This is a genomic window from Plantactinospora sp. CA-294935, from assembly GCF_050936445.1.
Taxonomy (GTDB): Bacteria; Actinomycetota; Actinomycetes; order Mycobacteriales; family Micromonosporaceae; genus Plantactinospora.
Window position 1 is genome coordinate 4,000,344 of sequence record NZ_JBNJMU010000001.1, and the last position, 115,343, is coordinate 4,115,686.

Annotated in this window: 93 protein-coding genes, 2 tRNA genes and 1 pseudogene (1 of these 96 only partly in view); 54 read left to right on the forward strand and 42 right to left on the reverse strand. The window is 71.7% G+C overall.

Translation table 11 applies throughout. From position 1 onward, the window contains the following. The first annotated feature begins 511 nt into the window (after positions 1 to 511). Complete coding sequence (locus ACQEVC_RS17950) at positions 512 to 931, forward strand: hypothetical protein (RefSeq protein WP_432878757.1); 420 nt, start codon at positions 512 to 514, stop codon at positions 929 to 931. A 296-nt stretch (positions 932 to 1,227) separates the two neighbouring features. Here the strand turns inward: ACQEVC_RS17950 and ACQEVC_RS17955 are convergent, their stop codons facing one another. Both ACQEVC_RS17955 and ACQEVC_RS17960 read right to left on the reverse strand, forming a co-directional pair. Further along, on the reverse strand, positions 1,228 to 2,763 hold the full coding sequence (locus tag ACQEVC_RS17955) for a hypothetical protein (protein WP_432878759.1): 1,536 nt from the start codon (positions 2,761 to 2,763) through the stop codon (positions 1,228 to 1,230). Positions 2,764 to 2,778: 15 nt separating this feature from the next. Continuing rightward, the gene (locus ACQEVC_RS17960) at positions 2,779 to 4,305 is read right to left on the reverse strand and encodes an alkaline phosphatase D family protein (RefSeq protein WP_432878761.1); all 1,527 of its coding nucleotides are present in this window, start codon (positions 4,303 to 4,305) and stop codon (positions 2,779 to 2,781) included. Between the two features lie 421 nt (positions 4,306 to 4,726). On the opposite strand from ACQEVC_RS17960, the gene ACQEVC_RS17965 reads away from it, so the two are divergent. The 3 genes from ACQEVC_RS17965 to ACQEVC_RS17975 all read left to right on the forward strand — a co-directional run bounded on the left by ACQEVC_RS17965 (position 4,727) and on the right by ACQEVC_RS17975 (position 7,758). Further along, positions 4,727 to 5,197: a MarR family winged helix-turn-helix transcriptional regulator gene (locus ACQEVC_RS17965; RefSeq protein WP_432878763.1), complete on the forward strand. Its 471-nt coding sequence runs from the start codon at positions 4,727 to 4,729 to the stop codon at positions 5,195 to 5,197. Positions 5,198 to 5,445: 248 nt separating this feature from the next. Further along, entirely contained in the window at positions 5,446 to 6,141 is a 696-nt protein-coding gene (locus tag ACQEVC_RS17970; protein ID WP_432878766.1) for an SDR family NAD(P)-dependent oxidoreductase, read from the forward strand. A gap of 9 nt (positions 6,142 to 6,150) precedes the next feature. Then, entirely contained in the window at positions 6,151 to 7,758 is a 1,608-nt protein-coding gene (locus ACQEVC_RS17975) for an MFS transporter (RefSeq protein WP_432878769.1), read from the forward strand. A gap of 34 nt (positions 7,759 to 7,792) precedes the next feature. Here the strand turns inward: ACQEVC_RS17975 and ACQEVC_RS17980 are convergent, their stop codons facing one another. Both ACQEVC_RS17980 and ACQEVC_RS17985 read right to left on the reverse strand, forming a co-directional pair. Further along, positions 7,793 to 9,280, reverse strand: a complete 1,488-nt coding sequence (locus tag ACQEVC_RS17980; protein WP_432878771.1) for a cation:proton antiporter domain-containing protein — start codon at positions 9,278 to 9,280, stop codon at positions 7,793 to 7,795. A 137-nt stretch (positions 9,281 to 9,417) separates the two neighbouring features. Then, positions 9,418 to 9,642, reverse strand: coding sequence for a potassium transporter TrkA (locus ACQEVC_RS17985; protein ID WP_107263243.1), 225 nt, complete (start codon positions 9,640 to 9,642; stop codon positions 9,418 to 9,420). A gap of 155 nt (positions 9,643 to 9,797) precedes the next feature. On the opposite strand from ACQEVC_RS17985, the gene ACQEVC_RS17990 reads away from it, so the two are divergent. From ACQEVC_RS17990 to ACQEVC_RS18095, 22 genes are all read left to right on the forward strand, one after another. Next, positions 9,798 to 10,637 (forward strand): siderophore-interacting protein, encoded by an 840-nt coding sequence (locus ACQEVC_RS17990; protein WP_432878774.1) that lies wholly within the window; start codon positions 9,798 to 9,800, stop codon positions 10,635 to 10,637. Positions 10,638 to 10,716: 79 nt separating this feature from the next. Further along, positions 10,717 to 12,600 (forward strand): DNA primase, encoded by a 1,884-nt coding sequence (gene dnaG, locus ACQEVC_RS17995; protein WP_432878777.1) that lies wholly within the window; start codon positions 10,717 to 10,719, stop codon positions 12,598 to 12,600. A 3-nt stretch (positions 12,601 to 12,603) separates the two neighbouring features. Continuing rightward, positions 12,604 to 13,140, forward strand: coding sequence for a hypothetical protein (locus ACQEVC_RS18000; RefSeq protein ID WP_432878780.1), 537 nt, complete (start codon positions 12,604 to 12,606; stop codon positions 13,138 to 13,140). A 508-nt stretch (positions 13,141 to 13,648) separates the two neighbouring features. Next, complete coding sequence (locus tag ACQEVC_RS18005; RefSeq protein ID WP_432878782.1) at positions 13,649 to 14,581, forward strand: ABC transporter ATP-binding protein; 933 nt, start codon at positions 13,649 to 13,651, stop codon at positions 14,579 to 14,581. Between the two features lie 10 nt (positions 14,582 to 14,591). After that, a complete protein-coding gene (locus ACQEVC_RS18010; RefSeq protein ID WP_432891493.1) occupies positions 14,592 to 15,395 on the forward strand; it encodes an ABC transporter permease in 804 nt (267 codons plus the stop codon). 59 nt (positions 15,396 to 15,454) lie between these two features. Then, positions 15,455 to 16,264, forward strand: a complete 810-nt coding sequence (locus tag ACQEVC_RS18015) for an ABC transporter permease (RefSeq protein WP_432878785.1) — start codon at positions 15,455 to 15,457, stop codon at positions 16,262 to 16,264. A 141-nt stretch (positions 16,265 to 16,405) separates the two neighbouring features. After that, positions 16,406 to 17,356, forward strand: a complete 951-nt coding sequence (locus ACQEVC_RS18020; RefSeq protein ID WP_432878788.1) for a YihY/virulence factor BrkB family protein — start codon at positions 16,406 to 16,408, stop codon at positions 17,354 to 17,356. 180 nt (positions 17,357 to 17,536) lie between these two features. Next, positions 17,537 to 18,715 (forward strand): ROK family transcriptional regulator, encoded by a 1,179-nt coding sequence (locus tag ACQEVC_RS18025; RefSeq protein ID WP_432878790.1) that lies wholly within the window; start codon positions 17,537 to 17,539, stop codon positions 18,713 to 18,715. 73 nt (positions 18,716 to 18,788) lie between these two features. Continuing rightward, complete coding sequence (locus ACQEVC_RS18030; protein WP_432878793.1) at positions 18,789 to 20,450, forward strand: sugar ABC transporter ATP-binding protein; 1,662 nt, start codon at positions 18,789 to 18,791, stop codon at positions 20,448 to 20,450. Continuing rightward, positions 20,447 to 21,577: an ABC transporter permease gene (locus ACQEVC_RS18035; RefSeq protein ID WP_432878795.1), complete on the forward strand. Its 1,131-nt coding sequence runs from the start codon at positions 20,447 to 20,449 to the stop codon at positions 21,575 to 21,577. The genes ACQEVC_RS18030 and ACQEVC_RS18035 overlap by 4 nt, the downstream gene beginning before the upstream one ends. Before the next feature lie 112 nt (positions 21,578 to 21,689). Next, a complete protein-coding gene (locus tag ACQEVC_RS18040) occupies positions 21,690 to 22,772 on the forward strand; it encodes a substrate-binding domain-containing protein (RefSeq protein ID WP_432878798.1) in 1,083 nt (360 codons plus the stop codon). Between the two features lie 54 nt (positions 22,773 to 22,826). Further along, positions 22,827 to 24,002, forward strand: a complete 1,176-nt coding sequence (locus tag ACQEVC_RS18045; protein ID WP_432891496.1) for a Gfo/Idh/MocA family protein — start codon at positions 22,827 to 22,829, stop codon at positions 24,000 to 24,002. Positions 24,003 to 24,877: 875 nt separating this feature from the next. Next, on the forward strand, positions 24,878 to 26,047 hold the full coding sequence (locus ACQEVC_RS18050) for an inositol-3-phosphate synthase (protein WP_432878800.1): 1,170 nt from the start codon (positions 24,878 to 24,880) through the stop codon (positions 26,045 to 26,047). After that, positions 26,031 to 26,918, forward strand: coding sequence for an SCO3242 family prenyltransferase (locus ACQEVC_RS18055; RefSeq protein WP_432878803.1), 888 nt, complete (start codon positions 26,031 to 26,033; stop codon positions 26,916 to 26,918). The genes ACQEVC_RS18050 and ACQEVC_RS18055 overlap by 17 nt, the downstream gene beginning before the upstream one ends. Further along, complete coding sequence (locus tag ACQEVC_RS18060; RefSeq protein WP_432878805.1) at positions 26,915 to 27,964, forward strand: sugar phosphate isomerase/epimerase family protein; 1,050 nt, start codon at positions 26,915 to 26,917, stop codon at positions 27,962 to 27,964. Before ACQEVC_RS18055 ends, ACQEVC_RS18060 begins: the two co-directional genes overlap by 4 nt. 80 nt (positions 27,965 to 28,044) lie before the next feature. After that, positions 28,045 to 28,713, forward strand: a complete 669-nt coding sequence (locus ACQEVC_RS18065; protein ID WP_432878808.1) for an EboA domain-containing protein — start codon at positions 28,045 to 28,047, stop codon at positions 28,711 to 28,713. After that, the gene (locus ACQEVC_RS18070; protein ID WP_432878811.1) at positions 28,710 to 29,588 is read left to right on the forward strand and encodes a TatD family hydrolase; all 879 of its coding nucleotides are present in this window, start codon (positions 28,710 to 28,712) and stop codon (positions 29,586 to 29,588) included. The genes ACQEVC_RS18065 and ACQEVC_RS18070 overlap by 4 nt, the downstream gene beginning before the upstream one ends. Beyond that, positions 29,588 to 30,829 carry a metabolite traffic protein EboE gene (gene eboE, locus ACQEVC_RS18075; RefSeq protein ID WP_432878813.1) on the forward strand — a complete coding sequence of 414 codons (1,242 nt, stop codon included), beginning with the start codon at positions 29,588 to 29,590 and terminating at the stop codon, positions 30,827 to 30,829. Before ACQEVC_RS18070 ends, eboE begins: the two co-directional genes overlap by 1 nt. Further along, complete coding sequence (locus ACQEVC_RS18080) at positions 30,822 to 32,255, forward strand: alkaline phosphatase family protein (protein ID WP_432878816.1); 1,434 nt, start codon at positions 30,822 to 30,824, stop codon at positions 32,253 to 32,255. The genes eboE and ACQEVC_RS18080 overlap by 8 nt, the downstream gene beginning before the upstream one ends. Further along, positions 32,252 to 33,319, forward strand: coding sequence for a polyprenyl synthetase family protein (locus tag ACQEVC_RS18085; protein ID WP_318398661.1), 1,068 nt, complete (start codon positions 32,252 to 32,254; stop codon positions 33,317 to 33,319). Before ACQEVC_RS18080 ends, ACQEVC_RS18085 begins: the two co-directional genes overlap by 4 nt. A gap of 348 nt (positions 33,320 to 33,667) precedes the next feature. After that, positions 33,668 to 36,562: a PQQ-dependent sugar dehydrogenase gene (locus tag ACQEVC_RS18090; protein WP_432878819.1), complete on the forward strand. Its 2,895-nt coding sequence runs from the start codon at positions 33,668 to 33,670 to the stop codon at positions 36,560 to 36,562. A gap of 116 nt (positions 36,563 to 36,678) precedes the next feature. Next, positions 36,679 to 38,832 carry a ThuA domain-containing protein gene (locus ACQEVC_RS18095; RefSeq protein ID WP_432891499.1) on the forward strand — a complete coding sequence of 718 codons (2,154 nt, stop codon included), beginning with the start codon at positions 36,679 to 36,681 and terminating at the stop codon, positions 38,830 to 38,832. 1 nt (position 38,833) lies between these two features. Here ACQEVC_RS18095 and ACQEVC_RS18100 read toward each other — a convergent pair whose 3' ends face one another. Continuing rightward, on the reverse strand, positions 38,834 to 40,027 hold the full coding sequence (locus ACQEVC_RS18100; protein WP_432878822.1) for an RNA-guided endonuclease InsQ/TnpB family protein: 1,194 nt from the start codon (positions 40,025 to 40,027) through the stop codon (positions 38,834 to 38,836). 571 nt (positions 40,028 to 40,598) lie between these two features. On the opposite strand from ACQEVC_RS18100, the gene ACQEVC_RS18105 reads away from it, so the two are divergent. After that, positions 40,599 to 41,606, forward strand: coding sequence for a sugar phosphate isomerase/epimerase family protein (locus tag ACQEVC_RS18105; RefSeq protein ID WP_432878824.1), 1,008 nt, complete (start codon positions 40,599 to 40,601; stop codon positions 41,604 to 41,606). A gap of 146 nt (positions 41,607 to 41,752) precedes the next feature. On the opposite strand, the gene ACQEVC_RS18110 is transcribed toward ACQEVC_RS18105, so the two are convergent. Beyond that, complete coding sequence (locus ACQEVC_RS18110) at positions 41,753 to 42,133, reverse strand: hypothetical protein (protein ID WP_432878827.1); 381 nt, start codon at positions 42,131 to 42,133, stop codon at positions 41,753 to 41,755. Positions 42,134 to 42,392: 259 nt separating this feature from the next. Between ACQEVC_RS18110 and ACQEVC_RS18115 the strand changes: the two genes are divergently transcribed. The 6 genes from ACQEVC_RS18115 to ACQEVC_RS18140 all read left to right on the forward strand — a co-directional run bounded on the left by ACQEVC_RS18115 (position 42,393) and on the right by ACQEVC_RS18140 (position 53,148). Then, positions 42,393 to 42,465, forward strand: a tRNA-Asn gene (locus tag ACQEVC_RS18115). Positions 42,466 to 42,743: 278 nt separating this feature from the next. Continuing rightward, positions 42,744 to 44,885 carry an MMPL family transporter gene (locus ACQEVC_RS18120; protein WP_432878830.1) on the forward strand — a complete coding sequence of 714 codons (2,142 nt, stop codon included), beginning with the start codon at positions 42,744 to 42,746 and terminating at the stop codon, positions 44,883 to 44,885. Positions 44,886 to 44,899: 14 nt separating this feature from the next. Then, positions 44,900 to 46,399, forward strand: a complete 1,500-nt coding sequence (locus ACQEVC_RS18125; RefSeq protein WP_432891502.1) for an FAD-dependent oxidoreductase — start codon at positions 44,900 to 44,902, stop codon at positions 46,397 to 46,399. A 276-nt stretch (positions 46,400 to 46,675) separates the two neighbouring features. Next, positions 46,676 to 46,749 (forward strand) — tRNA-Ile (locus ACQEVC_RS18130). Positions 46,750 to 47,118: 369 nt separating this feature from the next. Beyond that, positions 47,119 to 51,429, forward strand: coding sequence for a S8 family serine peptidase (locus tag ACQEVC_RS18135; protein WP_432878833.1), 4,311 nt, complete (start codon positions 47,119 to 47,121; stop codon positions 51,427 to 51,429). A gap of 360 nt (positions 51,430 to 51,789) precedes the next feature. Continuing rightward, positions 51,790 to 53,148, forward strand: coding sequence for a DUF2786 domain-containing protein (locus ACQEVC_RS18140; RefSeq protein ID WP_432878835.1), 1,359 nt, complete (start codon positions 51,790 to 51,792; stop codon positions 53,146 to 53,148). A 442-nt stretch (positions 53,149 to 53,590) separates the two neighbouring features. On the opposite strand, the gene ACQEVC_RS18145 is transcribed toward ACQEVC_RS18140, so the two are convergent. From ACQEVC_RS18145 to ACQEVC_RS18165, 5 genes are all read right to left on the reverse strand, one after another. Beyond that, on the reverse strand, positions 53,591 to 53,962 hold the full coding sequence (locus ACQEVC_RS18145; RefSeq protein ID WP_432878838.1) for a hypothetical protein: 372 nt from the start codon (positions 53,960 to 53,962) through the stop codon (positions 53,591 to 53,593). A 139-nt stretch (positions 53,963 to 54,101) separates the two neighbouring features. Then, complete coding sequence (locus tag ACQEVC_RS18150; RefSeq protein ID WP_432878840.1) at positions 54,102 to 54,320, reverse strand: hypothetical protein; 219 nt, start codon at positions 54,318 to 54,320, stop codon at positions 54,102 to 54,104. A gap of 28 nt (positions 54,321 to 54,348) precedes the next feature. Then, positions 54,349 to 55,056 carry a hypothetical protein gene (locus ACQEVC_RS18155; protein ID WP_432878842.1) on the reverse strand — a complete coding sequence of 236 codons (708 nt, stop codon included), beginning with the start codon at positions 55,054 to 55,056 and terminating at the stop codon, positions 54,349 to 54,351. A 500-nt stretch (positions 55,057 to 55,556) separates the two neighbouring features. Continuing rightward, on the reverse strand, positions 55,557 to 56,123 hold the full coding sequence (locus ACQEVC_RS18160) for a hypothetical protein (RefSeq protein WP_432878843.1): 567 nt from the start codon (positions 56,121 to 56,123) through the stop codon (positions 55,557 to 55,559). A gap of 364 nt (positions 56,124 to 56,487) precedes the next feature. Continuing rightward, on the reverse strand, positions 56,488 to 57,759 hold the full coding sequence (locus tag ACQEVC_RS18165) for a hypothetical protein (protein ID WP_432878845.1): 1,272 nt from the start codon (positions 57,757 to 57,759) through the stop codon (positions 56,488 to 56,490). Positions 57,760 to 58,012: 253 nt separating this feature from the next. On the opposite strand from ACQEVC_RS18165, the gene ACQEVC_RS18170 reads away from it, so the two are divergent. Continuing rightward, positions 58,013 to 58,606, forward strand: coding sequence for a transposase family protein (locus ACQEVC_RS18170; RefSeq protein WP_432878848.1), 594 nt, complete (start codon positions 58,013 to 58,015; stop codon positions 58,604 to 58,606). Positions 58,607 to 58,762: 156 nt separating this feature from the next. Here the strand turns inward: ACQEVC_RS18170 and ACQEVC_RS18175 are convergent, their stop codons facing one another. Then, entirely contained in the window at positions 58,763 to 59,179 is a 417-nt protein-coding gene (locus ACQEVC_RS18175; protein ID WP_432878850.1) for a hypothetical protein, read from the reverse strand. 184 nt (positions 59,180 to 59,363) lie between these two features. Between ACQEVC_RS18175 and ACQEVC_RS18180 the strand changes: the two are divergent. The 4 genes and pseudogenes from ACQEVC_RS18180 (at position 59,364) to ACQEVC_RS18195 (ending at position 62,937) form a co-directional block, all read left to right on the forward strand. Next, positions 59,364 to 59,929: pseudogene (locus ACQEVC_RS18180) on the forward strand (Uma2 family endonuclease). Between the two features lie 480 nt (positions 59,930 to 60,409). Continuing rightward, entirely contained in the window at positions 60,410 to 60,721 is a 312-nt protein-coding gene (locus ACQEVC_RS18185; protein WP_432878853.1) for a calcium-binding protein, read from the forward strand. Between the two features lie 23 nt (positions 60,722 to 60,744). Then, a complete protein-coding gene (locus ACQEVC_RS18190) occupies positions 60,745 to 61,857 on the forward strand; it encodes a hypothetical protein (RefSeq protein ID WP_432878856.1) in 1,113 nt (370 codons plus the stop codon). Between the two features lie 366 nt (positions 61,858 to 62,223). Continuing rightward, positions 62,224 to 62,937 carry a peptidylprolyl isomerase gene (locus ACQEVC_RS18195; protein ID WP_432878859.1) on the forward strand — a complete coding sequence of 238 codons (714 nt, stop codon included), beginning with the start codon at positions 62,224 to 62,226 and terminating at the stop codon, positions 62,935 to 62,937. A gap of 173 nt (positions 62,938 to 63,110) precedes the next feature. On the opposite strand, the gene ACQEVC_RS18200 is transcribed toward ACQEVC_RS18195, so the two are convergent. Genes ACQEVC_RS18200 through ACQEVC_RS18215 form a run of 4 tightly spaced genes read right to left on the reverse strand, consistent with a single transcriptional unit; the run spans position 63,111 to position 70,165 of the window. Further along, complete coding sequence (locus tag ACQEVC_RS18200; protein ID WP_432878862.1) at positions 63,111 to 66,296, reverse strand: helicase HerA domain-containing protein; 3,186 nt, start codon at positions 66,294 to 66,296, stop codon at positions 63,111 to 63,113. After that, positions 66,296 to 66,949 carry a hypothetical protein gene (locus tag ACQEVC_RS18205; RefSeq protein WP_432878865.1) on the reverse strand — a complete coding sequence of 218 codons (654 nt, stop codon included), beginning with the start codon at positions 66,947 to 66,949 and terminating at the stop codon, positions 66,296 to 66,298. Before ACQEVC_RS18205 ends, ACQEVC_RS18200 begins: the two co-directional genes overlap by 1 nt. Continuing rightward, positions 66,936 to 67,940: an endonuclease domain-containing protein gene (locus ACQEVC_RS18210; RefSeq protein WP_432878867.1), complete on the reverse strand. Its 1,005-nt coding sequence runs from the start codon at positions 67,938 to 67,940 to the stop codon at positions 66,936 to 66,938. The genes ACQEVC_RS18205 and ACQEVC_RS18210 overlap by 14 nt, the downstream gene beginning before the upstream one ends. Continuing rightward, positions 67,937 to 70,165, reverse strand: a complete 2,229-nt coding sequence (locus ACQEVC_RS18215) for a helix-turn-helix domain-containing protein (RefSeq protein WP_432891504.1) — start codon at positions 70,163 to 70,165, stop codon at positions 67,937 to 67,939. The genes ACQEVC_RS18210 and ACQEVC_RS18215 overlap by 4 nt, the downstream gene beginning before the upstream one ends. A 129-nt stretch (positions 70,166 to 70,294) precedes the next feature. Here ACQEVC_RS18215 and ACQEVC_RS18220 point away from each other — a divergent pair, with 129 nt between their 5' ends. The 3 genes from ACQEVC_RS18220 (at position 70,295) to katG (ending at position 73,660) form a co-directional block, all read left to right on the forward strand. After that, on the forward strand, positions 70,295 to 70,435 hold the full coding sequence (locus ACQEVC_RS18220) for a hypothetical protein (protein WP_432878870.1): 141 nt from the start codon (positions 70,295 to 70,297) through the stop codon (positions 70,433 to 70,435). 554 nt (positions 70,436 to 70,989) lie between these two features. After that, a complete protein-coding gene (locus tag ACQEVC_RS18225) occupies positions 70,990 to 71,394 on the forward strand; it encodes a Fur family transcriptional regulator (protein WP_432891506.1) in 405 nt (134 codons plus the stop codon). 34 nt (positions 71,395 to 71,428) lie between these two features. Continuing rightward, entirely contained in the window at positions 71,429 to 73,660 is a 2,232-nt protein-coding gene (katG, locus tag ACQEVC_RS18230) for a catalase/peroxidase HPI (RefSeq protein ID WP_432878873.1), read from the forward strand. Positions 73,661 to 73,780: 120 nt separating this feature from the next. Here the strand turns inward: katG and ACQEVC_RS18235 are convergent, their stop codons facing one another. After that, positions 73,781 to 75,193, reverse strand: a complete 1,413-nt coding sequence (locus ACQEVC_RS18235) for an LPXTG cell wall anchor domain-containing protein (RefSeq protein WP_432878875.1) — start codon at positions 75,191 to 75,193, stop codon at positions 73,781 to 73,783. A gap of 399 nt (positions 75,194 to 75,592) precedes the next feature. On the opposite strand from ACQEVC_RS18235, the gene ACQEVC_RS18240 reads away from it, so the two are divergent. Continuing rightward, positions 75,593 to 76,276: a DUF305 domain-containing protein gene (locus tag ACQEVC_RS18240; protein ID WP_432878877.1), complete on the forward strand. Its 684-nt coding sequence runs from the start codon at positions 75,593 to 75,595 to the stop codon at positions 76,274 to 76,276. Between the two features lie 268 nt (positions 76,277 to 76,544). Here ACQEVC_RS18240 and ACQEVC_RS18245 read toward each other — a convergent pair whose 3' ends face one another. From ACQEVC_RS18245 to ACQEVC_RS18265, 5 genes are all read right to left on the reverse strand, one after another. After that, positions 76,545 to 78,563, reverse strand: coding sequence for an LVIVD repeat-containing protein (locus ACQEVC_RS18245; protein ID WP_432878880.1), 2,019 nt, complete (start codon positions 78,561 to 78,563; stop codon positions 76,545 to 76,547). Positions 78,564 to 78,825: 262 nt separating this feature from the next. Beyond that, positions 78,826 to 79,815, reverse strand: coding sequence for a helix-turn-helix domain-containing protein (locus ACQEVC_RS18250; RefSeq protein WP_432878883.1), 990 nt, complete (start codon positions 79,813 to 79,815; stop codon positions 78,826 to 78,828). Between the two features lie 120 nt (positions 79,816 to 79,935). After that, entirely contained in the window at positions 79,936 to 80,823 is an 888-nt protein-coding gene (locus tag ACQEVC_RS18255) for a hypothetical protein (RefSeq protein ID WP_432878886.1), read from the reverse strand. 228 nt (positions 80,824 to 81,051) lie between these two features. Then, positions 81,052 to 81,438, reverse strand: a complete 387-nt coding sequence (locus tag ACQEVC_RS18260; RefSeq protein WP_432891509.1) for a VOC family protein — start codon at positions 81,436 to 81,438, stop codon at positions 81,052 to 81,054. Between the two features lie 5 nt (positions 81,439 to 81,443). Continuing rightward, the gene (locus ACQEVC_RS18265; RefSeq protein ID WP_432878888.1) at positions 81,444 to 81,806 is read right to left on the reverse strand and encodes a DUF1801 domain-containing protein; all 363 of its coding nucleotides are present in this window, start codon (positions 81,804 to 81,806) and stop codon (positions 81,444 to 81,446) included. A gap of 158 nt (positions 81,807 to 81,964) precedes the next feature. Between ACQEVC_RS18265 and ACQEVC_RS18270 the strand changes: the two genes are divergently transcribed. Further along, a complete protein-coding gene (locus ACQEVC_RS18270) occupies positions 81,965 to 82,873 on the forward strand; it encodes a LysR family transcriptional regulator (protein ID WP_432891512.1) in 909 nt (302 codons plus the stop codon). A 328-nt stretch (positions 82,874 to 83,201) separates the two neighbouring features. Here the strand turns inward: ACQEVC_RS18270 and ACQEVC_RS18275 are convergent, their stop codons facing one another. Both ACQEVC_RS18275 and ACQEVC_RS18280 read right to left on the reverse strand, forming a co-directional pair. After that, on the reverse strand, positions 83,202 to 84,623 hold the full coding sequence (locus ACQEVC_RS18275) for a YibE/F family protein (protein WP_432878891.1): 1,422 nt from the start codon (positions 84,621 to 84,623) through the stop codon (positions 83,202 to 83,204). A 162-nt stretch (positions 84,624 to 84,785) separates the two neighbouring features. Continuing rightward, entirely contained in the window at positions 84,786 to 85,670 is an 885-nt protein-coding gene (locus tag ACQEVC_RS18280; RefSeq protein WP_432878893.1) for a TetR/AcrR family transcriptional regulator, read from the reverse strand. A 189-nt stretch (positions 85,671 to 85,859) separates the two neighbouring features. On the opposite strand from ACQEVC_RS18280, the gene ACQEVC_RS18285 reads away from it, so the two are divergent. Then, positions 85,860 to 86,789, forward strand: a complete 930-nt coding sequence (locus ACQEVC_RS18285; RefSeq protein ID WP_432878896.1) for a DUF72 domain-containing protein — start codon at positions 85,860 to 85,862, stop codon at positions 86,787 to 86,789. Between the two features lie 9 nt (positions 86,790 to 86,798). On the opposite strand, the gene ACQEVC_RS18290 is transcribed toward ACQEVC_RS18285, so the two are convergent. Beyond that, positions 86,799 to 87,815, reverse strand: a complete 1,017-nt coding sequence (locus ACQEVC_RS18290; protein ID WP_432878899.1) for a threonine/serine dehydratase — start codon at positions 87,813 to 87,815, stop codon at positions 86,799 to 86,801. Between the two features lie 131 nt (positions 87,816 to 87,946). Between ACQEVC_RS18290 and ACQEVC_RS18295 the strand changes: the two genes are divergently transcribed. Next, entirely contained in the window at positions 87,947 to 88,576 is a 630-nt protein-coding gene (locus ACQEVC_RS18295; protein ID WP_432878900.1) for an MBL fold metallo-hydrolase, read from the forward strand. 28 nt (positions 88,577 to 88,604) lie between these two features. On the opposite strand, the gene ACQEVC_RS18300 is transcribed toward ACQEVC_RS18295, so the two are convergent. Genes ACQEVC_RS18300 through ACQEVC_RS18310 form a run of 3 tightly spaced genes read right to left on the reverse strand, consistent with a single transcriptional unit; the run spans position 88,605 to position 91,042 of the window. After that, entirely contained in the window at positions 88,605 to 89,207 is a 603-nt protein-coding gene (locus ACQEVC_RS18300; RefSeq protein ID WP_432878901.1) for a hypothetical protein, read from the reverse strand. A 57-nt stretch (positions 89,208 to 89,264) separates the two neighbouring features. Then, on the reverse strand, positions 89,265 to 89,921 hold the full coding sequence (locus ACQEVC_RS18305) for a response regulator transcription factor (RefSeq protein WP_432878906.1): 657 nt from the start codon (positions 89,919 to 89,921) through the stop codon (positions 89,265 to 89,267). Continuing rightward, positions 89,918 to 91,042, reverse strand: coding sequence for a sensor histidine kinase (locus ACQEVC_RS18310; protein ID WP_432878915.1), 1,125 nt, complete (start codon positions 91,040 to 91,042; stop codon positions 89,918 to 89,920). The genes ACQEVC_RS18305 and ACQEVC_RS18310 overlap by 4 nt, the downstream gene beginning before the upstream one ends. Positions 91,043 to 91,293: 251 nt before the next feature. On the opposite strand from ACQEVC_RS18310, the gene mptB reads away from it, so the two are divergent. The 3 genes from mptB to ACQEVC_RS18325 are packed head-to-tail and all read left to right on the forward strand — an operon-like array spanning position 91,294 to position 94,552. Next, positions 91,294 to 92,763: a polyprenol phosphomannose-dependent alpha 1,6 mannosyltransferase MptB gene (gene mptB / locus ACQEVC_RS18315; RefSeq protein WP_432878916.1), complete on the forward strand. Its 1,470-nt coding sequence runs from the start codon at positions 91,294 to 91,296 to the stop codon at positions 92,761 to 92,763. Continuing rightward, positions 92,760 to 94,166: a glycosyltransferase 87 family protein gene (locus ACQEVC_RS18320; RefSeq protein ID WP_432878918.1), complete on the forward strand. Its 1,407-nt coding sequence runs from the start codon at positions 92,760 to 92,762 to the stop codon at positions 94,164 to 94,166. Before mptB ends, ACQEVC_RS18320 begins: the two co-directional genes overlap by 4 nt. Continuing rightward, the gene (locus ACQEVC_RS18325) at positions 94,073 to 94,552 is read left to right on the forward strand and encodes a hypothetical protein (protein ID WP_432878921.1); all 480 of its coding nucleotides are present in this window, start codon (positions 94,073 to 94,075) and stop codon (positions 94,550 to 94,552) included. Before ACQEVC_RS18320 ends, ACQEVC_RS18325 begins: the two co-directional genes overlap by 94 nt. 214 nt (positions 94,553 to 94,766) lie before the next feature. Here ACQEVC_RS18325 and ACQEVC_RS18330 read toward each other — a convergent pair whose 3' ends face one another. Beyond that, positions 94,767 to 95,462 (reverse strand): C39 family peptidase, encoded by a 696-nt coding sequence (locus ACQEVC_RS18330; RefSeq protein ID WP_432875700.1) that lies wholly within the window; start codon positions 95,460 to 95,462, stop codon positions 94,767 to 94,769. A gap of 688 nt (positions 95,463 to 96,150) precedes the next feature. Between ACQEVC_RS18330 and ACQEVC_RS18335 the strand changes: the two genes are divergently transcribed. Then, complete coding sequence (locus ACQEVC_RS18335) at positions 96,151 to 97,239, forward strand: S-(hydroxymethyl)mycothiol dehydrogenase (RefSeq protein ID WP_432878926.1); 1,089 nt, start codon at positions 96,151 to 96,153, stop codon at positions 97,237 to 97,239. Then, positions 97,239 to 97,868, forward strand: coding sequence for an MBL fold metallo-hydrolase (locus ACQEVC_RS18340; RefSeq protein ID WP_432878927.1), 630 nt, complete (start codon positions 97,239 to 97,241; stop codon positions 97,866 to 97,868). Before ACQEVC_RS18335 ends, ACQEVC_RS18340 begins: the two co-directional genes overlap by 1 nt. Before the next feature lie 202 nt (positions 97,869 to 98,070). On the opposite strand, the gene ACQEVC_RS18345 is transcribed toward ACQEVC_RS18340, so the two are convergent. The 3 genes from ACQEVC_RS18345 to ACQEVC_RS18355 all read right to left on the reverse strand — a co-directional run bounded on the left by ACQEVC_RS18345 (position 98,071) and on the right by ACQEVC_RS18355 (position 100,333). After that, entirely contained in the window at positions 98,071 to 99,357 is a 1,287-nt protein-coding gene (locus ACQEVC_RS18345; RefSeq protein WP_432878930.1) for an SLC13 family permease, read from the reverse strand. A 91-nt stretch (positions 99,358 to 99,448) separates the two neighbouring features. Next, the gene (locus ACQEVC_RS18350) at positions 99,449 to 99,907 is read right to left on the reverse strand and encodes a CBS domain-containing protein (RefSeq protein ID WP_432878933.1); all 459 of its coding nucleotides are present in this window, start codon (positions 99,905 to 99,907) and stop codon (positions 99,449 to 99,451) included. Between the two features lie 153 nt (positions 99,908 to 100,060). After that, positions 100,061 to 100,333: a hypothetical protein gene (locus tag ACQEVC_RS18355; protein WP_318394158.1), complete on the reverse strand. Its 273-nt coding sequence runs from the start codon at positions 100,331 to 100,333 to the stop codon at positions 100,061 to 100,063. 287 nt (positions 100,334 to 100,620) lie between these two features. Here ACQEVC_RS18355 and ACQEVC_RS18360 point away from each other — a divergent pair, with 287 nt between their 5' ends. Together ACQEVC_RS18360 and ACQEVC_RS18365 are read left to right on the forward strand one after the other, a co-directional pair. Further along, entirely contained in the window at positions 100,621 to 101,673 is a 1,053-nt protein-coding gene (locus tag ACQEVC_RS18360; protein ID WP_432878936.1) for a histidine kinase, read from the forward strand. Positions 101,674 to 101,675: 2 nt separating this feature from the next. Further along, positions 101,676 to 102,332: a response regulator transcription factor gene (locus ACQEVC_RS18365; protein ID WP_318394590.1), complete on the forward strand. Its 657-nt coding sequence runs from the start codon at positions 101,676 to 101,678 to the stop codon at positions 102,330 to 102,332. 30 nt (positions 102,333 to 102,362) lie between these two features. On the opposite strand, the gene ACQEVC_RS18370 is transcribed toward ACQEVC_RS18365, so the two are convergent. Continuing rightward, positions 102,363 to 104,045 (reverse strand): copper resistance CopC/CopD family protein, encoded by a 1,683-nt coding sequence (locus ACQEVC_RS18370; protein ID WP_432878940.1) that lies wholly within the window; start codon positions 104,043 to 104,045, stop codon positions 102,363 to 102,365. Positions 104,046 to 104,165: 120 nt separating this feature from the next. Here ACQEVC_RS18370 and ACQEVC_RS18375 point away from each other — a divergent pair, with 120 nt between their 5' ends. After that, positions 104,166 to 106,205 carry a prolyl oligopeptidase family serine peptidase gene (locus ACQEVC_RS18375; RefSeq protein WP_432878943.1) on the forward strand — a complete coding sequence of 680 codons (2,040 nt, stop codon included), beginning with the start codon at positions 104,166 to 104,168 and terminating at the stop codon, positions 106,203 to 106,205. Between the two features lie 68 nt (positions 106,206 to 106,273). Here ACQEVC_RS18375 and ACQEVC_RS18380 read toward each other — a convergent pair whose 3' ends face one another. The 5 genes from ACQEVC_RS18380 to ACQEVC_RS18400 all read right to left on the reverse strand — a co-directional run bounded on the left by ACQEVC_RS18380 (position 106,274) and on the right by ACQEVC_RS18400 (position 111,550). Then, a complete protein-coding gene (locus ACQEVC_RS18380) occupies positions 106,274 to 107,239 on the reverse strand; it encodes a TIGR04222 domain-containing membrane protein (protein ID WP_432878946.1) in 966 nt (321 codons plus the stop codon). A 73-nt stretch (positions 107,240 to 107,312) separates the two neighbouring features. Then, entirely contained in the window at positions 107,313 to 109,742 is a 2,430-nt protein-coding gene (locus ACQEVC_RS18385; protein WP_432878949.1) for a hypothetical protein, read from the reverse strand. Beyond that, a complete protein-coding gene (locus ACQEVC_RS18390; RefSeq protein ID WP_432878952.1) occupies positions 109,739 to 110,071 on the reverse strand; it encodes a PadR family transcriptional regulator in 333 nt (110 codons plus the stop codon). Before ACQEVC_RS18390 ends, ACQEVC_RS18385 begins: the two co-directional genes overlap by 4 nt. Positions 110,072 to 110,137: 66 nt before the next feature. Next, positions 110,138 to 110,800, reverse strand: coding sequence for a LysE family translocator (locus tag ACQEVC_RS18395; RefSeq protein WP_432878955.1), 663 nt, complete (start codon positions 110,798 to 110,800; stop codon positions 110,138 to 110,140). A 3-nt stretch (positions 110,801 to 110,803) separates the two neighbouring features. Further along, positions 110,804 to 111,550 carry a metallophosphoesterase gene (locus tag ACQEVC_RS18400; RefSeq protein ID WP_432878957.1) on the reverse strand — a complete coding sequence of 249 codons (747 nt, stop codon included), beginning with the start codon at positions 111,548 to 111,550 and terminating at the stop codon, positions 110,804 to 110,806. Positions 111,551 to 111,884: 334 nt separating this feature from the next. Here ACQEVC_RS18400 and ACQEVC_RS18405 point away from each other — a divergent pair, with 334 nt between their 5' ends. Continuing rightward, complete coding sequence (locus ACQEVC_RS18405) at positions 111,885 to 112,232, forward strand: hypothetical protein (RefSeq protein ID WP_432878960.1); 348 nt, start codon at positions 111,885 to 111,887, stop codon at positions 112,230 to 112,232. 3 nt (positions 112,233 to 112,235) lie between these two features. On the opposite strand, the gene ACQEVC_RS18410 is transcribed toward ACQEVC_RS18405, so the two are convergent. From ACQEVC_RS18410 to ACQEVC_RS18425, 4 genes are all read right to left on the reverse strand, one after another. Next, positions 112,236 to 113,261: a BTAD domain-containing putative transcriptional regulator gene (locus ACQEVC_RS18410; RefSeq protein ID WP_432878963.1), complete on the reverse strand. Its 1,026-nt coding sequence runs from the start codon at positions 113,259 to 113,261 to the stop codon at positions 112,236 to 112,238. A 328-nt stretch (positions 113,262 to 113,589) separates the two neighbouring features. Continuing rightward, the gene (locus tag ACQEVC_RS18415; RefSeq protein WP_432878965.1) at positions 113,590 to 114,051 is read right to left on the reverse strand and encodes a tetratricopeptide repeat protein; all 462 of its coding nucleotides are present in this window, start codon (positions 114,049 to 114,051) and stop codon (positions 113,590 to 113,592) included. A gap of 822 nt (positions 114,052 to 114,873) precedes the next feature. Beyond that, the gene (locus tag ACQEVC_RS18420; protein WP_432878968.1) at positions 114,874 to 115,098 is read right to left on the reverse strand and encodes a DUF397 domain-containing protein; all 225 of its coding nucleotides are present in this window, start codon (positions 115,096 to 115,098) and stop codon (positions 114,874 to 114,876) included. Further along, positions 115,095 to 115,343, reverse strand: partial view of a helix-turn-helix domain-containing protein gene (locus ACQEVC_RS18425; protein ID WP_432878970.1) — the final stretch only. It continues 624 nt past the right edge of the window; only the last 249 of its 873 coding nucleotides appear in the window; its start codon lies off the right edge, out of view — the gene reads right to left on this strand; its stop codon occupies positions 115,095 to 115,097. Before ACQEVC_RS18425 ends, ACQEVC_RS18420 begins: the two co-directional genes overlap by 4 nt.

Below are 115,343 nucleotides of genomic sequence, written 5' to 3' on the forward strand. Positions count from 1 at the left end.
CCTGGATTAGTCTCGATATGGCGAGGCGTCTCGGCCGCCCGCCGGAACCCTTCTGAATACTGAACCTTTTCAACCTCCCCTTGCGGTCCGTCGGACCGCAGTGTCGGACGCGGTGCGTGCGCGCTGCGCGGTTCAGCTTCAAAAAGGTTCACTGGTGGGCTCGCCTATCCAACTGTCGCCAGTTCCCGTGGAACCCACTCCGCTGGTGACCGTGTGTGGTCGCCAGGGAACAACCAGAGGGAATCACGGCTCGTCGCGGGGCTGTCGATGACTTCGTCGCCGATTTCGGGCGTGAGGTGTCCCTGGGAATCACCCGAAATGCCGCGCTGGTTGAACCTGGGCCTGGTGTCGTGGAGCATGAGTTGGTCTCGGGTACCGAGTGTGGGCGCGGCATGACGGTGTCTAGGTCAGGCCCACCTGCGCCAGATGGGTCGGCAGGGTCGGTGATCTGGTCCGACGGGTCGGCTTGCCACTCAGTGCCTGGCAGATTCTGCGACCAACTGGTGGAGGGATGAACGTGTTCGGCTGGTGGAGGAACAGGCGTGCCAAGAAGCTCATGGCGTCGATGTCGGCGCAAGAGAAGGTCGAGGTCCGCGCCATGATTGTTTTCCATCTGAGCTTGGCCGCACCGGTTCATATGATGACGACCAGCCAGGTGAGTGCGACCGAACATGCTGACGTTTTCGAGGCAGTTGGTCGAAGGCAGGGTGTCTCGGTCGGCCGACTGTCGGCGGAGGACTCGTCTGAGGACAGGTCGGTAGCTGGCCAGGCCAGGATCGTTGTGGGTCCGCTGAGCGAGTTCCTCACAGACTTCACGCGCGAGGACGATCGGGAGAACTCGGTTCGAGACAAGTTCGCGGTCGTTGAAGGAGAACCTATCTCGGCGGCGCTGCCGATGCTGGCTCAATATCGAGAGATTCGGGTCACCTGACCGCGGACCGCGTCGAGGAACTCAATGATCCGTTTCACCACGGAAGCCGGCACGCGACCACCGCGACGGCCGGGGCGGTGGAGTCTTCGCGCCGCCACTGTGGAGTCTTCGTACCTCCACTCGCGGCAGTTGGAGCAAGACATCCGATGGTTCGTAGTTGTCAAGTGCGGTGCGTCCCGGTCACGACCCTAGTCATGTTTTCGGCAGGCATCTGGGCAGCGGCAATCGCTACCCGCAACCGGCCGCCGGTCGGCGCACACCCGAGGGCGTACGTCGGCCGGCAGCCGGTGCGGTGCTCACCAGTCGGAGTTGGAGCCGTCCACGCCGAGGATGATCTGGTCGAACGAGTTGCCGTCGTTGTCGTCGGTGTAGCAGACGCTGATCTCGCCCCACGGCGACGAGGTGAGTGCGATCTGCTCCTGCCGACCCGTCGTGGTCTGCCCGAGCACCTGACCGGGCAGCCGGCCGGTCCCCGTACCGTCCGGGTTGAAGCCCCGGGCCGCGATGTCCTGGGCGGCGGTCGCCACGGTCCAGCCGACCACCGCGTTGGCCTGGTCGTCGAGGCCGACGGTCGGCGCGACCGCCCCCTCGGCGGTGGAGACCTGGACGTCGTCGTGCCGGGCCGCCGCCGCACTGGTGAACGAGCGCAGCCACACCCCGGCGGTGCCGGTGTGGTCGGACTCCCAGGCGACGGCGAAGTCACCGGTGAAGTTGGCCGCGATCGCGGGCCGGCGCTGCTGGCCGCCGCTGGCCGAGTTGGTGATCCGGCGGGACAGGTTCACCGCGCCGTTCGACCGGGCGAACCGGGCCAGGCCCACGTTGTACGACCCGTTCGCGTCCCCGTCCTCGTCCCAGACCACCAGCGCGTCACCGGAGGCGGAGACCGCCACGTCCGGGCGGTGGTGCTCGCCGGTCGACTGGCTGGCCAGCACCTCGTACGCCTTGGTGGTGTTGTTGGTGTAGCCGGCGACCCGGACGGTTGCCGGCGCGGTGCCCTGGACGTCCTCCCACACCACGCTGAAGCCGACCGCCGTGGTGCTGTTCGGTGCGCCGTCCGGGTCGACCGCCACCTTCGGGTAGAGCTGCTGGCCGTCGGCGGAGGCGTTGGCCCGACCCGAGGCGAGCACGCTGCCGGTGGGCGAGACCACCCGGTACGGCACGTTGTAGAAGCCGTTGCCGTCCGGGTCGTCCGCCCAGACGACCACGACGTTGCCCCGGTCGTCGATGCCGACGTCCGGGGTGACGTGCTTCCAGTTCGTCCCGGCGGTGCCCCCGGCGGAGAGCTTCAGCTCGTAGACCGGGGTGCCGTTGTGGAACACCCGCAGGTAGATCTCGGAGTGGACGTCGTCCTCCGGTGCGGTGCTGTCACGGTCGTCCTCCCAGACCACCGCGACCCGGCCGTTGCGGTTGGCGGCGACGGCCGGTACGTCCTGGTCGCCGGTGGCGGTGCTGTTCGCCGTGGTCCAGGTGACCGGCGCGGCCGCGACCGCCACGCCGCCGGGGGCCGGCGGGACCGTCCGGGTCGGCGGCGCGGGCGTGGCCGTACCGGTGGGGGTCGGCGTCGGGGTGCCGGTCGGGGCCGCCGGGCGCCCCGGGGGCGGTCCGGCCGGGCTGGTCGGCGTCGCCGGGTCACCCGGGGGCGGCGTTGCCGGGGTGGCAGGGGTCGGGCTGCCGGGGGTCGGGGTGGTGGAACCACCCGCCGGGCGCGGAGCCGTCGGGCTCACGGCCGGCGTCGGGTTCACAGCGGGCGCGGGGTCGAGAACGGACGCCGGGCCGGCCGGCACCGGTACCGCCAGCAGGGTCGTGACGAGCAGTGAGGTGACGGGGGTCAACGGGGGTACTTCCTCTCAGCCGGCCTGGAGGCCCGGGCGGCCCTCGGCGATGACGAACGAACCGACGGTGGAGACCGGGGCACCGTGCTCGGTGACGCTGGCCACCGCCCGGAAGTCGGCCCGGAGTTGGGTCCGGCCGATGGTGGTACGCACGTAGCCGCGCCGGTTGGAGAAGAACCTGATGTGCGGGTTGACGCTGGCGTTCGGGATCGCCGTGTCGGCGGAGCCGTTGCCGCCGGACGAGATCGAGGTGCAGACCAGTTCGGTGCCGATCGTCGCCGAACCCGGGTTGGCGTAGTCCGCCTTGAGGTCGTTGGCCCACGCCTGGTGCACGTCGCCGGTGAGCACCAGCGGGTTGCGTACGCCGCGCTGGACCCAGCCCTGCTGGATGCGGGACCGGGAGGCGCGGTAGCCGTCCCAGGAGTCCATGTTGGCGGCGCCGGCCGCGTCGAGCTGCCGGGCGAAGAAGACCTGCTGGCCCAGGATGTCCCAGGTGCCGAGCCGCTGGCCGAGGCCGTCGAGCAGCCACGCCTCCTGAGCGGCGCCGGTCAGGGTACGGCCGGGCAGGTCGGCGTCGGCGCAGACCTTGCGGCCGTCCCCGCAGGCCTGGTCGTCCCGGTACTGCCGGGTGTCGAGCATGTGGAAGGTGGCCAACTGTCCCCAGCGGACTCGGCGGTACAGCGGAATGCTGTTGCCGGACGGCGCGGAGCTGGGCCGCAGCGGCAGGTTCTCGTAGTACGCCCGGTACGCGGCGGTGCGCCGGGCGGTCCACTGTGCGGCGGTCAGCGCCGGGGTGTTGTTCTCCCGCAGCGTGCCGGCGTAGTTGTTCTCCACCTCGTGGTCGTCCGGTACCAGCAGCCACGGCGCGGCCGCGTGCGCCGCCTGGAGGTCCGGATCGGACTTGTACTGGGCGTACCGGCGCCGGTAGTCGGCCAGCGAGACGATCTCGGCGCCGGCGTGTTCGCGTACCGAGCCGGTGGTGGTGGCGTCCTCGTAGAGGTAGTCGCCGAGGTGCAGCACCAGCCCCGGGTTGTCCTCGGCCATCCGCCGGTACGCGGTGTAGTAGCCGGACTCGTAGTGCGCGCACGAGGCGAAGGTCATCACCAGGTCCCGGCCGAAGCTGCCGGCCGCCGGTGCGGTCCGGGTACGCCCCACCGGCGAGATGTGTCCCTGGGCCCGGAACCGGTAGAAGTAGTCGGCGTCCGGGGCGAGGCCACCGGCGACCACGTGCACGGAGTGCGCGTCGGCGTACCGGGCGGCGACCGAGCCGGAGGCGACCAGCGAGCCGAACCGTTCGTCGGTCGACACCTGCCACTCGACGGTGACGTCCGCGTTGGCCATTCCGCCCTGGCCGTCGGCGTTCAGCGGCGACGGGGCGAGCCGGGTCCACAGCACGACGCTGTCCGGTGCCGGTTCGCCGGAGGCGACGCCCAGCTTGAACGGGTAGGGGATCGCGGCCAGGGCACTCCGCAGCGGTAGCGCCGCCGTACCGGCGGCACCGAGTCCAGCTAGGACGAAGACGCGGCGATTGATCTTCCTCATGGCCGGTAACCTTGGGGCCCCCGGATTAACGGGGCAAGCACCGTCGCGAAACCCCAGATGACAGCGGGCTGTCGCATCGAGCCGGGCGGATGCGACGCTGCCTCGCTCGCGGCCCCGCCTCATCCGGTCCCTTGTGGACTGTGCACCCTCGGAGCCCTCGGAGCCCTCGGAGCCCTCGGGACCCCCGGGAGCCCTAGGTCCGGCGGGCGGCCGGAGGAGTGCCGTCAGCCGACCGTCGCCGGCGAGTTCGGCGGTCGCGCCGGTGACCAGGATGATCCGTCGGTCACCGGCGGGAGTGGAACTCGTCGGCACGGCCGCGGTCCTCCGTCACGGTGAGAGCTACCGGGTACGGTGAAAGCGAACCAGGTGATTGTTACCTTGTTCACTATTGCTGCGGGAAGCATTTCCGGGAGGGACACCGATGTCGAGCCGAGCCGAACCGCCGGCCGACGACGACGCCGTACGCCTCGGGCAGTTGCTCGGCAGCGCCTGGCGTACCTTCTCCCGGCTCGGGCAGGCCCAGTTCGCCGAGTCGGGTCTCTCGGCCGCCCGGGTCCGGCTGCTGCTCGCCCTGGCCGCGGCCCCGAGCAGCCGGATGGGCGACCTGGCCGCGCAGCTCGGGGTCACCGCCCGCGCGCTCACCCCGATCACCGACGCGCTGGAGTCCGAGGGACTGGCGGTACGGGTCGTCGACCCGGCCGACCGGCGTGCCTTCCGGCTGCGGCTCACGGAGGCGGGCACGGCCCAGGCGGAGCGGCTCGGCACACTTCAGGCCGAGATCAGCGACCGCATCTTCGGCGGGCTGGACGGCCCCCAGCGACGGCAACTCGCCCGCCTGCTGACCGCGTTCCTCGACTCCGCCAAGCTCGACCAGCCAGCCGATCCCTGCTGACCAGCCAGCCGATCCCTGCTGACCAGCCAGCCGATCCCTGCTGACCCGCCGGGCGATCCCTGCTGACCCGCCGGGCGATCCCTGCTGACCCGCCGGGCGATCCCTGCTGATCGGCGGGCGATCCCTGCTGAGCCCGGTCACGGGGCGGAGATCGCCGCCGCCGATTACCCGATCATGGCCGCACGCCCGCGCCGCAGGTGGAACGCTCCTTGATAGGACCGCGTCGTCGACGAGGAACTGGAGTGGGCATGGATGCCAGGACATTCGTGGTGGACGGCGGCACCAGCGGGCTCGGCAAAGAGGTCGCCCGGATCCTCTCCGCCGACCACCGGGTCGTGATCCTCGGCAACGTCCCCGACGAGGTGTCCCGGAGCCGTGACGAACTGGGCTGCGACGGCATCGTCTGCGACATGTCCCGGAGCGAGCAGGTCCGGGACGCCCTGGCGGAGATCGTCGCCCGGTACGGCTCGATCGACGGACTGGCACACTGCGCGGCGATGTGGGCCGGCGGAAAGCTGGAGGAACTCTCCCCGGAGATGATCCGCCGGGCGATCGAGGTGAACGTGCTGGGTACGGCGTACCTGATGCACGAGGCGCTGCTCCGGATGCGCGAACAGGGGTACGGCAACATCGTCTACGTCAGCGCGCTCGCCACCGACGTGCCCCGGCCCGGCATCCCGCTCTATCGGGCCACGAAGAGCTTCGGCACCAGCCTGGTCGAGTCGCTGGCCGAGGCGCAGGGCACGAACAGCATCAAGGTGATGGAGATCCATCCCGGCCCGATGCACACCAAGCTGCAGGAACGGGTCGGCGCCGACTTCCTCGACACGATCTTCGCACTGCCCGAGCAGGTGGCGACCGAGGTCGTCCGGCTGCTGCTGCTCGGCGCCGACGACCTCTACGTCTCGGGGCAGAGGGTGCTCCGCGCCGACGGACGTTGGTAACCCGGGGCGATGGTCAGCGCCGGGCCGGCTTCCGCCGAGCCACCACCCTCGGCGTGGGCACCACTGCGGGTGGCGACCTACCGCAGCCTCTGGGTGGCGATGCTGGTCGCCAACATCGGTACCTGGATGCAGACCGTCGGCGCCCAGTGGCTGCTGATCGACGAACGGAACGCCTCCACCCTGGTCTCCCTGGTGCAGACCGCCAGTACCCTGCCGATCCTGCTGCTCGCACTGCCGGCCGGCGCGCTGGCCGACACCCTCGACCGGCGGCGGCTGCTGATCGCCGTGCAGTTCTTCATCGTCGGGGTGGGGGTGGCGCTGACCCTGCTCACAGCGACCGGGCGGATGCCACCGGCGCTGCTGCTCACCCTCACCTTCGCCTTCGGCGTCGGGCAGGCGCTCACCCTGCCGGCCTGGGCCGCGGTCATCCCCGACCTGGTGCCGCGCAACCTGCTGCAGTCCGCCTCCGGGCTCGGCTCGATCAGCGTGAACGTGGCCCGTTCGGTCGGCCCGGCGGTGGCCGGCCTGCTGATCGCCTGGACCGGCGTACCGCTGGTCTTCGCCCTCAACACGCTGGCCTTCCTCTTCTTCGCGCTCACCCTGATCCGCTGGCGGGCCGGGAATTCCCGCTCGGTCGAGGTGCCGGAACGGTTCACCGCGGCGCTCCGGGCCGGCGGCCGGTACGTCCGGCACTCGCCGATCGTGCAGCGGCTGCTGCTCCGGGCGCTGCTCTTCCTGGTACCCGGTAGCGCGCTCTGGGCGCTGCTGCCGCTGATCGCCAACCAGCGGCTCGGGCTCGGCGCCGGCGGGTACGGCGTACTGCTGGCCGCGCTCGGCGTCGGGGCGGTGGCCGGCGGGCTGGTGCTGCCCTGGGTCCGGGCGAAGCTCTCGCCGAACCTCTTCCTGCTGGCCGCCGGGCTGATCTACGGGGCGGCCATGCTGGTGGTGGCGCTGGTCCCGATGGAGGCGGTGGTGCTGGTCGCGCTGGTGCCGGCCGGTCTGGCCTGGGTGACGGTGCTCTCCAACGTCAACGCCGAGATCCAGCTCTTCCTCCCCGGCTGGGTACGCGCCCGTGGCCTCGCCGTCTACCAGGTGGTGTTCGCCGGTGGACAGGCTGTCGGCGCGCTCGCCTGGGGCATCGTCGCCGACACGGCGAGCCTGGTCCTCGCGCACCTCGCCGCCGCGCTGCTGATGATCCTTGGCGCGCTGACCGTGAAGATGTGGCCGCTGCCGGACCTGCGCGCCGTGGAGCGGGACCCGGCGACGCACTGGCCCGACCTCGAGTTGGTGCACGAGCCGGACCCGAGCGTCGGGCCGGTGATGGTGGTGCTGACGTACACGGTCCGGGAGGAGCAGCGGGAGCGGTTCGTCGCCGCGATGGAGGAGGTCAGGGCGGCCCGGCAGCGTACCGGCGCGTCGCGCTGGGGCCTGTTCCGGGAGGGCGAGTCGGCGGACCTCTTCGTGGAGGTCTACGAGCTGCCCTCCTGGGACGAGCACCTGCGCCAACACGGCGGCCGGCTGACCAAGGCGGACCAGGCCGCCGAGCTGCGGGCGCTGGAACACGCCGAGGGGGTACCGCAGGTGAGCCACCTGCTGCCGGCCGAGGCCAACCCCTGACGCGTTCTCCCGCCGAGCCGGCGGCGGGGGTGGGTCAGGACTCGACCGGTTCCCGGGGGCCGATCGGCTCGCGGACCAGCGCGCCGTCGACGTAGCAGTACTGCCACTCCTCGCGCGGCTCGATCGAGCGGATCAGCGGATGCCCGGTCTCGGAGAAGTGCGCGGTCGCGTGCCGGCCCGGCGAGTCGTCGCAGCAGCCGACCGCGCCGCAGGTCAGGCACATCCGCAGGTGCACCCAGTCCTCACCGGCGTCGGCGCACTCGCGGCAGATGTCCCCGTCGGTCTCGGTGATCTGGATCCGGTCCAGGTGGGTGCAGGCCGTACTCATGGTCTCCTCGCGGACGTAGCGCCAGCGGGACCGGAGGAGCTGGTCCGGGATGACCCGGGCCAGGTAGCGGGACTGCGCCGCGAACATCGGGCTGAGCACCGCGAGGATCAGGACGTACAGCGCGACGAAAGGTCCGATCCGGTCGTCGAGCCCGGCGCCCAGCGCCAGGGTGGCCAGGATCAGCGAGAACTCGCCCCGGCCCAGCACGGTCAGCCCGACGTTGGCCGCGCCGCGCTGGTTGAACCCGAAGAGCGAGCCGGTGATCAGGCCGGAGCCGATGTTCACCACGATCGTCACCGCGACCGCGATCGCCACCGGTACGGCCACCGAGCCGAACGCCCCGACGTCGATGCTCAACCCGAATCCGACGAAGAAGACGGCGGCGAAGACGTCCCGCAGCGGCAGTACCAGCCGCTCCACCCGTTCCCGTACGGCGGTCCGGGCGACGACAAGGCCGATCATGAGCGCGCCGATCGCGTCGGAGACGCCGACCTCGGCCGACAGGCCGGCGACCAGCACCACCAGCCCGACCATCCCGATGGCGAGCAGTTCGTCCTCGTGGCTGCCGATCAGAGCGCCGACCGCCCGGGCACCCCACTTCGCCACCGCCACCAGCAGCAGCAGGTAGCCGAAGCTCATCCCGATGTGCAGGGCGATCTCGCCCGGGGAGGAGGCGCCGGCCAGGATCGGGGAGAGCAGGGCCAGGTAGAAGGCGAGGAAGAGGTCCTCGATCACGATGATGCCGAGGATGATCGGCGTCTCGGCATTGGCCAGCCGGCGCAGCTCGATGAGCAGCTTGGTGGCGATCGCCGAGGACGAGATGCCGAGCGCCCCGGCGATCACGAAGGCCTCGGGGGTGCCCCAGCCGAGGGTGAAGCCGAGCGCGAGTCCGGCCCCGACGTTCAGCCCGATCGAGCAGCCGGCGGCGATGAAGAGGCGCTTTCCGCTGCCGAACACCTGCCGCACCGGGAACTCGACCCCGAGGTTGAACAGCAGCAGCACCAGGCCGATGGCGGCGAGCAGGGCCAGGTCCTCGGGATGCTCGACCAGCACCGGGCCGGGGGTGGCCGGCCCGAGCAGGATCCCGGTCAGCATGAAGAACGGCACGCTGGGCAGGCCGACCCGGCGGCCCGCCCGGGCCAGCAGGCCGGCGACCAGCACGATCGCGCCGAACCCGATCAGATCGGCGTGCATGGGGTCTCCAATCGGGTGGCGTCGCGTCGGGCGGGGAACCCGGTGACGTCAGGCGAACGGCGTCAGGCGAAGGGCGGGCGGAGGCCAGCCGGGCGGCATCAGGTGAAGGGTGGGTGGAGGAAGGTCGGCCGGAGGCGTCAGGCGAAGAAGGTCCCGCCGAGTACGGCGCCGACCTTGCGGGACTGCTCCTCGGAGAGTTCGACGACCGCGGTGGGCTCGTCGGAGCGGGAGGTGAAGACGTAGAGGTCGCGGGTGCCGTCCCGGCGTACCACCACCGAGACGCGGGTGCCGCCGTGCCCGAGATCGATGTCGTACCGCTTGCCGATGCCCGGCAGCTCCTGCACGTGTACGCCCTGCCCCATGACCTCTCCCCAGACGAGTGGCCGCCCCCGCAGGCGGGCCGATGGTCGGCGACCGGCCGGTCAGGGGGTGGTCCGTGTCGCCAGCCTACGTCCCCGATCGGCGGATCGGCGGCCCCGGGCACCCGGAGTTCGGTGACTTAGGCTAGCCTAAACTAATGGCGGAAAGTTCGAACGGCTCCGGGGTCAGGTACGCCACCGTACTCCGCACGGCGTGGCTCACGCCGCACATGATCCGGGTGGTGCTCGGCGGGGACGGGCTGGCCGGGTTCGCGGCCGACACCTACACCGACCACTACGTGAAGTTGATCTTCCCGCCGGCCGGTGTCGACTATCCGGTGCCGCTCGACCTCGACCTGGTCAAGCGCGAGCTGCCCCGCGACCAGTGGCCCCGGCTGCGCACCTACACCGTGCGCGCCTGGGACACGGCGGCCCGGGAGCTGACCCTGGACTTCGTCTACCACGGCGACGAGGGGCTGGCCGGCCCGTGGGCCGCCGGCGCCCGGCCCGGGGACCGGGTGATGTTCCGGGGGCCCGGCGGCGGGTACGCCCCGGACCCGGCGGCCGACTGGCACCTGCTGGTCGGCGACGAGAGCGCCCTGCCGGCGATCGGTGCCGCGCTGGAGCGGCTGCCGCACGGCGTCCCGGCCCGGGTCTTCCTGGAGGTCTCCGGCCCGGACGAGGAGCAGCATCTGGCCACCAAGGCGTCCGCCGAGATCGTCTGGGTGCACCGTGCCGGCCGGGTCGTCGGCGACGCCCTGGTCGAGGCGGTACGCGCGGCCACCTTCCCGTCCGGCGAGGTGCACGCCTTCGTGCACGGTGAGGCGTACTTCGTCCGCGAGCTGCGCCGGATGCTCCGCGGCGAACTCCGGGTACCGAGGGAGCGGCTCTCCATCTCCGGCTACTGGCGGCGGGGCGACGACGACGAGAGCTGGCGCTCCGCCAAGCCGGACTGGAACCGGCAGGTCGAGGCCGAGGAGTCGGCGACGGTCGGCTGAACCGCGCACCGCACCGCCACCCCCTTCGCCGGTCAGGTCGGCCCGGCAGGGCAGGATGTAGCCCGGAGGGGGTGAGGCGGTGGCCGGGCGGATCCGCGACGAGGACATCGCGCTGGTACGGGAGCGCACCTCGATCGCCGACATCATCTCCGAGACCGTCACGCTCAAGTCGGCCGGCGGCGGCAACCTCAAGGGACTCTGCCCGTACCACGACGAGAAGACCCCGTCGTTCACCGTGGCGCCTGCCCGAAATGTCTACTTTTGCCACGGCTGCGGGGCCGGCGGCGACGCCATCAAGTTCCTGATGGACGCCGAACACCTGACCTTCGTCGAGTCGGTCGAACGCCTCGCCGACCGGGCCAACATCCAACTGCGCTACATCGAGGCCGGACCCGCGCCGGTCCGGCCCCAGCAGGGGCAGAAGCAGCGCCTGGTCGCCGCGCACGCCGCCGCCGCCGAGTTCTACGCCGGCCAGCTCGGCACCGCCGGGGCCCGGCCGGCCCGGGAGTTCCTGGCCCAGCGCGGCTTCGACCGTACGGCGGCCCAGACGTACGGCTGCGGCTTCGCACCGGACGCCTGGGACCTGCTCACCAAGCACCTGCGGCAGAAGGGCTTCACCGGTCAGGAACTGGTCACCGCCGGGCTCGCCCGGGAGGCGCGCTCCGGCTCGCTGATCGACCGGTTCCGGCGCCGGCTGCTCTGGCCGATCAAGGACCTGACCGGCGACGTGATCGGTTTCGGGGCCCGCAAGCTCTTCTCCGACGACGACGGCCCGAAATACCTGAACACCCCCGAGACGCCGCTCTACAAGAAGTCGCACGTGCTCTACGGCATCTCCCAGGCGAAACGGGAGATCGCCCGGCAGGGGCGGGCGGTGATCGTCGAGGGCTACACCGACGTGATGGCGTGCCACCTGGCCGGCGTACCGACCGCGGTGGCAACCTGTGGCACGGCGTTCGGCGCGGACCACATCTCGGTGCTCCGCCGGCTGCTGATGGACACCGACGCGGTGGCGGGCGAGATCATCTTCACCTTCGACGGCGACGCCGCCGGACAGAAGGCGGCACTGCGGGCCTTCGAGGACGACCAGCGGTTCGTCGGGCGTACCTTCATCGCGATCAGCCCGGACAACATGGACCCGTGCGAACTGCGGCTGGCAAAGGGCGACCTGGCGGTGCGGGACCTGGTCGCCCGCCGCGAGCCGCTGGTCGACTTCGCGCTGCGCCAGGTGCTCAACCGGTACGACCTGGACACCGTCGACGGCCGGGTGGAGGCGATGCGCCGGGCGGCGCCGCTGGTGGCCAAGCTCAAGGACCGGGAGAAGCGCCCGGAGTACGTCCGCAAGCTGGCCGGCGACCTCGGCATGGAGATCGAGCCGGTGCAGCGGGCGGTACTGAACGCCGCCGCGCAGCAGGGGACCGGGCAGTCGCGCCGGGGCAACGGCGCCGGGCCGCCCCCGTCGCAGCGGCCGGTGGTCGAGCCGGTGGTGGACAACCCGCAGTCGCTGGTCGAGCGGGAGGCGCTCAAGCTCGCCCTCCAGGTGCCGGTGCTGGCCGGCCCGATGTTCGACGCGCTCGCGGCGGAGGTCTACCTGCATCCCGTACACCGGGTGGTGCGGGCCGCGATCGAGGCGGCCGGCGGCGCGGCGGCGGCGACCACCGGCGCGGTCTGGATCGAGCGGGTCCGGGACGCCTGCGGCGACCTGGCCGCCGCCGCGCTGGTCGGCGAGCTGGCCGTGGAGCCGCTGCGACTCGACACCGATCCCGACCCGCGGTACGTCTCGATCACCCTGGCCCGGCTGGAGTGGGGCTCGGTGACCAGCCGGATCCGGGAGCTGAAGTCGAAGGTGCAGCGGGTCAACCCGACCGCCAACAAGGACGAGTACTTCGCGCTCTTCGGGGAGCTGCTCTCCCTGGAGCAGCACGCGCGAGCCCTGCGCGAGCAGGCGATGGGGGGGCTGTAGCCGGTGGAGGCGTTCAACCTGTTCCGTCGTGGGCGGAAGCTGCCGGCCGATCAGCGCCCCCGACTGGAGCCCGGCGAGCGGGTGCTCGACTGGGCCCGGGTGGCCGACGGCGAGGAGATCGTGGTGGTCACCGACCGCGGGCTCTGGCTGCCGGGCGAGGCCGCCCGGCTGGGCTGGCACGATGTGCACAAGGCGGTCTGGTCGGGTCGGGACCTGGCGGTCACCCCGGCCGAGCTGGTCGAGGAGCGGGCCGACTACCGGGTGGTGGCCGACGGGACGGTACACACGTACCTGCTGCTCGACCCGCGTGACGTGCCGCACCAGGTGCGGGCCCGGGTGACCCGGTCGGTGGCGTACACGGCACACCACCGGCTGCCCGACGGAGGTCTGCGGATCGCGGCCCGGCAGGTGCGCGGCGTCGACGGCCTGACCTGGACGGTCCGCTACGACCCCGGTACGCCGGTCGACGACCCCGCCGTGCTGGCCGAGACCGACCGGCTGGTGGCGGCGGCCCGGTCCGGTACCGACCCGGACCTCTGAGCCGCCCGCCCGTCCCCGCCCGTCCCCGGCCATCGCCGGACCGGCTGTCGAGCGGGCTGGCTGTCGAGCGGGCTGGCTGTCGAGCGGGCTGGCTGTCGAGCGGGCTGGCTGTCGAGCGGGCTGGCTGTCGAGCGGGCTGGCTGTCGAGCGGGCTGGCTGTCGAGCGGGCTGGCTGTCGAGCGGGCTGGCTGTCGAGCGGGCTGGCTGTCGAGCGGGCTGGCTGTCGAGCGGGCTGGCTGTCGAGCGGGCTGGCTGTCGAGCGGGCTGGCTGTCGAGCGGGCTGGCTGTCGAGCGGGCTGGCTGTCGAGCGGGCCGGCTGTCGAGCGGGCTGGCTGTCGAGCGGGCCGGCTGTCGAGCGGGCCGGCTGTCGAGCGGGCCGGCCGTCGAGCGGGCCGGCTGTCGTCGGTGATCCGAGCCGGGGGCCCGGGCTGGTGGCCGGGCTGACCTGGGCGGTGCCGAGGCGGAAACTCGGTAGGACGTGTCGGACCCGGCGGTTATGGTCGAGCCCGTGGCTAAGGACGGGGTTCTCATCCAGGCGCGAGGGCTGGTCAAGCGGTTCGGGGATTTCACCGCCGTCGATGGGATCGACGTCGACGTGCGGGCGGGGGAGGCGTTCGGTTTCCTCGGGCCCAACGGCGCCGGCAAGAGCTCGACCATGCGGATGGTCGGCTGTGTCTCGCCGCCGACCGGGGGCGAGTTGCAGATCATGGGGATGGATCCCCGGCGGGACGGGCCGGCGATCCGGGCCCGGCTCGGCGTCTGCCCGCAGTTGGACAACCTCGACCCCGAGCTGACCGTCCGGGAAAACCTGACCACCTATGCGCGCTACTTCGGCATCCCGCGCCGGGTGGCCCGCGAGCGCGCCGCCGAGCTGCTCGACTTCGTGCAGCTCACCGAGCGGGCGGGCAGCAAGGTGGAGCCGCTCTCCGGCGGCATGAAGCGGCGGTTGACCATCGCCCGCGCGCTGGTCAACGAGCCCGACATCGTGCTGCTCGACGAGCCGACCACCGGGCTGGATCCGCAGGCCCGGCACCTGGTCTGGGAGCGGCTGTTCCGGCTCAAACAGCAGGGGGTCACGCTGGTGCTGACCACCCATTACATGGACGAGGCCGAGCAGCTCTGCGACCGGCTGGTGGTGATGGACGGCGGCCGGATCGTCGCCGAGGGCTCGCCGCGGGCGCTGATCGAGCGCTACTCGACCCGCGAGGTGGTCGAGCTGCGCTTCGCCGGTGAGACCCAGGAGGCCTTCGCGGGCAAGCTGGACGGGCTCGCCGAGCGGATCGAGGTGCTACCGGACCGGATCCTGCTCTACGTCACCGATGGCGACAGTGCCGTGGCCGAGGTGCACGCCCGGGCGCTGACCCCGGCCAGCGTGCTGGTCCGGCGCAGTAGCCTGGAGGACGTCTTCCTGCATCTCACCGGTCGGACGCTGGTGGACTGAGATGGCGCTTCTGGAAGGCACGGCGGCCACCCACCCGCGGTCCGGACTGGTCGGGCGGTTCCCCGCACTGGCCGTGCTCGAATACAACCTCGTCGCCTACCGCCGCACCTGGCGGGCCGGCGTCTTCTCGTCGTTCCTGCTGCCGCTGCTCACCATGGTCGGCTTCGGGGTGGGCGTCGGTGCGTACGTCGACGCACCGGTGGCCGGGGTGCCATACCTGGACTTCCTCGTGCCGGGGTTGATCGCCTCGACGGCGCTCCAGGTCGCGATCGGCGAGTCGACCTGGCCGGTGCTCGGCAACTTCGAGTGGATCAAGATCTACTTCGCGCAGGCGGCGACGCCGCTGCGGGTCGCCGACATCCTCGGCGGGCAGCTCGGCTTCGTACTGTTCCGGGTGCTCACCAGCAGCCTCGCCTTCCTGCTCGTGGCGGCGGCGTTCGGCGCGCTGCACTCACCGTGGGCGCTGGCCACGCTGCCGCTGGTGGCGCTGATCGGGGCGGCGGTGGCCGCGCCGGTCTTCGCCTACAGCTCCTCGGTGCGCAGCGACAGCTATCTGGCGCTGCTGTTCCGGTTCGCGGTGATCCCGATGACCCTCTTCGCCGGAGTGTTCTTCCCGGTCGAGTCGCTGCCAATGGTGCTGCGCTGGCTGGCGTACGCGTCACCGCTCTGGCACGGCGTGGACCTGTGCCGGGCCGCCACCCTCGGCGTCGCGCCGGCCTGGTCGGTCCCCGGTCACCTGCTCTACCTCGCCGCCTGGGCCGCCGTCGGCTGGTGGCTGGCGCACTCGGCGTTCCGCCGCCGACTGGTGGTCTGAGCCGCGCCGGTGGCCGGCCCCGCGTTCCCGCCCGATCCGACCAGAAGAGAGAGGCTTCCGTGGTCAGCATCGTCCTGCCTCGGCTGATCAGTTTCGAGGGCGCACCCCGCCGCGCGGCCTCGGTGGCCGAGCGCAACGTCGCGGCGTTGAAGTCCGCGTACTGGGTGGTGCTGATCTCGGGCTTCTTCGAGCCGTTGCTCTATCTGCTCTCCATCGGCGTCGGGGTGGGGGAGCTGGTCGGCGACCTGACGTTGCCCGCCGGCACCGTGGTGTCGTACGCGGCCTTCGTCGCGCCGGCGATGCTGGCCGCCTCGGCGATGAGCGGGGCGCTGGCCGAAACGACGTTCAATTTCTTCGGCAAGATGAAGTACATGAAGCTGTACGACGGGATCCTCGCCACCCCGGTGCAGCCGTTCGAGATCGCCCTCGGCGAGCTGGGCTGGGCGATGCTGCGGGGCAGTCTCTACTCGGCGGCGTTCCTGGCCGTGATGGTGGGGCTGGACCTGACCAGCGGGATACGCGCGCTGATCGCCTTTCCGGCCGCCGTACTGGTCGGCTTCGCGTTCGGCGCGCTGGGCATGGCGCTTTCCACCTTCATGCGCAGTTGGCAGGACTTCGACCTGATGGGCTCGGCCCAGTTCGCCCTCTTCCTCTTCTCCGGGACGTTCGTGCCGGCCGAGGCGTACCCGGCGGTGCTGCGCTGGGTGGTCGAGGTGACGCCGCTCTACCGCGCGGTGCACCTGGTCCGGGGCATCACCGTGGAGGGCGGCGGATGGGGCGAACTCCTCGACGTCGTCTACCTGCTCGCGCTGACCGCGCTCGGCCTGGTCGTCGCCGGCCGTCGGATGGGCCGGCTGCTCTGCAAGTGAGGCCGGACGTGCCTGGACAGGTTCGCCGGTCCGGCCCTGGCCGTTGCACCGACGCGGCCGCCTCGGATGACTACTTTAAGTAGTTAGCCGGTAGCGCCGGTTGGACGCGTCGCCCGGCGGCGCCGTGGCGAGGAGGGCGGCATGACTGGCGAACAGATGTCCACGTCGCCGGCTCGACTGCCCCGCAGCGCCTGGGTCGGGGTGCTGCGCCGGACCCTGCGGGAGGCGCAGGCGGACAACGTCACGGACTGGGCGGCGGCGCTGACCTACTACGGGGTGTTGTCGCTCTTCCCGGCCCTGCTGGTGCTGGTGGCGGTGCTGGGGCTGCTCGGCGACGCGGCGGTGCGCGGGGTGCAGAACGTGATCCGGGACGTCGTGCCCGCGCCGTCCGCGCGGGACATCCTGCTCACCGGGATCACCCAGGTCCAGGGCAGCACCGGGACGGCGAGCCTGGTCGCGGTGCTCGGCATCCTCGGCGCGTTCTGGACGGCCTCCGGCTACATCGGCGCCTTCAGCCGGGCCGCCAACGCGATCTACGACGTGCCGGAGGGGCGACCGCTCGCCCGGACGCTGCTGCTCCGGATCGGCCTGACCGCCCTGATCGGGCTGCTGGTGTTGATCAGCCTGGTGCTCCTGGTGTTCAGTGGGCGGCTCTCCGGCCAGGTCGGCCGGCGGCTGGGGGTCGGCGAGGCCGGAGTGACGGCGTGGGACATCGGGAAGTGGCCGGTACTGGTGCTGCTGGTCAGCCTGATCTTCGCGGTGCTCTACTGGGCGGCGCCGAACGCGCGCCAGCGGTTCCGGTGGATCAGTCCTGGTGGCGTCTTCGCCGTGCTGGTCTGGGCCGTCGTCTCGGCCGGCTTCGCGCTCTACGTCAGCTTCTTCGCCTCGTACAACCGGACGTACGGCTCGCTGGCCGGGGTGATCGTCTTCCTCGTCTGGCTCTGGCTCTCCAACGTCGCCATCCTGCTCGGCGCCGAGTTGAGCGCGGAACTGGAGCGGGAGCGGACGATCCGGATGGGTGCCCCGGCGGACCGGGAGCCGTACGTCTCGCTCCGCGACGACCGCAAGCTCAGGAAACGGGATCACGACTGAGGGCCCGGGACCGCCTCCGCCCTTTCCTTGATCAACAACTAACTTTCGTCCACTAGGACAAAAGTTAGCGTCATCTTGGATGAAGCTCTAGACATCCGCTCCGGAAGGCTCTTACTGTGTCGAACACAACGCGCTGGCGTTGCGTCGACGTGAACGGATGCCTGACGGAGGTGAGTCCCTGTGCGCACCCCGGAAGCGCTGCATTTGCGGCTGCTGAGGCTGTTGCGCGACGAGGGTGCGGTGTCCCGGGCCGAGCTGGCGGACCGGTTGCAGATTCCTCGGCCGCGCCTGCTCGCCGAGCTGGAGCGGCTGGTCGGCCTCGGTTACGTGGCGGAGGCCGGACTCGCCGCCTCCCGGGGCGGGCGCCGCTCCACGCTGGTCGAACTCAGCCCCGACCTGCGGTTCGCCGCCGTCGACCTGGGCGCCAGCTCGATCGACGTCGAGGTGGTCAACGGCCGGCTCGAACCCGTCGCCGCGTACGCCGAGACCACCGACATCCGCTCCGGCCCCAAGGTGATACTGCAACGGGTGCACGAACTGCTGCACAAGGCGAAGGTCGACGGGGCGTACGAGCGGCTGCACGCCGTCGGCATCGGCGTACCGGGGCCGGTGAGCTTCCGGGACGGCGTGCCGGTCTCGCCGCCGATCATGCCCGGCTGGGACCGCTTCCCCGTCCGTGAGTTGCTGACCCGCGAGCACGGCTGCCCGGCGGTGGTGGACAACGACGTCAACATCATGGCGATCGGTGAGCGACACGGCGGGGTGGCGCACTCGGTCGACGACTTCCTGTTCGTCAAGATCGGCACCGGCATCGGCTGCGGCATCTACCTCTCCGGCGAGGTCTACCGGGGCACCGACGGCTGCGCCGGCGACATCGGGCACATCCAGGTCGACTCGCACGGGCCGATGTGCTCGTGCGGCAACGTCGGCTGCCTGGAGGCGCTGTTCAGCGGCGCCGCGCTGGCCAAGGAGGCCACCGTGGCGGCCCGCAGCGGCGCGTCACCGGCGTTGGCCGAGCGGCTCGCCGCCACCGGTACGGTCACCGCGCTCGACGTCGCCGAGGGCGCCATCGAGGGGGACGTGACCTGCATCCGGCTGATCCGCGACGGTGGCCGGCGGGTCGGTGGGGTACTGGCCGGCCTGGTCAGCTTCGCCAACCCGTCGATGATCGTCATCGGCGGCGGGCTGGCCCAGCTCGGCCACATCCTGCTGGCGGAGATCCGCAGCGTGGTCTACCGGCGCTCGCTGCCGCTGGCCACCGGCAACCTGCCGGTGGTGCTCTCCGAACTCGGTCCCCGGGCCGGCGTCACCGGCGCCGCCGTGCTCGCCACCGACGTCGCGTTCGCGGAGGCGTCATGACCGGACGGAGCGGAAGCCTCGACCGGCCCGGTCGGCCGGGTCGGGACGGCGACGAGCGCACCGAGGAGGCGTCATGACCGAACACGACGAGCGGTCCGGCCGTGACGAGCGGACCGGCGCCGACGAGACCGCCCCGGCCAGTGTGGAGAGCCCGAACGGGACCGGCCCGGTCGGCGATCCGCCGCCGTTGGTGACCCCGCCCGCCGACACGGTGCCCGGCGAGGTCGTCCTCCGGCTCACCGACGTGGTGAAGACCTTCCCCGGGGTACGCGCCCTGGACGGGGTGCAACTGGAGGTACGGGCCGGCGAGGTGCACTGCCTGCTCGGCCAGAACGGCGCCGGCAAGTCGACGCTGATCAAGGTGCTCTCCGGCGCGCACCAGCCCGACTCCGGGCAGGTGGAGTGGCTCGGCGAGCCGGTCTCGTTCGGCAACCCGCAGGCCGCGATGAAGGCCGGCATCGCCACCATCTACCAGGAACTCGACCTGGTCGAGGACCTGTCGGTGGCCGAGAACGCCTTTCTCGGGCACGAGCCCCGCCAGCTCGGCTTCGTCCGGCGCGGCTACATGGCCCGGCAGACCCGGGAGATCCTGGCCCGGCTCGGGCACCCGGAGATCCCGCCCCGCCGGATGGTCCGCTCGCTGCCGTCCGCCGGCAAGCAGATCGTCAGCATGGCCCGGGCACTCTCGCACGAGGCACGACTGATCATCATGGACGAGCCGAGCGCGGTACTGGCGCACGACGAGGTCGGCAACCTGTTCCGGATCATCCGGGAGCTGACCGCGCAGGGGATCGCGGTCATCTACATCTCGCACCGGCTGGAGGAGATCCGCGAGATCGGCGACCGGGTCACCGTACTCAAGGACGGCCGGACCACCGCGGCGAACCTGCCGGCCCGGTCCACCCCGACCCGCGACCTGGTCAGCCGGATGACCGGCCGGACCATCGAGTACGTCTTCCCGGACCGCCCGGCCGCCGCGCCGGCCGCTGAGGAACTGCTCCAGGTGCGGCAGCTCGCCCGGGAGGGGGAGTTCGCCGACGTGTCGCTGACCGTCCGGGCCGGTGAGATCGTCGGCATCGCCGGTCTGGTCGGCTCCGGCCGCTCCGAGCTGCTGGAGACCATCTTCGGGGCCCGCCGGGCCACCTCCGGCACGGTCTCGATGGCCGGTCGGCCGGTCCGGCCGGGCAGTGTCGGCGCCGCCGTCCGGGCCGGGATGGGGATGGCCCCGGAGGAGCGCAAGAGCCAGGCGCTGCTGCTCGGCGAGCCGATCTACCGCAACGTCACGCTGGCCACCTTCACCCGGTGGTCCCGGCTGGGCTTCACCGACGCGCGGCGGGAGCGGGCCGAGGCGAACGAGGTCGCCGACCGGCTGGAGCTGCGGCCCCGGGACGTCCGGCGACCGGTCCGGACGCTCTCCGGCGGCAACCAGCAGAAGGTCGTGGTCGGCCGCTGGCTGCTCGGCGACACGAAACTGCTGCTGCTGGACGAGCCGACCCGGGGCGTCGACGTCGGCGCCCGGGCCGAGCTGTACCAGGTGATCCGGGCGCTGGCCGCCCGGGGAGTGGGCGTACTGCTGGTCTCCAGCGAGGTGCCGGAGGTGCTCGGCCTGGCCGACCGCGTCCTGGTGATGCGGGAGGGCCGGGTGGTGCACGAGGCCCCGGCCGGAGAACTCGACGAAGACACCGTGCTCGACCTCGTGATGGCGGGGTCGCTGATGGAGGGGGCGCCAGCGTGACCGAACGTACCGAGACCGCCGCGCCGGCGGGGGCGGCGCCGCCCGTCGACCGGCCGTCGCCGGTGTCGCCGGCGCCGGCCGGAGCGCCGGCGCCCAAGGGTGCCGGTGCGCCCGCGAACGGAAACGGCCGGTGGAGCGGCGACGCGGCTGAGACGTTCCGGCGCAACCTGGGCCTGGTCGGGGTACTGGTGGTGCTGATCATCATCGGCATCGTCACCCGCCCCGACCTGTACGGCGACCCGTCCTGGGTGCGGGCGAACATCTTCTCCATCCTCACCCTGGCCTCGGTGGTCGGCGTGGTGACGGTGGGCATGACCTTCGTGATCATCGGCGGTGGTATCGACCTCTCGGTCGGCGCGATCGTGGCGCTGGCCGGGGTCTGGAGCACCACGGTGGCGACCCAGAGCTACGGCGCCGGGGGGATGATCTTCACCGCGATCGTGGTGGCGGTCTGCGTCGGGCTGGTCAACGGCTTCCTGATCTCGTACGGCCGGCTGGTGCCGTTCATCGCCACCCTGGCCATGCTGGTCGCCGCCCGGGGTCTCGCCGCCGAGATCTCCGACAAGCAGACCCAGGTCTCCAACAACGCGACCATCAACGGCATCGCGAGTACCGACTTCCTGGGCATCCCGGTGCTGGTCTTCATCCTCGCCGCGGTGGTGGCGGCCGGCTGGGTACTGCTCAACCGCACCACCTTCGGCCGGCGTACCGTCGCGGTCGGCGGCAACCCGGAGGCGGCCCGGCTGGCCGGCATCAACGTACGCCGGCACAGCATGCTGCTCTACGCGCTCTCCGGCCTCTGCTGCGGAATCGCCGCGATCATGCTCACCGCGCAGGCCAACTCCGCGCAGGCGGCGATGGCGAACCTCTACGAACTCGACGCGATCGCCGCGGCGATCATCGGTGGCACGCTGCTCAGCGGCGGCCGGGGCACCATCGTCGGCTCCCTGCTCGGCGTGATCATCTTTGCCACCATCACCAACCTGTTCGCGATCAACGGCCTCTCCACCGAGGCGCAGAACATGGTCAAGGGCGGCATCATCGTCGCCGCCGTGCTGGTCCAGCAGTTCCGGTTCAAGTCGGTCACCCAGCTCCTCGCCCGAAACAAGCTCAGCTCGACGAACTGACGCACCGCAGCAATCCCCCGGTGGCACCCGCCGCCGGTGGCCGACCCGGCCACCGGCCGGTGGGCCCCACCCACCCCACCCCACCCGAAGTCGAAATAACCAGGAGGTCGTCATGACCCAGCACGATCCGCTCCGGCCGGTGCGCGACCTGTCCCGCCGCCGGCTGCTGCTCGGCGGGGCGGCGGTGGGCGCCGGCGCCCTGCTCACCGCCTGCACCAGCAATGACACCGGCTCCGGTGACGGCGGAGGCGAGCAGGTCAAGGGGGCGGACAGCTCGGCCAACCCGAACAGCGCCCCCGGTCAGAAGGTCGTGATCGGCTTCTCCGCCCCGGCCGCCGACCACGGCTGGCTCGCCGCCATCACCAAGAACGCCGAGGCGCAGGCGAAGGTCTTCTCGGACGTGGAGTTCAAGACGGTGGCCGCCGGTGCGGACGCCGCCGCCCAGCGGGCCGCGCTCTCCACACTGATCTCGCAGAAGCCGAACGTGATCGTCATGCTGCCGCACGACGGCAAGGAGCTGAACGCGTCCGGGCTGGAGGCGATGAAGGCCGGCATCCCGGTGATCAACCTGGACCGGGCGTTCCCGGACGCGCTGGCGTACCGGCTCCAGATCAAGGGCGACAACTACGGCATGGGCGTGGCGGCGGGCCGCTACATCGGCGAGCAGATGAAGGCCAAGGGGATCGCCAACCCGATCATCGGCGAGATCGCCGGCATGGACGAGCTGGAGCTGACCAAAGAGCGGTCCGCCGGCTTCGCCGCCGAACTGGCCGTCTACGGCTTCAAGGTCGCCAACCGGCGCGCCGCCCGGTTCACCGCCGACACCGGCCAGAGCGAAGCCTCGCAGCTCCTCCAGGCGTTGCCCAAGATGGACGCGCTGTGGAACCACGACGACGACCAGGGCATCGGGGTACTGGCCGCGATCAAGCAGGCCAACCGCTCCGAGTTCATCATGGTCGGCGGCGCCGGCTCCAAGGCCGCCATCGACGCGATCGCGGCCGACAACAGCGTCCTGAAGGCCACCGTCACCTACAGCCCGTCGATGGCCTCGTCGGCGATCTCGCTGGCCCGGCTCATCGGCCAGGGCAAGGGCATGTCCGACCTGGTCGAGCTGCAGGTGCCGAAGGAGATCACTCTGGCCTCCGAGACGATCACGAAAGAGAACGCGAGCCAGTACGGCAAGCTCGGGTTCTGACACACCGGGGGGAGACCCACCTTGTCCACGAATGAGAAAGAACTGCGGGTCGGCATGGTCGGCTACGCGTTCATGGGCGCCGCGCACTCGCAGGCGTGGCGGACCGTGAACCGCGTCTTCGACCTGCCGGTACGTGCCCGGATGGCCCTGATCTGCGGCCGGGACGAGTCCAAGGTCGCCGACGCGGCCGGCCGGCTCGGCTGGGAGGGCCACACCACCGACTGGCGCGAACTGATCGCCCGGGACGACATCGACATCGTCGACGTCTGTACGCCCGGCGACAGCCACGCCGAGATCACCATCGCGGCCCTGGAGGCGGGCAAGCACGTACTGTGCGAAAAGCCGCTGGCCAACACGGTCGAGGAGGCTCGGGCCATGGTCGCCGCGGCGGCCAAGGCCCAGACGGTGGGCGTACGGGCCATGTGCGGGTTCAACTACCGCCGGGTTCCCGCGGTCAGCCTGATGCGGGAGCTGGTCGCCTCCGGCCGGCTCGGCGTGATCCGGCACGTCCGCGCGGTCTACCTGCAGGACTGGATCACCGACCCGCAGTTCCCGCTGGTCTGGCGGCTGCAGAAGGACAAGGCCGGGTCCGGTGCGCTCGGCGACATCGGGGCGCACATCATCGACCTGACCCAGTTCGTCACCGGTCAACGGATCACCGGGGTCAGCGCGATCACCGAAACCTTCGTCAAGGAGCGGCCGCTGCCGGCCGAGTCGAGCGGGCTGGCGGCCTCGGCCGACGGTGCCGGGGCCGCCATGGGCCAGGTCACCGTCGACGACGCCGCGATCTTCGTGGCCCGGCTCGACGGCGGCGGACTCGCCACCTACGAGGCGACCCGGTTCGCCACCGGCCGGCGCAACGGGCTGCGGGTCGAGATCAACGGCTCGCTCGGCTCGGTGGCGTTCGACCTCGAGCGCCTGAACGAGCTGGAGTTCTACGACGCCTCCGAGCCCGGCGCCGAGCAGGGCTTCCGGCGGATCCTGGTGACCGAGGGCGACCACCCGTACATGGCGGCGTGGTGGCCGCCGGGACACATCATCGGGTACGAGCACTCGTTCACGCACGAGCTGCGGGACTTCCTCGCGGCGATCGCCACCGGATCGGACCCGACTCCGTCGTTCACCGACGCGCTCCAGGTCCAGCTCGTGCTGGACGCGGTGGCGCGCTCGGCGGGGCTGGGCTCGTCCTGGACCGAGGTGGAGCCGGTGCCCGCCCCGGTCACCGCGTAACCCGTGCACACCGGCGTACCCCGGCCGCCCGCCGCCGCGGCGCGCAGCCGGCACCGCCGGAGGTAGTTGTCCACCCGTCGGGTGGCCCGGCCCGGGCTCGGGCCGGCGAATCCGACCCGAGAAGCTTTCCGGAACGGCCGGCGAGGGTCCGGTCGCGGTTGCGCCCCGCGACCGGATGGAGGTCGATCCGGAAGGAGTGCGCACGCGCACGGCGGAGCCCCGCTCCGGCCGGGTCGTGCGACAGGTGACACGGCCGTCCGGTGCGGCCGGACCGGGATTCCCCGGCCGCACCGGACGCCGGAACCGCACCGGCTGACCCCCAACCGGTGGTACCACCCGGTCCGACGTCCCGGACCGGACCCGAAACCCGCGACCAGGCCCGGGGCACCCGACCCGGACCGGATCGCCCGACGACTTCGCCCCGGCCCTCCACAGTGAACCTTTACCACCTCCCCGCGCGGTGCGGCGGACCGCAAGGTCCGACGCGGTGCGTGAGCGCCGCGGGGGTTCCGGGGGACCAAGGTTCAGCGGCCGGCGGCGCACAACTCCACAGGGAACCGCGACCGGAGCCGGCAACCCCCGCCGCCCGGTCGCCCTGGATCGGGGGAGGCAGGACCGCGACGCCGACCGGCCCTGCCTACCAAGCCCCGTCCGCCCGCACGGTCACGGACCCGAGCAGTGTCGTTGCCGCCGACTCCGGCGCTGCCGCACGGGATGTTCCACCGGGACGGTCGGGCGGGCGGGGCGCTTTTCTCAGCTAAGAGGCAAGATGTCCCGATAGGCGGACTCGGCGGGTCGATCCGGCATATGGCCCGGTTTCGTCGTACACCCCCGGTCGGCCCACGGCCGTGCCGGCACCGGAGGGAGGAGCACTGATGCGTACGGGTGTCTGGCTGGTTGGCGGGCGTGGTTCGGTCGCGGTGACCAGCACGGTCGGGGCGTTGGCCCTGCGGGCCGGGCTCGCCGAGCCGACGGGCTGCGTGACCGAGCTGCCGGCCCTGCGTACCCCCGCCCTGCCGGCCCTGGCCGACCTGGTCTTCGGTGGGCACGACGTCGCCACCACCCCGCTGGTGAAGAAGGCCGAGGCGCTGGCCGAGGCGGGCGTGCTGCCGGCCCGGCTGGTGGCGGCGCTGGCCGAGGAACTCGGCACGGTCGAGGCCGAACTGCGCCCGGCGCCGACCGGTGGCCCACAGGCGGCCGTGGTCGAGGCGATCGCCGCCGACCTGACCGGATTCCGCGAACGGCACCGGCTGGACCGGGTGGTGGTGGTCAACGTCTCCTCCACCGAGCCGGCCCCCGACCCGCACCCGGCGTACGCCGGGCTCGCCGAACTGGACGCCGCGCTCGCCGAGGGCAGCCCACTGCCGGCCAGCTCCGCGTACGCCTACGCCGCCTTCACCGCCGCGTGCTCCTATGTGGACTTCACACCGTCCACCGGCGCCCGGCTGCCCGCGCTGGCCGAACTCGCGCAGCGGGCCGGCCTGCCGTACGCCGGGCACGACGGCAAGACCGGTGAGACGCTGGTGAAGTCGGTACTCGCGCCGATGTTCGCCATGCGGCACCTGCGGGTACGGAGCTGGTCCGGCACCAACCTGCTCGGCGGCGGCGACGGCGCCAACCTGGCCGAGCCGGCGGCGAACGCGGCCAAGTCCGCCAGTAAGCAGCGGGTACTCGGCGAGACCCTGGGCTACGTCCCGCAGGGCAACACCCGGATCGAGTACGTCGACGACATCGGCGACTTCAAGACCGCCTGGGACCTCGTCACCTTCTCCGGCTTCCTCGGCACCCCGATGCGGATGGAGTTCACCTGGCACGGCTGCGACTCCTCGCTGGCCGCACCGCTGGTGCTGGACCTGGCCCGGCTGACCGCCGCCGCGCACCGGGCCGGCCGGACCGGCCCGCTGACCGAGCTGGCGTTCTTCTTCAAGGATCCGCTCGGTGAGGTGCCGCACGCCCTCGCCGAACAGTGGGCCACGCTGCGTGCCTTCGTCCGCGAGCTGGACGCCGAGCCGACCTCGGGAGGCGCGGATGCCGTCACTGCGTGACCTGGCCGAGCTGGTCCGGGCGCCGGCCGCGCTCTCCGTACCCGGGGACGTGGTGGCCGGGGCGGCCGCCGCCGACGCGCTGGACCGTCGGGTACCGGGGCTGGCCGGGGCGTCGGTGCTGCTCTACTGGGCCGGGATGGCCGCCAACGACTGGGCGGACCGCGAACTCGACGCTCGGGAGCGGCCGGAGCGGCCGATCCCGAGTGGACGGGTGTCGCCGGGACTCGCCCTCGGCGTCTCGGCCGGGCTCACCGCCGCCGGGATCGGGCTCGCCGGGCTGGCCGGCGGCCGTCGGGCACTGGCCGTGGCGGTGCCGCTGGCCGGCGCGGTCTGGGCGTACGACCTGCGGGCCAAGAACACTCCGGCCGGGCCGGCGGTGATGGCCGCCTGCCGGGGGCTGGACGTGCTGCTCGGCGCCAGCGGGGGCCGGGTGGTCCGGGCGGTGCCGGCCGCGCTGACGGTGGCCGCGCACACGTACACGGTCACCGAACTCTCCCGGCGGGAGGTCTCCGGGGCGACCCGGGCGCTGCCGGCGGCGACCCTGGCCGGTACCGCCGCGGTGGCCGCCGCGGCGGTCGCCCGGCGCCGGGCCGGCGACACCGCCGAGCCGGCCCGCCGCCCCGGCTGGCAGACCCTGGTCCCGGCCGCCCTCGCCGGCTGGTACGGCCTCCAGTACGGCACCGCGCAGGCCCGGGTGGCGGCCGACCCGCAGGCGTCCCGGGTCCGGGCCGCGGTCGGCGCCGGCATCACCGGCCTGCCCGCGCTACAGGGCGCGCTGGTCGCCCGGGCCGGCGCGGCGCTGCTCGGCGTCGCGGTGGCCGCCGCCGCCCCGATCGGGCGACGGCTCGCCCGACTGGTGTCGCCGACATGAGCGCCGCCGGAGATGCCGCCGCACCGGGCTACCGGGCGACGGCTCGCCCGACTGGTGTCGCCGACGTGAGCGCCGCCGGAGATGCCGCCGCACCGGGCTACCGGGCGACGGCTCGCCCGATTGGTGTCGCCGACGTGAGCGGCGCCGCTGCCGGCTCCGCCCTGCCGGGGCTGCGGTTCGGGTACGGGACCAACGGCTTCGCCAACCACCGGCTGGACGACGCGCTGCGGGTGATCGCCGACCTCGGCTACCAGGGCGTGGCGCTGACGCTCGACCACGACCACCTGGACCCGTTCGGCCCGGACCTCGTCGCCCGGGTGGCGATCGTCGGCCGGAGCCTCGCCGCGCACGGCCTCGGGGTGGTGATCGAGACCGGGGCACGCTACCTGCTGGACCCCTGGCACAAGCACGCGCCGACGCTGCTGCACGACGACAACGCGCTGCGGGTCGAGTTCCTCCGCCGGGCCGTCGCGATCGGGGCCGACCTGGGCGCCGAGGCAATCTCCTTCTGGTCCGGGGTACGACCTGCCGACGTCGACCCGGCAACCGCCTGGGACCGGCTGGTCGCCGGCTGTGCCGAACTGGTCGAGGTCGCCGACGCCGCCGGGATGCCACTCGGGTTCGAGCCGGAGCCGGGCATGCTGGTGGCCGAGATCGCCGACTGGTGGCGGCTGCGGGACGCCCTGGGTGCCCCGCCGGGCTTCGGCATCACCCTCGACATCGGACACTGCCGGTGCCTGGAGCCGCTGCCGGTGCCCGACTGCGTCGCACCGGTGGCGCCGCACCTGGTCAACGTGCAGATCGACGACATGCGCCGGGGCGTGCACGAGCACCTGGAGTTCGGCACCGGCGAAATCGACTTTCCGCCCGTACTGCGTGCCCTGGCCGAGGCCGGTTACGCCGGGCTGGTCGCCGTCGAGCTGCCCCGGCACTCGCACGCGGCCCCCTCGGTGGCGGCGCACTCGATCGACTTCCTCCGTACCGCCGCCGCCGAGGCCGGGCTCAGCGTGGCGCGGACCAGCGCCGTGCCGGAGCGGGGGCGGTGACCGGCACAGCGGATTGACGACGTACCACCACCGGGGGGACCGCGACCACCATCCACACCGGAAAGACTGGGGAGGACCGGATGGAACCGGAACCGGAACTGGAACGACTGCGGGCGGCGCTGCTGGCCGTACCCGACGGGCGGCCGCCCGACCGGGACTGGCTGGCCGAGGCGTTACGCCGGGTCGGGGCCGAACCGGCCGCGATCGGCCGGCTCTTCGCGGCGGCCGGCCGCAGGTGTGGCCGGGCACCCCTGCCCGACCTGCCGGACTGGACCGCCGACGACGCGGCCCGGGTACTGCTGCTGGCCGCGCTGCCCCCGACCGAGCTGCCCGGTCAGGTCGAGACCCGCTACCGGTACGGCGACGCGGCCGAGAAGCGGGCGGTGCTCCGGGCGCTGCCGCTGCTGCCGGTCGGCGACGCCGGGGTCCCGCTGCTGCACGACGCGATCCGCACCAACGACACCCGGCTGGTCGCCGCCGCCCTCGGCCGGTACGCGGACCGGCTCGACCAGGCCGCCTGGCGGCAGGCGGTGCTCAAGTGCGTCTTCACCGGGATCCCGCTGGTCGCCGTGCACGGGCTCGACCGGCGGGCCGACGCCGAGCTGGCCGCCATGCTGGCCGGTTTCGCGCAGGAGCGCCGGGCGGCCGGCCGGGACATGCCGGCCGACGCGACCGCGTTGCTGGATCGACTGAGCGCGCTCGACCGGTCGGGGACCCCGACCGGGCCGGCCGTGGAGGAGGCGCAATGAGGATATTCGACCCGCACATCCACATGACCTCGCGGACCACCGACGACTACGAACGGATGGCCGCCGCCGGGGTACGCGCCCTGGTGGAGCCGGCGTTCTGGCTCGGCCAGCCCCGGACCAGCGCGGCCTCCTTCGTCGACTACTTCGACGCGCTCGTCGGCTGGGAGCCGTTCCGGGCCAGCCAGTTCGGCATCCGGCACCACGCCACCATCGCGCTGAACCCGAAGGAGGCCAACGACCCGCGCTGCCGGGAGGTGCTCGACCTGCTGCCCCGCTATCTGGACAAGGACGGCGTGGTGGCGGTCGGCGAGGTCGGCTACGACTCGATGACGCCGGAGGAGGACGAGGTCTTCGCCGCCCAGCTCGCCCTGGCGGTCGAGTACGAACTGCCGGCACTGGTGCACACCCCGCACCGGGACAAGGCCCGGGGTACCGAACGCAGCCTGGCGGTGGTCGCCGAGTCCGGGCTCGACCCCGGCCGGGTGGTGATCGACCACCTCAACGAGGTGACCGTGCCGCTGGTCCGGGACACCGGCTGCTGGCTCGGCTTCTCCATCTATCCGGAGACCAAGATGTCGCCGCCGCGGATGGTCGAGCTGCTGCGCAGGTACGGCACCGAGCGGATGCTGGTCAACTCGGCCGCCGACTGGGGCCGGTCGGACCCGCTGCTGACCCGGGCCACCGGGGAGGCGATGCTGGCCGCCGGATTCGACGACGACGACGTCGACCGGGTGCTCTGGCGCAACCCGGTGGAGTTCTACGGCCAGTCCGGCCGGCTGGAACTCGACGCGGACGAGCGGGCCGACGCCGACGGGCCGGCCGACGGGGCACCCGGCACCTTCGAGGGGAACTCGATCCTGCGGGGCGGTAGCTGATGCGGCTGCGGCACGCCGACGGGCAACTGGTGCACCTGAGCTACTGCACCAACGTGCATCCGGCCGAGGACCTGGCCGGGGTGCTGGGGCAGCTCGACACGTACGCGGTGCCGATCCGGGAACGGCTGGACGCCGACGTACTCGGATTGGGCTTGTGGCTGGCCGCGCCGGTTGCGGCCGGGCTGGCCGCCGACCCGCAGACCCGGCGGAAACTCCGCGCCGAACTGGTGGCGCGCGGGCTGGAGGTGGTCACCCTGAACGGGTTCCCCTACCAGTCCTTCCACGCGCCGGTGGTGAAGCAGGCCGTCTACCACCCGGACTGGACCACCCGGGAACGGCTGGTCTACACCCTGAACCTGGCCACCGTACTGGTCGACCTGCTCCCCGACGACGCCGTCCGGGGCTCGGTCTCCACCCTGCCGCTGGCCTGGCGGGAGCCCTGGGAGCAGCGGCAGGCCGACCGGGCGGCCCGGGTGCTGGACGAGTTGGCCGCCGGGCTGACCCAGATCGCCTGGCGTACCGGCCGGGCGGTGCGGGTCGGCTTCGAGCCGGAGCCGGGCTGCGTGGTCGAGTCGACGGGCCAGGCGGTCGCCGCACTGTCCCGGGTGGACACCGACCGGCTCGGCATCTGCCTCGACCTGGCCCACCTCGCCTGCGCCTGGGAGGATCCGGCGCAGGCGCTGGGCCGGCTGCGCGCCGCCGGGCTGCCGGTGGTGAAGGTGCAGGTCTCGGCCGCGCTGGCCGCCGCCGACCCGGTCGCGGCCGCCGGCACGCTGCGCGGGTACGTCGAACCGCGCTTCCTGCACCAGACCCGGGCGGAACCCTGCGGACGGGCCGCCGACCCGGCCGACCCGGCGCACGCCGCCGACGACCTGGACGCGGCGCTGGACGCCGACCTGCCGGGCGCCTGGCGGGTGCACTACCACGTACCGCTGCACGCCGTACCCGCCGCGCCGCTGGAGTCCACCGTCGGTGTGCTCCGGGACGCGCTGCGGGAGCTGTTCGCCGGACCGGTCGCCGGCTGCGACCACCTGGACGTCGAGACGTACACCTGGGGGGTGCTGCCGGTCGCGCAGCGCCCGGGATCGGACGCGGAGCTGGCCGGCGGGATCGCCGCCGAGCTGGCCTTCGCCCGCGACGAACTGGTCGCGCTCGGGCTGACCGAGGTTTCCGGTGACGTGACCGGGACCTTCGGGGCCCCGGCCACCCCCGCATCCGCGCCGAGGAGGCACGATGGCTAGTCCACTGGTGGTTGTCGACGTGGTCGGGCTGACGCCCCGGCTGCTCGCCCACATGCCCCGGCTGCGCGCCCTGGCCGACGCCGGCTGCCAGGCCGAACTCGGCACCGTGCTGCCGGCGGTGACCTGCTCGGCACAGGCGACGCTGCTCACCGGGGCGCTGCCGGCCGAGCACGGCATCGTCGGCAACGGCTGGTATTTCCGCGACCTGGGCGAGGTCTTCCTCTGGCGCCAGCACCACGCGCTGATGGGTGGGGAGAAGGTCTGGCAGGCGGCCCGCCGGGAGCGCCCGGACTACACCGTGGCCAACGTCTGCTGGTGGTACGCGATGGGCGCCGACGTGAACTGGACGGTGACGCCCCGGCCGATCTACTACGCCGACGGGCGCAAGGAGCCGGACTGCTATACCGACCCGCCGGAGCTGCACGACGAGCTGACCGGAAAGCTGGGCGGGTTTCCGCTCTTCACGTACTGGGGGCCGGGGGCGGGGCTGCCGTCGTCGCAGTGGATCTGCCGGGCGGCCGAGCAGATCATGGCCGAGAAGAATCCCGACCTGACCCTGGTGTACGTCCCGCATCTCGACTACGACCTGCAACGCTTCGGCCCGTCGTCCCCGCGGGCAGCGGCCGCCGCGGCCGAACTCGACTCGGTACTCGGTCCGCTGCTGGACGCGGCCGCCGCCCGGAACGCCACCGTGGTGGTGCTCTCCGAGTACGGCATCACCGAGGCGAGCCGGCCGGTGGACGTGAACCGGCTGCTCCGCACCGAGGGGCTGCTCCGGGTCTACACCCAGGACGGGATGGAGTACCTCGACCCGTGGACGTCCCGGGCGTTCGCGGTCGCCGACCACCAGATCGCGCACGTCTACGTCAAGGACCCGGCCGACGTGCCGGCGGTGGCGAAGCTCTGCGCCGGGCTGCCCGGGGTCGCCGAGGTGCTGGACGCCGCCGGCAAGGCCGCGCACGGGTTGGACCACGAGCGGGCCGGCGAGCTGGTGCTGGTCGCCGAGCCGGACGCCTGGTTCAGCTACTACTACTGGCTGGACGACGCCCGGGCTCCTGACTTCGCCCGGCTGGTGGAGATCCACCGCAAACCCGGGTACGACCCGGCGGAGCTCTTCTTCGACCCGGCCGCGCCGGGCGCGGCGAAGCGCCGGGCGGCGGTGGCGCTGGCCCGGAAGAAGCTCGGGATGCGCTACCTGATGAGCGTGGTGGGGCTGGACGCGGGCGCGCGGGCGGTACGCGGCTCGCACGGCCGGCTGCCCGCCGACCCGGCGGACGCCCCGGTGCTGATCTGCTCGGACCGGTCGGCGGCCCGGGACCGCTACCAGGCCACCGAGGTCAAGAGCCTGCTGCTCCGCCTCGCCGGCACCGCTCCCGTTGCTGGCGGTGCGGATTCCGCCGCCGCTGCCGGGGGAGGGCGGCCATGACGGCGACCGTGCCGGAGGTGGATCTGGGCGAGCTTCGGAAGCGCTTCGATGCCCAGCTCGTCGCCTTCCTCGACCGCCAGGACCCGGACTGGCCGGACGGTGCGCCCCGGGGCGTCTTCACCACCCTGCACCGGTTCGTGCTGGCCGGCGGCAAGCGGCTGCGCCCGCTCTTCTGCTACTGGGGCTGGCGGGCCGCCGGGGGTGCGGACGGTACCCCGATCGTGGCCGCCGCCGCCGCGCTGGAGCTGTTCCACGCCTTCGCGCTGATCCACGACGACATCATGGACGGCAGCGACCGGCGCCGGGGCGAGCCCTCGGTGCACCGGCTCTTTGCCGACCTGCACGCCCGATCCGCCTGGCGCGGCGATCCGGCCTCGTACGGGCGCAGCACCGCCCTGCTCTGCGGTGACCTCTGCGCGGCCTGGGCGGACCAGCTCTTCCACGAGTCGGGGCTGACCCCGGAGGAGGTGCACCAGGGGTACGGCGTCTTCGCGACCATGCGTACCGAGGTGATCGCGGGGCAGTATCTCGACCTGGTCTCCGGGGTGGGGGACGGGTCGGTGGCGAGCGCGTTGACGGTGGTGCGGATGAAGGCGGCCCGCTACACGGTGACCCGGCCGTTGCAGATCGGTGCCGCGCTGGCGGCCGGCTCGCCGGAACTGCTCGGCGCGCTGGCGGCGTTCGGCGACCCGCTGGGCGACGCGTTCCAGCTCCGTGACGACGTGCTCGGGGTCTTCGGCGACCCGGCGCTGACCGGTAAGTCCATTCTGGACGACCTGCGCGAGGGCAAGCCGACGGTGATGATGGCGCTGGCCCGGGGAAGTGCCGACCGGGCCCAGGCGCAGCGGTTGAAGGCGCTCTTCGGCAACCCGGAGCTGGATCCGGACGGTGCGGCCGAGCTGCGGTCGATCATCGTCGCGACCGGCGCGCTGGACCGGATCGAGCAGATGATCAAGGTACGCACCGACGCCGCGCTGGCGGCGCTGGCCGAGGCGCCGGTCTCCGCCGAGGCGGCCACGGTGCTCACCACCCTGGCGGCCGAGGCCGTGCAACGGCACGGATAGCCGGATGGCCGGCGCGACGGTCCACAGTGGTACGGAGAGCGCCCGGTCGATCACCGAAGTCGTAACTTTTCACCGTATCGACAAAAGTTCATGTTGGCGTGGCAGAAGGTATAGACACATCAACACATAGAAATTACTGTGTCGAGCACAGCTCAGAGTTGTTACGTCGAGGTAACCGACGGCGCGGTTAGCCCACGACAGCGACTGGCGTACCGGTGTGCCCATGCCGGTGCACGGTCGCGGCTTGGCGGGAACGGCGGCCCCCGGGCGGAGATCCACCCGACGGCATCTGGCGCGACGGCGAGCGCCCTGCCTGTACGCAACTGTTCAGGACGGGAGTGCACGACCATGTCTTCCACCGACCATCCACATCCGCCCAGCCGACCCCTCCGGGCCGGTCGAGCCGCTTCGAGACGGCGGCGGTGGGCGTCCGGCGCGGCGCTGCTGCTGGCCGCGACCACCCTCCCGGCGGTACTCGCCCCGGCCGCCCCCGCCGTGGCGCACCCGATCAACGCCGCCGACTTCCAGCAGGTGACCCTGGCCCGCGGCGTCGCCGAGGTGGGCGAGCCGATGACCATCGCGGTGCTGCCGGACCGCTCGGTGCTGCACACCGCCCGCAACGGCACGCTGCGCCGCACCGACGCGGCCGGCAACACGGCGGTACTCGGCACGCTGCCGGTCTACACCCATGACGAGGAGGGATTGCAGGGCGTCGGCGTAGACCCCGGCTTCGCCACCAACCGGCAGATCTACCTCTACTACGCCCCGCCGCTGTCCACCCCGGCCGGTGACGCGCCGGCCACCGGCACGGCCGCGCAGTTCGCGCCGTTCGCCGGGGTCAACCGGCTCTCCCGGTTCACCCTGAACGCCGACTTCACCCTTAACATGTCCAGCCAGGTGACGGTGCTGGACGTACCGGCGGACCGGGGGATGTGCTGCCACGTCGGCGGCGACATCGACTTCGACGCCGCCGGCAACCTCTATCTCTCCACGGGGGACGACACCAACCCGTTCGAGTCGGCCGGCTACGCGCCGATCGACGAGCGGACCAACCGTTACCCGGCGTACGACGCGCAGCGCTCGGCCGGCAACACCAACGACCTGCGGGGCAAGATCCTGCGGATCAAGGTGAACGCCAACGGGACGTACTCGATCCCGAGCGGGAACCTCTTTGCGCCGGGCACCGCGAACACCCGGCCCGAGATCTACGCGATGGGCTTCCGCAACCCGTTCCGGATGAGCGTGGACAAGGCCACCGGGCACGTCTACGTCGGCGACTACGGCCCGGACGCCGGCTCCACCAACGCCAGCCGGGGCCCGAGCGGGCAGGTCGAGTTCAACCGGATCACCTCGCCCGGCAACTACGGCTGGCCGTACTGCACCGGGACGAACACCAGCACCGAGACGTACAACGAGTGGACCTTCCCGGACGGGCCGGGCGGGGCGAAGTACAACTGCACCGGCGGCCCGACCAACAACTCGTTCCGGAACACCGGCCAGGGCACCCTGCCGGCCGCCCGTCCGGCCTGGATCCGGTACGCCGGTGACGCCGGCACCCCGCCGGAGTTCGGCGGCGGCTCGGAGTCGCCGATGGGCGGCCCGGTCTACCGCTACAGCGCGTCGAACCCGTCGACCACGAAGTTCCCGGCCTCCTTCGACGGCCAGTTCTTCGCCACCGAGTTCGGCCGGGGCTGGATCAAGCCGATCCACGTCAACGCCGACGGCTCGCCCGGCACCATCGACACCTTTCCCTGGGTCGGCAAGCAGGTGATGGACTCGGCGTTCGGGCCGGACGGCTCGTACTACGTGCTCGACTACGGCACCGGCTACTTCAACGGGGACGCCAACTCGGCGCTCTACCGGTTCGACTACGTCGGCGGCGGCAACCGGGCCCCGATCGCGGTGGCCAGCGCCAACCCGACCTCCGGGATCGCACCGCTGACCGTCAACTTCTCCTCGGCCGGCTCCTCCGACCCCGACGGCGGAGCGCTGAGCTACTCCTGGGCGTTCGGCGACGGCAGCACGTCGACGGCGGCGAACCCGACGAAGACCTACACCGCGAACGGCACGTACACGGCGACGCTGACCGTACGCGATCCGGCCGGCGCCACCGGCACCGCCAGCGTCACCATCGGGGTCGGCAACACCGCGCCGACGGTGACCATCACCGCCCCGGCCAGCGGGCAACTCGTCGCCTTCGGTGACACGGTGCCCTTCTCGATCAGCATCACCGACCCGGAGGACGGCACCATCGACTGCTCCCGGGCCAAGATGAACTACGTGCTCGGGCACGACAGCCACGGTCACCTGATCACCTCGGCCACCGGTTGCTCCGGCACCATCACCATCCCGGTCGACGGTGAGCACGACGACGCGGCGAACATCTTCCCGATCTTCGACGCCGAGTACACCGACCGGGGCGGGCTGACCACGCACACCCAGCACGTGCTGGTGCCGAAGCACCGGCAGGCCGAGCACTACAACAGCTCGTCCGGGGTGAACAAGTTCGCCAAGGCCGCGGCCGAGGGCGGCCAGACCGTCGGCGACATCAACAACGGGGACTGGATCGCCTTCCAGCCGTACCGGCTCGTGGGCGCCACCTCGTTCAGCGCCCGGGTCTCGTCGGCCGGTGCCGGCGGCAGCATCCAGCTCCGGGCCGGTTCGGCCACCGGCACCGTACTGGGCAGCGCCACCGTGCCGGTCACCGGCGGCTGGGACACCTTCACCACCGTCACCGGCACGATCGGCAACCCGCCGGCCGGCACCACCACGCTCTACGTGACCTTCGCCGGTTCCGGCACCGGTGCCCTCTACGACCTGGACGCCTTCACCATCGACACCGGCAGCTCCGGTGGGGGCGGCGGCACCGGCCCGATCGTCGGGCTGGCCGGGAAGTGCCTGGAGATCGAGGCCGGCGGCACCGCCGACGGCAGCCAGGCGCAGATCTGGACCTGCACCGGATCGGCGCACCAGACCTGGACGAGGAACGGCCAGACGCTGCGTACCCTGGGCAAGTGTCTGGATATTTCCGGCGCCGGTACCGCGAACGGCACCAAGATCCAGCTCTGGACCTGCAACGCCACCGCCGCCCAGAACTGGACCCCGCAGGCCGACGGCTCGCTGCGCAACCCCGGCTCGGGCAAGTGCCTGGACGTCTCCAACAACAGCTCCGCAGACGGGCAGAACGTGCACCTCTGGGACTGCATAGCCGGCGCCGCCAACCAGAAGTGGACCCTGCCCTGACGTAGCCGGACGGGCGCCCGCCCCGCACGGCGGGCGCCCCTCCCCACCGCCCTCGAAGGAGAGCGACGATGCGACTGTTCCGCAGCAGAAAGACGCGACTGCTCCGCGGCAGAACGATGCGACTGTTCCGCGGCAGAAACCGGAAGACGATCCGTCCCAGCCTCGCCATCGCCACCACCACGCTCGCGGTGCTGGCCTGCACCACCGTGCCGGCCGGCCCGGCCAGCGCCGCCGACGCCCCCTACGACGTGCTGGTCTTCTCCAAGACCGCCGGGTTCCGGCACGACTCGATCGCCGCCGGCACCCAGGCGATCCGGGAACTCGGCGCGGCGAACAGCTTCACCGTGACCGCCACCGAGGACGCCGCCCAGTTCAGCACCGCCAACCTCGCCCAGTACGAGGTGGTGGTCTTCCTGAACACCACCGGCGACGCCCTGAACGCCAGCCAGCAGAGCGCCTTCGAGTCGTACATCCGCAGCGGCAAGGGGTACGTCGGGGTGCACGCCGCGGCCGACACCGAGTACGACTGGCCGTTCTACGGCAACCTGGTCGGGGCGTACTTCGCCTCGCACCCGGCGATCCAGCAGGCCAACGTGAAGGCGGTGGACCGGGGGCACGCGGCAACGGCGCACCTGCCGCAGACCTGGACCCGCACCGACGAGTGGTACAACTACCGCACCAACGCCCGGTCCACCGCGCGGGTGCTGGCGACCCTGGACGAGTCGTCGTACTCCGGCGGCGGGATGGGGGCGGACCACCCGCACGCCTGGTGCAAGACGTACGAGGGCGGCCGCTCCTTCTACACCGGCGGCGGGCACACCCAGGCGTCGTACGCCGAGCCGGCGTTCCGGGCGCACCTGCTCGGCGGCATCCGGTACGCCGCCGGCCGGACCAAGGCCGACTGCCGGCCGGAGTCCGGCTACACCACCCTCTACAACGGCTCCACCACCGGCTGGTCCCAGGCCGGACCGGGCAGCTTCACCAACTCCGACGCCACGCTGACCTCGGTCGGCGGCATGGGGCTGTACTGGTACAGCGCCAAGCAGTTCACCTCGTACTCGCTGAAACTGGACTGGCGGATGGCCGGCGACGACAACTCCGGGATCTTCATCGGCTTCCCGCCGTCGTCCGACCCGTGGTCGGCGGTGGACAACGGCTACGAGATCCAGATCGACGCCACCGACGCGGCCGACCGGACCACCGGCGCGGTCTACACCTTCAAGTCCGCGGACATCGCGGCCCGGGACGCCGCGCTCAACCCACCGGGCGAGTGGAACAGCTACGAGCTGCTGGTCGAGGGGGAGCGGCTGCGGATCTACCTCAACGGTGTGCTGATCAACGACTTCACCAACACCAACCCGGTGCGGTCGCTGGCCGGGCACATCGGCATCCAGAACCACGGCACCGGCGACGACGTCTCGTTCCGGAACATCCGGATCAAGGAACTCGGCGGCGGCCCCGGCCCGGATCCGGACCCTGGCACCAACACCACGGTCCAGGCCGAGGCGTTCAGCGCGCAGAGCGGGGTGCAGGTGGTCGGCAAGGCCGGCGCCAACGGCGGGTCGACGATCGGGTACCTGGACCCGGGTGACTGGGCGGCGTACAACGGGCAGAACCTGACCGGTGTCACCTCGCTGCGGGCCCGGGTCGTCTCCGGCGGTGCCGGCGGAACCCTCCAGGTCCGGACCGGTTCGCAGACCGGCCCGGTGCACGGCACCGCGACGATCTCCAACACCGGCGGCTGGGAGAGCTACGCCGAGGTGAGCACCGCGCTGTCCGGGGTGCCCACCGGCACCCAGAACCTCTACCTCACCGTCGCCGGCTCCGGCACCGGGCTGTACGACGTCGACGAGTTCACCCTGGTCAGGTCGACCACCGGCGGCACCGGGACCGGGCCGGTCGTCGGGCTGGCCGGCAAGTGCCTGGAGATCGACGGTGGCAGCACCGCCGACGGTACGCAGGCGCAGATCAACTCCTGCGTCGCCGGCTCGGCCCGGCAGACCTGGACGAGGAACGGGCAGACCCTGCGGGCCCTGGGCAAGTGCCTCGACATCTCCGGCTCGGGTACGGCGAACGGCACCAAGATCCAGCTCTGGACCTGCAACTCCACCGGGGCACAGAACTGGACCACCCAGGCCGACGGCACGCTGCGTAACCCCGGCTCGGGCAAGTGCCTGGACGTGTCGAACAACAGCTCGGCCGACGGCCAGGACGTACACCTGTGGGACTGCATCGCCGGTGCCGCCAACCAGAAGTGGACGTTGCCCTGAGTTAACGCTTCCCCGGGGTTGGCAGCCCGGAGATTTCTGGCTCGGACCGCACGAGAGCACCGTCGCGGAGGGAGGTGGTCGCATGTCTTACGTCGTCGGCGCCAGCACGGTCACGTTCTGCCGTGGCGAGGATCGTCCTCGCGGCGTTCCGGTCGCGACACGCGGTATACCCGCAGGTGTGGCACCGGAAGACTCTGACACCCAGCCCGAGGCGGTGCTTGGCTCTCGTACCGCACTGCGAGCAGGTCATGGTGGTGTAGGCGGGCGGTACCAGCACCACCTTCCGGCCCGCCCGCCGGCCACGGTCGATCAGTTCCCGTTTCGCCGTGCCGATCGCGGCGTCGGCGGCCTTACGGGCCATCCGGGATTTGGTGAGGAATGTTGGTTGGAAGTCCTCGGCGGCGATCAGGGTGTGGTTGTCGACGATTTTCTTCGCCCAGACGCGGGCGTCGTGGGTGTTCTGCCGGGCCGCCTTTTTCGCCAGTTTCGCCGCTTGGCGTTTGGCGCGCAGGTAGCCGTTCGACGGCGGGGCGCCCTTCGTGCGTCGTCGGCGGGCCATTCGGCGTTGGAGTTTGGCGAGTTCGGCGGCGCAGCGTTTGCGGTGGCCGAGGTGTGGCAGGTCGTAGGCGGGGTCGGTGGTCGTCGCGGTCGTGGTGACACCCCAGTCGACCCCGATCGCCCCCTCGACATCGGGCGCGGGTGTGATCTCGCGGCGGACGACGAAGGAGGCGTACCAGTGCCCGAGCGTGTCCTGGTAGACCCGGACGCTGGTCGGATCGGACGGCAGTTCGCGGGACCAGACGACCGGAACGCTGACGGCGCCGGGCAGCCGCAGCCGGCGGTCGCGGATCGAGAACCCACGGGTGGTGTATTCAAGGCTCGGCAGGGCGTCCTTGCGCCGCTTTGGTCTCGGCCGGCCCCGTCCCTTCACCTTGAAGGAGTGTTGAAGGGCGCGAGCGTAGGTACGCAACGTCTGCTGCTGCGCGACCTGAGACCCGTCCCGCAACCACGACGAGCCGGCCCGCGCCTCGGTCAGCAGCTTCGACAGCTTGCCGAAGGTCGGCCTACGCCCGGTTTTGTACTGGTGGGCAGCCTCGTTCCACAGCCAGCGACACCGCCCCCACTCGGCCAGCAATGCGGCCTCCGCAGTCGCGCCCGGGCGCAACCGGTAGGTGTACCGCACCGTCTCGTCCATATCCGGAAGCATTCCAGCCGTATACGACAGTTTCGCCTCCGCAGAGAAGTCCACGACATGCCGATAACCACCACGCCTGGCCGCCCTTCCCTCCCCTGGTTGAAGCCAGGGGTTCTCCGGGCGGCTCTTGATGAGCGGGCAGCGGGCGGCGCGCATCCCCACCACCCGCCCAGCGCGACCCCGCTGCCCGCCGTCTCGCCCCGTCCTCCCGGACTCCTCCGGTCCGGGAGGACGGGGCTCTGTCCGCCCGCCGGATTCCGGCCTGGCTGCTGTCCGCCCGGCCTGGCCGCGCTGTCCGCTCGGCGCCGCCCGGCCAGGTGGCCCCGGTTGCCGGGTCGGGGCTTCCTTGGTCCGGGCGACACGGCCTAGAGTGGTCGTGGCGATCCCCGGCGCTGGCCGGTGACCGGGCGGGAGGCGCAACCCGCCCGGCCCAGGTGCGGTTCCGCACGTGCCGACCACACCGCCGGGGGAGTTCCCGCCACCGTCCTGGACGGTCACCCTCGCCCCGATCCACCGGCGCCGTTCCCGGCGCAGTCGCGAATCCCGCGTGTGATCAACAGGGAGAAAGACCATGGCGCGACCCATCACGCTCTTCACCGGCCAGTGGGCCGACCTACCGTTCGAGGAGGTGTGCCGGCTCGCCTCGGAGTGGGGCTACGACGGGCTGGAGATCGCCTGTTGGGGTGATCACTTCGAGGTCGACAAGGCGCTCGCCGACGACTCGTACGTCGCCCGCTTGCGGGAGACGCTGGCCAAGTACAACCTCAAGGTCTGGACGATCTCCAACCACCTGGTCGGGCAGGCGGTCTGCGACCACCCGATCGACGAGCGCCACCAGGACATCCTGCCGGCCCGGATCTGGGGCGACGGGGAGCCGGAGGGGGTCCGGCAGCGGGCCGCCGAGGAGATCAAGGACACCGCCCGGGCGGCGGCGAAGCTCGGTGTCAAGACCGTCGTCGGGTTCACCGGCTCGTCGATCTGGCACACCCTGGCGATGTTCCCGCCGGTCCCGCCGTCGATGATCGAACGGGGTTACCAGGACTTCGCCGACCGGTGGAACCCGATCCTCGACGTCTTCGACGAGGTGGGCGTGCGCTTCGCCCACGAGGTGCACCCGAGCGAGATCGCGTACGACTACTGGACCACCCGGCGGACCCTGGAGGCGATCGGGCACCGGCCGGCGTTCGGGCTGAACTGGGACCCGTCGCACTTCGTCTGGCAGGAACTCGACCCGGTGAACTTCATCTTCGACTTCGCCGACCGGATCTACCACGTCGACTGCAAGGACGCGAAGGTGCGTACCGGGGACGGGCGGCGGGGCCGGCTCGCGTCCCACCTGCCCTGGGCAGACCTGCGTCGGGGCTGGGACTTCGTCTCCACCGGGCACGGCGACGTGCCGTGGGAGGACTCGTTCCGGGCGCTGAACGCGATCGGCTACGACGGTCCGATCTCGATCGAGTGGGAGGACGCCGGGATGGACCGGCTGGTCGGTGCGCCCGAGGCGTTGCAGTTCGTCCGCCGGCTCGCCTTCGACGCCCCGAGCGCGGCCTTCGACGCCGCGTTCAGCAGCAAGGAGTGAGGCGCCACGACGCTGGTGGCCCGGGACCGATCGGCGGGTAGCCGACCGGTCAGGGCGCGGCGAACGGCGCGGGGCCGGCCCGATCCCGGGTCGGCCCCGCACCGTGCACGCGGTTGACTACCTGCTCGAAACAGCTCGTGCCCTGCTCAGAAACTGGTGCCGTTCGCTCCCGACGCCGCCCGGGAGGCGGGGGCGGTCGCCGAGGACTTCGTCGTACCCGATCCGGACGCCGTACCCGATCCGACGGCCGCGTCCGCGCGACCGCTGTCGCCGGTGCCCGACTCGGACGAGCTGCCGTTGCCCACGGCGAGCTTCTCGGCCAGCCGGGTGTGGCTGAGTCGGTCCTTGCCCTCCGTGTACAGCCGGGAAGCCTGGGCCTGAGCCACCCCGGCCGCCTCCTGCACCGTCGGGTGGTCGAGGACCTTGCGGCCCTTGAGAACCAGCTCTTCGTACCTCTCCCGGCCCGCGCGGGCGCCCAGGACGAAGCCCACAGCCAGCCCGCCGACGAACCACAGCTTTCCGCGCATGACGGCTCCTCTCCGTGTTCTGACGCGGTCAGCGCCCTCGGTATCCCCGGTGGGCGACCGTGTCGCGCCTGCGTCGTCTGTCCCCAGGTCCGTACCCATCCTCCACCGATGTCATGCCTGGTTGTGGCCCCCGTGCCGTTTTATCCAGATATCCGTTCCGGACCGCCTCCGGCGATAACCCGGTAGCCCCGTACCCCCACCCGTCCTGTACTCTTGTCCCGTCGCACGGCGCCGGAGAGATCCAGTGCCGGACACGCGATCCCCCGTAGCTCAATTGGCAGAGCAGCCGGCTGTTAACCGGCAGGTTTTTGGTTCGAGTCCAAACGGGGGAGCTTTCCCAACATTCCGCCCGTCGGCCCCGCCGGCGGGCATCGTCATATCTGGGGCCCGTCGGGCCTCCGGCACCCGTCAGCGCACGGCGGCGGTGGCTCGTCGTGCTGTCCGGCGCCCCGCACCGGCGGCGCGATGACCGGGCTGGCAGTGGGATACGCCGGGCGCTGCGGTGGCCTGGCGGCGTGCTGGTCGGGCAGTGCGGTGGCCGGGCGCTGCGGTGGCCTGACGGCGTGCTGGTCGGGCAGTGCGGGCGTTGCACGGAACGGATGGGTGGGAGATGGCTGGATCGCGGCGCCGTACCGCCATGCTGCTCGCTGCCCTGCTCGCGGTCGGCTGGCTGGCGGTGGGTGCGCTGTCGACGCCGTACCCGGGCAGGCTCAGTGAGGTCGCCACCAACGACAACGCGGCGTTCCTGCCGGCGGACGCCGAGGCCACCCGGGGAGAGCGGCTCGCCGCCGGATTCGTCGAGCGGCAGACCATTCCGGCGCTGGTCGTCTACGCCCGGGACAGTGGTGTCACCGACGCCGACCGGCAGCGGGTGAGCGCCGACGCGGCCCGGTTCGCCACCGTACCGGGGGTGGTCTCGCCGCTGCCCCCGCCGATACCCAGCGCCGACGGCAAGGCGCTCCAGGTGATCGTGCCGGTGGACAACGCCGAGGGCGACCGGACCCGCGAGGTGGTCAGCGAACTGCGCCGGATCGCCGAGCACGGCGACGCCGGCGAGGTCGTGGTGGTCGGCGGCCCGGCCGGCCTGCTCGGCGACCTGACCGAGGTCTTCTCGTCGATCGACGGGCCGTTGCTGCTGGTCACCCTCGCCGTGGTACTCGTCATCCTGCTGGTGGTCTACCGCAGCCCGGTGCTCTGGATCATTCCGCTGCTGGCCGCCGGCCTGTCGTACGCGCTCGCCGCCCTGGCGGTCTACTTCCTGGCCAGGAGCGACGTGATCACGCTGAACGGGCAGGCCCAGGGCATCCTCACCGTGCTGGTCTTCGGGGCCGGCACCGACTACGCCCTGCTGCTGATCGCCCGCTACCGGGAGGAGCTGTGCCGGCACCACGACACCGTCGCGGCGATGCGTGCCGCCTGGCGGGGCGCCGCCCCGGCCATCTTCGCCTCCGGCGGTACGGTCATCGCCGGACTGCTCTGCCTGCTGCTCTCCAGCCTCAGCTCCAACCAGGCCCTCGGGCCGGTCGCGGCGGTCGGCATCGGCGCCACCCTGGTGGTGATGCTGACCTTCCTGCCCGCGCTACTGCTGCTCGGTGGGCGGTGGGCGTTCTGGCCCCGGTCGCCGTACGTCGAGCACGCCGCCTCGGTCGGCCGGCTGTGGAAACCGGTCGCGCACTTCATCGCCCGCCGGGCCCGGCTGGTCTGGGTACTGACCACCCTGGCCCTGATCGCGCTCGGCTTCGGCCTGACCCAGCTCGGTCCCACCCGGCTCAGCCAGAGCGAGCTGTTCACCAACCGGACCGACTCGGTGATCGCCCAGGAGGTGATCGACCGGCACTATCCCGGCGGGTTGGGCAGCCCCGTCACCATCTTCACCCTGACCGGCGCGGCCGACCGGGTGACCGCGGCGGCCCGCTCCGTGCCCGGGGTGGTCGAGGTGCGTACCGTCCCGGAGGCCGATCCCAACGCGACCGGTTCGGACGCTGCCCCGGGTGCGCCCGCTGCCCCGGGTGCGCCCGCTGGCCTGCCGAAGGTGGTGGACGGCCGCGTCCAGCTCCAGGCCACCCTGATGGCGCCGGCCGACAGCGCCGAGGCGGAGCAGACGGTACGCGAGCTGCGCGTCGCCGTACACGCGGTGCCGGAGGCGGATGCGGTGGTCGGCGGGCGCACCGCGATCAGCGTGGACACCACCGACGCCTCCAACCGGGACCGGAACGTGATCATCCCGGTGGTGCTCGGGGTGATCGCGGTGATCCTGGCCCTGCTGCTCCGGGCCCTGCTCGCGCCGATCCTGCTGATCCTGACCGTGGTGCTGTCGTTCCTGGCCACCCTCGGGCTCTGCGCGTTCCTCTTCCAATACGCCTTCGGCTTCCCTGGCATCGACGCGTCGTTTCCGCTGTTCGCGTTCGTCTTCCTGGTGGCGCTCGGCATCGACTACAACATCTTCCTGATGAGCCGGGTACGCGAGGAGTCCGTGCGCAGGGGCACCCGGTCCGGGGTGCTGCGCGGGCTGGTGGTCACCGGCGGGGTGATCACCTCGGCCGGGTTCGTGCTGGCGGCGACCTTCTCGGCGCTGGCCGTACTGCCGCTGGTGGTCCTGATCGAGCTGGGGTTGGCGGTCGCGCTCGGCGTCCTGCTGGACACCGTCGTCGTACGCTCGCTGCTGGTGCCGGCGCTGACCTATGACATCGGGCCGGCGGTCTGGTGGCCGTCCCGGCTGTCCCGGATCCCCAACCATCCGGAGGCGGAGTGAGCGCCGGGTCCGGACTGCCGGCGCAGACCGACGTGGTGGTCGTCGGTGCCGGGCTGGCCGGGCTGGCCGCCGCCCGCCGGCTGCACCGCGCCGGCACACCCTGGCTGCTGGTCGAGTCCGCCGAGCGGCTCGGTGGCCGGGTCGGCACCGACGCGGTGGACGGCTACCTGATCGACCGCGGCTTCCAGGTGGTGAACACCGGCTATCCGCGGCTGTCGGCCCTGGTGGACCTGACCTCGCTGGGGCTCGGCTACTTCACCCAGGGCGTACTGGTGCGCCGGGGCGAGACCCTGCACCGGATGGTGCATCCGCTGCGGGACCCGCTCGGCGCGGCCCGGACCGTGCTGACCGGACTCGCCGACGCCGCCGGAGTTGGTCGGCTCGCGAACGCCTCCGTCGGGCTCGGCGGCCGGCTCGCGAACGCCTCCGCCGGGCTCGGCGGCCGGTCCGGGAGCGCCTCCGTCGGGCTCGGGGGCCAGTTCGGCAGGGCCCCCGTCGGGCACGGAGCGTCCAGGAACGGCTCTGCCGGAATCGGGCGGCCAGGGGAGGCCCCGACGGGTGAGGACGTCGACCGGGTCGTCGGCGGGCGGCTGGCGGACGTACGCCGGATCAGCAGTGTGGGGCGGGCCAGCGACCGGCTCCGGCTGGCCGCGCTGGCGGCCCGGTGTGCGAGTTTTCCGGTGGACCGGCTGCTGGCGGCACCGGAAACCAGCACCGGAGCGGCGCTGCGCCGGGCCGGGCTCTCCGACCGGATCGTCGAGGAACTCCTCCGGCCGTTCCTTTCCGGGGTCTTCGGCGAGCGGGAGCTGACCACGTCCAGCCACGTCTTCGCGATGATCGTCCGGTCGTTCGCTCGGGGCCGGATCGGACTGCCGGCGGCCGGCATCGGGGCTCTGCCGGAGGCGGTGGCCGCCCCGCTGCCGGAGTCGCTGATCGCGCTCGGCGTCTCCGCCACGTCGCTGCGGCCCGGGCTGGTCCGCACCTCGGCCGGAGTGGTCCGCTGCCGGGCCGTACTCGTCGCCACCGACCCGGCCACCGCGACCGCCCTGCTGCCGCCGCTGGGCCGGGTGCGCATGAACACCCTGACCACCTACTACCACTCGACCGCCGAGCCGCCGCTGGACGAGCCGATCCTGCTGCTCGACGGGGACCGGCGGGAGCTGGTGGCGAACACTGTGGTGGTCAGTCGCGCCGCGCCGACGTACGCCCCGGCCGGGCAGCACCTGGTGGCGACCTCGGTGGCTGGTCCGGTGGTACCGCCGGAGCCGGTGGTCCGGGCCGAACTGGCCCGGCTCTACGGCCGTCCGGTCGACGACTGGGAGCATCTGACCACCGTTTCGGTGCCGGAGGCGCTGCCGGCCGCGCCAGCTCCGCAGGGGCGGCTCCGGAAGCCGGTGGCGCTGGGGGAGGGGATCTTCGTGGCCGGGGACCACCGGGGGAGCCCGTCCGTGCAGGGGGCGCTGGCCAGCGGGTGGCGGGCGGCCGGTGCGATCAACCGGTACCTGGGCGGTTGACCTCGGTCGCGCCCGGGCGCGACCGGAGTTCGACTCCGGCGCGGATGCCTCCGCCCCGACCCGGGTCACGTGGGTGCCGGACCCGGCCGACCGCTCGGCGTCAGCGGGATGTCGATGCCGGTTGGTATCCTCGCCGTGCCGGAACCGCCGGGGCGGTGCCGAACCGGCGAGCGATCCGGTGGGCCGGGCATGGCCAACTCGATCTTCACTGGTGGGGCGCCGCATGTCGGTGGTCGGCTGACGTCGTGCCGGGTTACTATCCCGGCGCCCGTTTCGGGGGCGGTAGCTCAGCAGGTTAGAGCAGGGGACTCATAATCCCTCGGTCGCGGGTTCGAGTCCCGCCCGCCCCACAAATGTCCTATTTTCCTCTTGACTCGAACCGGTTGATCTTCCTTCGTGAGGGTTCCGCCGTGGATCTGGGCTTGTCGCTGGATGAGGGCGAATTCGACAATCGCTGGCATGGTCGTGAGGGTCACCGCCGGATACGAGGCGGATCTGGCGAACATCGGCCACTTGGATGATCCACAGCTTTCTGACCTCCAGCGATACTCGGTGCGCTGAGCGGGCACGAGGGACACCGTCGAGTCCGGTTTTGTCGTTCGCCGCTTCGCCGACAGATCAGGAGTCTCGTCGAGACGCCCTCGCAGTGGTCGCGGAGCATAGCGCCCGTGCTGCCGGTGCGGCGGACGACACCGCAAACCCGGGATGGTGTGAGCCTCGTGAAGCCGCGTAACCGGACGGCGATGGCCGCCGGCCTTGCCGTCTTGGCACTGTTCGGAGCTGGTCCACTCGACGTGGCGCGCGCGGCCGCGCCGAGCCCGGCCGACCAGCCGCGGTTGGATGTCATCGATCCGCACCTGCGGACGACGATGGCGGCGATGGCCGCCGGCGAGCAGGTCGAGTACCTGCTCCAGGTGGCAGCGACGCCCGACCTGACGAAGACCGGGACGGGCCGGGCGGCGGTGGTTGCGGCGCTGAGGAAGACCGCCGAGGAGAGCCAGCGTCCGATCCTGGAGCAGGTGCGCAAGCAGGGCTCCGAGGTGCTCAACACCTACTGGTTGGCCAACCTGATCCTGGTGCGGTCTCCAAAGGAGACGGTCACCGCACTGACCGCCAACCGGTCTGTGTCCCGGGTCTACCAGGTGGAGACGCTGCACGTCCCGGAGCCAGAGCCCGAGCGCGAGCCGGCTCCGGCACCCGAGTCGGATTCGGCGGGGGACGTCGGGGTCAACACCGTCGAGGACCGGACCTGGGGTATCGACAAGATCGGCGCACACCGGGTGTGGGACGAACTCGGCATCGACGGCACCGGCGTGCGGGTTGCGGTGCTGGACACCGGGGTGAACCTCCGGCATCCCGACCTCGCCGGAAAGATGGCCACCGACGATCCGGCCGATCCGACGTACCCGGGCGGCTGGATGGAGTGGGACGCGGTCGGCAACCCGATCTCCGGGACGCCGCGCGACAGCCAGAGCCACGGTACGCACGTCAGCGGCACCGTGGTCGGCGGCAACGCCAGTGGCGTCCACATCGGGGTGGCGCCCGGCGCCCAGCTGATGCACGGCCTGGTGCTGCCCGGCGGATCCGGGACCACACCACAGATCCTCGCCGGAATGCAGTGGGCGGTCGACCCGTACGACGCCGACGGCAACCGGGCCGGCAGGCCCGCGGACGTGGTGAACATGTCGTTCGGCGCCGCGTCCGGCGGCTTCAACCAACTCTTCGTCGAACCGGTCCGCAACATGTACGCCGCCGGTGTGCTGCCGGTCGCGGCGGCCGGCAACTGCGGCCCCGGCTGCCACAGCAGCCCCGCCAACGTGTACGAGGCGCTCGCGGTCGGCGCCACCGACGTCGCCGACGACGTCGCGGCGTTCTCCGGCGGCGGCACCGCGACGCTCGCCGACTGGAGCAACCCGCCGGCCAGTTGGCCGGCCCGCTGGGTGGTGCCGGACCTGGCCGCGCCCGGCGTCAACGTACTGTCCAGCGTTCCGGCCAGTTTCGGCAGCCCGTATGGGCGCAACAACGGCACGTCGATGGCTTCGCCGCACGTCGCCGGCACCGCAGCGTTGATGATCTCCGCCAACCCTGATCTGGGTCCGGCCGAGATCGGCGACGCGCTCCTGGCGACCGCGTACTTCGACGACCCGCAAGGCGCGCAACGGCCGAACGACCGGATCGGGCAGGGTCGGCTCGACGCCTTTCAGGCCACCAGCCTGGTCGCGCTGGGCAGCGGCGTGGGCGGCACGGTCGTCGACGGCGCCACCGGCCGGCCGGTGGCCGACGTCCGGGTCGAGGTCGCCGGGGCAGATGTCTCGCTGCGTACTATCGCCGACGGCCGGTTCGACTTCCGGCTGCCGCCGGGGACGTACACGCTGGAGCTGTTCTGGGCCGGCCGGCTCGTCTCGACGGTTTCGGACGTGGTGGTCGGTGCCACCGTGACCAGTGTCGACGTGCCGCTGTCCGGCATCGCCGGGCAGGTGACGGACGGCGCCGGCGGCGCCCCGCTCCCCGACGTCGACATCGACGCGGCCGGCACCGGGGTGAGCGCCACGACCAGCGGTGACGGCGCGTACCGGCTCTACCTCAGCCCCGGTGAGTACGCACTGCGCCTGTCGACCTTCGGTTACGCCGAGCGCACCGCGTCCGGTGTCGAGGTTGTCGCCGAGCGGGTCACCACAGTCGACCGGGAGCTGAGCCGGCTGCCGACGGGCACGGTCACCGGCACCGTCAGCTACTCGGCCAGCGGGTACGGGGTGCCGGGCGTACCGGTCACCCTCGTCGACGGGCCGCGCTCCGCGGTGACGGACGGCGCCGGCAGGTACAGGATCGAGGACGTGCCAATCGGCGGGCACCAGGTGGTCGCTCGGCCGAAGGTGTTCCGCGAGCCCACCCCGCGGTCCGTCACCGCGGTGGCCGACGCGACCGCGACCGTGGACTTCCCGCTCGACTGCGCCGCCGAGTGTTCCGGGCTGTGGAACGCCCGCTACTCCGGCCCGGTGGCGACCGGCATGGACACCGCCGACGCGACCGTGACGAGCCCCGACGGCAACCGGCTGTACGTCGCCGGCGGCAGCACCGGCGAGGGCACCAACATTGACTTCGTGACGGTTGCCTACGAGCCGACCACCGGCCGGCAGCTGTGGGAGGTCCGCTACAACGGCCCGTCCAGCAGCCAGGACAGCGTCAACGACGTGGCGGTCAGCCCCGACGGCTCCCGCCTGTTCGTCACCGGCCTCAGCGTCGGACGCGGCAACAGCAGCAGCGGGGCGGACTACGCCACCGTGGCGTACGACGCGGCCACCGGTGCGCAGTTGTGGGTCGCCCGCTACAACGGCCCGGCGGACAACTTCGACAACGCGCGGGCCGTGGATGTCAGCCCCGACGGCAGCCGGGTCTTCATCACCGGGCAGAGCCAGGCCGTCGACACGAAGACCCACAGCGAGTACGCCACGGTGGCGTACGACGCGGCCACCGGTGCGCAGTTGTGGGTCACCCGTTACAACGGCCCGAGCAGCGACTTCGACTCCGCCGTCGCTCTGGTCGCGAATCCGGCCGGCGGTGCCGTGTACGTCACCGGCCAGAGTCCCGGCGAGGGCGGACAGAGTTCCAGTAAGGGCAGCGGCTGGGACTACGCCACCGTGGCGTACGACGACACCACCGGTGCGCAACTGTGGGTAGCCCGCTACGACGGTCCGGCCACCGCCCTTGACCAGCCCACTGGGCTGGCGATCACCCCCGATGGCGACCGGCTGTTCGTCACCGGTGCCGCCACGGGCGTGAGCGGCACCGCCGACTACGGGACGGTGGCGTACGACACCGCCGACGGTACCCAGGTGTGGGCGGCGCTGCACGACGGGCCGAGCCACGCCGTCGACCAGGCAAAGGCGGTCACCGTGAGCGACGACGGCGCCGCCGTCTACGTGACCGGAGTGAGCGAGTCCGACTACGCCACCGTGGCGTACCGCGCCGGCGACGGCGCCACGGTGTGGGCCGCCCGGTACGCCGGCCCGGCCGGCGGCGTCGACCGTGGCCTGTCGATCGCGGCGAGTCCGGACGGCGCCCAGGTGGTCGTGACCGGCGAGAGCGCTGGCGACGGGACCGGGTTCGACTTCGCGACCGTCGGGTACGCGAGCGGGACCGGCGCCGAACGGTGGGTGGGCCGATACGACGGCCCGCCCAGCGACGACGACAACGCCAGCGCGGTGACGGTGAGCCCGGACAGCACCCGGGTGTACGTCACCGGGGGAAGTGACCTCGGCATCGGCGATGATCCGGCGGTGGCGCCGTCGGACTACGTGACGATCGCCTACGACGCCGACGGCAGCGCCAAGTCTCCGGTGTTCATCGCCCACGACCTGCGGGTGCTCCCGGGCGTGACCAGCCCCGGCGCTCCGGTTGGGGTCGTGGGTGAGGTGACGAACGTCGGCACCGGTTCCGGTGAGTACGCCGCGACGCTGGTGGTCGACGGCGTCCAGGCCGCCACCACCCGGGTGGCCCTGGGCCCAGGGGGCCACACGACGGTGCGGTGGCCCGTGTCGCGTGACGAGTCCGGCAGCCACCAGATGCGATTCGGCGCGGCCAGCGGCGAGCTACGCGTGGTGGCCTGCGACCGTACGGTGCGGGGCCGCCACGCCGGAAAGCTGACCGTCTCCGACGGGGTGACCTGCCTCGCCGCCGGCGCCAAGGTCAGCGGCCCGGTCACGGTACGTCCCGGCGCGGGCCTGCTCGCCACCGGTGCGACCGTAGCCGGCAAGGTGTCGGCCAACGGCGCCACCGTGGTCGCCTTGTACGACACGGTGGTCACCGGAGCGGTGACGGTGACCGGCAGCACGGGCGCCGTCTCGGTGGTCGCCAGCCGCACCGGCCCGGTGCGGCTCTCCGGCAACACCACCGGCGGCTTTCCGATCGTCGTGGCGGGCAACGACATCCGTGGCCCGTTGGCCTGTGCCGGCAATACCCCGTCGCCGAACAACCACCGGGAGCCGAACAGTGTGACCGGCATGGCCGCCGGCCAGTGTGTCGGTTTGTAGCCGGGGATCCCGTGGCCACGGTGGATTCCCCGCCGTGGCCACGGCGGAACTGCGGGGCCGCGTGGCATGAGCCCGACCCGGAGACGGGAGGCGGCCAACTGCGGCACGTACTCGCCGCCGTGGCCGCCGGTCGCAGCGTCGACCAGCTCCGCGACTTCCTGGGTGGTCGCATGGCGCAGCCAGAGCTGCCCGCGACCCTGCTGGTGTTGCTCGACGACGTGACGAGCTGTCTCTACCGACACTGCGGGTTCGGTACCCGATTGTGCCCGACCCGCTGCCATCGTCGTCGAGCCGTGGGCTGCCCGTCGGTCCGGGTTGATAGCGTTTGTGGCTTGGTGTCGTCGGGTCGGGAGGAGGCCAATGGGGAAGAACAGTCGGGTACGGCACAAGGCCAAGCGGAAGGCTGCGGAGGCGGCTCAGCGTCGAAGGGCTGCCGGGCCGCTCGGCCCCGACGACCCGCTGGGCCTGTTCGGCGCGTCTCGTGTTCCGTCCCAGCGTCAGCTCGCGGAACAGATCATCGACCAGGCGATCCACGCCCAGCACCGCGAAGAGACGGCCGAGCTCGACCGTTGCCGCGCCCTGCTGACTGCCGGTCCCGGCGGTGCTACCGGCGTCCAGCTGGTCAACCGGGCCTTGCTGGCTTCCCTGCTCCGCGAGGTCGAGCACGCGTGGCGGCGCGGCTGGCAGCCGGCCGAGCTGGTACGGGTTGTCCGCCGTGAGTACTCCGCCCGTCACGGCCGGCTCATGGTCGATGCCATCGCGGCGCAGATGCGCGGCTATTCCACGGCGAGCGTCGATCAGCGATGGCAGTCGCAGTTGGCTGCCCTCGACGTGCAGGTGTGGTGGGAGCACGACGACCACTATGTGACTGTCTGGGGTGAACGGCAGGGCCTCGACCGAGCCGGGATGATCGCCACCGTGATCGAGGTGCTTCATCTGCTCGTGACGCTGCCGCCGATCGAGCCGGTCGGCCCGATGCCGGGCACTGCCATGTCCGCTGCGGTGACGCCTCCCGCGGATCTCGATCAGCGGATGCTTGATCGGGTCCGGGCGTTGCTGGCCAAGGCGGAGTCCACGGACTTCCCGGAGGAGGCCGACGCGTTCACGGCGAAGGCGCAGGAGTTGATGGCCCGTCATCGCATCGATCATGCCCTGCTCGTCGCCAGGACGGGTGTACGCGACCAGCCGGTCACCCGCCGGGTGGGCATCGACAATCCGTACGAGGCGCCGAAGACGCTGCTGTTGCAGGTTGTCGCGGAGGCCAACCGCTGTCGGGCGGTGTGGATGAAGCGGTTCGGCTTCACCACCATCGTCGGCTTCCCGGCCGATCTGGAGTCGACCGAACTGCTGTTCACCTCGCTGCTCGTGCAGGCGACGAGGGCGATGACGCAGGCCAAGCCGAGCACTGACAAGTACGGGCGCAACACGACCCGCTCGTTCCGCCAGTCGTTCCTGACCGCGTACGCGTCCCGGATCGGTGAACGGCTCAGCACCGCGACCGAGGGGGTGGACCGGGAGATGACCGCGTCGGCGGGCGCCGCCCAACTGCTGCCCGTGCTCGCAGCGCGCGACGACGCGGTGCGCGATGTCTTCGAGAAGCAGTTCCCCGAGCTGACGCAGCATGCAACGGCCATCAACAACCGGGAGGGCTGGGCGTCGGGCCGGGCCGCGGCCGACCGGGCTTCGCTGCACGGGCGGCAAGCGGTCGCACACGAGTGATCGGCTGCTGGGTCGACCCGACGGATGGCACAGATTCGGCTCGGAGCCCGACCCCGCTGCGAGTCGAATCGGTGCTCCTCCACGACGTACATCTTGAGGAGCGCCAGCGTGCGCACCAATACCGCGTACGCCTCGTTGTCCGAGATGGTGGTCCTGGTGAGGAGGCCGCGACGACCTCTTGATTGTGTCGCGACGACCTCGCGGCGGACGGCCCGGCGTGGTGGCAGATGCGACGTTGCCCAGACGGCCGGTCGAGTGTTGCCAGAGTTCCCAGGCGGCGGTGGATAGGGCTCATCGGGCTCCACCGCGCGCCCGTGATCTGGTCAAACGTACGGGTAGTGGATCACCGGTCACGCGGATATGCGGTTCGCGCGCCGACGCGTCCGGTCCACCTGCATGTTCATAGATCCAACCGGCAAGATCGGAACTCGCTAGGTGCACACTAGGTGCACCGCCTCCAGGCGGGTGCCGAAACGAGTGCGATCCGGCGCCCGCCTGCCCCGGCCAACGAGCCCGGGCGGACCCTCGGAAGGTGCGCCACGGACGCGCCCCGCTCGTTCAGGAACTTCTCCGCTGCGGTCAGCGTCTCCGTCGCGACGTGGTCGCCCTCACGCTTGAGGACCGCTTCCCGCAGGGCCCGTACCTCGCTACGCAGTTCGCGGATCTCCTCCAATTCGATCTCTCGCTGGTCTCGCAGCTCTTCCATCTCCTGACAGCGGCTCTCCTCGATCCGCCGCACACGGCGATCGACAGCCCAGTAGCAGACCTTGACGGATGCGGAGACGGTGATTGCGGCACCGATGAACGGCACCATGCCACGAGGTGGAGCCGAGCCGGTAAGGGGAGTGTGCATTCACATGATCGGCAGCGGAGTACGGCAGGAGGCCGGAGCGGTCATCCGGAGCAGCCTCTTCGGTGGGCCGGGCGGGGCCCGCGCGGGCCCCGCCCGGCCGCTACTCGAACAGCGAGAGGGTGAGGACCGAGGCGTACTCCCCGGCGGCGACATCCGCCGGGGTGCGCAGGTACAGGTCGGCGTCGACCGCGTACGAGTCGTTGACGACGGCTTCGGAGTCGAACGTCGACACCAGCAACTCCTGGTCGGCCAGACCGACGTTGTTGCCCGGCTGGTGACGTGGCGCCGGGCCGCGGGGCGGGTGACCCTGCTGGGCCACGAGGCGGGTGACCCTGCCGGGCCACGCCTTACCCGCGCCGGTGTGCCGTCGGCTCCTCGGCGAGGCGCTCCCGCAGGTATGGCAGCGTGCTCAGGGCGAGGTTTCCGAAGTGGTCCTCGGCCACGTTGTCGCGCCAGCCGTCGGTGAGGACCACCCGCACCGGGGTGGTGGCGATCTCGGCCCGGACCACCTTGTCCACGATCTCCGGGTGGACCCGGAGCGGGTCCGCCCGGTTGACGAACTCGTACGCGTCGGCCGGCTCGAAGTCGAGCGTCATGCCGAACGAGTCGGAGCCACCGCGGGCGTACGTGACGGTGTCCCGCACGTGCACTTCGCGCACCGGCGCGGTGAGTCGCAGCGGGACCCGTCGATGCAGCTCCCGCACCGCCCGCCGGGCGGAGAGGACGAAGCCGCGCTCATTGCTGTCGACCTCGTGGTGAGCGAACCGGGTCAGCACCACCCGGACGGCGCTCCGGCCGAGATCCGCGCGCATCGCGTCGGTCAGAAGCCGCTTGTACTCCCGTACGTCGTCGTCGTGCTCTCGCATGAGAAGCGCCAAGTGGTCCGGGTCGGACGCCCAGGCGGATGCCCAACCGGGTACCCGCGCCGGCGCGGCGTCGATGAACTCGTACGCCTCGGCCGGCTTGAAGTCGACGACGACGATCGCGAAGTTGCTGCCGCAGCCGGTCTGCCTCCGGTAGCTGGCGTCTATCCCGCGCAGCGGCGATCTCAGCATCGCGTCAGGGTGGCAGCGCCCGGGGCGCGGGTCAACTGCCGGGGGTTGGCGTGCCTATCGCGTATGCCGCTGGTGGCGGCGCTCGCTGCCGTAGTCGTCTCGTTGTTCTCCGTCCACCCAGGCCTGGCCGCGTCCGCCGCTACGCCGACGAACGTGGCTGATCCGCCGGGAACAGTGTTTTGGTGGAGCAGGGCTGCGATCATGACGCATGCCTACAGGTACAGCCCGAAGGAGGCGGCGCCTGGGTGCTGCATGCACCGTCCCGTGCCTGACCGCAACATCACCGGCACTCTCATTTCTGGGGACCGCACTACGACTTCAACGAGTCCGATCGAGTGCCAGCAGCGGTTCGGCCGGCACCCGGTGCGGGTATGCCACGGCACGGCATCCGCCAGCTGAGTCTGGACGGTGAAACCTGCGGACCGTCCAGATTCAGCTGGCGAAGTGCTCGTCAGGGAGTCGCCGCACGTCACCCTGAGCTGGAGGCGACAGCGGCGGCGTCAGGGGTCGAGGTGCTCCCAATTCTCGGTCTGCGCGCAGTCGTTGAACCCGAAGCGTTTCCCCGCCGGGCCGATGGCCTTTGCGGCCTTGTTGACGATGCCGGACTGCAAGATCAGTACCATGTCCATCCCGGCCCGGAAGTTCTCGAACTGGCTGCCCAGGTTGTCCAGCTCGGTGATGTATTCGTTGAGCTTGCCCGACCAGTCGTCCAGCTCGGCTTGGCTGGTCTCCGGCTTGGGCATCTTGCGAACGTGGTCGCGCAGATCCTCCAGGAGGGCCACCCGTTCGCGGATCTTCGGCACGCTGTCGCTACTGATTCCCTTGCCGTAAGCCAGGTCACCGGCAAACCGTTTGCTGATCGTGCGGCATTTCTCGTCGGCGCTCTCGATCAGTTCTTCCTTCGGCGAGGAGGAGCAGGCGGCGACGGTTAGCATGATGATCCCCACGACGACACCTGACATGCGATTCACTCTCATGGCGACATGATGCGCCTCCCGCCCGGGAGGGGTCCCGCACTGCAGGGCTTCGGCGAGAACCACTTCGCCAGCCTGCTCGATGCTGTCCACCGGCAGTTGGGCGGGTCGATCGTGCGCCGGACGACCGGCCGGTGCTGCCGACGAACCCGATTACCCTGTCCGGCCTGGACGTACTGAAGTGGGGGCGCCAACTCCAGCGCTTCACCGGCCGCAGAGAACTACTGCCCGAGACCATGAGCGCTATTCAACCCGTGCCGGGTTGGTGTGATCAGATTGGTGTGTTGCCGAGGGTAAGGGCGGCCGCCTTGCGTCAGATCACTTCGACCGGGTCGCCCTGCAGGCCGGCTTCGGTACGCCGCGGCGCTCCGGCAGCCGTTCCACCCGCTTCGGTGGGTCGACTGCGGACGGTGGCAGCCTCCGCCAGCCGAACGATAACGTCGGTCATTCCGTCAGCTCACCACCACGCGGACAGCTCGCTGAGCACGCTGCCGCTGAACTGGTCCCGCACGCAGACGATGCGCGCCTGGGCGGGCGACTTCAACGGCAGCGAATAACCGGTGCGGGCATGTCCGGAGTGAGCCGGCCGGCCACCCGAGATGAACCGCTTGCCGTCCGGGGAGAACTCCACCACCGCGCGGTCGCGCAGGAACGGTGTGCGGAACACCACTAGCCTGATCGATCGGCGCGCACCAAGATCGATGCAGAGTCGCTGGTGTGACTCGGCCGTGCAGTTGTCAGCCTCCACCGAGCAGCCGCCGGGCAGCCGAACCTCGGCATGTCGTTCCAGGTCGCCATCGGTCAACGGGCAGGGCGTGACGGTGGGCCGCAATCGTCGCTGGTTGTCGTCAGCCAGACACGGCAGACCGCGAGACGGCGCCGGTCCGGCCGACAACAGACCCTGGCCACCCGACTGATATCCGTACGACACCGGCGGCGTGTCAACCGAGGTTGCCACATCGGCCATCACCACGACCTCGATCGAGGCATCCTCGTACAGCCGAGTATCGACGAGGGCACTGGTTCCTGTAGTCGGACGCGAAACCAGCTCCGGTCTGCCGGAGCCTTGCGCCACCACGCGTACGGCCACCGCATAGCTCACTCGCCCGCCATGTGCCGCAGCCGCAGGCAGGGGTGACCAGCTCACCCGGGCGCTGCCCACACCGGCCTCTGTCACCGTGATCTCGGGCTCCCAGAGTATGAGGTCCGGAAGGCGCTGCGGCGTAACGCCCCGCTTCACCGTGGCCACGGTTCGGGGTCCGATCGACTGGCCGGGAGCGGCGGGTTGAGCGGCGCTGATCACCAAATCTGGGCTGGACTTCATTTTGCTGGCCGGATAACTGTATTGGCCGTCGGCAGAAACCGCCGCTTCCTCGGAGCCGCCGCAAAACGACGGGATCAGGCACAAGAGACCGAGGCTCGCGACGAGCGCGAAGCCGGTCCGCCATTGGTCCTCTTTGGTCACCTGAGCCAGCGAGACCGTAGCCTGATTCGCCGCCCGCCCGTCAGGGCGGATCACCCGCCCGTACAGCGCCCCGGTCGCGGACGGCTCCGGTGCAGGACCGGTGGGTTCCGGCGCCGAGGCGTGGCCATCGGGTCGACAACCTGTCAGCAGCAATACGACGGCGATCAGACCTGCGGCGAAGGCCCGCTGGGCACCGGATCGCCGGCCGGTCGATCGGGTCGATGGCCGGACCCGGGCACGCACCTGACGAACGGACGACACCATTTCTTTGGCTCCATAGCTTCGCACGGTCCACGCGAGCGTGGATCACCCGTGCAGGATCTTACTCCTTCGGCCGAGTTGGGCCGTCGACACGTTTCGTCGCAAGTTCGCCGCTACTCCGCAGGACTTCCCGCCTTTCGAAAGTAATCGACCTGTGACGTGTCGCTAGCCGTCACAACAGCCGCCCTTGCGATAGATCGCGAGGACTATGTGGAACAACGAGATCACCGCCGGACGGCCGGCGCGGTGCGAGGCTATGACCGGGCTGCGTGGCGATCAAGTCGCCGAGTTGGTGAACGCAGTGTTCGCGCTGCTCGGTGGCGTGTGGCAGCCCGTGAAGGGCAGGCATCGGATTCTGGGCCTGTATCGGGCGGTGGTGCTGGCCTTGTTCCTGATGCGGCGCAACGAGTCTCAGAAGGTAGCCGGGGAGTTGTTTAGCTGCTCGCAGTCCACTGTGTCGCGGGTCGTGCGCCGGTTGCGGCCGCTGCTGTGTGAGGCGACCGCCGCCTTCGCCGGTGACATACGGACGCGAGCGAAGCGCTCGGCGGTGCTCGTCGACGGGTTCCTCGCCCCGACCGGTGACCGCGTCGGCGTTGAGGGCATGTACTCGGGGAAACGGCACGGCAGCGGATTCAACGTGCAGGCCGTGGCCGACCTTGACGGCCGGCTGGTCGATACTGGCCTGCCCTGCCCTGGCGCCCGCCACGACAGCAAGGCCCTACACGAGTCCGGCATCGGCGGCGGCGCTGGATGTGAGTCTCAAGGTGGGTTTCGAGCCGCGCGGCGAGGCGGCTTGAGTTGCGGGCAATCGCCGTTGTGCCACTCGTCGTTCACCGCCGCGAGCCTGTGACCTGGTCAGACCTGCCGGCAGTGGATTACCTGAGACGGTGATGTGCGGTTCGCGCGGCGACGCGTCCGGCCCACATATGTCTCATCCTCCTCTGGGACTTGGACCGGATGATCTCCTTGCTGGTGGACGGCCCACCGCTTGCTCGCGGTGGAACCGTCAACGGCGGCGATAGCGTTCGATGAGTTGGCCGTCCTCGGTACAGAAGAACCGCCAGCCGTTGGTCTCAGGGCGTTTGCGGCCCGGGTTGAGGTGGCGAACCGTTTCGACAGCTGCTTGGCTGGGGGACTTGAAGGTCCGTATGAGGTCGGAGTGAGGTGCTTCGGTGATTCGGAGCCTTTCTGAATCGAGATCGAGGTAGCCGGTGACGCGTCGTCCTAGGTAGGTCGCGGTCACTTTGATCTCATCCTGGCGCTGCTTGGACGCCGACGGCTCGTGTTGGGGATTGTCCGGGGCGGGCGCTTGGTTGGACGTGCCGAACACGCGATCGACCGCTTCTGTCAGTGACACTCCTGCAATCTTGGCTGCGAAGGCCAGCTTCTCGTATGCGGCATCGCTGAACTCGACCGTAGGCATGCGGAACCTCCCTCTAGGTAGCATGATCTACCTATAGAAAGGTTGACGCTACCTGGGCGTTGTGTCACGGTGCGTCCAGGCCAGCAGACCGGACCGCACACACGGCGGCGCCGGTTGTTGTCGCGCGGGTAGGCGTTGACATGGCACGCTTGGGGCAGCATCCGCCGAGAGGTGAGGCGATCCGATGAGCGTGGCAGTGCTGGAGCACCCGGGACCGTGGAGCGAGGACGAATACTTCGCGCTCGGCGAGACCCCGAACCGGATTGAGCTGATCGATGGAAGCTTGTGGGTGAGTCCCGCGCCGAGTAAGCGGCATCAGCACATCGCGCTCCTTCTTGCTATGGGACTCTACGCCCCGGCTGAGCAGGCCGGACTGCTGGTCCTGCAGGACGTCAACCTCCGGCTGGCCAGTGGCCGCATATTGCAGCCAGACCTCGTCGTGGCCGATACCGACGACGACGGCAACCGGTTGAGGCCGTCGAGGTCAAGCTTGTCGCTGAAGTGGTATCGCCAAGCAACGCCGGAACGGACAGGTTGCTGAAGCCGCAGCTGTATGCAGCGGCCGGGATTGGCTGGTATCTGCGGGTGGAGCAGCCGCAGGACTCGGTCGAACTGCACCTTCAGAGACTGGACGGCGACCATTACGTTCCGTACGTCGTGGCAGGTTCCGGTCAAGCACTCGCTTCGGAGGAGCCGTTTCCTTTCCAGGTCGAAGTAGCCTCTCTGTTGGACCGCCGCCGCCGTGACTGACACCCTGGATGTTCGGCTTTGGTTGGTAGAAGGTGTGGACACGTACACAAACGATCTCTGATCCCGCTCCAGGTTCGTACCCCGAGTTCACACGAGGTGTCTCACACCATCCTGGCCAAGAGGCGGCCGACTGCGGAGAAGGTAGCTGAGTCGACTACTCGCGCCTATCCACCTCGCCGCGCCCGTACCCCTCACAGCAGTCCGCCCGATGCGCGCACACTCGCAGCTCGACAGCCTTGCCGGGGGCTCCGGGTGGCGGCGGATAGGGCTCATCGGGCCCCACCACGTACCCGTGACCTGGTCAAATGTACCGGTAGTGGATCACCGGCGACCTGGATCTGCGGTTCGCGCGGCGACGCGTCCGCCCAACTTCGATCTTGTACGCGAACCGTGGCCCGGATGTCGGGTCGATGGTTCGCTACGGGTGGGGCGCTGGGTGGCGCTGATGAACCCTCGGGTTGCGTTGTCTATTCTGCGCGGGTGTCTTCGCTGGGTGAGGCTGAGCTCGATGCTCTGGTTGCCGAGGCGGTCGTTGACTGCTACGACGAGCATGAGCAGCTCACTGGTCTTTTCACCATGATCCAGGACAACTTGGCGGTGCCCTTCGCCACCGAGGTTCTCGGTGTGCCGGTGGTGGTCCGGAAGGTGGATCTGCGCTCGTCCGGGATCGTGGCGATCTGTCACCGCGGCCGGATGCGGCAGGCGATCGGAATCCTGGACCTTCCGTTGCCGGATCCCGCACCTGATGGTGCGCAGTGGATCGAGGCGTACCGGTGGTGGGCCGGCCGGTGAGTGAGTACCAGTACTACGAGTTCGTGGCGGTCGACCAGGCGCTGACTCCGAAGCAGCAGGACGAGCTGCGGGCGGTTTCCACCCGGGGCCGGATCACGGCGTCGAGTTTCGTCAACGAGTATCAGTGGGGCGATCTCAAGGCCGATCCGGCCAAGTGGATGGAGAGGTACTTCGACGCGCACCTGTACCTGGCGAACTGGGGTACCCGGCGGATCATGCTGCGGTTGCCCAGAGCGGCGTTGGTCCCGGAGACTGCGGCGAGGTTCTGTGTCGGTGAGTCGGCTGGCTCTTGGGCCACCCGTACTCATGTAGTCATTGATCTTCGCAGCGAGGACGAGGACGGCGACGAGGCATGGTGGGACGAGGAGGGGCGGCTCGCGGCGATTGCTCCGGTCCGGGCGGATCTGGCCGGTGGTGATCAGCGGCTGCTGTATCTGGCCTGGCTGCTGTGTCTGCAGAACCAGGAGCTGGATGACGACGAGCCAGAGCCACCGGTCCCGGCGGGGCTGGCCGAGCTGAGCGGGCCGTTGCGGGCCCTGGCCGATTTCCTTCGCCTCGACCCTGATCTGCTGGACGCGGCGGCACGGGCCAGTCGGCCGCTGACCGACAAGAAACCTTCGGTCGCCGCCTTACGCCGATGGGTGAAGGGCCTGCCGGAGGCGGACAAGGACGAGGTGCTGGTCCGGCTACTGCGTGGTGATGCCGGGTTGCTGCGATCGGAGCTGCTGCGGCGGTTTCACGGCGTAGCGGAGGAAGTGCCTGCCGGGGAGAGGCGGACGGCGGGGGACGTGGTCGCTGCGGCCGAGAAACGCCGGTCTCTGCGGCAACAGCAGATTCGGGAGCGTGAGGCTGCCGAGCGCAGGCGTCGTGAGGAGGCGGCTGCCGCGGCCCGTGAGCGGCGTCTGAACGGGTTGGCGCGGAATCCGGTGCTGGCCTGGAACCAGGTGGACGAACTGATCTCGACGAAGCGTCCGAAGGATTACGACGCGGCTGTCGCTCTGCTGAGGGACCTCCAGGCGTTGGCGGCCCGGGAGGGAGAGATTTTCGAGTTCGCGGAGCAGATGACCCGGCTGCGAGAGCGGCATGCCCGCAAGCCGAGCCTGATCGATCGTTTCGACCGGGCCCGGCTGGACTGACAGATCCGGGGCGTGCGGGACCGATCCTTGCCGGTGGTGCGATGTGCATCGTTGGCCGGACCAGCTCAGCCGATCGTGCCGGGGCCTTCTCCTCGTGCCGCGCTCACATCGAGACGGACTGCCGGTGCACCACGGGATGCAGACCAAACGCGGTCCGAGACGCCAGGACACGCGTACTTGCGAGATCGCCGAGGGCCGACGCAAGAAGCCTTCCCGGCATGGCTGATGTCGCCTTCGGGGCCTGGCGGACCAGGTCGAAGGAGCGGAGCTACCCGCCGATACGAGATCGAGTCGGCGCACGCTTGACGAGTGCATCGATGTCCGTTAGACCGTGTGGGGAACTCCTACCGGTCAATGGAGGACAACGTGGCCCCACGTCGCATCGCTGTCACGGTGCTCACTGCCGGCCTGCTGCTCGGCGCTGGCGCCGCTCCGGCACATGCCGCCGCCGTGTCGCCGGAGGTGACGAAGGGGCCCTGCCAGTACACCGAGACTCCGGACGAACCGGCGGCACGACCGGTGCCGCTGCCGCGTGATCCCCGGCATACGCCCGACCGTGGCACGGTGACGACCACTCTGGTCACCAACCTCGGCCTCATCCCGCTGACCCTGGACCGTGCGCAGGCGCCATGCACCGTGCAGAGCTTCCTGCACCTGGTCCGGCACAGGTTCTACAACCGGACCATCTGCCACCGGCTCACCACCTACCCGACGCTGAAGGTGCTGCAGTGCGGCGACCCGTCGGGCACGGGCTCGGGCGGCCCTGGATACCGGTACAGGGACGAACTGCCGACGGACCTGCCGCCCGCGCCCACCGACCCGACCGGCGAGCGGAAGGTCTACGCCCGCGGAGTGCTGGCGATGGCCAACGCCGGGCCGGACACCAACGGCAGCCAGTTCTTCCTGGTCTTTGCCGACTCGGCGCTGCGGCCGAACTACACGATCTTCGGCAGCGTGCGGCCACTCGGTCTGCGTACCCTCGACCGGGTCGCCGCGGGCGGCGTGGCGCCGACGGCCGAGGAGCCGGCCCCGGTCGACGGCACTCCGGCCCTGCGCACGGAGATCTGGCTGGCGATCTAGCCTCCTGGCGATCTAGCCTCGCTCAGGCGCGAGTGTTGCCGGAGGTTCCGGTCCGGGTCGGCTCGGGCTCACCGGACATCACCCCCGCACTCGTGACCTGGTCAAACGTACCGGTAGTGGATCACCGGCGACCTGCATCCGCGGTTCGCGCGGCGACGCGTCGTGCGGCCGGTCTACTCATCACCGCCCGATGGGATGCGGCCCGTACCGCGTGCCCGGTCCAGCACCTCGTCGACGGTCAGCGGGCTGCGTGGGTGGTGGCTCAGCGAGAGCGGCGTTTTGATCTTCCGCGGCGCGGTGCCCTCGGCGGCGAGATAGAACTCGCCGACGGTCAGCCGGGAGATGTCAGGTACGTCTCCTCCCTTGGCCCTGGCCATCTCGCGTGCCGCCTCGATCTGGATCGGGCTGTTCATCAGGCCGTACAGCTGGGTTGCCGCGTTGCCCGGGATGCGGTTGTGCAATCCCTTCGGCGCCTGTGTAGCGAAGATCAGCCCGAGTCCGTACTTCCGTGCCTGGGCGGTCAGCGCCAGAGTGCTCTGCGTGCAGGCCGTCATCGCTCCGGACGGGGCGAAGGTCTGGGCCTCGTCCATGACGAGCAACCCCAGCAGGGGCCGATCACCTGCGGGGTTCCTCTTGATCCAGGCGAAGAGCGCCATCTGGAGCTGATTGACGAAGCTCTGGCGTACGTCGTCGGACGGCAGGCCCACGAGGCTGATGACCGAGATCCGGGCCCGCTTCCCATGCTCGGGAGTGAGTAGGACGCCGGGATCCATCGGCGTGCCCTCGCCGCCGAAGAGTGGGTCGTTCACCATGGCAGCGGTCAAGGTCTGAGCCAGGCCGAGACCGATCTTGTCGGCATCGTCGAGGTCGATGATGCCGTCCGGAAGGTCGGCCAGCGTGTCGATGAGACCCTTCAACCGGGAACCCCCGCGTCGGCCGTAGTGCTCGACGGCCTTGCGCAGCACCGCAAGCCCCAGATGTGCCTTGTTGGCCCGGCCGGTGACCAGGGCACGTGGCGCGAGGGACGCGACGGCCGCCTCGACGGCCTCGCCGAACTCGTCCGGATCGTCGCGCACGCTGGTGAAGTCGGGCAGCGGCTGGAAGCTCAGCGGGCGGCCCGACGTGCGCCGCGGCGTCCAGACGACCACGTCGGTGTGCGCCAGATAGTCCTGCGCCCTGGCCGCGTCGCCCGGTCGCCACTGTGCGGGCGGGTCGGGCCACCGCTCGCCGAGGCGGGCAAGGTCGTTGTTGGGATCGAGCACGATGGCGGAGACACCCTGGAGGGCGCACTCCTCCACGACGCGGCGGACGAGTACGGTCTTGCCCGAGCCCGACCCGGCGAAGATCGTGGTGTGCTTCCGGAGTGCCTCGAGAGCCAGCGGCACGGGCGTCGCGTCGTCGTACCCGTACCCGACGACGAACGCCGGTCCGGCCGGGGCTGCGGTCGCCGGAGCCGGCTCGACCGGTCGCGCGGTCTCGGCGGATTCCGGGTCCGGTCCGCCGTCCGCCGTCCAGCCGTCGACGTCTGCCAGAGCGTGCTGCAGGAACTTGAGGTCCCGGGTCGGCCGGCGCGCCGCCAGCCACCCCTGCAGGTCCATCGTGGCTTCGGCGAGCATGACCCGGAGCGCCGAGAGGATGCGCAGGTCCTCGTCGTCCAGGCCGATCGTCTGCCCGCCGGCCTCGGTGAACGTACCGACGGCCTTCCGGGTGGCCGCGCTGCTCGACCATTCGCCGTTGCGAAGCAGGAACAGTTTGCGTTTGGTCAGGCCGGTATCGAGGGCTGACGCTACGCATGCCTTGCGGAGACGGGCCAGCGCCGCGTTGCCGTGATGGTCGTCGCTGATCGCCCGGAAACACCAGTGCACCTGGTCCTCGGTGCGCTCGTCGAGCGTCAGGCGCAGCCGGGCATGCAGCGGCGGATCGGTGCTCGGGGGCGGGTCGACGCTGAACGACTCCCCGGCGTCCCCCCGTTCCAGGATCCAGGCGGTGAGCCCGGCGGCGAGCAGTGGCGGCATCACCTCGTCCTCCGAAGCTCGTTCGAGCGGCGTGGTGATGTCGGCGGCGTTCCTCAGCTCGGCGAAGCGGCCGTCGTAGCGGTCCATCTCCGCGGTGGTGGTGCTGACCGGGGCGGGCCGGGGTGCACGGGGTTCCGCGGCGGGCGGCTCGCCGAGGCTGTCCATCTCCCGGACCTCGTCGTCGGCGACACAGGTGCGGATATGCCGGTCGATCTCGATGAGCAGCTGACGTGGAGTGAATGCACCCGCCTCGGTGAAGGCTTGCGGGGAGACCGGCCACGAGGGGTACGGCGGGGTGAATCCGACCTCCTGGTACCGGAGGGTGAATCGTTTTTCGATGATCGCCCGGGCGAGATCGGCGTTGTCGATCCGGCGCAGCGTCGGCGTCTCCCGGAACCGGTCGGCCACCGTGTCGGCGGCGGTGGACTTGATGATGGTCCACGAGTTCGGGATGCAGGCGAGGACGGTCAGCGTCCGTCGCGTCGCCTGGCGCAGTGACATGAGGCCGTCCGCCATCCGGGCCAGCATCAGCGCCTGTTCGGGGCTCATCGCGGCGGCGCCCACCAGGGAGGGATCGCTCTGGATCGCCAACTGGGCGATCAGCGTGTCGACCTGGTCGATCGCCACGACCGACGGACCGGTGAGAGCCAGCAGCCAGGACAGATCCTGCACGATCTGCTGGGCCGGACGAGGGGCACGCCGCATGCCCCATTCCGCGCGTTCGCCGGAAACGACTTCTTCTCCGGACAGGAAGTAGTTCTCCGCGAGATCGCGATGGGAGATGTCCTCGGAGGCGCTCAGCGCGAGCGCTCGCGCGGTCTCCTGGCACATCCGGGCCACGTGCCGATCGAACCCGCCGAGCCCCTCCAGGAAGGCGTCGAGCGCCGCCCGGGTCAGTTCGGTCTCGCCCATCACGGCCCGACGCGCCGTCCGGGGCGCGCCCACCATCGCCGACAGGCGCCGCAGCAGCAGTTTGAGCTGAGTCTGCCGGCTACCGGGCACGGGCCGGGACAGGCCGTCCAGCATCGCGGCCAGCACGCTGTCCCAGAAGCTCCCGGCGTCGAGCAGGCTGACCAGGAAGAAGTAGCCGCCCTTCTCCTGCACCTGCTGGCGGATCCAGCCCAGCAGGTGGGTCTTGCCGGACCCGCGCAGGCCTTGGACGACCAGGCCGAGCGGGCTGCCGTCCGTGCTCGCCCGGGCCTCCTCCACCCCGGCGAGAACATCCCGGACGACCGGGATGTGCAGGCCATCGACGTGGAAGGGCAGCGGTCGCCACACGTCGTCGGGAACCGGCGCCCAGTTGAACCGCAGTGCCGCCAGGGCGGCGCGTTCCGCCTCGTTCATTACACGCCGATCGCCAGCAGGTGGTTCTCCTGGCCGCCGAGGCGGAGGGCTGCCTTGATGTCCGCCTCGGTGAGCGTCTTCTGATTCGACTCCGGAGCGATGTTCACGCCGTCCTCGCGGCTGAGCCGGCGCAGGGAGTCGTCCAGGTCGTCCCGCGGCACGTCGGCGAAGAACGGGCGGAGCCGGCGCAGGCTGACCCAGGCCCCGGGCTCGTCCGCGAGCGCCCGGTACGCACTGACGATCCGCGCCTGCAACGGCCCGGACGGCTCCGTAGCCCGGGTGGCCGCCGGCGCGCGTACGTCGCTCAACGCGAAGAGTTCGGTCAGCGTGGCGCAGCCGCTGCGGGTCAGCAGACGATCGCGCAGGCTGGCGTGCAGGGCGGTCAACGCGGCGCCGAGTGCCGTCGCACCGCGGAGCGTGAAGTCGAGGTCGTTCTGCATCCGCACCCAGCCCTTGTCGTCCAGTTGAAGGGCGTACGTCGATCCGCTCTTCCGGCTGGCCACGTAGTGCAGGCGGGTGAGCTTGTCGCGCTGCGGCTTGCGTACGTCCAGGCCGTACTGCTTGCGGAGTTCGGTGTTCAGCACCTCCCGCGCCTCGACCATGAGTACGATGAGGATCGCGCTTTCGGATGCGTTCAGGTCATCGCCGGCCATGAAACTGTCCTTCCGCTATGTCCCGGCGACGTGCCCGCAGATACGTACCGATCTGCTGGACCACGGCGCCGACGTCATGGGTTACTCGGGCATTGGTGAAGCGCAGGACGGCATATCCGTCCAGTTGCAGCTGGACATCGCGCTGCCGGTCGGCCTCGAAGCGAACCGGACGACAGTGCTCCGGCCCGTCGATCTCCACCACGCAACGTTCGTCCGGCCACAGCAGATCCAGCCGCACCGGTGCGGCCAAGGCATGGGGCTGGTAGCTCTGGTTCCACATCCGTCCGGCCGACCAGCTCTCGGCGGCCAGCGCCGCCTCCAGCGTCTTCTCGACGTCGCTCGCCGGATGAGGCTTTCCGACGACCGCCCGGCCGTCGTGGGGCAGGTCGGACGATGCGAGCGGCGGTTCGATCCAGAACTCCGAGAGCCCGTCCAGCCCGGCCGCCCCGGCTCCGACCAGCCAGACGGCCGGACCGCCGTGGTGCACGAGCCACGCGGCCCCGGCCGCGACGACGGCACCGTCGGCGCCGGCTGGTTCGACGAGCAGCACGACCTTCCGCCTGCCGAACGCGTCGGCGACGAGGCGGGCCAGCGCGGCTGCCCGGGTACGCAACGGGAGGGCAGTGGTGGCGGCTCGTCGTGCGGTCACCGCGAAGATGGCCAGGTCCGGCAGGAAGAATCCCGGGTAGCGGTCGCGACGTGCCCGTGCGGCGGCAGCCACCCGGACCGCGGCGAGCCCGGCTGTGTCGGGACGGACTCCTTCCGCCGCTTCGGGGAGCCACGCCGGCAGGAGTTCGACCGCGACCTGTTCGAGTCGGTTCAGCGCGGCATGCACGAAGTCCGCCGGCATCGCGTGTCTCGCGTCCGAGCGGTGCACCACGGCGGCCAGCTCCGCATGGTCCCGGGCGATCAGCATGGCCAGCGCATCACTCTGCGCACCGGGCAGGGCGATCGCGCGATCCGACGGGATGTCGGCCAGGTTCCGGTTCACGGCGTCGCGACCGGATCGGCCGGTGATCCGTCGGCGTGCAGTCCGTACGAGCGCAGCCTGAGGACGGCCACAGCGGCCCTCCAGTCCCTGCCGCAGTCCGTCATCTTCAGCGCGATCAGCCGTTCGGCGGCGAACTGGGTGCCCGCATCCACCTCGGCCCGCAACACCTCGTCGTTCCGAAGCTCGAACAGCAGCGTCGTGAGCTGCTCGGCGCCGTGCCGGCGGCCCTCGACCACGGCGCTCCGGAGCGTTTCGATCTGCGCCTCAACGCCGGTGGTGATCGAGCCCGCGTCATCCGCCTGCAGTTTGCTCAGCCGGTTCGCCGCCGACTCGTCACCGGCGTCCGCCCGTACCGCCAACTCGTCGAGGCGGCCGTGCGTGGCGAGCAACTCGGCGAGGAGATCCGCCGCAACGCGATGCCCGGCGTCCGCGAGGTCCTCCAGATCTGGCAGGAAGCCTCGGTCGGCGAGCAGGTACGTCAAGTCGTCCACCGCGACGAGGTCGCCGTCGGCAGCGCGTACCCGAAGGTCTGCGGTCTCGCCGCCGTCGTGGAGAAGTTCTGCCAGGCGGATCTGGTCCCGCGGGTCGGAGGTCCGCAGGCCCGCCGAGCGGCCGCGTAGCGCGAGCACGTCGCGGAGAGCGTCCGTGACGGTGTCGTCGTCGGGCCTCTCCTGCGCCTGGTGAAGCAGGACGGAGACGGCCTCGGCGAGGCGATCCTGCCGGACGAGCAGCAGGGCCAATTGCACGTGGGCCGGGTCGTCGCCCAGTGTGCATAGTCGGCGCAGCGCGCGTTCCTGAAGTGGGTATCGCATGCGGGCGGCGGCTGCCTCCCGAACCCGGCGGACGTCGTCGGTGTCCTCCAGCCGGTCGATCAGGGCTTCCCACAGGCTGTCCGGAGGACAGTGCGTGCGACGGACCTGTCGCAGACGCTGAGCGAGATAGTCGGCGGCCACGTATCCGGCGAGCGTGCCGGGGCGGCGACCCGGCCGGGGCGACAACGCCGCGACCGTGCCGTGTACCGGTTTGGTGGCGTAGGAGAGGGCATCGTCCAGCCAGCGCGCGGTATCGGTCACGCGCTCGGCCGGAGCGAGGTAGCCCGCCATGGCGTCGACCAGGAGCTCCGGTGCGAGGGGCGTGTGGACGCCGAGCCGGCGTGCATCGGCCGCGGCGGTGATGGCCGCTCTCGCGTACGGTGGGGCCTGTTCCCAGCGGTGGAGTAGATCCGGCCCCGCGGCCAGCACCTGGGTCAGTCCGGCATCCCTGCTGTGCAGGGCGATCCGGATCCGGGCGTCTGTCTCAGCGACCCGCTCCGCCGTACGGCGCTCCTGTTCGCGCAGCGTCGGCTCGACACTGATCACTTCGGCGAGTTCGAGCAGGGTTCGGTCGTCGGCATGCTGATCGGGCAGCCCGACGGGTCGCAACTCCTTGCGAGCGGTGTACTCCTCCGACCAGAGCGTGCCGACCACGATCATGCGGGCGTTCTTGAGTGAACTCACGGCGGCCCTGGTCAACGGCGGTGTGGAGCCGAGGAAGCGGTGCATCTCGTCCAGCCAGACCACCGTCTGCTCGGCCGGCTCGTGCAGCAATTGCAGGATCTCCTGGGTGGTCGCCGGCTGGGCCAGTGGCCAGTCCGGCACGATGCCGCGGACGGCCTCGTACAGCGACCGGGTCTTGCCGGTCGACGAGCCACCCACCAGCAGGACGAAGCAGCCCTGCTCGGCTCCGCGCCGGATGAGAGCCGAGAGTTCGTGATCGAAGCACCGGCTGACGTACCTGGGCAGCTCATCGACCGTGTCGGGTGCCCGGATCGCGGCGTGGATGCCGAGTTCGCGCGGGGACACGTCCGTGAAGCGAGGGGCGCCGTCACGCCGGTCGGCGTGGGCGGCGATCCGTTCCCACGTGGCCAACACCTGGGCACGATCGGTGTCTGGCAGGTCCAAGGCGGCGACGAAGCTCTCCACGATGGGACGCGGCAGGGCTCGCTTGCCCTGCAGCAGGTCGCTCACCGTGCTGCGCTTCAGTTCACGGCTGCCGTGCCGGCCGACGGAGCGCGTCCGGCGCTCCAGGTCCGCATAGGACAAGCCGGATCGCGCCTTCAGCAATGACAGGTACGTGGCGAGATCACGCCAGTGGCGAGCGGTCGAAAGATCGGCGAGGGGGGTGGTGGTCAGTGGTATCAGCCCCTCCCACCATCGGCCCCGGACGTCCCGGGACAGCGTACGAATCGGCTTCGGTCAGCGCCATACCGCCGTCTTCGGCATCCGGTGCATTCCCATTTCCTCCGGCATCGTCCGCAGCCCTCGACGACGAGCATCGGCCCAGCTCAACCTGGTTACCGGCCATCCCGGGGTCGGGTGGCCGATTACCAGCAGGGGGTCGTCGTGCACCAGTGGACAGTCGTGTTTCAGACCGTAGGTGAATTCTTCTCCGCTGTGGGGGCCGTGGTTACCTTGATCATCATCCTGAAAGAAGGTGGTAATCGCATCGATGATTGAGGCGCCGCCCACCGGTCGGATACCGACCAACACCGCCCGTAATGGGTACGTGTGTGTCTCGGCGTTTGATTGGCGTCGCCGATCCACCCGGCCTGTGGCGAACGTTGATCAACTAACTGAACCTTTTTCAACCTGAACCGCGCGGCGCTCACGCACCGCGTCCGACCTCGCGCTCCAACGGACCGCAAGGGGAGGTTGAAAAAGGTTCACTGTTCACGCCGGCATTCCCTGCCGGTCACCGGGCCGAGCCCGTGGGTTATCGAAGGCCGGGCAGAGTCTCAGCCCGGCCGCGCCGCTGGCGCGCCACAGACCTTGACCGTGACGTACGACGGGAAGATCTTCCGGGCGCGCTGGTACACCCGGAACCAGACGCCGGGTGATCCGTTCGGCCCGTGGAAGCTGATTAAATAGCGGATGCCGTAGCCGGGCTCGGGACCGGATGGTCCCGGGCCGGGGTGGTCCCGGGCCGGGGTGACGTCGCACCCATATTCTTGACTGATTCCAGAAAAGTGGCCAGACTTCCGGGCGTGACGGCGACCCTGGACTTCCCGCAGATGCTGCGCGGTGCCGCGTTGCGGGTGACCCGTCCCCGGGTCGCGGTGCTGCACGCGGTCTACGCGCACCCGCACGCCGACACCGACTCGATCATCGGTGCCGTGCGTGCCGACCTTCCCGACGTGTCCCACCAGGCCGTCTACGACTCGCTGCACGCGCTCACCGGCGCGGGTCTGATCCGGCGCATCCAGCCGTCCGGCTCGGTGGCCCGCTACGAGTCGCGGGTCGGGGACAACCACCACCACGCCGTGTGCCGGTCGTGCGGCCGCATCTCCGACGTCGACTGCGCCGTCGGCGATGCGCCCTGCCTGACCGCTTCCGACGACGACGGCTTCGCCATCGACGAGGCCGAGGTCATCTACTGGGGCCGCTGCCCCGACTGCTCCACCGCAGGCCAATCCTGAATTCTCTGATCCGCGAAGTCACGGAAGGAACCAGATGTCCGAAAACCACGACGCCGTCGTCCACGACGCGGAGGCGGGCAGCGAGTCCCGCTGCCCCGTCGCGCACGGGCGTGCCCCCCACCCCACCCAGGGTGGCGGCAACCGCGGCTGGTGGCCGAACCAGCTCAACCTGAAGATCCTCGCCAAGAACCCGGCGGTGGCCAACCCGCTCGGCGAGGAGTTCAACTACGCCGAGGCGTTCCAGAGCCTCGACCTGGCCGCCGTGAAGCAGGACATCGCGGAGGTGCTGACCACCTCGCAGGAGTGGTGGCCGGCGGACTACGGGCACTACGGCCCGTTCATGATCCGGATGGCGTGGCACAGCGCGGGCACGTACCGGATCAGCGACGGCCGCGGCGGTGCCGGCGCCGGGATGCAGCGCTTCGCGCCGCTGAACAGCTGGCCGGACAACGGGAACCTGGACAAGGCCCGCCGGCTGCTCTGGCCGGTGAAGAAGAAGTACGGGCAGAGCCTCTCCTGGGCCGACCTCATGATTCTCGCCGGCAACGTCGCGCTGGAGTCGATGGGCTTCAAGACCTTCGGCTTCGCCGGTGGCCGCGCCGACGTGTGGGAGCCCGACGAGGACGTCTACTGGGGTCCCGAGACCACCTGGCTCGGTGACGACCGCTACACCGGGGAGCGGGAGCTGGAGAACCCGCTCGCCGCCGTCCAGATGGGCCTGATCTACGTCAACCCGGAGGGCCCGAACGGCAACCCGGACCCGATCGCCTCGGCCCGGGACATCCGGGAGACGTTCCGCCGGATGGCGATGAACGACGAGGAGACCGTGGCGCTGATCGCCGGCGGCCACACCTTCGGCAAGACCCACGGTGCGGGTCCCGCCGACCACGTCGGCCCGGAGCCCGAGGGCGCCCCCATCGAGGAGCAGGGACTGGGCTGGAAGAGCAGCTTCGGCACCGGCAAGGGTGCGGACACGATCACCAGCGGTCTCGAGGTGACCTGGACCTACCACCCGACCCGGTGGGACAACGAGTTCTTCCACATCCTGTTCGGGTACGAGTGGGAACTGACGAAGTCGCCGGCCGGCGCGCACCAGTGGCGCCCCAAGAACGGCGCGGGCAGCGACATGGTGCCCGATGCGTACGATCCGTCGAAGCGCCGCGAGCCGCGGATGCTGACCAGCGACCTCGCGCTCCGGTTCGACCCCGTCTACGAGCAGATCTCACGGCGTTTCCTGGAGCACCCGGAGGAGTTCGCGGACGCGTTCGCCCGGGCCTGGTTCAAGCTGACCCACCGCGACATGGGCCCGGTCGTGCGCTACCTCGGCCCGGAGGTCCCGACCGAGACGCTGATCTGGCAGGACCCGATCCCGGCGGTGGACCACGAACTGGTCGACGCCGCGGACGTCGCCGCCCTCAAGGCCCAGATCCTCGCCTCGGGACTGTCGGTGTCCCAGTTGGTCTCCACCGCCTGGGCGTCGGCGTCGACGTTCCGGGGCGGCGACAAGCGCGGCGGCGCCAACGGGGCGCGCATCCGCCTGGAACCGCAGAGCGGCTGGGAGGTCAACGAGCCCGACGAGCTGGCCCGGGTGCTGCACACCCTGGAGGGGATCCAGCAGGCGTTCAACGCCGCCCAGACCGGCGGGAAGAAGATCTCGCTCGCCGACCTGATCGTGCTGGGCGGCTCCGCCGCCGTCGAGCTGGCCGCCAAGACCGCCGGCCAGCCGGTCGAGGTGCCCTTCACGCCGGGGCGTACGGACGCGTCGCAGGAGCAGACCGACGTGGAGTCCTTCGCGGCGCTGGAGCCGACGGCGGACGGGTTCCGCAACTACCTCGGCAAGGGCCACCGGCTGCCGGCCGAGTTCCTGCTGGTCGACCGGGCCAACCTGCTGACCCTGAGCGCGCCGGAGATGACCGTCCTGGTCGGTGGCCTGCGTGTCCTGGGTGCGAACTACCAGCAGTCGCCGCTGGGCGTCTTCACCACGACCCTCGGGTCGCTGACCAACGACTTCTTCGTCAACCTGCTCGACCTGGGCACGACGTGGCAGGCGACGTCCGAGGACGCGAACACCTTCGAGGGCCGTGACTCCGCCACCGGCGAGGTCAAGTGGACGGGTACCCGGGCCGACCTCGTCTTCGGCTCCAACTCGGAGCTGCGGGCGCTCGCCGAGGTCTACGCCAGCGACGACGCGCGGCAGAAGTTCGTGCGCGACTTCGTCGCGGCGTGGGTCAAGGTGATGAACCTGGACCGGTTCGACATCGGCTGATCCCGATGTTCCCGGACCGGCCCACCCGGGTCGGTCCAGACGCCAGGCCCGGCTCGTCCACCGACGAGCCGGGCCTGCGCGTTTGTCCGCTGCTGGATCAGCCTGTCCAGCCGACCAGCGTCAGCGTCGTACCGTCCGACGTCGGCGGCTCAGGTAGAGGAAGGCCGCGCCGGCGATCAGCAGCGCCACGCCGATCCCGAGGAAGGTGATGGTGTTCGTACCGGTGAGCGCCAACCCGCCGCCACCACCGGACGCCGCCGTCTCGGCGTTGTCCCGGGCCGGCGGGCCCTGGGCGACGTTCGCTCCGCCCGCCGGCGACTCCTCGGTCACCGGCTCGGTGGCTCGGCCGGTCGGAGTGGCGGAGCCACCTGCCGGCTTCTGCGGAGTCGGCTTCTGTCCGGCCGGTTCCTGCCCGTTGCCCGGCTGCTCCTGGTCCGGTTCCTGCTCGGGAGAGTCGTCGCCGGGCTGCTCCGCCGGTGGCTGCTGGCCACCCGGGTTGCCGGCGGGCGGCTCCTCGTTACCAGGCTGCTCAACTGGCGGCTGCTCGTTGCCGGGTTCTTCGGCGGGCGGCTGTTCGTTGCCCGGCTCTTCGGCCGGTGGCTGTTCGTTGCCGGGCTGCTCGGCCGGTGGCTGTTCGTTGCCGGGTTCTTCGGCCGGCGGCTGCTCCTCGGCCGGCTGGACCTGGATGCGGACCGAGTCGAGCGCGGGGATCTGGTTGGCCCGGACCATCATTGGGACGCGGTGTGAACCGTCACCGGCCCACGACGAGCACTGGGCGAGACCGGCAGGCAGCCCGGGCACCTCGATGATCACCGAATCCGGTTCGTCGCTGCCCTTGCCGTCCTCCGTCGCGACGAAGAACGCCGGCACCGGAGCCGGGTCGGCCGCCTCGTTCGTGGTGGTGAGCATCCGGCAGGCGGTATGGAAGTGACCCCGGACCAGGCCCTCGTCGTCGAGCAGGGAGGACTCCAGGTAGTAGCCGCCCCGTCCGGCGGGTAGGAACCGGTCGCGGACGAGATTGCGGGTGCTCACCACGAGCCGGAACGGCTGTCCCTCGCGTACGGTCCGCGGCGCCTGGGCGATCAGCAGTGTCGGGTTCTGCTCCGCGGCACCCACCTCACCGAAGGCGGTCCCCACGCACCGGCCGCCGTCCTGGAAGCCGGTGTGCGCGGGAAGCTCGCTCGCCTCGCAGTCGTCGCCCAGGGCGTTCAGGCCGCCGCCACCCGGGGTGGCTCCGCCAGGGGTACCCGACGGCCTGGCCGGGCCGGTCGACGGCGGACACGTCTCGGCGGACGCCGGCGGCGACGCCTCGGCGGTCGCGTCGTCCCCGGCGGCGCCGGGACTCTCCGACCCGGCGGCGGACGGCGGTGGGGAGCCTGGCTCGCACCCGGGGGCGGCTTGCTGGCTCTCCGCGTTGGAGATCTGTGTGACACCGACCAGGCCACCGAACACGGCGAGAGCGGCGGCCACGGCGAGGAGGCGGCGGCGCTGGCCGGAACCGGTGGAGGCGCGACCGCGGTGCGACCGTCGCATATGTATGAACCTCCCGAAATCATGCGCTGCGGCTCGGACCGGTGGGGGTTCCGGCTGCCGTGACGGACGACCGTCTTCCGGTGGCTCGCGACCCGACAACTCCCGGAGGTCGAGGTCGGTGCCGCGCTGGCCGTCCCGTACGCCGCATGCACACCGTAGGGACCGGTCCATCGGGAGACCAAACGCAGCAGGCGGAAATGCGGGTTTCTTGAACCGGAGATAATGGAAACTTATGGTGGCCCCTCGGCTCGGTCGGTTTCGCCGGATCGGAGGCGCCGGACCGGTCGGACCAGAACGGGAACGTCAGTCGATCAGGTTGCGTACGGTGGCAGCCGGTGATCCCGACCTGCCTGGCCGGCTCTCGCCCGAGGAGACGTTGTCGGCTACGGTGATCAAATAGTGTTCTCGTCCCGTCGCCGTCTCCTGATCGCCGTGCCGGCCGCCGTCGTCGCCCTCGGCGTGGGGTCGTTCGCCGTACTCCGGTTCACCGGGGACCGACCGGACGAACCGGCCGCCGCCACCCGGGTCGTCCAACCGGGAGCGCCGGGTCAGCCGGGCCGGGCCCTTTCCCCGGGCGAGCAGTCCAAGCTGCCGCCGCCTCCGGCGCACACCGAAGCCGACGTCCAGTTCATGCAGCGGATGATCGCGCACCATGCGCAGGCGCTGGAGATGACCGCCCTCGTCGCCGACCGTGCCGAGAGCCCCGAGGTGTCACTGCTCGCCGGCCGGATCCAGACGTCGCAGCGGGACGAGACGACGCAGATGGAGCGGTGGCTGACCGAACGCGGCGCACAGGTCCCCGGACCGCACACGCACCATGCCGGGCATGACGCGGCGATGCCGGGAATGCTCACCCCGGAGGAGCTGAGCCAGCTGCGGCAGGCCCGGGGCAGGGAGTTCGACCGGCTCTTCGTCGACTTCATGATCCGCCACCACAACGGGGCGTTGACGATGGTGCAGCAGCTCTACGCGGCAGGCGGCGGGCTGGAGCCGGCGACCGACCGGTTCGCCCGCGAGGTCAACGCCGACCAGGCGATCGAGATCAGAAGCCTCCAGCAACTGCTGGCCAAGCTGACCGGCTGAGCCGACCGGCGACAACGCCCGGCACCTCTTGAGGCGCCCCGGGCCAGCGCGGCGCCGGCCGGGCAGCCCGCCAGCGCGGTGCCCGGGCCTGCCGCCGGCACCGGAACCTCACCGCCGACCGGAACCTCACCGCCGACCGGAAACGTGCCGCCGGCCTGGAGACGTGCCGCCGGCCTGGAGACGTGCCGGCCCGGGAACGCGCCGGGGGCGTGTCCCGCCGGGTACTCCGACCGGACACGCCCCCACTGCCAGCGGTGTCTACCGTGGGTCAGTCAAGGCTGGCGCACTGGCCGGCGACCGGCCCCTGCACCGTGTTGGCCTTACCGAGGTTGATCGGCGCCGGCGAGTTGCCGGTGCAGCTCAGCGGGCCGCGTACGGTGCTGTCCGCGACGATCGGCTCGACCGTCCCGGTACGGTTCGAGGTCAGTACGGCCGGTCCGGAGATCTCGGTCTGCACGATGGCGGCGCTGCCCTTCGTACCGGTGATGCTCACCGGCCCGCGCACCGTGCTGCCGTAGAGGTGCACCGCGGCCGCGTTCGACGCCGACACCGGGCCGGAGATCGTCGAGTCGAGCGCCAGCAGCGAGGCACCCGGGCGGACCGTGACCGGGCCGGAGACGGTCGCCCCGGTCAGGCAGGTGACGCCGGTGACCGTCAGCGGCCCGTTGTGCCGCTTCGAGATGGTCGAGGTGCAGGTCCGGGCCAACTGGTCGAAGCGGGCCCGGGCCACCGCGAGGCTCGGCGCCCAGGTGGTCCTGGTCTGGTGCTGGGCGTTGAACTCCGGCACCCGCACCTCGCGGGCGGCCGCGATCTCCGCCGCGCTCAGGTCCTGGCTCGGCTTCAGCCCGAAGACGTCGAAGCCGCGGGCGATCTCACTGCCGTAGACCTGACCGTTGTACCAGTACGCCGACCAGAAGCCGCCGAGCATGATGCTGGTGGGGCTGATCGGCCCCCGGTCGAAGTAGCCGATCTCGCGCGGGTTGGCCGAGTCGGTGAAGTCGAGCAGCGAGATGCCGCCCTGGTACCACGCCTGGGCCAGGATGTCCCGCCCCGGCACCGGGATCAGCGAGCCGTTGTGTGCGACGCAGTTCTCCTGGAGCGTCTGCGGCACCGGCAGCTTGTAGTAGCTGGCGAACCGCATCTTCCGGTCCACGATGTCGAAGATCGCGTTGGCGCCCCACTGCGGCTGGTCGGTCGTCCGACACCGGGCACCGGTGCCGCCGCCCCACTCGTCGGTGAAGATGACCTTCTTACCGTCGTTGCTGAGCGTCGCGGAGTGCCAGTACGCGAAGTTCGGGTCGGAGACCTCGTCGATGCGTACCGGGTTGGCGGGGTTCGAGATGTCGATCAGGATCCCGTTGCCCTCGCAGGCGCCGGCCGCGAGGCCGAGTTCCGGATAGGCGGTGATGTCGTGGCAGGCGTCGGTCACCGGCGACGGGCTCCACGAACCGCCCGAGGGGTGGGTCGGGGCCGGCGGGGTGTTCTGCAGGCCGTCGACCGCACCGGTCTGCGGGTTCGCGAACAGCCGGGGACCGCTGACGATCGCCGCCTGCTCGGGGGCCGCCACCGGTACCTTGATGACATCGATCCGCCACCGGGCCGGGTTGTCGCCGGCCGCCGGGGTGTTGTTGCAGCCGGCCATCGTGGTGGCCGGGCGGACGCCGGCGGTGCCGGAGACGTACACGTAGACGTTCGCGCTGTCGTCCGGGTCGGTGACCAGGGTGTGCGTGTGCGATCCTCGGCAGGTCTGCACCGCGGCGACCTGCACCGGGTTCGCCACGTCGCTGATGTCGAAGACGCGTACGCCCTGGAAGCGGGTGCCGACCGCCGGGTCCGTACCGCAGTCGAGGCGGCCACGGGTCTCCTCGACCGACATGAAGAGCAGGTCGCCGTGGACGCTCAGGTCGCCCTGCCCGCCCGGGCACACCACGCTGGTGACCAGTGCGGGGTTGGCCGGCTGGGAGATGTCGTAGATGTTGAAGCCGTTGAAGTTGCCGATGAAGGCGTGATCGCCGCCGAAGGCGAGATCCGATCCGGCGTAGCCGAAGTCACCCGGGTTGGCCGGGTTGACGAATCCTGCCGGCTTGTCGCGGTGGGCCAGCAGTTCGAGGTTGCTGCTCGCGCTCTGCGCGTCCAGCCAGCCCGCGCCGAGGCCGATCCGCGGGTCCGGCGCGGGTTCCTGGCCCGACGCCGTCCCCGGCAGCAGGGAGGCGAGGAGTACGGCTGCCGCCGCCACGCCGACGAGCCGGCGTCTCCTGCCTGGTGTGCGATCCGACCGATAGGTCATGCGTATGTCCTCCGTGCACGATGCCCCAGTGGGTGGCGACGTGCGTCGGGGCGCGTGCACGCCGCGGTAGTAAGGACCGTACCGCGTGTCGGCCCGAAAAGATCATGGAAATATTCGCGAGGGACGCGAAAACCGTCGACAACCAGGGCCGACCGGCCGACCCGGCCGAGCCGATCCGCCGGTCCACCCGTCCCGACCTGTGCGATGTGGCTATCCCGATCTGTGCGATCGGCCTGTCCCGATGTCGCGCCGACCGCGGAGGTCAGCCGCCGGAGGCGGCCGGAGACGGGGCGGGCGCGGTGTCGAAGGTGAAGATCTGGCCGGGCGTGCTGAGATCACAGGCGACCTGGCGGACCGGTGCCCAGTCCTCGGTCGAGCCGTCCACCACCCCGACGCAGAGCCCACTGTGCACGGCGTGGATCCGGAAGCCGCTGGCCGGGGTGGTGACCGGCTCCAACCGGAACTCCTCCGCGAGTCCCGTACCGCAGAATCCGTCCTGGACCACCCCGCCGACGTCCCGACTCGCCGCCACCACCCCCATGCAGCCGGGGCCGAACTCGGGATGCAGCGTCTCGAACCGGTGTCCCGCGCCAGTCGGCCGGAGCGCCCGTGGTGGGAAGGCACGGGCACAGTCGCTCTGGAAGAGTTGCCTGTCGTCGGTGCCGACGCGTTCGGTCAGGCACAGGCTGGAGTGGGCCGCACGGACCAGGTAGTAGCCGGGTGCCGGCACGGCCGGGGCGCCCGGCGACGGACTCCGGACCGCCGTACCGGCCGGCGGGCGGCCGTCGTGCGCCGAGGCGAGTTCACTGTCGAGGCCACGCCAGGCCAGCACCACGATCGCGAGCAGCGCAACGGTGCCGATCGCCAGGGCGGGGCGCCAGCGGCGTACCCGTGCCCGGCCGGCGACCGACGGCGGGTGCACGGTGGACGGCCGTGCCGGCGCCGCCGTCGCGGTGGCGGCCGCGCCGTCCTCGGCGATCCGGCGGCGTACGTCGACCCAGCTGGCCACCTGCTCCGGCGGCGTTCCGCAGGCGGTGAGGAAGGTGACCACCAACTCGGCTCGGGGCAGGGTGTTCCGGCCCAGCATGTTGGCGAGGGTGCTGGGCGGGAGCGTCTTGCCGGTCTCCCGGGCCCGTCGGCTGATCTCCCGGTAAGTCAGGCCGGACCCGCACCGGACCTGGCGTAGTAGCGCGACGTACCCGGTGGGGCAGGTGGCTGTGCGGGGATCGGGTCCGGTGGCGTTCTCAGGCATTGACCGACTCCATCCGCCGACGCGGGGAACTCTTCCGGTCGATTCTGCCGGCCCGGCATACACGGCGCGGCAACCGTCCGTCCTGATGGCGCGGCCGGGCGCCGGGGCCGGGCGTCCCCGCTATTCGGTGGCCGGACGGTCCGGCCCGCTCGGCGACCGGGGAATCTGGTCCAGCAGGAAGGCTTCGAGCCGGTCCCACGCGGACTGGAGCAGCACCGCCGGATCCTCGGCGGTCATCATGTCGCGGCCGGGCACGAAGGCGCTGCGGGTGAAGTACTCGCCGTTCGCGACGTAGCTCAGCTTCAACACGGTGTGCCGACCGTGGGACTGGAGCGTCGGGATCAGCACCGGCCCGGGGAACGGCGCCTGGCAGTGCGCGCACAGTTGGCAGGGCTCGCCGTTGCGCCGGCCGTCCACGGGTACGCCGTGCCGGTCGCAGCGCCGGCACCGCCGCTGCCATGCCTGGGTCGGGGCACTGAGCGGCTGGGCCGGCCCGTACGCCCCGCCCGCGGATGACGGCCCGCCGCCGGTGGGAAAGGCGGCCTGCCACGGGCCGGCGTACGGCACCGTGCGGCGGGGATCGGTCAGCTCCCGTTCCAGCCGTCGCCAGACGTCCCGGATCCGTCCGACGAGGTGCTCGGGCACCGGCCCCGGTCCGGTCTCGACCAGGTCACCGAGGTCGCAGCCGACGTACCGGTGTCCGTCGTCCAGCCGCAGGTGCCAACTGCCGGGTCGGCTGGCCCGGTCGAAGATCTGGGCCCGGTAGGGCCCCTCGTACCAGGTCTGGGGGCCGAGGTCGACCAGGTCGCTGTCGTCGCCGACGGTGACCAGGTCGGGGCGCCACCGCATCGGCGTGGCCAGGTGCCCCGTCTCCCGGGTGTCGGTGTCGTCGCCGACATGGCTGGGTCGACAGTCGTCCGAGCAGTACGCCGAGCCGGCGGCGGGGGCGGCGCCGCAGGGGCAGAGACCGGACGTCGCCCGGTCGATCCGGTCGAGCAGGTTGGCCATGACATCGCCGCCTCGGTGCAGGTGGACGCGCTCGGCGCAGAGCCGGTCGCAGACTCAGACATTCAACGATATCGTTCTGCGTGCTGATCTTCGCGGCCATCCCCGGTCGGAGGGCCGACCCTGGAGCGCCTCGATCTGCACCGCCGGTCGTCCGGGTAGGCGAGGCGGGGACGTCCGGGCGCGGCGGACGGGTCGGCCCGCCCGTCCGCCGCACCTGGCCTGCCCGTGCTATCCCGCGCGGTCCTCCGGATACCAGCGCAGCTCGACGGTGTTGCCGTCCGGGTCGGAGACGTAGATCGAGATCGCGTTGCCGCGTGCACCGAACCGGCCGACCGGCCCCTCCAGGACGGTGAAGATCCCCGCCTCGATCACCTCGGCCCAGTCCAGCGGCTCCACGACCAGGCAGATGTGGTCGACGTTCGACTCGCCCCGCTGGCCGTGCACCAGGTCGATGATGGTCTCCGGGGTGATCCGGACCGAGGGGAACGGGACCTTGCCCGCCCGCCACTCGTGCACCCGGACCGGTGCCAGGCCGAGGGTCCCGCTGTAGAACGCCAGGGAGCGTTCCACGTCCTGCACGGTGAGTACCAGATGGTCGAACGCCTTGACCTTCATCGTCGTCACCTCGTCTCCAGGTCGGCGGCCCGGCGCAGCCAGTCGGTGAAGAGCGCCGGGTCGATCTCGTCGACGGCGTGTAGTTTCACCGCGGCCATCCGGCGGGCGCCCGGGACGAGCCGCCCGCCCGGGTCGGCCAGCTCCTGCCCCCGCCACAGCCCGAACGTCACGTACGACCGGTACGCCTTCAGCAGGCAGACCGGCTGCTGTCCGGGCCTGCTGCCCAGGCTCCAGGTCGGGTGGCCGTGCCACATCCCGCCGGTCGCCCCCGGCAGCGCCGCGTCGACGATCGGCCGGAGCTTCTCGCCGATCTCCCGCAGCGGTGCGTCGAGACCGCGCAGGTAGTCGGTGATCTCGGTGGTGCCCATGTTTCCTCCTGTTGGACCACGCCGGTCGGCTGCAACTCGGCGTTCTGGCCGGAACCCCGGCCCGGCGGTGACGCCTCTTACGATCCGCCGCACGGCGACCGGCACCAAGCCGTGATCGGGCTACGATCGTTGATCCAGATTCAACGATGGGCGCCGACGTGCTGGAACGACACGAGATCGAGACCTTCCTGACCCTCGCCGACGAGCTGCACTTCGGCCGTACCGCCGAGCGGCTCCACGTCACCACCGGGCGGATCAGCCATGTGGTGAAGAAGCTCGAACGCCGGGTCGGGGCGCCGCTGTTCGAGCGCACCAGCCGGGTCGTCCGGCTCACCCCGATCGGGCGGCAGTTGGCCGCCGACCTGACCCCGCTGGTGGCCGGGATCGACGAGGCCGTGCGCCGGGCCGTCGACGCCGGGCGCAATGTCACCGGACGGCTCCGGGTGGCGTTCCTGGGGGAGGGGACGGCGCCGCTGCTGCTCAGGGCGGTCAACCTCTTCACCGAGCGGCATCCCGAGTGCGAGGTCGAGGTGCACGAGGCGCAGCTCGCGAACACCCGGTCGAGCCTGCTGGACGGCTCGGTGGACGTGCTGATCGCCTCGTACCCGTTCGACGGCATGACGAACGGGCCGGCGCTGCTCTCCGAGGGGCGGGTCCTCGCGGTCGCCGCCGACCATCCGCTGGCCGGCGCGGCGTCGGTCTCCCTGGAGGTCCTCGCCGACCATCCGGTGGTGCAGTATCCGGCGGTCACCTCCGCCGAGTTCAAGCGCGACCGTACGCCCGAGCACACCCCGTCGGGCCGACCGGTGCCGAAGGGGCCGGTCGGGAACACCTTCTCCGAGATGCTCTCGCTGGTCGCGCTCGGCCGGGGCGTACTGCCGGTCGGCGAGCACAGCCGCCGCTACTATCCCCGCCCCGACCTCGCGTACGTGCCGATCTCCGACGCGCCGCCGATCGAACGCGGCCCGATCTGGCTGGCCACCAACACCACCGCCCGGGTCCGGGAGTTCGTCCGGGCCGCCGCCGACGCCAACCGGCCGACCCCGCCGGCACCGACCCCGGGCTGAGATCGCAGATCGCGGGATCACGGGGTCGGCAGCGGCACCCCGTCCGGCGTACCGGGCAGGGTGGCGACGACCCCTCGGCGTTGACCAGGCGGTAGCCCTCGCCGTCGAGCGCCTCGATCCGCCGCTGCGCCTCGGCCACCAGCGGGCCGTCCGGATCGCAGCTCAGCGGCGCCTGCCGGGCCGGCACCGTCGCGGGGACCGAACCCGAGGCCTACCCCGCCGTCCCGGCCGGTGCGGGCGTTGCCCTGGTCGCGGGTCCCCGGGTTGCCGCTTCCCGTCCGGATGGCGGTCCCGGGTTACCGTTTCCCGTCCGGATGGCGGTCCCGGGTTACCGCTTCCCGTCCGGATGGCGGTCGACGAAGGCCATCCACGGATCGGCCTCCGGGGCATCGCCACCCGCCGCCGGTACCGGCGCGTCGCCACCTGCCCCCGGCGGGGGCCCGCCCGACGGTACCGACGGCGATGGCCGCTCTCCGACCCCGACCCCGGCGGCGTCGCGCCGGGCCGCCGGAGCCGGAGCGGGCGTGGCCGGGACCGGTGGTACCGGACCTGCCTCCGGCTCGATGCCGCGCCGGGCGGCGAGCAGGGCCGCCAGGGCGGTGGTGATCGGGACGGCGGTGATCAGCCCGATGGTGCCGACCGCGCTGCGCACCAGCTCCTGGGCGATCAGCGGGCTGGTGAGCAGCTCGCCGACCGGGGTGGCGGTGTCGGCGGCGAAGAGCAGCATCAGCGGCAGGGAGGCGCCGGCGTACGCCAGCACGATCGTGTTGATCACCGATGCGATGTGTGCCCGACCGATCCGGGTGGCCGCCGAGTAGAGCCGCCGGAAGCCGTACCCGGGATTGGCCAGGGCGAGTTCGCTGACCGTTGCCGACTGCGTGACGGTGACGTCGTCGAGTACCCCGAGTGAGCCGATCACGATGCCGGCCAGTAGCAGACCGCGCATATTGACCTCACCCTGGGTGATGGAGAGGTAGTTGGAGGTCTCGTCGGCGATCCCGGAGAGGTGGGCGGCGGCGGTGGCGATCGCGGAGAGGGCCGCGGTGATGGTCAGGCTGGCCAGGGTGCCGGCCACCGCGATCGTGGTGGTCATGCTGAACCCGTGCGTCAGGTACAGCACGGTGAGCATGATCGCCGCGGCGCCGACGATGGCGACCAGCAGTGGTGAGCGTCCGTCGAGGATGGCCGGCACGATGAACATCAGCAGCACCGCGAAGGTGACGCCGAGTCCGGCCAGGGCGCTCAGGCCGCGCCACCGGCCGAAGGCGAGTACGGCGAGCGCGAACACCGCGCCGAGCAGCCACAACTGGGTGGACCGCTGGTGGTCGATGATCGAGTACTGCCGCTCGGGGCTCTCCTCCAGATAGAGCAGCACCACCTCGTCCCCGGCCCCCACCCGGATTGCGCCCGGCCCGGACGGTACGTCGGTGCTGACCCGCTGGCCGGCCCCGACGCCCTCGGTCAGGTCGACCGTGACCGTGCCGCAGTCGGTCGGGGCGCCGGTCGGCAGTTCCTCCCCGGCGGGCGGTGCGGCGCAGGGGGCCGACGTGACGGCGACGACCGTGCCGAGCACCCGGATCGGACCGTCGGCCGGACCGGGCGCCGGGGTGTCCCGGGGCCACAGCAGCACCATCGACACGAGGGTGAGCACCGCCGCCGGGATCAGCAGGGCCAGACTCAGCCGGCGCGCGGCGCGGCTGGTCGGCCGGCCGGGGCGGGGCAGGTGGCTGTGCGCGTGTTCGGAACTCATCGGCTCGGCTGCTGGCCTTCCTCGTCGGGTCGGTCGGCGGGGGCTCCGGCCGAGCATCGCAGCCGCAGGCTCCCGACGGGCCAGCATGACATGCCGGCGAGCGGCCGGACGAGATATACGATGTCGTTGCTATTGGTTATTGCACGAGGACCCGGAGTGATCTCATCGGCAGGTGAGGGCGTCGGTCAGTCGGACGGCGGTCTCCTGGTTCAGTGGCCCGTGCCCGAGCAGGAAGCGGTACCAGAACAGTCCGTACGCCTGGTCGACCAGGAGGTCGAGATCCAGTTCCGGGCCGAGTTCGCCGCGCTCCCGGCCCCGCCGGACGATGGCGTGCAGCGCGTCCCGGCGGGTCTGGGTGAACTGCCGGAACAACTCGGCGGTGCCCGGGTCGCGGGCCGCCTCGGCGGCCAGGGTACGCAGCACCGCCGCCGTCGCCGGCTCGCCCGCCCGGCGGAAGGTGTGCGCGAGGTAGGTGCAGAGATCCTCCCGGAGCGATCCGGTGTCCGGGACCGGCACCAGCGAGTCGCTCCAGTCGGTCAGCGCCTCCAGCAGGACCGCGCCCTTCGACTGCCACCAGCGGTAGATCGTCTGCTTGCCGACCCCGGCCTCGTGGGCGATGACATCCACGGTCAGCCCGCCGTCGTGCCGGGTGGTGAGCAGCCGGAGCGCCGCGTCGAGGATCGCCTGCCGGGCCTCCTCGTTGCGGCGCCGACCGGTGTGTGCCCGGCGGTGGCCGTCGGAGCCGCTGGTCGTCACCGCACCAGCATATGATTTGTCGGAACTGTCGGTCTCGATAACGCCGTTCGCCTCGTCCCAGCGCGGTCCGGCGGCGGCGATCGTGTCGACCATGACGTCCCGGTCGAAGGCCGGGTACCACCCGTCGTCCCGGTGCCGTAGCCCGTCGGCCCAGGCTTCCCCGGCCCGGCCGCCGCCGAAGTGCCGGACGGCGGCGGTCCGGTCCGGAAACGGGGTCGGCCAGCCGTCGAGCCAGCGGGCGATCCGCGCAGGGGTCTCGGCGTCCGGTCCCTGCGGGCCTGCCTCGGCCATCACCAGCCGGGTGACCAGGCCGGGATGGCGGGCGGCGACGAGAAACGCGGGGTGCCGTCCGGGGCTAACAGGTCGGGCACCTGGCGGACGGTAGCAGGGCGGGCGCTCCGTCCACGATCGAGCAATTCTCCGGTCTGTCCCGGGTCGGTAGGTTTCGACCACCGTGGCCGGTGGGGAGAGACTGTGGACATGGGCGAGATAAAGGTGGGCACCTCCTCCTGGGCGGACCGGTCGCTGCTCGCGTCCGGCTGGTACCCCCGGTCGGCCAACACTCCGGCCGGGCGGCTGGCCTACTACGCCGAGCGGTTCGGTCTGGTCGAGGTGGACACCACCTACTACGCCGTACCGGCCCCGGAGACGACGTCGGCCTGGGTGGACCGTACCCCGCCGGACTTCACCTTCAACGTCAAGGCGTTCGGCCTGTTCACCGGGCACGGGGCGGAACTGGCGGCACTGCCCCGGGACCTGCGGCCGGACGGCCGGGACACCGGTCGGGTACGCCGCCGCGACCTGCCGGAGTCGACCTACGACGAGCTGTGGCAGCGGTTCCGGGAGGCCGTCGAGCCGATCGCCGGAGCCGGCAAGCTCGGTGTACTGCTGTTCCAGTTCCCGCCCTGGCTGGCGCACGGCGAGCGGGCGAAGGAGCGGATCCTCGACGCCGCCGAGCGCGCCCGGCCCTGGCGGGTCGCGGTCGAACTGCGCAACGCGTCCTGGTTCGACGGTGACAACGCGCCGGACACCGTCGGCTTCCTCGCCCGGCACGACATCACGATGGTCAGTGTCGACATGCCGCAGGGGCACGAGTCGTCGATCCCGCCGCTGCTGCTGGCCACCGCCGAGCCGGCGGTGATGCGGTTCCACGGCCACAGCCCGGAGTGGACCACCGGCGACAAGGAGGCCCGGTTCCGGTACGCGTACGGCGACGACGAACTCGCCGACTGGGCGAAGCGGCTGCGCGGCCTCGCCGACGAGACCGACGAACTGCACGTCCTGCTGAACAACTGCTGCGCGGGCCAGGCACAGCGGGACGCGGCCAGCCTCGCCGCCCTGCTCGGCCCGGAGGCGGACTGGCCGGGCCGGTACGCCCGGCGCCGCGCCGCCCTGCGGGTGGTGCGCTAGCCCTCGGGGTCAGCCGGCCAGGTCGGCGGGGTCGGTGTTGGCCCCGCAGAGCAGCACGGCGAGCCGCTCCCCGGCGACCGGCCGGTACGCCCCGGAGGTGAGCGCGGCCAGCGCGGCGGCGGTACCGTGCTCGACGGCGACCCGGTAGCGGCTCCAGAGCAGTCGTCGCGCCTGCACGATCTGCTCGTCGGTGACCAGCACGCTGCGCACCCCGGCCCGGACGGCCACCTCGTACGCGATCGCGCCGACCCGGCGGGCGCCGAGCGAGTCGGCGGCCACCCCGGCGACCGGTACGTCGACCGGCCCGCCCGCCACCAGCGCGGCGTGCAGCGCCGAGGCGCCCTCCGGCTCGACCGCCACCACCCCGGCCCGGCCGTCCAGTGCGGTGGTCACCCCGGCCATCAGCCCGCCGCCGCCGACCGCCACCAGCACGGTGTCCAGCTCACCGGTCTGCTCCAGCAGCTCCAGCCCGAGAGTGCCCTGACCGGCGCAGATCTCCGGCTGGTCGTAGGCGTGGCAGAACAGTGCCCCGGTGTCGGCGGTCCGCTTGACCGCGGCGTCGTACGCCTCGGCGTACTCGGTGCCGTGCCGGACCACGGTGGCGCCGAGCTGGCGCAGCTTGCCGACCTTGACGGCGGGGGCGGCGGTCGGCACGTACACCTCGGCCGGTACGCCGAGGGACCTCGCCGCGTACGCGACGGCGGCGCCGGCGTTGCCGCCGGACGCGGTGACCACCCCGGCGGCCGGCAACTCGCCGCGCTCGGCGGCGGCCAGCACCCGGTTGAACGCGCCCCGCGCCTTGAACGACCCCGAGTGTTGCAGGAACTCCAGCTTCAGCCAGAGCGCACCGGCCGGACCGGCGAGGTCGGGCTCGACCCGGGCCACCGGGGTCGTCCGGACGTGTCCGGCGATCCGGGCCGCCGCCTCCTGCACATCGGTACGGGTGATCACCCTCGTCGCCCCCTCCACCTGGTACGCCGTACCGTATCCGCCGCCGCCGGACCGCGCGGATAGGGTGTGGGGCACGGCACCCCGCGTCCGCCCCGGACCCGGTTCGAGGAGGTCACGCGATCATCGACGGCGTCACCATCCGGCAGCTCGCCGGCCGGGTCTGGCTCTCGCCCGGCGACCCGGACCCGGCGAACGTCCAGGCCGCGGTGGCGGTCGTCGCCGACGACCGGGGCAGCGTGGTCGTCGACGCCGGGCACAGCCCCGCGCACGCCCGGGCGGTCCAGGCGGCGATGCGGGCCGCCGGGCTGCCCCCGGCCCGGTGGCTGGTCTACACCCACCACCACTGGGACCATGTCTGGGGCGCCTGCGCCTGGCCGGACGTGGAGATCGTCGGGCAGGTCGCGGGGCGGGAGCTGCTCCGGCAGGAGGCGGCCCGGCCGTGGAGCCACCGCTACCTGCGCCATCAGGTACGCGAGAATCCGCGACTCGGTCCGAGCTTCCGGGCCCGGGCGCTGGCCATGGACGACTGGGCCGACTTCACCGTCCTGCCCCCGACCCGCACCTTCACCGACGAGCTGACCCTGCCGACCGGGGTACGGCTGCGGCACGTCGGTGGCGCGCACGCCCCCGACTCGACGGTGGTGTACGTCCCGGACGCCCGGGTCGCGCTGCTCGGCGACTGCTTCTACCCACCGCCGGCACACCTGCGCGACCCGGACGACGGCCCCGACGTGGCGATGATGCGCGACCTGCTCGACGACGACTACGAGTGGTACGTCGACAGCCACGGCGAGCCGGTCACCCTGGCCCAGGCCCGGCAACTGGTCTCGGCCTGAGCGCCCGCACCCGTCTTCCCACGGCCGGTCAGGCGCTTCCCACCGGCTGTCCGGGGCGCGCGGTGCCGGCTCCGGTCTCCCGGGCGGCGGGGTCACGCGGCACGGTCAGTGCGCGTACGCCGAGATAGAGGAAGGGCAGCAGCAGGAGCAGGTCGGCCACGTGCGCGATCGTCGCCTCCCGGGTGATCCGGCCGAGCGGGAACGCCAGCGCGCCCAGGCAGACCAGTACGCCGACCGGCACCGGTGCGGCGCGCAGCCGGAGCAGGGCCACGCCCAGCCCGAACAGGGCGAGCGGGAAGAGCGGACCGGCCACCCAGTAGAGCGGCCAGGCGGCGAACGGATGCTGGTCGAGCAGTTCGATCGTGGCGGCGTGCGAGGCGTCGAAGAGCCCCTCGTGGATGCTCTGCACCCCGAACGCCACCCCGCCGACGGCCGCGAAGACGGTCAGCGGCATCGCCACCGCCACGTAGCGGGGCGCGGCGGCGCGGAGCCGGTCGTAGAGGCCGATCAGGCCGATCAGCCAGCAGGCGCAGGAGAGCGCGGCGAGCGTGCCGGCGGTGATGCCCTGCGAGTCGGGCTCCCAGAAGAAGCCGGAGACGAAGTTCAGCAACGGTCCCAGAACAAGAAACATGCCGGGAACGCTACGAACGGCCGGCCGCCGCCGGATCCGCCCGACGGCAGTGCCGGGCTACCGCGGTCGTCGTATCCCGGCGAGCCCGCTGCGGTAGGCGAAGACCACGAGTTGGGCCCGGTCCCGGGCGCCGAGCTTGGTCATCGCCCGGTTCGCGTGCGTCTTCGCGGTCGCCGCGCTCATCCCGAGCCGGGTACCCAGCTCCGCGTTGGAGAGCCCGTCCGCGACCAGCGTCACCACCTCGCGTTCCCGGGCGGTCAGCGTGTGCAGGCCGGGCACCTCCGGACCGTCGGCGTACGCGGCGATCAGCCGGCGGGTCACCTCGGGTGCCAGCAGCGCGTCGCCGGCCGCCACCACCCGGACCGCCCGGCGCAGCTCGTCCGGCTCCAGGTTCTTCAGCAGGAAGCCGCTCGCCCCGGCGTGCAGCGCCGCGTAGACGTACTCGTCGAGTTCGAAGGTGGTCAGCACGACGACGCGGACTCCGGGCAGCCGGTCGTCGGCGAGGATCCGCCGGGTCGCGGTCAGCCCGTCGGTGCCCGGCATCCGGATGTCCATCAGCACGACGTCCGGCCGGTGCGCCCTGGTCAGCGCGATCGCCTCCTCGCCGTCGGTGGCCTCGGCCACCACCTCGATCTCCGGTGCCCGCTCCAGCAGCACCCGGAAGCCGGCCCGGACCAGTGTCTGGTCGTCGGCCAGCAACACCCGGACCGTCATCCCGGCAGCCACCCCCGTACCCGGAAACCACCACCACCGTCGGCCGGACCGGTGCGCAGCCAGCCGCCCAGCCCGGCGGCCCGTTCCGCCATCCCGCGCAGGCCGTTGCCGGCTGGACCGGTCGGCCCCCGGCCGTCGTCGGAGACGGTCAGGTCGAGCCCGTCCGGGCGGTAGCCGACCCGTACCTCGATCCGGTCGGCGTCGGCGTGCCGGACCGCGTTCGCCACCGCCTCCTGCACGATCCGGTACGCGGTCGCCTCCACCGCGCGGGGCAGCGGGCGCGGCGTACCGTCGTGCCGCAGTACCGCGCCGGTCGTCTCGGCCAGCGCGGGCAGCCGGTCCAGGCCGGGTGCCGGCGGTTCCGGGCCGGTCGGGCGGGTGCCGTCCCGGAGTACCCCGACCGCCGCCCGCAGTTCGGTCAGCGCCTCCCGGGCGGCCCGCCGGACCGCCTCCAACGCCGCCCGGGCCTGCTCCGGGTCGTCGTCCAGCACGTCGGCGGCCACCCCGGCCTGCACGCCGACCACCGCCAGGGTGTGCGCGGTGACGTCGTGCAGCTCCCGGGCGATCCGGATCCGCTCCTCGACCACCCGCCGCTGCGCCGTACGGTCCCGTTCGGCGGTGAGCAGGGCGAGCCGGATCCGCCGGCTCCGTACCGTCTCGCCGAGCAGCAGCGCCGCCACGAACACCACGGTCGAGCTGTCCAGCGTCGCGTCCAGCGGCTCCACCCCGGCCACCACGATCCGGCCCTGCGCGTCCAGCAGCACGAAGAGCGCGGCCAGCGCCAGGCCGAGCCGGCGGCGCGGGGCCACCGCGACCGAGTAGAGCGCGACCCAGACCGGGGCGGCCGGTGCGCCGCCGGGATACCGCGAGACGTGGTAGGCCAGGAACAGGGCGCCGACCACCGCCAGCGCCGCGGCCGGCCAGCGCCGCCGGGCGAGCAGGGCCGCCGCCATCGCCGCGCCGAGGAGGTACGCCCAGAGGTCCGGCGCCCGGTCGCCCGGCTGCACCGCCACGACCGCGATCCGGTACGCGGTGATGGCGCCGGCCGCCGCCGCGATCCCGGCGTCCACCGCCCAGCGCCGCCCCCGGGCACCGCCGAGCGCCACCGCCCCGCCCCTCATCCGGCCACTGTACGGAGCCAGTCACCCGGAGACGTACCACGAACGCGGTAGTCCGGTGGCCGGATCCGCCAGCCGACCCCGGCGGCCGGCGGGCGACGACCGGTGGCCCCTGTCCGCGTGCATCCCGGGGCCACCGGCGCATCATCGAACCGTCGTTCTGCGGCCATATCGCACAGGAATCATTCCGGGGTGCTGAGACTGAACCGTCTTCCACCTGAACCGCGCGGCGCCCACGCACCGCGTCCGACCTTGTGGTCCGTCGGACCGCAAGGGAAGTTGAAAAGGGTTCACTGCCCGCGGTGACCGCCTACCGCATCCTGGGCACCGCCGGGACGACGATCCTGGCCTGCGCCGGGCTGGCCGCCGGGGCGCTGCCGGTCGACCAGACCGGGGCGGAGCTGTGGCTGACCGACTGGCGACACCATCCGGCACCGGCCCTGCTCTGCGGATATCTCGGGCTCACCATGCTGGTGGCCGCCTGGTGGTGGGTGGGGCGCGAGATCCGGCGGCCGGACGGCGTCGAGGTCCGCAGCCTGCTGGCCACCCTCGCCCTCTGGTCCGGCCCGCTGCTGCTCGCTCCACCCCTGTTCAGCCGCGACGTCTACAGCTATCTCGCCCAGGGCGCGATGGTGCTGGCCGGCGCCGACGTCTACGAACACGGGGTGTCGCAGCTCGGCGGCCGGTTCGCCGCCGAGGTGCCCCAGATGTGGCAGCACACGACGGCACCGTACGGGCCGGTGTTCCTCGGCCTCTCCGCGCTGGTCGCCGGTGCGGCCGGTACGAAGGTGGCGGCCGGGGTGATCGGGCTGCGCCTGGTGGCCCTGCTCGGCGTCGGCCTGCTGGCGGTGTTCCTGCCCCGACTGGCCCGGCACGGCGGGGTCGAGCCGGGCGCGGCGGTGTGGCTGGGCCTGCTCAACCCGTTGGTGCCACTGCACCTGGTCGCCGGGGCGCACAACGAGGCGGTGATGCTCGGGCTGCTGGTGGCTGGGCTCTGCCTCGCGTTCGAGCGCCGTTTCGCGCTGGCCACGGTGCTGGTGACCCTGGCCGCGCTGGTCAAGGTGCCGGCGGTGGCGGGCCTGCTGGTGGTCGTGGCGCTGGCCCGGCCGCAGTACGGGATCCGGTCCGCGACGCTGCGTGCCGCCGGGCTGGCCCTGCTGACAGCGGTCGCGGTCACCGCCGCCACCGGGCTCGGGTACGGCTGGATCGCCGCGCTCCGGACACCGATCTACAAGCACAGCTGGTCGGTCTCCAGCGCCCTCGGGCGGGCGTCGGACCGGCTCGGCCAGGCGGCCGGGTGGGACCTCGGCGTCGCCCCGATGCAGTTCTGGACCTGGGGCGGCCTGCTCGCCGCCCTCGGCGGTACGGCCGTCGTCTGGTGGCACCGGCACCGGCTCGGACCGACGTACGCGCTGGGCCTGGTCCTGGCGGCGGTGGCGGTACTCGGGCCGGCCACCCGGCCCTGGTACCTGCTCTGGGGCCTGGTGCTGATCGCCGCCGCCGCACCCGACCGACCGGTACGCAGGCTGGCCTCCCTGGTCGCCGCGGCGGTGGCCTTCCTGACCCTGCCCAGCGGCTTCGGGCCGGATCCGGCACAGCTCGTCCTCGCCACCACCGGGGTGGTGCTCGGCATCGTCGTGGTCGGGTGCTTCCGGCTGGGCGCCAACGCGGCACTGGCCGGTCCGACCTGGACCGGCCGGGCACTGGAGGGAACGTCCCGATGAGCACCAGACCGTCCGGCAGGTACGCCCAGGTCAGCCTGATCCTCGGGCTCGCCGGGGCGATCACGGTCGCGATCGCGCTGCTGCCCGGGCACCGGGGCTGGTTCGACGTCGGCGTCTACCACGGGGCCGTCAACCACTGGCTGCACGACCGTGGCCAGCTCTACGACTACGTCCGGCCCGGCACCGACTACGGCTTCACCTATCCGCCGTTCGCGGCGCTGTGCATGCTGCCGATGGCCTGGCTGGGCTGGCACCCGACGATCGCGGTCAACGTCGCCGTCACCGCGCTGGCCGCCGCGCTGGTGCTGTGGCTGCTGGTCGACCCGATCGCCCGGCGCGAGGGCTGGCGCCGGGGGTTCGCGTTCGCGCTCGCCGCGTGCCTGTTCGCGATGCTCGGACCGGTACGCGACACGGTCAGCTTCGGCCAGGTCAACCTGGTGCTGCTCGCGTTGGTCTACGCCGACGCCTGGCTGCTCGACCGGGGTCACCGGCTCGCCGGCATCGGCACCGGCATCGCGGCGGCGGTCAAACTCACCCCGGCGATCTTCATCGGCTATCTCGTGGTCACCCGGCGCTGGCGGGCGGCGGCCACGGCGGTGGCGACCGGGGCGGCGGCAACCCTGCTGGCCGGGCTGGTGGCCCCGGAGGCCAGCCGGAAGTACTTCGGGCAGGCGCTCTGGGACACTGGCCGGGTCGGCGCCTTGGACTACGTCTCCAACCAGTCGCTGCTCGGGTTGGTGGCGCGGTGGAATCCGGCGCGTCCGGACCGGCTCGTCTGGATCGTGCTGGTCGCGGTGGTCCTGGTGGTGTGGGCGCACCGGTCCCGCCAGGCGGCCCGGCGCGGCGACGACCGGGCGGGTTTTGCCCTGACCGGAGTGGCCGGCTGCCTGGTCAGCCCCGTCACCTGGGTACACCACCTGGTCTGGTTGGTGCCCGCCCTGGTGGTCCTCGCCGACTCCGCGTTGTTGCGCCGGTCGGCCGGGGCGGCGGCGCCCGGGTTGTCGCCGTACGCGCCGTCGTCGCCGGGCGGCGCCGCTCGCCGGGCGTGGTGCTGGTGGACCGGTGCGTACCTGCTGCTCTGCGGCAGCGTCGTCTGGTTGTGGTCGGTGGACCACAGCGGGGTCGTCGGGTTCCTCGGATCGAACAGTTACGTCCTGCTTGCCCTGGCCGTGCTGGTGTTCCTCCCGGTGGCCACGGCCGCCGGCACCGAGGCCGTCGGAGAGCGTCCGGCGGCGGTGCGCTTGACCCTCGACCTCGTCGAGGCCCCAGCATCGGCGGTGCCGCACCGGCCGACACAGGGGAGTGGACGATGGAGCAGGGTACCGACGGCACGATGGCGAGCATCGCCGAGGCGGTCGAGTGGGGACGGGCCGGGCGTACCGGGGCGGCGCGGGAGCGGCTGACCGAGCTGTGGGGGCGGATCGGTCCGAGCGGTGACCCGTTCCACCGCTGCACCCTGGCGCACTATCTGGCCGATCTCCAGGACGACCCGGCCGAGGAACTCCGCTGGGACCTGCGGGCGTTGGAGGCCGCCGACACGCTGACCGACGAGCGGGCGCAGCGGCACGACGCCGGCCTCCGGGTCGCGGCGTTCCGGCCGTCGTTGCAGCTCAACCTCGCCGAGGACTACCGCAAGCTCGGCCGGCCGGACGAGGCCCGGGCGCACCTGACCCTGGCCCGGGAGAGTCTGCCGGCGCTCGGCGACGACCCGTACGCCCGGCTGATCAGGGACGGCGTCGAACGGCTCGGAGCGCTGCTGGTCACCACCGACCCGACGGCCGGTCGGTGACGTCCGGGTACGGCCGGTCCGAAAAGTACTGGCCAGCGGGTACGGCCGGCACACCGGTGGCCTCCGATGTGGACGGAGTGGCCGCCGGGCCGGGGTGCCGGGGAGGAACGTCGCCCGTCAGGGGACGGGATTGATCCGACGACGAAAGGGCCAGCCCCGGGTGGGGCTGGCCCTTTCGGTTGGTGTTTACCGGTGGTGTTTACCGGTTGCCGTGTCAGGCGGAGTAGCCGCGTTCGGCGGCCCAGTTGGCGAGGGTGATGGTGCTCATCCAGTACTCGCTCTGGTTCGGGTTGGCCGGGTCGGCGATCTTGACCTTGCGGCCGTGGTCGTCGTAGCCGACGACGGTCAGGTAGTGCCCGCCCTCGTAGGAGTGCGGGGTTCCGTCGACGTCGGTGGCGGTGCCCTTGATGTTCATCACGACCGGACGCTTGGCGTCGATGGCGTTGACGATGTCGACCTGGAGCCGGTCCATCTCGGCCGGCTTGGCCGTGGTGTCGGGGATCGCGACGGTCTTGTAGTCGCTGCCGCCGGCCTTGTTCAGCACCCGGGTGGTGTCCTCGGCCGAGTTGGTACCGGCCTCGGTCGTGCCGAGCTGGCTGGCCACGTCGTCCTGGCTGGGGGTGTGCCCCTGCGCGGACAGCGCGATCCTGGTGGCGGCGGGTGCGCAGTAGTAGAAGTTCTCCTGCGCCTTGTACTGGTAGTCGAGGACCTTCGACGGTGCCCGCTTGTCGAGGTCCTTGATGTCGGCGGTCACCGACGCGGCGGTCGGCGATGCCGGGGTCGGGGTGTCCATCGCGATCGCGGGGCCGGCGAACGCGCCGCCGACGACGGCGAGTCCGGCGATACCCAGCGCGGTCTTACGGATCGGGGTTTCGGTGATGGCCGGTAGCCATCGGCTGACGAAAGTCATGATGGTCGCCTTCCATTCCGGGGGTACGACAACGCCGTGGCAGGATCTGGCGTGTCGAAGGGAAAGAAACCCGAAAACCAGGTTCCGGGGGGATCGGCACTCGCCCGGCGAGTTGCTGCTGCTCGGGTGTGCCCGGGGGGATGTAACCACGGCCGGCGGCCCGCCATTCCCGGCGGCTGCCCGACCCCGTCCAGCACACCCGGCCGGCCGGTGGATCGGACCCGGCGGCGGAAACCGCCCGGGATCCGACAGACCAGCCCGACTTCCGGCGTGATGCCGGGGGCGCTGCTGCGGACGTACGCCAGGTATAACCGTGGCCGGCGGCCCGGTGTTCCGCGATCCGCCCCCACCACCGGCCCGATCATGACCAAAAACCGGACACCCGGTGATGGACAGGACGGCGGGTCCGGATGTCCCGGTACGGAGAACTGCGCGGGCGGCGACGTCGTCACGGATCCGCCCGACTGCGCCGACGGCGTCGAATGTCCGCCGCCCCGGCCGGTGCGCACGGCGTCCCGGCCTGCCAGACTTCCTGGTGCGCTCCGCCCGTCCCCGGTCCGGCGCCGTGCTCCGGCCTCCCGCCCGCCGCGCCATCGGTGCCGTTCCGCATTGCGGGTGAGTCTGGCCAGCGAAGGGGACGGCCGTGACATGCTACGGCGGATCGGGATCGAGATCTTGAGGAGGCAGCGTGAGCCAGGAAGTACGCGGGGTCATTGCCAGGGCCAAGGGTGCGCCGGTCGAGGTGACCACCGTCGTCGTACCGGATCCCGGGCCGGGTGAGGCCGTGGTGCGGGTGCAGGCGTGCGGCGTCTGCCACACCGACCTGCATTACCGCGAGGGCGGCATCAACGACGACTTCCCGTTCCTGCTCGGACACGAGGCCGCCGGGATCGTGGAGCAGGTCGGCACCGGGGTGACCGACGTCGAACCGGGCGACTTCGTGGTGCTCAACTGGCGGGCCGTCTGCGGCAACTGTCGGGCCTGTAGGCGCGGCAAGCCGTGGTACTGCTTCGCCACCCACAACGCCAAGCAGAAGATGACCCTGACCGACGGCACCGAACTCTCCCCGGCGCTCGGCATCGGCGCGTTCGTGGAGAAGACCCTGGTACACGCCGGGCAGTGCACCAAGGTCGACCCGGCGGCCCGGCCGGCCGCCGTCGGCCTGCTCGGCTGCGGCGTGATGGCCGGACTCGGCGCGGCGGTGAACACCGGCGGCGTCACCCGGGGCGACTCGGTCGCGGTCATCGGCTGCGGTGGCGTCGGCGACGGCGCGGTGGCCGGCGCGGCGCTGGCCGGCGCGACCACGATCATCGCGGTCGACACCGACCCGCGGAAGCTGGAGTGGGCCAGGGGATTCGGCGCGACGCACACCGTCAACGCCCGGGAGACCGACCCGGTGGAGGCGATCCGGGAACTGACCGGCGGGCACGGCGCGGACGTGGTGATCGAGGCGGTCGGCCGCCCGGAGACCTGGAAGCAGGCGTTCTACGCCCGTGACCTGGCCGGCACCGTCGTACTGGTCGGGGTACCCACTCCGGAGATGAAGGTGCCCGACCTGCCGCTGCTCGACGTCTTCGGCCGGGGCGGCGCGCTCAAGTCGAGCTGGTACGGCGACTGCCTGCCGGACCGGGACTTCCCGATGCTGACCTCGCTCTACCTCCAGGGTCGGCTGGACCTGGACGCGTTCGTCACCGAGGAGATCGCCCTCGACCAGGTCGAGGACGCGTTCGGCAAGATGCACCACGGCGACGTGCTGCGGTCGGTGGTGATCTTCTGATGGCGGCCCGCATCGACCACGCGGTCACCTCGGGTACCTTCTCGCTGGACGGCCAGACCTTCGACGTGGACAACAACGTCTGGGTGGTCGGCGACGACACCGAGTGCGTGGTGATCGACGCGCCGCACGACGTGGACGCGATCCTGGCCGCGGTCGGCGACCGGCGGGTGCTGGCGATCCTCGCCACGCACGCGCACGACGACCATGTACGGGTCGCGCCGGCGCTGGCCGAGGCGACCGGTGCCCAGGTGCTGCTGCATCCGGCGGACCGGGTGCTCTGGGACATGGTGCACCCGGAGGTACCGCCAGGCGGGGAGCTGCGGGACGGGCAGGCGATCAAGGTGGCCGGCACCGCGCTGGAGGTCCTGCACACCCCTGGTCACAGCCCGGGAGCCTGCTCGCTGTACGCGCCCGCGCTCGGCGCGGTCTTCACCGGCGACACCCTTTTCCAGGGCGGGCCGGGGGCGACCGGGCGGTCGTTCAGCGACTTCGGCACGATCGTCGAGTCGATCAGGCAGCGGCTGCTGAGCCTGCCGCCGGAGACGGTGGTGCACACCGGGCACGGTGCGAGCACCACCATCGGCGCCGAGGCGCCGCACCTCGACGAGTGGCTGGCCCGGGGCCACTGACGCACCGTTGCCCCCGCACCGCTGCCGCCTCGGCCGGAGGTACCGCTCCGGCCGAGGCTTCGCTCTACTCCTTCCCGTACGGCGGCAACATCCTCGGTATCGCCGACATGAACGACATCTGATCGCCCCACCCGCGCCGGCCGCGAACCGCGGCCGGCGCGGGCCGGCGGGCCGGCACCGGGGGAGGGCGCGGCCGGCACCGTCACATGAAGTACCGCAGCCAGACGTAGAGCCAGGCGAGCAGGGTACTCATGATCGTGACGATGATGCCGTATCGGGTGAACTGCCAGAACGAGATCCGGTGACCGGTCCGGGCGGCGATGCCGATCGCCACCACGTTGGCGCTGGCGGCGACCGCGGTGCCGTTGCCGCTGAAGTCGGCACCGAAGGCGAAGGCCCACCAGAGCGCCTGCCCGGTCTGCGGATCCGGAGCCTCGGCCACCAGCCCGTCCACCACCGGCGCCATGGTGGCGGTGTAGGGGATGTTGTCGAAGAACGCGCCCAGCACCGCCGAGCCGAAGAGCAGCGCGGTCGCGGCGGTGAAGAAATCACCGTCCACCTGGTCGATCACCCACTCGCCGAACGTGGTGATCACACCGGTGTGCACCAGGCCGGCGACCATCACGAACAGGCCGACGAAGAAGACCAGGGTGGGCCACTCGACCTCGGCGAGCACGTCGGAGACGTCCAGCCTGGACACCACCAGCATGACCCCGGCGCCGACCATCGCCACCACCGACGGGTCGACGTGCAGCACCGAGTGCAGCCCGAAGGCGACCACCACCAGGGCGAGTACGACCAGGCAGCGGACCAGCAGCCGTACGTCGGTGATCGCCCGCCGCTCCTGCAACGCCAGTACCGCCTCGACGTGCTCCGGGTTGTACTTGAACGACTTGCGGAACAGCACCCGGGTGAAGAGTACGAAGACCGCGAAGATCACCACGACGGCCGGGGCCATGTGCACCAGGAAGTCCGTGAAGGTCAGCCCGGCCCGGCTGGCGATGATGATGTTGGGTGGGTCGCCGATCAGGGTCGCGGCGCCACCGATGTTGGAGGCCAGGATCTCGGCGATCAGGTACGGCTGGGCCGGGATGTGCAGCCGGTTGCAGACCACCACCGTGACCGGGGCGACCAACATGATCGTCGTGACGTTGTCGAGGAACGGCGAGGCGATGGCGGTGATCAGCATCAGCATCACCATCAGCCGGTACGGCCGGCCGCCCGACTTCTTCGCGGCCCAGATCGCCAGATAGTCGAAGAGGCCGGTCTGTTTCAGCACCCCGACGATGATCATCATTCCGAGCAGCAGGAAGATGACCTTCCAGTCGATCCCCTCGTGCTCGGAGAAGTAGACCTCCGCCCCCGGCGCGAAGCCGAACACCAGCATCGCGGCGGCGGCGATCAGTACCACCTTGACCTTGTCCACCTTCTCGGTGGCGATGAAGAAGAATGCCACCACGAAGATGACGAGCGCGGCGACGGCGCTCATCGGGCGTACTCCGGTCCGGGCGTGCGACCCGGCGGAGCGCTGCCGGAGTGGCCGGCCGCCGCACGACACGCGGCGGCCGGCCGGGCCGGGGTCAGGTGTCGGAGTCGGCCACCGCGAACTCGGCGAGCACCCGGTCCAGGGTGATCGCCCCGACCAGTACCCCGGCGCCGTCGACCACCGCCACCAGCGGGCTGCGCTGTCGAGCCATCAGCGCGGCGACCTCCAGCAGCGTTCCGTCCAGGCCGACGGTGGTCACCCGGTCCGGCTCCCGGAACAGGCAGTCGCCCACGGTCAGGTTGTCCAGTTCCTCCCAGAAGAGGTCGGCGTGCGCCTCGTCGATGGTCCGGGCCAGCACCGGATCCTCCCGGTAGGCCCTCGGCACCGCCATCCGGAGCACCTGGGTGCCGGGGAGCACCGTCTTCGGTCGGCCGCGGTCGTCCACCACGATCATGCCCGGCAGCCGGCGGAGCGCCATCAGCCGGACCGCCCGGGCCACCGAGTCCCGGACGGTCACCGTCGGTACCACCGCGGCGATCTGCTGCGCCTGCATTCCACCATCTCCCCGGGCGCGGGCCGGCATCGGCCGTCGCGCCGCAACGGTAGGGCCTGAGGGATTGTTCGACAACATGGCCTCCCGGTGACGACGGGTTCTCCCGCCGGCAGGGAGCCTCGCCGGCGAGGCGGCCGAGTGGGCGTTCCGCGATCACGCGGATCCGCCGTGCAGCTCGGCGAGACGGCGTTCCAGGCTGGCCAGCCGGTCTGCGATCGGTGCGCTGTGCAGTACCTCGGCGATCTGGTCGGCCTCGTCGTGGTCCAGCGGAATCCGCTCCACCGGTACGTCCGGGTCGTCCGGCCCGTACAGCAGCAGGGACCGAATGCCGGTCTGGTCCAGCAGTACGCCGAACCGCTGCCCGCCCCGGGTCAGGAAGTGGTGTACGACGCCGACGCCGGGAACGGTGGTCCGGGTGATGTCCACTGTGGCCTCGCTCGGGGTAGGGGCGGCGGGGCGGCACCCCCCGTACGCCGGCCCGTGCTCGGGGCGTGGCCGCAGGGTTCGGGTGCCGGTTCCGGTCTCGGTCGCGGGTTGGCCGCCGGTTCCGGTACCAAGAATTCGGGACAGCGCGCCGCCCGACCATCGGGTCCGACACCCATCTCCGGTGGGGTGGAGCATGCAGGTGACCTGGGGCGGTGTCCGGTCGGCCCAGCCGAGGTGGGTGTCCGACCAGATGGACAAACCGGCAGCTCCCGGGCGAGGCTGGCAGGGTGACCGACACCGTTGACCGGGCAGCCGTGCCCGGACCGGACGCGCCGGGGGGAACCGGCGCTTCCGGCCGCCCCGGTCGCCGCACCCCGGCCCGGGCACTGTTCCGCCGGCTGTTCCTGCTGAACGGCCTGGTCTTCACGGTCGGCACGCTGGTACTCGCGCTCTCCCCGGCCACCGTCTCGTCGCCGGTGCTGCTGACCGAGATTCCGGTGCTGACCGTCGGCCTGGCGCTGATCCTGGCGGTGAACGCCCTGCTGCTCCGGGCCAGCCTGGCCCCGCTCGACGCGCTGACCACGCTGATGCGCCGGGTCGACCTGCTGCGCACCGGGGACCGGCTGGTGGACGCCGGCAACGGCGACCTGACCAACCTGATCGAGACCTTCAACGCGATGCTCGACCGGCTGGAGGCGGAACGCAGCGCCAGCAGCGCGCACGCGCTCGCCGCCCAGGAGGGGGAGCGGCAGCGGATCGCCCGGGAACTGCACGACGAGATCGGGCAGAGCCTCACGGTGGTGCTGCTCGGGCTCAAGCGGGCGGTGGACCGGGCCCCGGCCGAGCTGCGCGAGGAGCTGCACGCCGTGCAGGAGACGCTGCGGGAAAGCCTCGACGACGTGGGGCGGGTGGCCCGTCGGCTCCGGCCGGACGTACTGACCGATCTCGGGCTGCTCAGCGCACTCAACGCGTTGGCGACGGAGTTTTCACAGGTCAGCGGGGTACCGGTGGTGCGACGATCGACGCCGGACCTGCCGACGCTGAGCGCGGAGAAGGAACTGGTGATCTACCGGATCGCCCAGGAGAGCCTGACCAACGTGGCCCGGCACGCCCGGGCCGACCGGGTCGAGCTGTCGCTGCGGGCCGGGGCGGGCACGGTGGTGCTGCGGGTCGCCGACGACGGACTCGGCGAGGTACGCCAGGAGGGCGCCGGCATCCGGGGGATGCGGGAGCGGGCACTGCTGATCGGCGCCCGGCTGACCATCACCGCCGCACCCGGCACCGGTACCGAGGTCCGGCTGACCGTACCCGCCGACGGGCCGGGGGAGAGGGGAGCGTGAGCATGTCCGCGACCGAGACCCGGATCCTGCTGGCCGACGACCACGCGCTGGTCCGCCGGGGACTGCGGCTGATCCTCGACGCCGAGCCCGACCTGCGGGTGGTCGCCGAGGCGGCCGACGGGGCGGAGGCGGTGGAGGCGGTCCGGCGGACCGAGATCGACCTGGTCGTCCTGGACATCGCCATGCCGAGGATGACCGGCCTCCAGGCGGCCCGGGAGATCTCCCGGCGGGCGCCCGGGGTACGCATCCTGATGCTCTCGATGCACGACAACGAGCAGTACTTCTTCGAGGCGCTCCGGGCCGGAGCCTCCGGCTACGTACTCAAGTCGGTCGCCGACCGGGACCTGCTGGAGGCGTGCCGGGCGGCGATGCGCGGCGAGCCGTTCCTCTATCCCGGTGCGATCACCGCGCTGATCCGCGACTACCTGCACCGGGCCCGGCAGGGCGAGAAGCTGCCGGAGAGCATCCTGACGCCCCGGGAGGAGGAGATCATCAAGCTGATCGCCGAGGGCAACTCGGCGAAGGAGATCGCCGAGGCGCTGGTGATCAGCGTGAAGACGGTCGACCGGCACCGGGCCAACATCCTGGCCAAACTCGGCATGCGGGACCGGATCGACCTCACCCGGTACGCCATCCGGGCCGGCCTGGTCGAGCCCTGAGCCCGCCGCCGCCGTCTCAGCGCACCCGTCTCAGCGCACCCGTACCACGGTCCGCACGGTGGCCTGGTCGATCTCCGAGGTGCGTACCGTGAACCGCAGCTCCCAGTCGCCGGGGATCGGGAAGCTCACCGCCCCGACCGCGTGGTGCGGCTCGATGCCCAGCATCGGGGTGTCGGTCGGCTCGACACCCTGCGCCGGCAGCGCGGCGGTCAGCGTCCACTCCACCGCCGGCAGCGGCTTGCCGTCCGGGGTGTAGACGTACGCGTGCACGGTGTTGTTCGGCCCGAGCTGCACCGGATAGACGTCGAACTGGAGGGTGTAGAGCGGTGAGCTGAGCGTCTGGGCGAAGGTGTCCGAGGCGGCGATCTCGGCCTCGATCCCGGCGTTGCGCCCCGGGGTGGTCTGCACCAGTACCGAGCTGACCCCGAGCACGACCAGGCCGACCAGCACCTCCAGGCCGACCGTCCGGCGCAACCGCCGCCGTTCGGTCACCGCGCTGGCGGGCGCGGGGGCGGGGGCGGCGGTCGCACGGCGGCGGACCAGGCGGCGGGCGTACCCGGCGGCGCCGAGCAGCAGCGCCAGCAGCGCCACCTTGGCCAGTACCAGCCGTCCGTAGCCGGTGCCGAAGAGCGCGCCCGGTGCGCCGATCTCGATCACCGCCTGCACCAGTCCACCGGCGACGAGCCAGAGCACCGCGATGCTCGCCCAGCGGGACCAGACCGGCAGGACGACCGCCAGCACCCGGGGATGGGCGGCCCGCAGCGGGAAGCAGACCAGCGTCACCAGCCCGCCGAGCCAGACCGACATCGCGGCCAGGTGTACGACACCGGCGATCCCGCTGGCCAGCGGGGTGGGCGAGGCGGCGGCATGCCCGGCCAGCGGCCAGGTGGCCAGTCCGGCCAGCCCGAGCGCGACCAGCAGCCCGACCCGGACCCGACCGGCCGCCCGACCGGCCAGCACCGGCGGCAGCAGGGCGGCGACCAGCGCCACGATGCCCAGCCTGGCGGCGAGCGCCAGCCCGAAGTCCGAGTCGAGCACCTGTCGCAGCTCGGCACCGGAGACGTCCAGCAGCCCGGCGCCGCTGGTGTAGGGGGCCTGTGCCCAGAACCCGGCCAGGGTGCCGGCCGCGACCAGCAGCAGACCGGCCCGGACCAGCCGGACGGCGCCCCGGCGGGGCAGCCGGCGCGGCCAGAGCAGCCCGAGCAGCAACGTCGGACCGATCAGCAGGACGAGTCCGGCGTACCCGAGGTATCTGGTCACCGGCACCGCGAGCTGCACGTCGGGGCGTACCGTCTCGTCGGCCGGTTCGGGCGGGGTGGCCGAGGCGGCGCCGACCGCGAAGGTGTAGCTGCCGGCGACCGGATGGCTGTCGGCGGAGATCACCCGGTAGCTGACCAGGTACGTCCCGAGCGGCCGGTCGGCTACCCGGATCGGGATCCGCAGCGTGGCGTCCCGGACGCCTGCGTCTCCGTTGTTGATCCGCTTGCCGTCCGGGGCCAGCACCTGGGCCCGGCCGGGGACCAGGGTCACCGGTTCGCTGAAGGTGATCGTGACCTCGGTCGGTGAGAAGCCGAGTACGGCCTGCTGCTGCGGCACCGTGCCGACCACCGCGGCGTGCGCCGCCGCCGGTCTCGCCGGCCCGAGCAGCACCGCCACCGCACCGAACAGCAGCACCGCCAGTACGCCGCGCCCCAGCACGGTCAGCCGAGCCACCGGTACGGGTTGGAGCCGAGAACGTCCCACCTCAGTTAGATCGTTTTCCGGCGCCGGGAAGTTCAATCCGCCATCTGACTGAGCGGAAACTTTGTTCACCTTCTGTGGTAGGAACCCTGCGTGTCCCCGGATCTCGACGACGAATTCCGCTGGCTCGAGGCGCTCTCGGACGCCGAGGTGACCGCCTGGGTACGGGCCCGCAACGCGGAGACCTGCGACGCGCTGGCCGACGACCCGTTGTTCGGCACGCTGAAGGCGGAGCTGCGCCAGGTGCTGGACGCTGCGGACCGGGTGCCGTTCGTGCATTGGGACGGAACCTACCTCTACAACCTCTGGAAGGACGAGGCCCACCCCCGGGGGCTGTGGCGGCGTACCACCCTCGACGAGTACCGCCGGGCGGAGCCGAGCTGGGAGCTGCTGCTCGACCTCGACGCGCTGGCCGCCGACGAGGGCGAGCCGTGGACGTGGCAGGGCGCGATCGTGCAGCGGCCCGGGCACCGGCGCTGCCTGATCCGGCTGGCCCGGGGCGGCTCGGACGCGAGCGTGGTCCGCGAGTTCGACCTGGCGGCCCGGGCCTTCGTGCCCGACGGCTTCACCCTGCCGGAGGCGAAGAGCGACGTCGGCTGGATCGACGCCGACCACATCTACGTCGGCACCGACTTCGGCCCGGGGTCGCTGACCGCCTCCGGCTATCCCCGGATCGTCAAGCGCTGGCGCCGGGGTACGCCACTGGCCGAGGCCACCGTGGTCTACCAGGGCCGGGACGACGACGTCTCGGTGTACGCGGTGCACGACCCGACCCCGGGTTTCGTCCGCGACTTCCTCGGCCGCAGGCTGGACTTCTTCCGCCGGGAGGAGTTCCTGCGCACCGTCGACGGCGAACTGGTCCGGATCGACGTGCCGGAGGACGCCGAGACCGACGTACACCGGGAGTGGCTGCTGATCACGCTCCGCTCGGACTGGACGGTGGCCGACCGGACGTACCCCGCCGGAACCGTGCTGGTCACCCGGCTGGACCGGTTCCTCGCCGGTGAGCGCGACCTGACCGTGGTCTTCGCGCCCGGTCCGGACAGCGCGCCCGGCCGGCACGCCTGGACCCGGGGACACCTGATCCTGAGCAGCCTGGTCGACGTGCGGAGCCGGGCCGAGGTCTGCACGCCCGGCGAGGACGGCTGGCACCGGCGGCCGCTGCTGGAGAGCGCCGGACCGGGCGAGGAGCGGCACGTGGTCATCGTCGACACCAACCCGGAGCACAGCGACGAGTACCTGCTGGCCAGCACCGGCTTCCTGGCGCCGACCGCGCTGCACTACGGCACGGTCGGCGGGCCGGCCGAGACGCTGAAGCGGGACCCGGCGTTCTTCGACCCGGCCGGGATGGCGGTCCGGCAGCTACACGCCCGGTCCGCCGACGGGACCCGGGTGCCGTACTTCCTGGTCGGCCCGGCGGGGGAGCCGACCGGACCGACCCTGCTGACCGGGTACGGCGGCTTCGAGATGGCCTGGACGCCGAGCTACAGCGGCATCATCGGCCGGGGTTGGCTGGCCAGGGGCGGCAGTTACGTGGTCGCCAACATCCGGGGCGGTGGCGAGTACGGCCCGCGCTGGCACCGGGCGGCGTTGCGGGAGAACCGGCTCCGGGCGTACGAGGACTTCGCCGCCGTGGCGACCGACCTGGTCGACCGGGGCATCACCGTACCGGCGCGGCTCGGCATCGAGGGCGGCAGCAACGGCGGGCTGCTGATGGGGGTGATGCTGACCCGGTTCCCGGAGCTGTTCGGCGCGGTGGTGGCCCGGGTGCCGCTCTTCGACATGCGCCGCTACCACCTGCTGCTGGCCGGCGCCTCCTGGATGGCCGAGTACGGCGACCCGGACGACGAGGCCGACTGGGCGTTCCTGCGCGAGTACTCGCCGTACCACAACGTCCGGCCGGGGCGGTCGTATCCGCCGGTCCTGCTCGTCACGTCGTCCCGGGACGACCGGGTGCATCCGGGGCACGCCCGCAAGATGGCCGCCCGGATGCGCGGGTACGGCTACGACGTCTCCTACTACGAGAACGTCGAGGGCGGGCACGGCGCCGCCGCCGACAACGCGCAACTGGCCTTCAAGTGGGCGCTGATGCTGCGCTTCCTCTGGCGCCGGCTCACCGAAGCCCCGCACTGACCCGCCCGCCCGGCCCGGGCCCCCCACCCCGGCGGCCGGCTTGTGCGGTCGGTCAGTGGCACCGCGGGTCAGCCGCCTCCGCCGCCCCCGCAACCGCCTCCGCCGCCTCCGCCGCCCCCGCAGCTACTTCCACCGCCTCCGCACCCGTGCCCGCCACCGCCGTCGGAGCCGTACCCGCCCACGCTGCACGCGTAGCCGCTGCCGGCGCCCGACCCGCCAGCCGAGCCGACCCCGAGCCGCTGCTGGATCTCGGCCTCGGCGGCGAACTCCGGGTCCGCCGCCCAGAGCGCCGCCGGGCCGAAGAGCGCGACCGACATCGCCGCGCCGGTCGGGCCGTAGGTGCTCCAGGCCGGCTGCTGGGACGGGGCCAGATGGGCGTGTTCGGTGCGCAGGGTGGCCAGCGCCCAGTTGCCGGCTCGGGTCCGCACCGGCGGCCGGCGTGCCAGCAGCACGGTGGCCGCGCCGAGCCCGACCAGGACGAGCACCAGCGGCAGCCAGAGCGCGCCGGTCGCGGCCTCGGCGAACAACCGGAGTACGCCGAACAGCAGCACGCAGCCCAGCAACCAGGTCGAGCCGCGCAGCGCCTGGCGGGCCTCGCCGCCCGGCATCAGCCCGGCCTCCTCCAGCTCGGTACGCAGCCGGTACAGCTCCGCCGAGACGCCCGAGTCGTACGACAGCTCCCGTGGGCGCCGTCGCTGCCCCGCGAACCGGTGGATCGCCGCCTCCAGACCGCTCGCCCCGGCCGGCCGGTCCCCGGCGACCTCCAGGTACCGGTCCGGGGCGGGACCGATCGCCACCGCACCGGCGTTGCGCAACGCGGCCAGGGCCGTGTAGATCGCCAACCGCTTGCCGCCGTTCAGGTACGCGACCTGGCCGGCGGTCAGCGTCGAGGTGCGTACGCTCTCCGGCCCGGCCATGATCTGCCGGCGCCGTACGGCCGCGTGACCGACGACCACCACTGCCAGGAGGAGATAGCCCGACAGGAAGGTCGACGCGCTGATTCCCCAGGTCACGTTGCTCGGATCAAGAGTCATGGCCCTGTCCCCCGTCCACTTAGGTCGAACGTCCTTAGATTGTGCGGCCGGGGTGGCGGAGTAATGCCGTTGATCACTGTTTCTTGACCGAAGTTTGCGGCTCGGGGCGTACGGAAGGTCCGCACCCGTCCCGGAAGGGACCGTCTTGGTCAGCCGCGTACGAGTGGGCAGGTGAAGTCTCGGGCGGGTTCGGGCCGGGTCCAGGAATCGTTCGGGTCGGTGGGCCCGGCACCACCCGGGTGGCGAGCACCACAGCCAGCAGGGCGGCGAGCAGCACCGCGCCGGTCAGGTAGGGCAGTCCGTCGACCGGCCGGCCGTAGTCCGCGGCCCGCAGCAACGGCTCGCCGAGCAGCGGTGCGAGGGCGAGTTGCGCGTACGCCGACGGCAGGCCGAGCAGCACCGCGCCGGCGCCGAGGGCGGCCCACCGCCAGACGGCTCCGGGGCGCCGCCGGAGCACCATGGTGGCGAGCGCGACGGTCAGCAGGGCGGGTCCGAGCGCGACGGCGAAACCGACCTCCCCGGCGGCGCCGCCGCTGAGGGCGCCGAGGGCGGCCATCAGCAGCGCCGGCACGCCGACCAGGGGAGCGGCGACCGCGACCGGCAGCCGATTCTCGCGTACGGCCAGCGCGGTCGTCCCGGCCAGCACCGCGAACGCGGCGGCGGTGAGTGCGGTCCCGATCGGGTACCCGGACGGGGTCAGCTCGCCCGGCCAGCTCGCCCGGAACAGCAGCGCCGGAGCACAGCACGCGGCCACCGCGGCCACCCAGGCGAGCCGCCGCCGTACGACGTGCTCCGGAACCGCCGCCCGGTCACCCCGTTCCGTCCGGCGGGCGAGGGCGCCGCCGAGCCACCAGCCGAGCGACAGCACCGCCACGCCGACGCCGAAGACCGCGGGCAGCAGACCCGGCCGGGCGAGGTCGGCGGCGTCGAGTACCGAGTCGACGGCGAGCAGCAGCGCGGCGGTGCACAGCCCGGGCAGCAGTACCGCGCCACGGGAGGCGGCCACCACCAGCAGCCCGAGTACGGCGAGCACGACCCCGGCCTCGCGCAGCTCCTGGGCCCACAGGTGCAGTTCCCAGCTCTGCACCTCGTCGACCGCCGCCACCTCGGAGAGCCCCGGCGTGAGGACCGTTGCCGCGTACGCCCACAGGCCCAGCCCGACCGCCGCGACCGCCACGCCGAAGCGGCGGAGCACCGCACCGGCCCGGCTCCAGCCCGACCGCCGGCCGATCGGCGTCCGGACGCTGGGCGAGCCGACCGCGGTTGCCGGATTGGCGGCGTCGGCTGCGCTGGCCGGGGCCGCTGCGTCGCCCGTCGGAACGGGCCGCCGGGTCCGGGCCGCCGCCATGCCGTAGCAGAGCGCGAACGCGGTGCAGGCGAGCAGCGGGCGCAGGGTGTTCGCGACGATCATTACGACCATCTCCGACGCCACGTAGCCCTGCTCGACCCGGCCGAACCGGACCCCGCTGCCGTGCGGGTCCAGCAGGCTGAGCGGGAACCACCACGGTGCGGTACCGAAATCCAGGTTCTCCGCCACCGCCGCGTGCCGGCCGGCGACCACCGCGACCAGTTCGAGCGCGAGCAGCCCGCCCCCGACGGCGAGCAGTGACGCCACCCGACGGCGTCCACGATGGACGAGCCGGGCGGCCGCCCCGGCGAGCGGTGCGACGAGTACGCCCCAGAGCAGCAGCGCCGGTATCGGCTCGGAGGTCAGCACGGTGACGCCCGGCTGCGGTTCCGGGGTGGAGTGTGCGACCAGGTGCAGGGCCACCGCCCCGGCGGCCATCAGCAGCGGGGCCAGCACCGCCGGGCCGGCCACGCCGAGCCGGGTGTGCCGCGCCCGGTCCACCGGCAGCCGCCGGCCCAGCCACCCGCCGAGCCAACCGGCGACCGCGGCCCCTGTCGCGAGACCGGCGACCGAGGCGACGTTGCCGGCCCAGTCGATGCCGGCGGACGGGCCGGAGCCGTCCGGGTATCCCCGGGTCAGGGTCAACAGGGTCGTGCCCACCATCTCGAGTACACCGATCAGCACCTGGCAGAACAGCACCGCGCCGAGCAGCGCCAGCAGCGGTTGCAGGGCCCTGCCGGCACCGGGCAGCACCTCCCGCCAGCCACGTGGTACGCCGTGCCCGTCCTCGGCCGGCGGCGAGCCGGCGAGGCTGACCGCGAACCGCAGTTGCCGGACGGCCCGGTTCACCGGACCGCCGCCCGGATCGGCGCGGATCGCCGCCAGCTCGGCGCGCCACTCCGGCAGCATCCGCAACTCGGCGGGCCACCGCCGTGCGGCGACCCGGAGCAGGGCGTCGGCGACCGCCGGCACGCCCCTGCCCCCGGTCGGGGATTCGCCCGGGTCGGTTGGCCGCTGTCCGCCGGTCTCCGGTTCGTCTGCGCCGGTCGGGGGTTCGTCCGGGTCGGCTGGCCGCTGTCCGGTCTCCGGTTCGCCCACGCCGGCCGGCGGCTGTCCGCCGGTCTCCGGCTCGTCCGGGTCGGCTGGCCGGTTCACGCCGGTCTCGGTTTCGGGCTGGCCGGCCGGGCGGTGCCGCCGAGCTGCTGGTGCAGCAGCGCCAGTTCGGTGCGGGCCCGGGCCAGACCGTCCGGGGTGAGCCGGTAGTAGCGCCGCGCGGGCCGGCCCGCCTCGACCGGGTCGATCTGCTCCCAGGCCGAGTCGACCCAGCCGGCCCGTTGCAGCCGGACCAGGATCGGATAAAGGGTGCCGCTGGGCAGCCCGGTCGCGCCGATCAGGTCTAGGCCGTAGCGGTCTGTCGTCGCGTCTTCGAGAAACGCGGCGAGCACCCGCGCCACGGCGGTGGTCACCCGCACCTCACTACCCATGTCCGGAACTCTACATAGGGCGGCGCGCGGTGTCACGGCCAGCCGCGAGCGCCGGGCGGTGCGGTCTCAGCTCACCGCCGTACGGACGCCGAGGCCGACCAGGATCGCACCGCTCGCCCGGTCGAGCGCCCGGCGGACCCGTACGGTGCGCAGCAGTCGGGCGGCCGCGCCCGAGATCGCGGTCCAGCCGGCGAGCCAGCAGCCGGCGAGCAGCGCGTGCGCCGTGCCGAGCACCAGCATCGGGATGAGCACCGGACCGTCGACGTCGAGGAACTGCGGGGCGAGGGTCAGGTAGACCGCCGCCGCCTTCGGGTTGAGTACGTTGCCGAGAAACCCCTGGAGGTACGGATGGTGCCCCCGCCACGGCAGCCGCCGGCTCCGGGGCGCCGACGGCCCGTCCGAGGTGCTCGACGGCCCGTCCGAGGTGCTCGATGGACGGCGGCGGGTCGCCGACCAGAGCAGCCACACTCCGAGGCCGACCAGATAGCCGGCCCCGAGCAGCTTGACCAGCAGAAACGCCTGTGACGAGCGGAGTACGAGTGCGGCCAGCCCGACGGCGGCGAGGACGGCGTGCACGTAGAGGCCGGTGAGGGTACCGAGGATCACCCACCAGCCCTGCCGGCGCCCGCCGGCGGCGACCCGGGAGACGACCAGGGTCAGGCTGGTGCCCGGGGTCGCGGTGATCGGCGCGACGGCCGCCAGGAAGCCGAGTACGGCGATGCCGTGCACGGCTCAGACCACCACCCGGTAGTGCGTGGTCAGCAGTCCCGCGTCGTCGTAGACGTGGAACGCCACCCCGGGCGGCTGGGCCAGGTCGACCAGCGGCCCGTCGCCCTCCCACGGCAGCCGGAGCGTGGAGACGACCCCGGGGGCGATCCGGAGCGGCCGGCCGGCGAAGGTGCTCGCGGCGGAGGTGTGGAAGTGCCCGGTCAGCACCGCGACGACCTGCGGATGGGTGCCGAGCAGTTCGGCCAGCGGCTCGGCCGGCAGCAGGCGTATCGGGTCGATCACCGGATGGTGCAGGGCGACCGGTGGGTGGTGGAAGGCGACGAAGACCGGCGCCCCGGCCGGCGTCGCGGTCAGTTCGTCGGCGAGCCAACCCATGGTCTCCGCGTCGAGGTGCCCGTCGTCCCGGCCGGGCACCGACGAGTCGGCGAGCAGGAAGACGGCACCGGCCACGTCGTGCCGGCTGTTGATCGGGCCGGTCCCGCCGCGCGCGTCGCCGAGCAGACCCTTCCGGTACGCGTCCCGCACGTCATGGTTGCCGGGGCAGGTCAGCACCGGCAGCGGCGAGGCGAGGAGCTTCGCGGCGGTCTCGTACTCGGCCACCTCGCCGTGGTCGGCGATGTCCCCGGTGACCAGGATCGCGTCGACCGGTCGGGGCAGGGCGTGCAGGTAGTCCATCACCCGGGCGGTCCGCTCGGCCGACCGGGGAGAGCTGTCGAGATGTGTGTCGCTGAGGTGGGCGATGACGAGCACTGGCGTCCCCCTGATGCTTGCTCGCGTCTTGACCATTAGCAAGCTACCAACGCCGGGCGGCGGACCGGACGAACTGACGCCCGCCCTGCCGTCCGGTGGCCCTGCCGTCCGGTGGCACCTCCGTCCGTCGGCCCTGCCGTCCGTCGGCACTTCCGGCGGCGTGCCGGGTTCTGCCGGTTCTGCCGGTCGCCGGTGCGGTGCGGCCCGGGTCCGCCCAGGCCAGGCGCGGTGGGCCGGGGCCGGCGCGGCGCATGCCCCGCTACCCGAGGTACGCCCTGCGCCGGCCCATAGCGTTGCGGGGGTACCGCACACCCCGGGCGATGGGAGCAGGAAGATGCGTCGGATCCTCGCCGTACTGACCGCGGCAGTCATCGGAGCCGTACTGGTCGCGCCACCGGCGCCGGCTCAGGCGGCACCCGGTGATCAGCGCTGGTCCTGTGGCAGCGTGCCGGCCGGCTGGGTCGTGCTGGCGTACGCCGGGATCTGCGACCCGAGCACCCGGGCCAGCTATCTCTTCGTGCAGCAGGCGGAGGGAATGCCCGCCGGCTCGTCCCTGACGGTGTGCCAGTTCTCGCCCATCCCGGGCGGCTGGCGGATCGTCTACGGACCCGTGCACGTGAGCAGTTGCGTCGTCAACTGGGGCAGTTCCTCGCCCAACGCGTACGTGATCTCCAACTCCTGACCGTCACGCCGGGCGGCCGTCGGCGCCGGGTACCTGCTGGCGCAGCACCCGCAGGTGCGCCGCCCGGAGTTCCGCGCCGGGCAGTACCCCGAGTTCGTCGGCGAGCCGTTCGCGCAACTGGCCGAAGAGCCGCAGCGCGCTCGCCTGTTGTCCGGTACCCGCCAGGGCGAGCATCAGCCGGGCGTGCAACCCTTCGTGCAACTGCTCCACCTCCGCGACCTGGGCGAGCGGCGTGGTCACCCGACCGGCGGCGCTGGTGGAGAAGGCGAGGTCGGCCAGGGCCAGCACGCAGTCCAACCGGTGCCGGGACAGGGCCGTCGCGGCGGGATGCCGGAGCAGCGCGGGTCCGGCGCCGGCCAGCAACGGTCCGCGCCAGCAGGCCAGCCCGGCGGAGAACAGCTCGACCGCCCGGTCCAGTTGGCCCCGGCGGTGCGCCCGGGTGGCCCGTTCGGCCAGTGCCCGGAAGCGTCCCGCGTCGACCCGGTCGGCCGGCAACGCGAGTCGGTACCCGTGGCGGTCGCGGACGATGACCGGGGTGGCCGGGCCGGCGTACGTCGCGCCGACGAGCCGGCGCACCCTGGTCAGGTACGTCTGGATCAGGCCGCGACAGCTACGCGGCGGCCGGTCCCACAGCACGTCGACGATGTCGGAGATCGGCACCGGCTGGTCCGGTTGGACGGCGAGCAGACCGAGCAGGAGCTGGTGCTTCAACGGTCCCACGTCGACCGGCCGGTCGCCGTGCCGGATCCGCAGCGGACCCAGTACGTCGATCCGGAGCGACCGGTCCGGCCTGGTCGGCCGGCCAGCGGTGGTGGACCGGAGTCGGGCCTGCTCGGCGGCGGAGAGGTCGAGGGCGGCGGCGAGCCGGGTCAACACCCGGTGCTGCGGCTGCGTCACCCGGTCGTGCTCCAGATCGCGTACGGTCCGTACGCCCACTCCGGCCCGGGTCGCCAGAGCGGCCTGGGTCAACCCGGCCCGGGCCCGGTATCCCCGGACCAACACGCCGAACGTGCCAGACTCTTCGCTCACCGGGCCGACCCAACCTCAGCGGTAGACGTAGATGTCGATCTATCAACTTCGATGAGGCTGCCAGGTGGGACTGGACGCCGACTGGAACCTCGCTGGACCGGGATCGGCGGGCGGCGGGGCCAGGGTGTTCGGCGGGCGGCCGGGTTCGCCGAGCGGGTGACGCTCTGGTCGTACGCCCTCTGGCTCTGCATCGGGGCGATCGGCCTGCGTCGAACGGGTTCGCCGGAACGGGTGGTCCGGTAGGAGCGGTTCAGGCTGGGGCGAGGCAGCCGCGACGACGAGCGTCCCGGTGTGGGGAAGGGCAGGATGTCTCTTCGGCTGCGCGTGCCTACTCGGAGGTCAGCAGCCGCGCCAGCCGATCCAGGCCGCCCTTGATGAGCTGTGCGTACTCGTCACCGCCAAGCGCGCCGATCCCCGCCTGCGCACGCTGGAGGTGCTCGCGGGCACGGCCGAGGTCGCCGAGCTTGCGGTAGCACTCACCCAGGTTGAGGTGCAACGACGGATACAAACCGGCGACCGGCAGCATCACCCCAGCCTCCGCTACCCGGGCATCGGTGAGCAGGTCGGCCGCCGCCAGCGCTCGCTGATCCCAGACCAGCTCCTGGTGGACGTCGTCCTGCACATCGGCCATCGCGTGCGCGAGGACGCAAACGTGCAGAGGATCGCCCCGCTCCCCGCCGATCTCGTCCCAGATCTGTGCGAACAAGTCGCGAGCAGCCTCAGGTTGGCCTTGATGATGATGCAACTGCACGCCTTCGTTGATGCGGGCGAGCGTTGCATCGGTGATCATCGGCTGCTCCTACGCGGCTCGTCTCGCGACGGTGGCATGGATCGTACTTGCGGCACGATCATCGGCGGAACGGCCCGTCCCCGTCCGGGTCCGCATGGCGATTCGACGATCGGTGCTCCCACGTACGGCGGAAACCGAAGCTTCCTGGCCATCCGTCCAATCCATCGGTGCGTACCACCGGGACCGGTTGGCGTCACGAAGTGTCGCCAGTCGACCACTATGGATGATCTAACTGTAGGCCAAGACTGCTCCGGTGACCTATCAACCGCATGAGCCCTCCGCCAATCCGCATGGACAGCAGCAACCGATACACCAGCCGCCCACCGGGACGACGTACCCGGTCGGGGTGGCGCGGTCGCGAGCCGGCCTGCTCGGCGGACTCGGTCCGGGGCAAAAGGCCGCGCTCTTCGTCGGTGGCCCGGTGCTCTCGCTCCTGCTCTGGTCTACCGCGAGGAAAAAGAGGGCAGCGAGGAACCTCGGAAAGTCGCTCCATCCCGAGGCGTCGAGTTGTGTCTCGATTCGGTCGTTGGCCGCCCGGTCGCCCCGGACCAGCGTCCGGACGTACTCGGGCAGTTCAGGGCCGATCGTCGGGATCACGTTTCCATCCCTCGTCTGATGGTCGCCTTCACCTCGTCAACGCTCACCAGCACCATCCACTGTCCAGGACGATTCGCAGTCGATTTCGATCCCCACCGCCTGTCGCAGGCTATCGGAGCCTGTCGATCAGGTGCTGCCCTGAAGGTGACGCCGGCAACGGCATGTGCGGCGAAACGGCGAGCGCCCCGGCCGGTGGGGCCGGAGCGTGCCACCGCATCGATCCGGTCAAGCGGGGGTGCTGAAGTCGAACTCGCCGTCCTTGACTCCGGCGACGAAGGCGTCCCACTCGGCTCGGGTGTAGACGATGGTCGCCGCGTCCGGTGCCTTGCTGTGCCGCAGCGCCACCCGCCCCGACCCGTCGAGTACCGGTCCCGCCTCCACGCAACTGCCACCGCCATCCGAGCTTCGGCTACTGATGTGCCAAGCCACCGGCGGCAGGCTCTCACTCATGTCGCCTCCTCCGCGATCGTTGCGATCAACTGCGCCGACTCGCGTGGACCGAGCGCGGCCTCCCGAAGGCGATCGTACGCGTCGAGGTACTTGGCGGACTTCGGTGATTCGAAGTACATCTGGCCGGCCAACCCCTCAAGGTAGGCCACCTCAGGGTACGGCTTGGGCATCCGGAACAGCCAGAACGAGCCTTCGAGTCCGGGGTGTAGCCATACCCGGGTTGGCAGCACCCTGATCTCGACCTT

Coding starts and splice junctions, on each gene's coding strand:
- ACQEVC_RS18255 (WP_432878886.1), bottom strand. CDS start 80,823: ATGGCCAACCTGCTCGACCGGATCGACCGGGCGACGTCCGGTCTCTGC.
- ACQEVC_RS18140 (WP_432878835.1), top strand. CDS start 51,790: ATGGGGAAGAACAGTCGGGTACGGCACAAGGCCAAGCGGAAGGCTGCG.
- ACQEVC_RS18245 (WP_432878880.1), bottom strand. CDS start 78,563: ATGACCTATCGGTCGGATCGCACACCAGGCAGGAGACGCCGGCTCGTC.
- ACQEVC_RS18275 (WP_432878891.1), bottom strand. CDS start 84,623: ATGAGTTCCGAACACGCGCACAGCCACCTGCCCCGCCCCGGCCGGCCG.
- ACQEVC_RS18320 (WP_432878918.1), top strand. CDS start 92,760: ATGAGCACCAGACCGTCCGGCAGGTACGCCCAGGTCAGCCTGATCCTC.
- ACQEVC_RS18205 (WP_432878865.1), bottom strand. CDS start 66,949: ATGGCCGGCGATGACCTGAACGCATCCGAAAGCGCGATCCTCATCGTA.
- ACQEVC_RS17965 (WP_432878763.1), top strand. CDS start 4,727: ATGTCGAGCCGAGCCGAACCGCCGGCCGACGACGACGCCGTACGCCTC.
- ACQEVC_RS18090 (WP_432878819.1), top strand. CDS start 33,668: ATGTCTTCCACCGACCATCCACATCCGCCCAGCCGACCCCTCCGGGCC.
- ACQEVC_RS18100 (WP_432878822.1), bottom strand. CDS start 40,027: ATGGACGAGACGGTGCGGTACACCTACCGGTTGCGCCCGGGCGCGACT.
- ACQEVC_RS18340 (WP_432878927.1), top strand. CDS start 97,239: ATGGCGGCCCGCATCGACCACGCGGTCACCTCGGGTACCTTCTCGCTG.
- ACQEVC_RS18200 (WP_432878862.1), bottom strand. CDS start 66,296: ATGAACGAGGCGGAACGCGCCGCCCTGGCGGCACTGCGGTTCAACTGG.
- ACQEVC_RS18420 (WP_432878968.1), bottom strand. CDS start 115,098: ATGAGTGAGAGCCTGCCGCCGGTGGCTTGGCACATCAGTAGCCGAAGC.
- ACQEVC_RS18095 (WP_432891499.1), top strand. CDS start 36,679: ATGCGACTGTTCCGCGGCAGAAACCGGAAGACGATCCGTCCCAGCCTC.
- ACQEVC_RS18175 (WP_432878850.1), bottom strand. CDS start 59,179: ATGCCTACGGTCGAGTTCAGCGATGCCGCATACGAGAAGCTGGCCTTC.
- ACQEVC_RS17985 (WP_107263243.1), bottom strand. CDS start 9,642: ATGGGGCAGGGCGTACACGTGCAGGAGCTGCCGGGCATCGGCAAGCGG.
- ACQEVC_RS18330 (WP_432875700.1), bottom strand. CDS start 95,462: ATGACTTTCGTCAGCCGATGGCTACCGGCCATCACCGAAACCCCGATC.
- ACQEVC_RS17990 (WP_432878774.1), top strand. CDS start 9,798: ATGGCGGAAAGTTCGAACGGCTCCGGGGTCAGGTACGCCACCGTACTC.
- ACQEVC_RS17975 (WP_432878769.1), top strand. CDS start 6,151: ATGGTCAGCGCCGGGCCGGCTTCCGCCGAGCCACCACCCTCGGCGTGG.
- ACQEVC_RS18265 (WP_432878888.1), bottom strand. CDS start 81,806: ATGGGCACCACCGAGATCACCGACTACCTGCGCGGTCTCGACGCACCG.
- ACQEVC_RS18105 (WP_432878824.1), top strand. CDS start 40,599: ATGGCGCGACCCATCACGCTCTTCACCGGCCAGTGGGCCGACCTACCG.
- ACQEVC_RS17980 (WP_432878771.1), bottom strand. CDS start 9,280: ATGCACGCCGATCTGATCGGGTTCGGCGCGATCGTGCTGGTCGCCGGC.
- ACQEVC_RS18405 (WP_432878960.1), top strand. CDS start 111,885: ATGCGTCGGATCCTCGCCGTACTGACCGCGGCAGTCATCGGAGCCGTA.
- ACQEVC_RS17960 (WP_432878761.1), bottom strand. CDS start 4,305: ATGAGGAAGATCAATCGCCGCGTCTTCGTCCTAGCTGGACTCGGTGCC.
- ACQEVC_RS18415 (WP_432878965.1), bottom strand. CDS start 114,051: ATGATCACCGATGCAACGCTCGCCCGCATCAACGAAGGCGTGCAGTTG.
- eboE (WP_432878813.1), top strand. CDS start 29,588: ATGCGGCTGCGGCACGCCGACGGGCAACTGGTGCACCTGAGCTACTGC.
- ACQEVC_RS18350 (WP_432878933.1), bottom strand. CDS start 99,907: ATGCAGGCGCAGCAGATCGCCGCGGTGGTACCGACGGTGACCGTCCGG.
- ACQEVC_RS18280 (WP_432878893.1), bottom strand. CDS start 85,670: ATGGCCGAGGCAGGCCCGCAGGGACCGGACGCCGAGACCCCTGCGCGG.
- katG (WP_432878873.1), top strand. CDS start 71,429: ATGTCCGAAAACCACGACGCCGTCGTCCACGACGCGGAGGCGGGCAGC.
- ACQEVC_RS18285 (WP_432878896.1), top strand. CDS start 85,860: ATGGGCGAGATAAAGGTGGGCACCTCCTCCTGGGCGGACCGGTCGCTG.
- ACQEVC_RS18235 (WP_432878875.1), bottom strand. CDS start 75,193: ATGCGACGGTCGCACCGCGGTCGCGCCTCCACCGGTTCCGGCCAGCGC.
- ACQEVC_RS18060 (WP_432878805.1), top strand. CDS start 26,915: ATGAGCGCCGCCGGAGATGCCGCCGCACCGGGCTACCGGGCGACGGCT.
- ACQEVC_RS18325 (WP_432878921.1), top strand. CDS start 94,073: ATGGAGCAGGGTACCGACGGCACGATGGCGAGCATCGCCGAGGCGGTC.
- ACQEVC_RS18305 (WP_432878906.1), bottom strand. CDS start 89,921: ATGACGGTCCGGGTGTTGCTGGCCGACGACCAGACACTGGTCCGGGCC.
- ACQEVC_RS17970 (WP_432878766.1), top strand. CDS start 5,446: ATGGATGCCAGGACATTCGTGGTGGACGGCGGCACCAGCGGGCTCGGC.
- ACQEVC_RS18250 (WP_432878883.1), bottom strand. CDS start 79,815: ATGCCTGAGAACGCCACCGGACCCGATCCCCGCACAGCCACCTGCCCC.
- ACQEVC_RS18085 (WP_318398661.1), top strand. CDS start 32,252: ATGACGGCGACCGTGCCGGAGGTGGATCTGGGCGAGCTTCGGAAGCGC.
- ACQEVC_RS18300 (WP_432878901.1), bottom strand. CDS start 89,207: ATGTTTCTTGTTCTGGGACCGTTGCTGAACTTCGTCTCCGGCTTCTTC.
- ACQEVC_RS18380 (WP_432878946.1), bottom strand. CDS start 107,239: ATGACTCTTGATCCGAGCAACGTGACCTGGGGAATCAGCGCGTCGACC.
- ACQEVC_RS18365 (WP_318394590.1), top strand. CDS start 101,676: ATGTCCGCGACCGAGACCCGGATCCTGCTGGCCGACGACCACGCGCTG.
- ACQEVC_RS18020 (WP_432878788.1), top strand. CDS start 16,406: ATGACTGGCGAACAGATGTCCACGTCGCCGGCTCGACTGCCCCGCAGC.
- ACQEVC_RS18390 (WP_432878952.1), bottom strand. CDS start 110,071: ATGGGTAGTGAGGTGCGGGTGACCACCGCCGTGGCGCGGGTGCTCGCC.
- ACQEVC_RS17950 (WP_432878757.1), top strand. CDS start 512: ATGAACGTGTTCGGCTGGTGGAGGAACAGGCGTGCCAAGAAGCTCATG.
- ACQEVC_RS18110 (WP_432878827.1), bottom strand. CDS start 42,133: ATGCGCGGAAAGCTGTGGTTCGTCGGCGGGCTGGCTGTGGGCTTCGTC.
- ACQEVC_RS18165 (WP_432878845.1), bottom strand. CDS start 57,759: ATGGTGTCGTCCGTTCGTCAGGTGCGTGCCCGGGTCCGGCCATCGACC.
- ACQEVC_RS18120 (WP_432878830.1), top strand. CDS start 42,744: ATGGCTGGATCGCGGCGCCGTACCGCCATGCTGCTCGCTGCCCTGCTC.
- ACQEVC_RS18145 (WP_432878838.1), bottom strand. CDS start 53,962: ATGGTGCCGTTCATCGGTGCCGCAATCACCGTCTCCGCATCCGTCAAG.
- ACQEVC_RS18225 (WP_432891506.1), top strand. CDS start 70,990: ATGCTGCGCGGTGCCGCGTTGCGGGTGACCCGTCCCCGGGTCGCGGTG.
- ACQEVC_RS18065 (WP_432878808.1), top strand. CDS start 28,045: ATGGAACCGGAACCGGAACTGGAACGACTGCGGGCGGCGCTGCTGGCC.
- ACQEVC_RS18040 (WP_432878798.1), top strand. CDS start 21,690: ATGACCCAGCACGATCCGCTCCGGCCGGTGCGCGACCTGTCCCGCCGC.
- ACQEVC_RS18055 (WP_432878803.1), top strand. CDS start 26,031: ATGCCGTCACTGCGTGACCTGGCCGAGCTGGTCCGGGCGCCGGCCGCG.
- ACQEVC_RS18070 (WP_432878811.1), top strand. CDS start 28,710: ATGAGGATATTCGACCCGCACATCCACATGACCTCGCGGACCACCGAC.
- ACQEVC_RS18310 (WP_432878915.1), bottom strand. CDS start 91,042: ATGAGGGGCGGGGCGGTGGCGCTCGGCGGTGCCCGGGGGCGGCGCTGG.
- ACQEVC_RS18030 (WP_432878793.1), top strand. CDS start 18,789: ATGACCGAACACGACGAGCGGTCCGGCCGTGACGAGCGGACCGGCGCC.
- ACQEVC_RS18155 (WP_432878842.1), bottom strand. CDS start 55,056: ATGCTGAGATCGCCGCTGCGCGGGATAGACGCCAGCTACCGGAGGCAG.
- ACQEVC_RS18345 (WP_432878930.1), bottom strand. CDS start 99,357: ATGAGCGCCGTCGCCGCGCTCGTCATCTTCGTGGTGGCATTCTTCTTC.
- ACQEVC_RS18170 (WP_432878848.1), top strand. CDS start 58,013: ATGACCGGGCTGCGTGGCGATCAAGTCGCCGAGTTGGTGAACGCAGTG.
- ACQEVC_RS18045 (WP_432891496.1), top strand. CDS start 22,827: ATGGTCGGCTACGCGTTCATGGGCGCCGCGCACTCGCAGGCGTGGCGG.
- ACQEVC_RS18050 (WP_432878800.1), top strand. CDS start 24,878: ATGCGTACGGGTGTCTGGCTGGTTGGCGGGCGTGGTTCGGTCGCGGTG.
- ACQEVC_RS18260 (WP_432891509.1), bottom strand. CDS start 81,438: ATGAAGGTCAAGGCGTTCGACCATCTGGTACTCACCGTGCAGGACGTG.
- ACQEVC_RS18080 (WP_432878816.1), top strand. CDS start 30,822: ATGGCTAGTCCACTGGTGGTTGTCGACGTGGTCGGGCTGACGCCCCGG.